Annotated in this window: 115 protein-coding genes, 3 tRNA genes and 2 pseudogenes (1 of these 120 cut by a window edge); 63 read left to right on the top strand and 57 right to left on the bottom strand. The window is 68.7% G+C overall.

Annotated elements, in window-relative coordinates; all coding sequences use genetic code 11:
- Positions 1 to 186 carry the 5' portion of a hypothetical protein gene (locus AB0H88_RS36825; protein WP_357652788.1) on the bottom strand. It extends 78 nt beyond the left edge of the window, so the window shows 186 of its 264 coding nt (coding positions 1-186); the start codon lies at positions 184 to 186; the stop codon falls past the left edge of the window.
- Between AB0H88_RS36825 and AB0H88_RS36820 the strand changes: the two genes are divergently transcribed.
- From AB0H88_RS36820 to AB0H88_RS36810, 3 genes are all read left to right on the top strand, one after another.
- Positions 158 to 562: a cupin domain-containing protein gene (locus AB0H88_RS36820; protein ID WP_357652786.1), complete on the top strand. Its 405-nt coding sequence runs from the start codon at positions 158 to 160 to the stop codon at positions 560 to 562. The two genes, AB0H88_RS36825 and AB0H88_RS36820, sit on opposite strands and share 29 nt — an antisense overlap.
- 51 nt (positions 563 to 613) lie before the next feature.
- Positions 614 to 1,537 (top strand): haloalkane dehalogenase, encoded by a 924-nt coding sequence (locus tag AB0H88_RS36815; protein ID WP_357652784.1) that lies wholly within the window; start codon positions 614 to 616, stop codon positions 1,535 to 1,537.
- Positions 1,538 to 1,718: 181 nt separating this feature from the next.
- Entirely contained in the window at positions 1,719 to 2,105 is a 387-nt protein-coding gene (locus AB0H88_RS36810) for a DoxX family protein (RefSeq protein WP_357652782.1), read from the top strand.
- 538 nt (positions 2,106 to 2,643) lie between these two features.
- Here the strand turns inward: AB0H88_RS36810 and AB0H88_RS36805 are convergent.
- Positions 2,644 to 2,726: transfer RNA gene (locus tag AB0H88_RS36805), tRNA-Leu, on the bottom strand.
- Between the two features lie 199 nt (positions 2,727 to 2,925).
- Between AB0H88_RS36805 and AB0H88_RS36800 the strand changes: the two genes are divergently transcribed.
- The 7 genes from AB0H88_RS36800 to pknB all read left to right on the top strand — a co-directional run bounded on the left by AB0H88_RS36800 (position 2,926) and on the right by pknB (position 11,749).
- Positions 2,926 to 3,666, top strand: a complete 741-nt coding sequence (locus AB0H88_RS36800) for a DUF3662 and FHA domain-containing protein (protein WP_214635378.1) — start codon at positions 2,926 to 2,928, stop codon at positions 3,664 to 3,666.
- A gap of 17 nt (positions 3,667 to 3,683) precedes the next feature.
- Positions 3,684 to 4,154, top strand: coding sequence for an FHA domain-containing protein (locus tag AB0H88_RS36795; protein WP_214635377.1), 471 nt, complete (start codon positions 3,684 to 3,686; stop codon positions 4,152 to 4,154).
- On the top strand, positions 4,151 to 5,452 hold the full coding sequence (locus AB0H88_RS36790; protein ID WP_357652779.1) for a Stp1/IreP family PP2C-type Ser/Thr phosphatase: 1,302 nt from the start codon (positions 4,151 to 4,153) through the stop codon (positions 5,450 to 5,452). The genes AB0H88_RS36795 and AB0H88_RS36790 overlap by 4 nt, the downstream gene beginning before the upstream one ends.
- Positions 5,453 to 6,841, top strand: coding sequence for an FtsW/RodA/SpoVE family cell cycle protein (locus AB0H88_RS36785; RefSeq protein WP_357652777.1), 1,389 nt, complete (start codon positions 5,453 to 5,455; stop codon positions 6,839 to 6,841). It abuts the gene before it with no gap.
- Entirely contained in the window at positions 6,838 to 8,301 is a 1,464-nt protein-coding gene (locus AB0H88_RS36780; RefSeq protein ID WP_357652776.1) for a penicillin-binding protein 2, read from the top strand. The genes AB0H88_RS36785 and AB0H88_RS36780 overlap by 4 nt, the downstream gene beginning before the upstream one ends.
- 21 nt (positions 8,302 to 8,322) lie before the next feature.
- Complete coding sequence (locus tag AB0H88_RS36775; RefSeq protein ID WP_357652774.1) at positions 8,323 to 9,801, top strand: serine/threonine-protein kinase; 1,479 nt, start codon at positions 8,323 to 8,325, stop codon at positions 9,799 to 9,801.
- An 82-nt stretch (positions 9,802 to 9,883) separates the two neighbouring features.
- The gene (gene pknB / locus AB0H88_RS36770) at positions 9,884 to 11,749 is read left to right on the top strand and encodes a Stk1 family PASTA domain-containing Ser/Thr kinase (RefSeq protein WP_357652772.1); all 1,866 of its coding nucleotides are present in this window, start codon (positions 9,884 to 9,886) and stop codon (positions 11,747 to 11,749) included.
- Positions 11,750 to 11,896: 147 nt separating this feature from the next.
- Here the strand turns inward: pknB and AB0H88_RS36765 are convergent, their stop codons facing one another.
- Genes AB0H88_RS36765 through AB0H88_RS36755 form a run of 3 tightly spaced genes read right to left on the bottom strand, consistent with a single transcriptional unit; the run spans position 11,897 to position 13,249 of the window.
- Positions 11,897 to 12,469 carry a gamma-glutamyl-gamma-aminobutyrate hydrolase family protein gene (locus AB0H88_RS36765; protein WP_357652770.1) on the bottom strand — a complete coding sequence of 191 codons (573 nt, stop codon included), beginning with the start codon at positions 12,467 to 12,469 and terminating at the stop codon, positions 11,897 to 11,899.
- Complete coding sequence (locus AB0H88_RS36760) at positions 12,466 to 12,624, bottom strand: hypothetical protein (protein ID WP_357652768.1); 159 nt, start codon at positions 12,622 to 12,624, stop codon at positions 12,466 to 12,468. The genes AB0H88_RS36765 and AB0H88_RS36760 overlap by 4 nt, the downstream gene beginning before the upstream one ends.
- Before the next feature lies 1 nt (position 12,625).
- Positions 12,626 to 13,249: a class E sortase gene (locus AB0H88_RS36755; RefSeq protein ID WP_357652766.1), complete on the bottom strand. Its 624-nt coding sequence runs from the start codon at positions 13,247 to 13,249 to the stop codon at positions 12,626 to 12,628.
- A gap of 175 nt (positions 13,250 to 13,424) precedes the next feature.
- Between AB0H88_RS36755 and AB0H88_RS36750 the strand changes: the two genes are divergently transcribed.
- The gene (locus AB0H88_RS36750; protein WP_357652765.1) at positions 13,425 to 13,670 is read left to right on the top strand and encodes a cell division protein CrgA; all 246 of its coding nucleotides are present in this window, start codon (positions 13,425 to 13,427) and stop codon (positions 13,668 to 13,670) included.
- Between the two features lie 33 nt (positions 13,671 to 13,703).
- Here the strand turns inward: AB0H88_RS36750 and AB0H88_RS36745 are convergent, their stop codons facing one another.
- Together AB0H88_RS36745 and AB0H88_RS36740 are read right to left on the bottom strand one after the other, a co-directional pair.
- A complete protein-coding gene (locus AB0H88_RS36745) occupies positions 13,704 to 14,573 on the bottom strand; it encodes a rhomboid family intramembrane serine protease (RefSeq protein ID WP_357652763.1) in 870 nt (289 codons plus the stop codon).
- Positions 14,574 to 14,673: 100 nt separating this feature from the next.
- The gene (locus AB0H88_RS36740; protein WP_357652761.1) at positions 14,674 to 15,210 is read right to left on the bottom strand and encodes a peptidylprolyl isomerase; all 537 of its coding nucleotides are present in this window, start codon (positions 15,208 to 15,210) and stop codon (positions 14,674 to 14,676) included.
- 158 nt (positions 15,211 to 15,368) lie between these two features.
- Here AB0H88_RS36740 and AB0H88_RS36735 point away from each other — a divergent pair, with 158 nt between their 5' ends.
- Together AB0H88_RS36735 and AB0H88_RS36730 are read left to right on the top strand one after the other, a co-directional pair.
- Entirely contained in the window at positions 15,369 to 15,869 is a 501-nt protein-coding gene (locus tag AB0H88_RS36735) for a YtxH domain-containing protein (protein ID WP_357652759.1), read from the top strand.
- A gap of 231 nt (positions 15,870 to 16,100) precedes the next feature.
- Positions 16,101 to 17,177, top strand: a complete 1,077-nt coding sequence (locus AB0H88_RS36730; RefSeq protein WP_357652757.1) for a hypothetical protein — start codon at positions 16,101 to 16,103, stop codon at positions 17,175 to 17,177.
- Between the two features lie 121 nt (positions 17,178 to 17,298).
- Here the strand turns inward: AB0H88_RS36730 and AB0H88_RS36725 are convergent, their stop codons facing one another.
- A complete protein-coding gene (locus tag AB0H88_RS36725; protein ID WP_357652755.1) occupies positions 17,299 to 17,751 on the bottom strand; it encodes a hypothetical protein in 453 nt (150 codons plus the stop codon).
- Between the two features lie 122 nt (positions 17,752 to 17,873).
- Between AB0H88_RS36725 and AB0H88_RS36720 the strand changes: the two genes are divergently transcribed.
- Genes AB0H88_RS36720 through AB0H88_RS36710 form a run of 3 tightly spaced genes read left to right on the top strand, consistent with a single transcriptional unit; the run spans position 17,874 to position 20,450 of the window.
- Positions 17,874 to 18,545: a response regulator transcription factor gene (locus tag AB0H88_RS36720; RefSeq protein ID WP_357652753.1), complete on the top strand. Its 672-nt coding sequence runs from the start codon at positions 17,874 to 17,876 to the stop codon at positions 18,543 to 18,545.
- Positions 18,542 to 20,023: a HAMP domain-containing sensor histidine kinase gene (locus AB0H88_RS36715; RefSeq protein ID WP_357652751.1), complete on the top strand. Its 1,482-nt coding sequence runs from the start codon at positions 18,542 to 18,544 to the stop codon at positions 20,021 to 20,023. Before AB0H88_RS36720 ends, AB0H88_RS36715 begins: the two co-directional genes overlap by 4 nt.
- A 22-nt stretch (positions 20,024 to 20,045) precedes the next feature.
- Positions 20,046 to 20,450: a Rieske (2Fe-2S) protein gene (locus tag AB0H88_RS36710; RefSeq protein ID WP_357652749.1), complete on the top strand. Its 405-nt coding sequence runs from the start codon at positions 20,046 to 20,048 to the stop codon at positions 20,448 to 20,450.
- Between the two features lie 99 nt (positions 20,451 to 20,549).
- Here AB0H88_RS36710 and AB0H88_RS36705 read toward each other — a convergent pair whose 3' ends face one another.
- The 4 genes from AB0H88_RS36705 to AB0H88_RS36690 all read right to left on the bottom strand — a co-directional run bounded on the left by AB0H88_RS36705 (position 20,550) and on the right by AB0H88_RS36690 (position 22,942).
- Positions 20,550 to 20,942, bottom strand: a complete 393-nt coding sequence (locus AB0H88_RS36705) for a hypothetical protein (RefSeq protein WP_357652747.1) — start codon at positions 20,940 to 20,942, stop codon at positions 20,550 to 20,552.
- Complete coding sequence (locus AB0H88_RS36700; protein ID WP_357652745.1) at positions 20,939 to 21,316, bottom strand: SgcJ/EcaC family oxidoreductase; 378 nt, start codon at positions 21,314 to 21,316, stop codon at positions 20,939 to 20,941. Before AB0H88_RS36700 ends, AB0H88_RS36705 begins: the two co-directional genes overlap by 4 nt.
- 111 nt (positions 21,317 to 21,427) lie before the next feature.
- Positions 21,428 to 22,027 (bottom strand): PadR family transcriptional regulator, encoded by a 600-nt coding sequence (locus AB0H88_RS36695; protein WP_357652743.1) that lies wholly within the window; start codon positions 22,025 to 22,027, stop codon positions 21,428 to 21,430.
- Positions 22,028 to 22,135: 108 nt separating this feature from the next.
- Positions 22,136 to 22,942, bottom strand: a complete 807-nt coding sequence (locus AB0H88_RS36690; RefSeq protein WP_357652741.1) for an MBL fold metallo-hydrolase — start codon at positions 22,940 to 22,942, stop codon at positions 22,136 to 22,138.
- Between the two features lie 358 nt (positions 22,943 to 23,300).
- Here AB0H88_RS36690 and AB0H88_RS36685 point away from each other — a divergent pair, with 358 nt between their 5' ends.
- On the top strand, positions 23,301 to 24,152 hold the full coding sequence (locus tag AB0H88_RS36685) for a glycerophosphodiester phosphodiesterase family protein (RefSeq protein ID WP_357652739.1): 852 nt from the start codon (positions 23,301 to 23,303) through the stop codon (positions 24,150 to 24,152).
- 59 nt (positions 24,153 to 24,211) lie between these two features.
- On the opposite strand, the gene AB0H88_RS36680 is transcribed toward AB0H88_RS36685, so the two are convergent.
- Together AB0H88_RS36680 and AB0H88_RS36675 are read right to left on the bottom strand one after the other, a co-directional pair.
- Complete coding sequence (locus AB0H88_RS36680; protein WP_357652737.1) at positions 24,212 to 24,832, bottom strand: lysophospholipid acyltransferase family protein; 621 nt, start codon at positions 24,830 to 24,832, stop codon at positions 24,212 to 24,214.
- A complete protein-coding gene (locus AB0H88_RS36675) occupies positions 24,744 to 25,244 on the bottom strand; it encodes a GNAT family N-acetyltransferase (RefSeq protein ID WP_357652735.1) in 501 nt (166 codons plus the stop codon). The genes AB0H88_RS36680 and AB0H88_RS36675 overlap by 89 nt, the downstream gene beginning before the upstream one ends.
- 305 nt (positions 25,245 to 25,549) lie before the next feature.
- Here AB0H88_RS36675 and AB0H88_RS36670 point away from each other — a divergent pair, with 305 nt between their 5' ends.
- Positions 25,550 to 25,804 carry a hypothetical protein gene (locus tag AB0H88_RS36670; protein WP_357652733.1) on the top strand — a complete coding sequence of 85 codons (255 nt, stop codon included), beginning with the start codon at positions 25,550 to 25,552 and terminating at the stop codon, positions 25,802 to 25,804.
- 69 nt (positions 25,805 to 25,873) lie between these two features.
- Here the strand turns inward: AB0H88_RS36670 and AB0H88_RS36665 are convergent, their stop codons facing one another.
- Entirely contained in the window at positions 25,874 to 26,725 is an 852-nt protein-coding gene (locus tag AB0H88_RS36665) for a DUF72 domain-containing protein (RefSeq protein ID WP_357652731.1), read from the bottom strand.
- Positions 26,726 to 27,020: 295 nt separating this feature from the next.
- Between AB0H88_RS36665 and AB0H88_RS36660 the strand changes: the two genes are divergently transcribed.
- Positions 27,021 to 27,926: a M23 family metallopeptidase gene (locus tag AB0H88_RS36660; RefSeq protein WP_357652729.1), complete on the top strand. Its 906-nt coding sequence runs from the start codon at positions 27,021 to 27,023 to the stop codon at positions 27,924 to 27,926.
- Between the two features lie 120 nt (positions 27,927 to 28,046).
- Here the strand turns inward: AB0H88_RS36660 and AB0H88_RS36655 are convergent, their stop codons facing one another.
- From AB0H88_RS36655 to AB0H88_RS36645, 3 genes and pseudogenes are all read right to left on the bottom strand, one after another.
- Entirely contained in the window at positions 28,047 to 28,349 is a 303-nt protein-coding gene (locus AB0H88_RS36655) for a dienelactone hydrolase family protein (RefSeq protein ID WP_357652727.1), read from the bottom strand.
- A gap of 35 nt (positions 28,350 to 28,384) precedes the next feature.
- Positions 28,385 to 28,813 (bottom strand): annotated as a pseudogene (locus AB0H88_RS36650) (dienelactone hydrolase family protein); the annotation flags it as partial.
- A complete protein-coding gene (locus AB0H88_RS36645; protein WP_357653007.1) occupies positions 28,813 to 29,085 on the bottom strand; it encodes a PQQ-binding-like beta-propeller repeat protein in 273 nt (90 codons plus the stop codon). The pseudogene AB0H88_RS36650 and the gene AB0H88_RS36645, both read right to left, overlap by 1 nt.
- A 124-nt stretch (positions 29,086 to 29,209) precedes the next feature.
- Here AB0H88_RS36645 and AB0H88_RS36640 point away from each other — a divergent pair, with 124 nt between their 5' ends.
- The 7 genes from AB0H88_RS36640 to AB0H88_RS36610 all read left to right on the top strand — a co-directional run bounded on the left by AB0H88_RS36640 (position 29,210) and on the right by AB0H88_RS36610 (position 34,844).
- On the top strand, positions 29,210 to 29,530 hold the full coding sequence (locus AB0H88_RS36640; protein ID WP_357652725.1) for a prevent-host-death protein: 321 nt from the start codon (positions 29,210 to 29,212) through the stop codon (positions 29,528 to 29,530).
- On the top strand, positions 29,527 to 29,937 hold the full coding sequence (locus AB0H88_RS36635) for a type II toxin-antitoxin system VapC family toxin (protein ID WP_357652723.1): 411 nt from the start codon (positions 29,527 to 29,529) through the stop codon (positions 29,935 to 29,937). The genes AB0H88_RS36640 and AB0H88_RS36635 overlap by 4 nt, the downstream gene beginning before the upstream one ends.
- A 541-nt stretch (positions 29,938 to 30,478) precedes the next feature.
- Complete coding sequence (locus AB0H88_RS36630) at positions 30,479 to 31,072, top strand: beta-propeller fold lactonase family protein (RefSeq protein WP_357652721.1); 594 nt, start codon at positions 30,479 to 30,481, stop codon at positions 31,070 to 31,072.
- A gap of 247 nt (positions 31,073 to 31,319) precedes the next feature.
- Complete coding sequence (locus AB0H88_RS36625) at positions 31,320 to 32,141, top strand: integrase (protein WP_357652719.1); 822 nt, start codon at positions 31,320 to 31,322, stop codon at positions 32,139 to 32,141.
- 90 nt (positions 32,142 to 32,231) lie between these two features.
- Entirely contained in the window at positions 32,232 to 32,996 is a 765-nt protein-coding gene (locus tag AB0H88_RS36620; RefSeq protein WP_357652717.1) for a YciI family protein, read from the top strand.
- 206 nt (positions 32,997 to 33,202) lie between these two features.
- Positions 33,203 to 33,688, top strand: a complete 486-nt coding sequence (locus tag AB0H88_RS36615) for a hypothetical protein (protein WP_357652715.1) — start codon at positions 33,203 to 33,205, stop codon at positions 33,686 to 33,688.
- Between the two features lie 328 nt (positions 33,689 to 34,016).
- Positions 34,017 to 34,844 (top strand): hypothetical protein, encoded by an 828-nt coding sequence (locus tag AB0H88_RS36610; RefSeq protein WP_357652713.1) that lies wholly within the window; start codon positions 34,017 to 34,019, stop codon positions 34,842 to 34,844.
- 115 nt (positions 34,845 to 34,959) lie between these two features.
- Here AB0H88_RS36610 and AB0H88_RS36605 read toward each other — a convergent pair whose 3' ends face one another.
- Positions 34,960 to 35,643 (bottom strand): alpha/beta hydrolase, encoded by a 684-nt coding sequence (locus tag AB0H88_RS36605; RefSeq protein WP_357652711.1) that lies wholly within the window; start codon positions 35,641 to 35,643, stop codon positions 34,960 to 34,962.
- 49 nt (positions 35,644 to 35,692) lie between these two features.
- On the opposite strand from AB0H88_RS36605, the gene AB0H88_RS36600 reads away from it, so the two are divergent.
- The 5 genes from AB0H88_RS36600 (at position 35,693) to AB0H88_RS36580 (ending at position 39,898) form a co-directional block, all read left to right on the top strand.
- Positions 35,693 to 36,388 carry a WYL domain-containing protein gene (locus AB0H88_RS36600; RefSeq protein WP_357652709.1) on the top strand — a complete coding sequence of 232 codons (696 nt, stop codon included), beginning with the start codon at positions 35,693 to 35,695 and terminating at the stop codon, positions 36,386 to 36,388.
- 172 nt (positions 36,389 to 36,560) lie between these two features.
- Complete coding sequence (locus AB0H88_RS36595) at positions 36,561 to 37,094, top strand: RICIN domain-containing protein (RefSeq protein WP_357652707.1); 534 nt, start codon at positions 36,561 to 36,563, stop codon at positions 37,092 to 37,094.
- A gap of 223 nt (positions 37,095 to 37,317) precedes the next feature.
- Positions 37,318 to 37,860, top strand: coding sequence for a GNAT family N-acetyltransferase (locus AB0H88_RS36590; protein WP_357652705.1), 543 nt, complete (start codon positions 37,318 to 37,320; stop codon positions 37,858 to 37,860).
- A 164-nt stretch (positions 37,861 to 38,024) separates the two neighbouring features.
- Positions 38,025 to 39,065 (top strand): ATP-binding cassette domain-containing protein, encoded by a 1,041-nt coding sequence (locus AB0H88_RS36585; RefSeq protein WP_357652703.1) that lies wholly within the window; start codon positions 38,025 to 38,027, stop codon positions 39,063 to 39,065.
- A complete protein-coding gene (locus AB0H88_RS36580; protein WP_357652701.1) occupies positions 39,062 to 39,898 on the top strand; it encodes an ABC transporter permease in 837 nt (278 codons plus the stop codon). Before AB0H88_RS36585 ends, AB0H88_RS36580 begins: the two co-directional genes overlap by 4 nt.
- A gap of 1,689 nt (positions 39,899 to 41,587) precedes the next feature.
- On the opposite strand, the pseudogene AB0H88_RS36575 reads toward AB0H88_RS36580, so the two are convergent.
- Positions 41,588 to 42,958 (bottom strand): annotated as a pseudogene (locus AB0H88_RS36575) (BTAD domain-containing putative transcriptional regulator); the annotation flags it as partial.
- 264 nt (positions 42,959 to 43,222) lie between these two features.
- On the opposite strand from AB0H88_RS36575, the gene AB0H88_RS36570 reads away from it, so the two are divergent.
- The 3 genes from AB0H88_RS36570 (at position 43,223) to AB0H88_RS36560 (ending at position 50,249) form a co-directional block, all read left to right on the top strand.
- A complete protein-coding gene (locus AB0H88_RS36570) occupies positions 43,223 to 45,238 on the top strand; it encodes a hypothetical protein (RefSeq protein ID WP_357652699.1) in 2,016 nt (671 codons plus the stop codon).
- Between the two features lie 170 nt (positions 45,239 to 45,408).
- On the top strand, positions 45,409 to 47,568 hold the full coding sequence (locus AB0H88_RS36565; protein ID WP_357652697.1) for a glycoside hydrolase family 6 protein: 2,160 nt from the start codon (positions 45,409 to 45,411) through the stop codon (positions 47,566 to 47,568).
- 110 nt (positions 47,569 to 47,678) lie between these two features.
- A complete protein-coding gene (locus tag AB0H88_RS36560; RefSeq protein ID WP_357652695.1) occupies positions 47,679 to 50,249 on the top strand; it encodes a BTAD domain-containing putative transcriptional regulator in 2,571 nt (856 codons plus the stop codon).
- 66 nt (positions 50,250 to 50,315) lie between these two features.
- Here the strand turns inward: AB0H88_RS36560 and AB0H88_RS36555 are convergent, their stop codons facing one another.
- The 3 genes from AB0H88_RS36555 to AB0H88_RS36545 form a co-directional block, all read right to left on the bottom strand.
- A complete protein-coding gene (locus AB0H88_RS36555; RefSeq protein ID WP_357652693.1) occupies positions 50,316 to 50,897 on the bottom strand; it encodes a GNAT family N-acetyltransferase in 582 nt (193 codons plus the stop codon).
- A 179-nt stretch (positions 50,898 to 51,076) separates the two neighbouring features.
- Positions 51,077 to 51,907: a hypothetical protein gene (locus AB0H88_RS36550; RefSeq protein WP_357652691.1), complete on the bottom strand. Its 831-nt coding sequence runs from the start codon at positions 51,905 to 51,907 to the stop codon at positions 51,077 to 51,079.
- Positions 51,908 to 52,139: 232 nt separating this feature from the next.
- The gene (locus tag AB0H88_RS36545) at positions 52,140 to 52,931 is read right to left on the bottom strand and encodes a hypothetical protein (RefSeq protein WP_357652689.1); all 792 of its coding nucleotides are present in this window, start codon (positions 52,929 to 52,931) and stop codon (positions 52,140 to 52,142) included.
- Positions 52,932 to 53,315: 384 nt separating this feature from the next.
- On the opposite strand from AB0H88_RS36545, the gene AB0H88_RS36540 reads away from it, so the two are divergent.
- Positions 53,316 to 53,858, top strand: coding sequence for a GNAT family N-acetyltransferase (locus AB0H88_RS36540; protein ID WP_357652687.1), 543 nt, complete (start codon positions 53,316 to 53,318; stop codon positions 53,856 to 53,858).
- Positions 53,859 to 54,049: 191 nt separating this feature from the next.
- Here the strand turns inward: AB0H88_RS36540 and AB0H88_RS36535 are convergent, their stop codons facing one another.
- From AB0H88_RS36535 to AB0H88_RS36525, 3 genes are all read right to left on the bottom strand, one after another.
- The gene (locus AB0H88_RS36535) at positions 54,050 to 54,307 is read right to left on the bottom strand and encodes a hypothetical protein (RefSeq protein ID WP_357652685.1); all 258 of its coding nucleotides are present in this window, start codon (positions 54,305 to 54,307) and stop codon (positions 54,050 to 54,052) included.
- Complete coding sequence (locus AB0H88_RS36530) at positions 54,304 to 54,645, bottom strand: DUF6247 family protein (protein ID WP_357652683.1); 342 nt, start codon at positions 54,643 to 54,645, stop codon at positions 54,304 to 54,306. The genes AB0H88_RS36535 and AB0H88_RS36530 overlap by 4 nt, the downstream gene beginning before the upstream one ends.
- Before the next feature lie 164 nt (positions 54,646 to 54,809).
- The gene (locus AB0H88_RS36525) at positions 54,810 to 55,001 is read right to left on the bottom strand and encodes a hypothetical protein (protein WP_357653013.1); all 192 of its coding nucleotides are present in this window, start codon (positions 54,999 to 55,001) and stop codon (positions 54,810 to 54,812) included.
- On the opposite strand from AB0H88_RS36525, the gene AB0H88_RS36520 reads away from it, so the two are divergent.
- The 4 genes from AB0H88_RS36520 (at position 54,927) to AB0H88_RS36505 (ending at position 58,882) form a co-directional block, all read left to right on the top strand.
- Positions 54,927 to 55,361, top strand: coding sequence for an ATP-binding protein (locus AB0H88_RS36520; RefSeq protein WP_357652681.1), 435 nt, complete (start codon positions 54,927 to 54,929; stop codon positions 55,359 to 55,361). The two genes, AB0H88_RS36525 and AB0H88_RS36520, sit on opposite strands and share 75 nt — an antisense overlap.
- 719 nt (positions 55,362 to 56,080) lie before the next feature.
- Positions 56,081 to 57,544 (top strand): hypothetical protein, encoded by a 1,464-nt coding sequence (locus AB0H88_RS36515; protein ID WP_357652680.1) that lies wholly within the window; start codon positions 56,081 to 56,083, stop codon positions 57,542 to 57,544.
- Positions 57,545 to 58,064: 520 nt separating this feature from the next.
- Positions 58,065 to 58,334, top strand: coding sequence for a hypothetical protein (locus tag AB0H88_RS36510; protein WP_357652678.1), 270 nt, complete (start codon positions 58,065 to 58,067; stop codon positions 58,332 to 58,334).
- Positions 58,335 to 58,468: 134 nt separating this feature from the next.
- Positions 58,469 to 58,882: a DUF4279 domain-containing protein gene (locus AB0H88_RS36505; protein WP_357652676.1), complete on the top strand. Its 414-nt coding sequence runs from the start codon at positions 58,469 to 58,471 to the stop codon at positions 58,880 to 58,882.
- 260 nt (positions 58,883 to 59,142) lie between these two features.
- On the opposite strand, the gene AB0H88_RS36500 is transcribed toward AB0H88_RS36505, so the two are convergent.
- The 9 genes from AB0H88_RS36500 to AB0H88_RS36460 all read right to left on the bottom strand — a co-directional run bounded on the left by AB0H88_RS36500 (position 59,143) and on the right by AB0H88_RS36460 (position 64,940).
- Complete coding sequence (locus AB0H88_RS36500) at positions 59,143 to 59,559, bottom strand: NUDIX domain-containing protein (RefSeq protein WP_357652674.1); 417 nt, start codon at positions 59,557 to 59,559, stop codon at positions 59,143 to 59,145.
- A 303-nt stretch (positions 59,560 to 59,862) separates the two neighbouring features.
- A complete protein-coding gene (locus AB0H88_RS36495; protein WP_357652672.1) occupies positions 59,863 to 60,225 on the bottom strand; it encodes a DUF1304 domain-containing protein in 363 nt (120 codons plus the stop codon).
- A 499-nt stretch (positions 60,226 to 60,724) separates the two neighbouring features.
- Complete coding sequence (locus AB0H88_RS36490; RefSeq protein ID WP_357652670.1) at positions 60,725 to 61,096, bottom strand: hypothetical protein; 372 nt, start codon at positions 61,094 to 61,096, stop codon at positions 60,725 to 60,727.
- Positions 61,093 to 61,365 carry a hypothetical protein gene (locus AB0H88_RS36485; RefSeq protein WP_357652668.1) on the bottom strand — a complete coding sequence of 91 codons (273 nt, stop codon included), beginning with the start codon at positions 61,363 to 61,365 and terminating at the stop codon, positions 61,093 to 61,095. Before AB0H88_RS36485 ends, AB0H88_RS36490 begins: the two co-directional genes overlap by 4 nt.
- A gap of 222 nt (positions 61,366 to 61,587) precedes the next feature.
- Positions 61,588 to 61,647 (bottom strand) — tRNA-OTHER (locus AB0H88_RS36480).
- A gap of 244 nt (positions 61,648 to 61,891) precedes the next feature.
- Positions 61,892 to 63,066 (bottom strand): IS3 family transposase gene (locus AB0H88_RS36475; protein WP_357652666.1). Its coding sequence is split into 2 segments (ribosomal slippage): positions 61,892 to 62,829 and positions 62,829 to 63,066, totalling 1,176 coding nucleotides; the frame shifts between segments, so codons are not numbered across the junction.
- A 285-nt stretch (positions 63,067 to 63,351) separates the two neighbouring features.
- The gene (locus tag AB0H88_RS36470) at positions 63,352 to 63,645 is read right to left on the bottom strand and encodes a hypothetical protein (protein ID WP_357652664.1); all 294 of its coding nucleotides are present in this window, start codon (positions 63,643 to 63,645) and stop codon (positions 63,352 to 63,354) included.
- A 12-nt stretch (positions 63,646 to 63,657) separates the two neighbouring features.
- On the bottom strand, positions 63,658 to 64,245 hold the full coding sequence (locus tag AB0H88_RS36465) for a TetR/AcrR family transcriptional regulator (RefSeq protein ID WP_357652663.1): 588 nt from the start codon (positions 64,243 to 64,245) through the stop codon (positions 63,658 to 63,660).
- 521 nt (positions 64,246 to 64,766) lie between these two features.
- Complete coding sequence (locus tag AB0H88_RS36460; protein ID WP_357652661.1) at positions 64,767 to 64,940, bottom strand: hypothetical protein; 174 nt, start codon at positions 64,938 to 64,940, stop codon at positions 64,767 to 64,769.
- A 55-nt stretch (positions 64,941 to 64,995) separates the two neighbouring features.
- Between AB0H88_RS36460 and AB0H88_RS36455 the strand changes: the two genes are divergently transcribed.
- A complete protein-coding gene (locus AB0H88_RS36455; RefSeq protein ID WP_357652659.1) occupies positions 64,996 to 65,475 on the top strand; it encodes a hypothetical protein in 480 nt (159 codons plus the stop codon).
- A complete protein-coding gene (locus tag AB0H88_RS36450; RefSeq protein ID WP_357652657.1) occupies positions 65,472 to 65,795 on the top strand; it encodes a tyrosine-type recombinase/integrase in 324 nt (107 codons plus the stop codon). Before AB0H88_RS36455 ends, AB0H88_RS36450 begins: the two co-directional genes overlap by 4 nt.
- Before the next feature lie 50 nt (positions 65,796 to 65,845).
- Here the strand turns inward: AB0H88_RS36450 and AB0H88_RS36445 are convergent.
- From AB0H88_RS36445 to AB0H88_RS36425, 5 genes are all read right to left on the bottom strand, one after another.
- Positions 65,846 to 65,918: transfer RNA gene (locus AB0H88_RS36445), tRNA-Ala, on the bottom strand.
- 14 nt (positions 65,919 to 65,932) lie between these two features.
- On the bottom strand, positions 65,933 to 66,661 hold the full coding sequence (locus tag AB0H88_RS36440; RefSeq protein ID WP_357652655.1) for an HAD-IA family hydrolase: 729 nt from the start codon (positions 66,659 to 66,661) through the stop codon (positions 65,933 to 65,935).
- Between the two features lie 16 nt (positions 66,662 to 66,677).
- Complete coding sequence (locus AB0H88_RS36435; protein WP_214635294.1) at positions 66,678 to 66,797, bottom strand: DLW-39 family protein; 120 nt, start codon at positions 66,795 to 66,797, stop codon at positions 66,678 to 66,680.
- A gap of 187 nt (positions 66,798 to 66,984) precedes the next feature.
- On the bottom strand, positions 66,985 to 68,214 hold the full coding sequence (locus tag AB0H88_RS36430) for an MFS transporter (RefSeq protein WP_357652653.1): 1,230 nt from the start codon (positions 68,212 to 68,214) through the stop codon (positions 66,985 to 66,987).
- A 38-nt stretch (positions 68,215 to 68,252) separates the two neighbouring features.
- Positions 68,253 to 68,702 carry a carboxymuconolactone decarboxylase family protein gene (locus tag AB0H88_RS36425; protein WP_357652651.1) on the bottom strand — a complete coding sequence of 150 codons (450 nt, stop codon included), beginning with the start codon at positions 68,700 to 68,702 and terminating at the stop codon, positions 68,253 to 68,255.
- 67 nt (positions 68,703 to 68,769) lie between these two features.
- Between AB0H88_RS36425 and AB0H88_RS36420 the strand changes: the two genes are divergently transcribed.
- Positions 68,770 to 70,155 (top strand): PLP-dependent aminotransferase family protein, encoded by a 1,386-nt coding sequence (locus tag AB0H88_RS36420; protein WP_357652649.1) that lies wholly within the window; start codon positions 68,770 to 68,772, stop codon positions 70,153 to 70,155.
- A gap of 130 nt (positions 70,156 to 70,285) precedes the next feature.
- On the opposite strand, the gene AB0H88_RS36415 is transcribed toward AB0H88_RS36420, so the two are convergent.
- A complete protein-coding gene (locus tag AB0H88_RS36415) occupies positions 70,286 to 70,804 on the bottom strand; it encodes a universal stress protein (protein WP_357652647.1) in 519 nt (172 codons plus the stop codon).
- Positions 70,805 to 70,917: 113 nt separating this feature from the next.
- Here AB0H88_RS36415 and AB0H88_RS36410 point away from each other — a divergent pair, with 113 nt between their 5' ends.
- The 3 genes from AB0H88_RS36410 to AB0H88_RS36400 all read left to right on the top strand — a co-directional run bounded on the left by AB0H88_RS36410 (position 70,918) and on the right by AB0H88_RS36400 (position 77,159).
- Positions 70,918 to 74,274 (top strand): BTAD domain-containing putative transcriptional regulator, encoded by a 3,357-nt coding sequence (locus tag AB0H88_RS36410; protein WP_357652646.1) that lies wholly within the window; start codon positions 70,918 to 70,920, stop codon positions 74,272 to 74,274.
- Between the two features lie 83 nt (positions 74,275 to 74,357).
- A complete protein-coding gene (locus AB0H88_RS36405) occupies positions 74,358 to 74,519 on the top strand; it encodes a hypothetical protein (protein ID WP_357652644.1) in 162 nt (53 codons plus the stop codon).
- 48 nt (positions 74,520 to 74,567) lie between these two features.
- Complete coding sequence (locus AB0H88_RS36400) at positions 74,568 to 77,159, top strand: LuxR C-terminal-related transcriptional regulator (protein WP_357652642.1); 2,592 nt, start codon at positions 74,568 to 74,570, stop codon at positions 77,157 to 77,159.
- Between the two features lie 14 nt (positions 77,160 to 77,173).
- On the opposite strand, the gene AB0H88_RS36395 is transcribed toward AB0H88_RS36400, so the two are convergent.
- From AB0H88_RS36395 to AB0H88_RS36385, 3 genes are all read right to left on the bottom strand, one after another.
- Positions 77,174 to 77,836: a hypothetical protein gene (locus tag AB0H88_RS36395; protein ID WP_357652640.1), complete on the bottom strand. Its 663-nt coding sequence runs from the start codon at positions 77,834 to 77,836 to the stop codon at positions 77,174 to 77,176.
- A 193-nt stretch (positions 77,837 to 78,029) separates the two neighbouring features.
- Positions 78,030 to 78,404, bottom strand: coding sequence for a VOC family protein (locus AB0H88_RS36390; protein WP_357652638.1), 375 nt, complete (start codon positions 78,402 to 78,404; stop codon positions 78,030 to 78,032).
- Entirely contained in the window at positions 78,401 to 79,003 is a 603-nt protein-coding gene (locus AB0H88_RS36385; RefSeq protein ID WP_357652636.1) for a TetR/AcrR family transcriptional regulator, read from the bottom strand. The genes AB0H88_RS36390 and AB0H88_RS36385 overlap by 4 nt, the downstream gene beginning before the upstream one ends.
- Before the next feature lie 107 nt (positions 79,004 to 79,110).
- Between AB0H88_RS36385 and AB0H88_RS36380 the strand changes: the two genes are divergently transcribed.
- The 3 genes from AB0H88_RS36380 (at position 79,111) to AB0H88_RS36370 (ending at position 81,376) form a co-directional block, all read left to right on the top strand.
- A complete protein-coding gene (locus AB0H88_RS36380; RefSeq protein WP_357652634.1) occupies positions 79,111 to 79,653 on the top strand; it encodes an MFS transporter in 543 nt (180 codons plus the stop codon).
- Between the two features lie 74 nt (positions 79,654 to 79,727).
- On the top strand, positions 79,728 to 80,264 hold the full coding sequence (locus tag AB0H88_RS36375) for a copper chaperone PCu(A)C (RefSeq protein ID WP_357652633.1): 537 nt from the start codon (positions 79,728 to 79,730) through the stop codon (positions 80,262 to 80,264).
- The gene (locus AB0H88_RS36370; RefSeq protein ID WP_357652631.1) at positions 80,261 to 81,376 is read left to right on the top strand and encodes a Dyp-type peroxidase; all 1,116 of its coding nucleotides are present in this window, start codon (positions 80,261 to 80,263) and stop codon (positions 81,374 to 81,376) included. Before AB0H88_RS36375 ends, AB0H88_RS36370 begins: the two co-directional genes overlap by 4 nt.
- A gap of 43 nt (positions 81,377 to 81,419) precedes the next feature.
- On the opposite strand, the gene AB0H88_RS36365 is transcribed toward AB0H88_RS36370, so the two are convergent.
- Entirely contained in the window at positions 81,420 to 81,914 is a 495-nt protein-coding gene (locus AB0H88_RS36365; protein ID WP_357652629.1) for an MSMEG_6728 family protein, read from the bottom strand.
- Between the two features lie 69 nt (positions 81,915 to 81,983).
- On the opposite strand from AB0H88_RS36365, the gene AB0H88_RS36360 reads away from it, so the two are divergent.
- The 3 genes from AB0H88_RS36360 to AB0H88_RS36350 all read left to right on the top strand — a co-directional run bounded on the left by AB0H88_RS36360 (position 81,984) and on the right by AB0H88_RS36350 (position 85,453).
- Positions 81,984 to 82,271, top strand: coding sequence for a hypothetical protein (locus AB0H88_RS36360; protein ID WP_357652627.1), 288 nt, complete (start codon positions 81,984 to 81,986; stop codon positions 82,269 to 82,271).
- Between the two features lie 126 nt (positions 82,272 to 82,397).
- A complete protein-coding gene (locus AB0H88_RS36355; RefSeq protein ID WP_357652626.1) occupies positions 82,398 to 84,680 on the top strand; it encodes a xanthine dehydrogenase family protein molybdopterin-binding subunit in 2,283 nt (760 codons plus the stop codon).
- Entirely contained in the window at positions 84,677 to 85,453 is a 777-nt protein-coding gene (locus AB0H88_RS36350) for an SGNH/GDSL hydrolase family protein (protein WP_357652625.1), read from the top strand. The genes AB0H88_RS36355 and AB0H88_RS36350 overlap by 4 nt, the downstream gene beginning before the upstream one ends.
- A gap of 100 nt (positions 85,454 to 85,553) precedes the next feature.
- On the opposite strand, the gene AB0H88_RS36345 is transcribed toward AB0H88_RS36350, so the two are convergent.
- The 6 genes from AB0H88_RS36345 to AB0H88_RS36320 form a co-directional block, all read right to left on the bottom strand.
- Positions 85,554 to 88,340 (bottom strand): DUF5682 family protein, encoded by a 2,787-nt coding sequence (locus AB0H88_RS36345; protein ID WP_357652623.1) that lies wholly within the window; start codon positions 88,338 to 88,340, stop codon positions 85,554 to 85,556.
- A complete protein-coding gene (locus tag AB0H88_RS36340) occupies positions 88,337 to 89,449 on the bottom strand; it encodes an AAA family ATPase (RefSeq protein WP_357652621.1) in 1,113 nt (370 codons plus the stop codon). The genes AB0H88_RS36345 and AB0H88_RS36340 overlap by 4 nt, the downstream gene beginning before the upstream one ends.
- Before the next feature lie 11 nt (positions 89,450 to 89,460).
- Positions 89,461 to 90,834 carry a VWA domain-containing protein gene (locus tag AB0H88_RS36335; RefSeq protein WP_357652619.1) on the bottom strand — a complete coding sequence of 458 codons (1,374 nt, stop codon included), beginning with the start codon at positions 90,832 to 90,834 and terminating at the stop codon, positions 89,461 to 89,463.
- A complete protein-coding gene (locus tag AB0H88_RS36330) occupies positions 90,831 to 92,225 on the bottom strand; it encodes a hypothetical protein (protein ID WP_357652617.1) in 1,395 nt (464 codons plus the stop codon). Before AB0H88_RS36330 ends, AB0H88_RS36335 begins: the two co-directional genes overlap by 4 nt.
- A complete protein-coding gene (locus AB0H88_RS36325; RefSeq protein ID WP_357652615.1) occupies positions 92,225 to 92,746 on the bottom strand; it encodes a hypothetical protein in 522 nt (173 codons plus the stop codon). Before AB0H88_RS36325 ends, AB0H88_RS36330 begins: the two co-directional genes overlap by 1 nt.
- 246 nt (positions 92,747 to 92,992) lie before the next feature.
- A complete protein-coding gene (locus AB0H88_RS36320; protein ID WP_357653005.1) occupies positions 92,993 to 95,380 on the bottom strand; it encodes an excinuclease ABC subunit UvrA in 2,388 nt (795 codons plus the stop codon).
- Positions 95,381 to 95,645: 265 nt separating this feature from the next.
- Between AB0H88_RS36320 and AB0H88_RS36315 the strand changes: the two genes are divergently transcribed.
- The 8 genes from AB0H88_RS36315 (at position 95,646) to AB0H88_RS36280 (ending at position 102,853) form a co-directional block, all read left to right on the top strand.
- Complete coding sequence (locus AB0H88_RS36315; RefSeq protein WP_357652613.1) at positions 95,646 to 96,683, top strand: sporulation protein; 1,038 nt, start codon at positions 95,646 to 95,648, stop codon at positions 96,681 to 96,683.
- A gap of 151 nt (positions 96,684 to 96,834) precedes the next feature.
- On the top strand, positions 96,835 to 97,974 hold the full coding sequence (locus tag AB0H88_RS36310; RefSeq protein WP_357652611.1) for a serine hydrolase domain-containing protein: 1,140 nt from the start codon (positions 96,835 to 96,837) through the stop codon (positions 97,972 to 97,974).
- Between the two features lie 683 nt (positions 97,975 to 98,657).
- Positions 98,658 to 98,804, top strand: a complete 147-nt coding sequence (locus AB0H88_RS36305) for a hypothetical protein (RefSeq protein WP_357652609.1) — start codon at positions 98,658 to 98,660, stop codon at positions 98,802 to 98,804.
- 98 nt (positions 98,805 to 98,902) lie between these two features.
- Positions 98,903 to 99,286 (top strand): group 1 truncated hemoglobin, encoded by a 384-nt coding sequence (locus AB0H88_RS36300; RefSeq protein ID WP_357652607.1) that lies wholly within the window; start codon positions 98,903 to 98,905, stop codon positions 99,284 to 99,286.
- A gap of 57 nt (positions 99,287 to 99,343) precedes the next feature.
- Entirely contained in the window at positions 99,344 to 100,408 is a 1,065-nt protein-coding gene (locus tag AB0H88_RS36295) for a globin domain-containing protein (RefSeq protein WP_357652606.1), read from the top strand.
- The gene (locus tag AB0H88_RS36290) at positions 100,405 to 101,097 is read left to right on the top strand and encodes a DivIVA domain-containing protein (RefSeq protein WP_357652604.1); all 693 of its coding nucleotides are present in this window, start codon (positions 100,405 to 100,407) and stop codon (positions 101,095 to 101,097) included. The genes AB0H88_RS36295 and AB0H88_RS36290 overlap by 4 nt, the downstream gene beginning before the upstream one ends.
- Positions 101,098 to 101,383: 286 nt before the next feature.
- The gene (locus AB0H88_RS36285) at positions 101,384 to 101,530 is read left to right on the top strand and encodes a hypothetical protein (protein ID WP_357652602.1); all 147 of its coding nucleotides are present in this window, start codon (positions 101,384 to 101,386) and stop codon (positions 101,528 to 101,530) included.
- Positions 101,531 to 101,722: 192 nt separating this feature from the next.
- Positions 101,723 to 102,853 carry a M20 family metallopeptidase gene (locus AB0H88_RS36280; RefSeq protein ID WP_357652600.1) on the top strand — a complete coding sequence of 377 codons (1,131 nt, stop codon included), beginning with the start codon at positions 101,723 to 101,725 and terminating at the stop codon, positions 102,851 to 102,853.
- Here AB0H88_RS36280 and AB0H88_RS36275 read toward each other — a convergent pair.
- A complete protein-coding gene (locus AB0H88_RS36275; protein WP_357652598.1) occupies positions 102,837 to 103,121 on the bottom strand; it encodes a hypothetical protein in 285 nt (94 codons plus the stop codon). The genes AB0H88_RS36280 and AB0H88_RS36275 overlap by 17 nt on opposite strands.
- Before the next feature lie 256 nt (positions 103,122 to 103,377).
- Between AB0H88_RS36275 and AB0H88_RS36270 the strand changes: the two genes are divergently transcribed.
- Positions 103,378 to 104,265 carry a hypothetical protein gene (locus tag AB0H88_RS36270; protein WP_357652596.1) on the top strand — a complete coding sequence of 296 codons (888 nt, stop codon included), beginning with the start codon at positions 103,378 to 103,380 and terminating at the stop codon, positions 104,263 to 104,265.
- 128 nt (positions 104,266 to 104,393) lie between these two features.
- On the opposite strand, the gene AB0H88_RS36265 is transcribed toward AB0H88_RS36270, so the two are convergent.
- Positions 104,394 to 104,921 carry a hypothetical protein gene (locus tag AB0H88_RS36265; RefSeq protein ID WP_357652594.1) on the bottom strand — a complete coding sequence of 176 codons (528 nt, stop codon included), beginning with the start codon at positions 104,919 to 104,921 and terminating at the stop codon, positions 104,394 to 104,396.
- Positions 104,922 to 105,421: 500 nt separating this feature from the next.
- Positions 105,422 to 105,922: a hypothetical protein gene (locus AB0H88_RS36260; protein ID WP_357652592.1), complete on the bottom strand. Its 501-nt coding sequence runs from the start codon at positions 105,920 to 105,922 to the stop codon at positions 105,422 to 105,424.
- Positions 105,923 to 106,525: 603 nt separating this feature from the next.
- Between AB0H88_RS36260 and AB0H88_RS36255 the strand changes: the two genes are divergently transcribed.
- The 3 genes from AB0H88_RS36255 to AB0H88_RS36245 are packed head-to-tail and all read left to right on the top strand — an operon-like array spanning position 106,526 to position 108,521.
- A complete protein-coding gene (locus AB0H88_RS36255; protein ID WP_357652590.1) occupies positions 106,526 to 107,209 on the top strand; it encodes a CBS domain-containing protein in 684 nt (227 codons plus the stop codon).
- Between the two features lie 2 nt (positions 107,210 to 107,211).
- The gene (locus AB0H88_RS36250) at positions 107,212 to 107,808 is read left to right on the top strand and encodes a CBS domain-containing protein (protein ID WP_357652589.1); all 597 of its coding nucleotides are present in this window, start codon (positions 107,212 to 107,214) and stop codon (positions 107,806 to 107,808) included.
- 5 nt (positions 107,809 to 107,813) lie between these two features.
- The gene (locus AB0H88_RS36245) at positions 107,814 to 108,521 is read left to right on the top strand and encodes a CBS domain-containing protein (RefSeq protein ID WP_357652587.1); all 708 of its coding nucleotides are present in this window, start codon (positions 107,814 to 107,816) and stop codon (positions 108,519 to 108,521) included.
- 81 nt (positions 108,522 to 108,602) lie between these two features.
- Here the strand turns inward: AB0H88_RS36245 and AB0H88_RS36240 are convergent, their stop codons facing one another.
- The 3 genes from AB0H88_RS36240 to AB0H88_RS36230 form a co-directional block, all read right to left on the bottom strand.
- Positions 108,603 to 109,478: a universal stress protein gene (locus AB0H88_RS36240; RefSeq protein WP_357652585.1), complete on the bottom strand. Its 876-nt coding sequence runs from the start codon at positions 109,476 to 109,478 to the stop codon at positions 108,603 to 108,605.
- Positions 109,479 to 109,692: 214 nt separating this feature from the next.
- Entirely contained in the window at positions 109,693 to 109,845 is a 153-nt protein-coding gene (locus AB0H88_RS36235; RefSeq protein ID WP_357652583.1) for a hypothetical protein, read from the bottom strand.
- A gap of 1 nt (position 109,846) precedes the next feature.
- On the bottom strand, positions 109,847 to 110,098 hold a 252-nt coding region (locus AB0H88_RS36230; RefSeq protein ID WP_357652581.1), incomplete at its 5' end, for a DUF1876 domain-containing protein.

Below are 110,098 nucleotides of genomic sequence, written 5' to 3'. Positions count from 1 at the left end.
AGCACAGACGATCAGATAGACGTCCGCGGTCGTCGCGTCCGCCCGGACCGTACCGCCGGCCTGCGTCCGCGCGAAGGCGAGCATCTCGGCGAAACGGTGCTCGGCGGCGGCCTCGGCCAAGGCCTCGCGGGCCGGGAAGTTCCGGTAGAGGGTGCCGATGCCGACTCCGGCCAGAGGCACTGTCATGTCGAAAGACCGTTTCATCCTCCTCGGCCCCGGCGAGGTAAGGCCCAGCCGAGCCCCCATGCCACCCGTGTTCGGGATCAAGGCCAGGACCGAGGACACCGAGGGAAGGCTGTCCCTGCTGGAAGTGATCCTGGCCCGCGACATCCCCCGCCATGTCCACCATGTCGCCGATGAATGCATCTATGTGCTCGATGGCGTGCTGGAGGTCGAGTTCGACGACCGGGTCGAGCACGTCACCGCGGGCGGGTTCGTGCTACTGCCGCACGGCGTCCCACACGCACGTCGCCGAGGCCGGACCGGACGCGACGACCACCGACGGAGCGTTCGACCCAAAGAAGCTCAACATCATCGCCGCCAAGCACGAGATCACCTATGAGGAGCACCAGTAAGCGTCACACTCCCGCCCCGCCGGCAGCTCTCAGGGTTCATGACCAACCCATCCGAGTACATCCTGCGCACCCCGGACGAGTGCTACGACGACCTGCCCGACTACCCCTTCGCCCCCCACTACACCGAGATCAGCGGCGGGCTGCGCGTGCACTACGTGGACGAACGCCCTGAAAACGCCAGCGGGGAAACGATCCTGCTGCTGCACGGCGAGCCCACCTGGAGTTACCTCTACCGGCACGTAATCCCGCCGCTGGTCGCTGCCGGCCACCGCTGCGTGGCACCCGACCTGGTCGGGTTCGGCCGTTCGGACAAACCCGCCTTCCGCTACGGCTACACCTACCAGGCGCACGTGGACTGGCTGCGCGAGACCGTCTTCGACGCCCTGGACCTGAGGGATGTCACGATGGTCTGCCACGACTGGGGCGGCCTGCTGGGCCTGCGACTACTGGCCGAACGACCCGAACGCTTCCGACGCGTGATCGCCACCAACACACTGCTGCCCGTTGGCGAGCCCGGCGAGATGGGCCCGTTCTACGTCCAATGGCTGCAACACAGCCAGCGCGCCTACCCGTTCGAGCCGGGCGCGGTGGTCGCCCACGGCGCCCTGGCCGAGGTCGAGCCTGCGGTGCAGGCCGCCTACAACACTCCTTTCCCTGACGAGTCGTACCTGGCGGGTGCCCGGCAGTTCCCCCTGCTCGTGCCCATCTCACCGGAGGACGTGGCCAGCGAGCCCAACCGTGCCGCCTGGGCCGTACTGGACAAGCTCCAGATCCCGTTCCTGTGCGCATACGGCGACCACGACGCGGTGACCGGCCCGCACGGTCAGCGCCTGGCCGAACGCATCCCCGGCGCCACGGCGATCATGATCCCTGACGCGGGCCACTTCGTTCAGGAGGACCAGCCCGGACGGCTCACCGAGATCATCACTGATTTCGTGGCCGCTTCATCGATGACGGCCTGAGGCGTCCCCCCGGCCGGCATCCCCGCGCCGGTGGGACGGAGTGCACGTCGAGCGGAACGTGACGCGGCAGGCCGGCGGTCCCATGGCGGGCGATGTCACACTCCCCGAGATGAGGGCTCTCTCAAGAGAGGACCAGGTGCCGGCGAGTCACGCCGCCACCAGACGATTCCTTGGAGCCCTCATGTCCACCGCCTATGTCGCCACAGCGCTGGTGACGATCGCCGCCAACACCTTCTCCGGCTTCGCCGCCATGACCCGCCTCAAGCCGATCATGCGGACCCTCGGTCCCGCGCTCACCAGGGCCGGAGTGCCGGAATCGTGGCTGGTCTTTCCCATCGGCGCGCTGAAGGCCGCCGGCGCGCTCGGGCTGGCGCTCGGTCTCCTCGGCCTGCCCTTGATAGGCACGGCTGCCGCGGCCGGCCTCATCCTCTACTTCGTCTGCGCCCTCTACACCCACCTACGCGTCTACGACTTCTCGCCCCAGTTCTTCCTGGCGATCGTGTTCCTCGGCCTAGCCGTGGCCACCCTGACCCTCGACCCCATGCTGGTGCTGAACGTCGCGAGATAACGGGCCCCGGCCCGCCCGCCGTGCGTACCGCGGCCCCGCCCCCGACCCGTACCGTCCGCACGGACCTCATCGATCCTGGCGTTCTCCACGAGAGCCGCGGCTGCCGGCTGCTCCTCGCCCTCGGTCGAGGCTGTGTCGAGGCTGTGGGGTCGACTCGGCCGAGGTGATTCCGCTGCGCGCACAAGATGTGCGGCTGCCTGGCAACGGCGCGGTGGTGTCGCGATACGACGGGCGGGCCGGCTGGTCGAGCTCATCGAGCAGAACGTGCCGCTGACCACAATCGCCGACGCCGAGCACGGCGGCGCCCCACCAAATCATTGGCCTCCTGGACCCCTGATCCAGGATCGCATCAGCTCCCGAAATGTGAGCTAAATCATGCAAGTTAGCCGAAAGTGATCTGCAAGCGGACGGCCTTAGTGTCCTCCCTGCGGAGAGCGGCCGTGCTAACTACGCCGCGAGAAAGAAATGGCCCCGGCTCTTGCCAATCCGGGGCTAGTTTCGTCAGTGTGGGTCTGCCGATTTCATCGGTGATCCCGAGTGGGCGAGGAGGGATTTGAACCCTCACGTCCTTTCGGACACACGGACCTGAACCGTGCGCGTCTGCCGTTCCGCCACCCGCCCTTGTGGGTGCGGAGAAACAGTAGCACGGAACAGCCGCTGGTACTGAACCCGGATACGATCGCATAAGACACGGGAGCGGAGGAGCTGGGCGCGACAGCCGACGAGCGCCGGGACCACCCGCGACGTGGGAGGAGCGGGGGCCAGGCGCGGTGCGCGTTTGGTGGCCGCGATCATATGCACGGAGGAAGGGAGGTACCCGGTGGGAGTCCTTCAGCGCTTCGAGCGAAGGCTCGAAGGCTTGGTTGAGGGGGCCTTTGCGCGGGCGTTCAAATCTGACCTTCAGCCGGTCGAGGTCGCCAGCGCGGTTCAGCGGGAGATGGATGAGCGTGCGGCGATCGTCGCTCAAGGTCGGACGCTCGTGCCCAACGACTTCGTGGTTGAACTGTCCACGACCGACAGCGAGCGGCTTGAGGTCTATGCCGACAGCATCAGCCACGAGCTGGCCAACCTCGCCAGGGAGTACGCCAAAGAACAGGGCTACTCCTTCGTGGGACCGGTCCGGGTTCGTTTCGAAACCGCCGCCGACCTGGCAGTGGGATTGTTCCGCATCAGGTCGGGAGTCATCCGCGGCGCCACGGTGGAACAGGACGAAATTCGCCAGCCGGCGAGTGATCTGCCACCATCCAGGCCCAACGCGTTCAACGGGCGGCCCCGGCTGCTCGTGTCCACTCAGGACGATCCGCAGGGCGACCGCTCCTACGAGCTCACCACTCCGGTGACCTTGCTGGGCAGGGGCACCGACTGCGATCTTCGTCTCGTAGACCCCGGCGTCTCTCGCCACCACGCGGAGTTGCGCGTCGAGGGTCAGCTAGTCGCCCTAGTCGATCTCGGATCGACGAACGGCACGTTCGTCAATGGCCAGCCGGTACGCAGAGTCGAGCTCCAGAACGGCACGCGAGTGACCCTGGGGCGTACGACACTGGTGTTCCGGCGCGATTAGGGGTAGACAGACGGTCCATGTCCGAGCTCACGCTGCTGCTGATCCGGCTCGCCTTCCTGGCTGTGCTGTGGTTCTTCGTCATTGCCGCAGTCGGCGTGATCCGGACTGACTTGTTCGGATCACGTACGGCCCCCGCGGGTCCACGCAAGGGCATCAAGCCCACCAAACCGGCGGCTAAGCCGAAGAATAAGAAGGGCGAGCCACGCCAGCTCGTTGTGACGGGTGGCCCGCTGCAAGGCACCACCATTAATCTCACGGAGACGCCCATCACCATTGGCCGGGCGAACGACGCCACGCTGGTAGTCACCGACGACTACGCTTCCAGCCGGCATGCCCGGCTCTTCCCTCAGGACGGTCAGTGGATCGTGGAAGATCTCGGTTCGACCAACGGCACATACCTCGACCGCTCAAAAGTCACCCGCCCGACCCCGGTGCCGCTCGGTGTTCCGATCCGCGTCGGCAAGACAGTCATTGAATTGCGCAAATGACCATCGCACTCCGCTACGCCGCCCGCTCGGACGTCGGCCTCCTCCGCGAAGGAAACGAGGACTCGGCGTACGCAAGCGGCCGTCTGCTAGCCGTCGCAGACGGTATGGGCGGACACGCACACGGTGAGGTGGCGAGTTCTGTCGCCATCGCCGCAATGGCCTCGCTCGACGAGGCCCAGCAGAGTGGTGACCTGCTCAACGCCATCGAGGCAGCCGTACGCGACGCCAACCGCAAGCTGCACGAGATGGTGGGCCGGGACCCCAGCCTCAAGGGCATGGGCACCACGCTGACCGCCATGCTCTGGAACGGCACCTCGGTGGCCCTGGTGCACGTCGGCGACTCGCGCGCCTACCTGCTCAGACGCGGGGAGCTCTACCAGATCACCCACGACCACACACTGGTGCAGCAGTTGGTCGACGACGGGCGCATCACGCCCGAGGAGGCCGCGACACACCCGCAGCGCTCGATCCTGCTGCGGGCACTCGACGGGAGCGGCGAGGTCGATCCCGACCTCACGTTGCGCGAGGCGCAGGTGGGCGACCGCTATCTCCTCTGCTCCGACGGCCTGTCCGGAGTGGTGAGCGCGGAGACCCTGCATGCCACGCTGACCAACATCGACGACCCGGAAGAGGTCGTACGCCAGCTGATCGACCTGGCCAACCGGGGCGGCGGGCCCGACAACATCACCTGCGTCCTGGCCGACGTGCTGGAGCTCACCGACGGGCAGCAGGCGCCCACCACCGAGTCGGCGACCGTCGGGGCGGCGGGCATGACCCGCATACGGTTCGAAGCGCACGACACCTCACCGGGGCGGGCGGGCGCGGTGACCGCGCCCCAGCCGGTGCTCACCGACGACGACTTCGACGAGCCGGGCCCGCAGGCGGCCCGGCGGCCGGTCAAGCGGCGCCGAGCGTGGCCCATGCTGGTCTCGGTCCTGGGTGTGGCCGTCGTCGCCATTGGCGCCGGCGGCTATTTCGGCTGGCAGTGGACCCAGGACCAGTTCTTCGTCGGGGCCAAGGGCGACGAGGTGGTCGTGTTCCGTGGCATCCGCCAGGAGGTGGGGCCGTTCCAGTTCTTCTCGGTCGCCCAGCACACCGGCAAGCCGCTCTCCCAGCTCTCCGAGCCCGACCAGGCGCTGATCAAAGGCGGCATCGAGGTCAAGACCTTGGCGGAAGGCATGACGAAGATCAACGGTTTCAAGGCCGACGCGGAGCCGACTGACCAGAAGGCCGCCACCCCGACCGCGACCGCCTCGCCCAGCGCGAGCGCGACGAAGACGAAGGCGAAACCGCAGTAGATGAGTGAAGTGGCGGAAGCCCCCGTCCTCATGCCGGCCAAGCGGCGTGGGGCCCAGCTGGCCATGCTCGCGTTCGCGGTCGTGATCGTCATGGGCGCCTATGCCAACGTCGGGCTGGCTCTCGACGGCGCGATCCCTTCGGGCATGCTGACGTACGGTCTTGGGCTGGGCGGGTTCATGCTGGCCGCCTATCTGGTGCTGGCCAAGTTCGCGCCGTGGGCCGACCCCTTGATCCTCCCGCTGGTCACGGTGGTCAACGGCCTCGGCCTGGTGATGATCTACCGGATCGAGGCATCGGGCGCGAGAGGCAGCGGCGGCGCGTCCGCCACCAACCAGCTGATCATGACCGGCGCGGGCGTGGTCCTGTTCGCCATCACGCTGGTCGTGCTGCGCGACCACCGCACCCTGCAGCGTTTGACCTACACCGCGGGTTTCGCCGGGCTGTTCCTGCTGATCTCCCCGCTGATTCCCGGGCTGGGCAAGAGCGTCAACGGCGCCACCATCTGGATCGGTTTCGGCCCCGCCGTCATCCAGCCCGCGGAGCTGGCCAAGATCGCTCTGGTCATCTTCTTCGCCGGCTACCTCGTGGCCAAGCGCGACGTGCTGGCCCTGGCCGGCCGCCGGCTGCTCTTCATCGACCTGCCCCGCGCCCGCGACCTCGGACCGGTGCTCATCACCTGGGCGGTCAGCCTGGGCGTGCTCGTGTTGCAGAAGGACCTGGGCTCCTCACTGCTGCTGTTCGGCACGTTCATCGTGATGCTGTACATCGCCACCCAGCGCACCTCCTGGGTGCTGATCGGCATCCTGCTCTTCGTCGGCGGCGCGTTCCTCGCCGGCCAGGTCTTCGACCACGTGCACGCCCGCATCGAGGTCTGGCTCGACCCCGGAAACGCCGAATTCTTCGACCGCGAGCTCGGCGGCAGCGCGCAGCTCATGCAGGGCCTGTTCGCGATGGGCGCGGGCGGCATCCTCGGCACCGGCCTCGGCCAGGGCCACCCTTACCTCATCCCGCTGTCGTTCTCCGACTTCATCTTCACCGCGACCGGCGAGGAACTCGGCCTGACCGGCCTGATGGCGCTGCTCATGGTCTACGCGCTGATCGTGCAGCGCGGGCTGCGCACCGCGCTCGCGGCCCGCGACCCCTACTCCAAGCTGCTGGCGGGCGGCCTGTCGTTCATCCTGGCCTGGCAGGTCTTCATCATCGTCGGCGGCGTGACGAACCTCATCCCCCTGACCGGTCTGGTCACCCCGTTCATGTCCCAGGGTGGCTCGGCATTGCTGGCTAACTGGATCCTTATCGCACTATTGGTACGCATGTCAGACTCGGCACGGCGACCTCCGCCCCAGGCGATCCAGAACGAGGGAATGACGCAGGTGTTCCAGCGATGAACGGCACTCTGAAGCGTGCGGCCGTGGCCTGCCTGGCCATGTTCGCGCTTCTGATGATCAACGTGAACTACGTGCAGGCCGTAAAAGCTGAGCAATACAGCAAAGACTCCCGTAACCAGCGCAACTACTACGCGCGCTACGCGGTGGAGCGCGGTCGCATCACCGCCGGCGGCAAGGTGATCCTGGCGCAGTCGGTGGAGAAGAAGGACGGCGACTTCCGGTTCCTCAGGGAATACCCCGATGGCAAGCTCTACGCGCACATCACCGGCTTCTTCTCGCCGGAGAGCGAGTCCAACATCGAGCGGTCCGAGAACCAGATGCTCGACGGCTCCAGCTCCGACCTGCTGCTACGCCGGAGCATCGACCTGTTCACCGGTGAGCCCACCAGGGGCGCCAACGTCGACGTGACGATCAACCCCAAGGCCCAGCGGGCGGCCTACGACGCGCTGCGCGAGAGCGGCAAGCGCGGCGCGGTCGTGGCGCTCGACCCGAAGACCGGGGCGATCCTGGCGATGGTGTCGCTGCCCACCTACGACCCGGCCGAGCTGTCGGGCACCGACAAGGGCAAGGTGTTCCCCCGCTACGACGTGTTGGACAAGGACAAGAGCCAGCCGCTGCTCAACCGCAACATCGACCGTACCTACCCGCCCGGCTCCACGTTCAAGGTGGTGACCGCGGCGGCCTACCTCGAAGACGACCCCAGCCGCGGCCCCCAGACGGTCGTGGACGCCCCGCAGCGGCTCCAGTTGCCCAATACCAGTGTCAGCCTGCCCAACTACGGCGGCGCGGCCTGCGGAGCCGGGAAGGTCCCGCTCGTCTACGCGCTGGAGAAGTCCTGCAACACGCCGTTCGGCCAGATCGGCATGGACCTCGGCTACGACAAGATGCAGGAGCAGGCGAAGAAGTTCGGCATGGGGACGCAGATCGGCATTCCGATGTCGGTGGCCCAGAGCTCCTTCGGCCCCAAGGAGGACCAGGCGGCCGTCGCCATGGCCTCCATCGGCCAGCGCAGCAACCAGATGACACCGCTGCAGATGGCCATGATCGCCGCGGGCATCGCCAACGACGGCAAGGTCATGAAGCCGTACCTGGTCAACAAGATCACTGACTCGAAGGGCGACTCGGTCGAGGACGCCAAGCCGGAGGAGCTGTCGGAGGCGGTCAGCTCCGAGACGGCGGGCAAGCTGCGCGAGATGATGGTCAGCGTCGTCAACAACGGCACCGCCAACCTGGCACAGATCCCCGGCGTCGACGTGGCGGGCAAGACCGGCACCGCTGAGACGTCCAACGGTCAGCCGCCGCACGCCTGGTTCATCAGCTTCGCGCCGGCCAACGACCCGAAGGTCGCGGTCGCGATCATCGTCGAGTCGGGCGCGGCCAACGTCGGCGCCGAGGCGACGGGCGGCCACACCGCCGCGCCGATCGGCAAAGCCGTGATGGAGGCGGTGCTGAACAAGTGATGACCGCTACGCTGCTGGACCATGCGGCTCGGTAACCGCTACCTCTTGCTCTCCCGCATCGCCTCGGGCGGTATGGGGGATGTCTGGCGTGCCCGTGACGAGTTGCTCGGCCGTGAGGTCGCGGTCAAGGTGCTGCGCAGCCACATCCAGGACGACCAGTCCTTCCGCAGCCGCTTCCGCAACGAGGCCAGGATCACGGCCGCCCTGGCCGACCCCGGCATCGCGCAGATCTTCGACTACGGCGAGCAGCGCGACCTGGCCTACCTGGTGATGGAGCTGGTGCACGGCGAGCCGCTGTCCGCCATCCTGACCCGCAACGGCTCGCTCATGCCCGAAGTGACGCTCGACGTCGTGCATCAGACGGCCAAGGCGCTGCACGCCGCCCACTCGGCGGGGGTCATCCACCGCGACATCAAGCCGGGCAACCTGCTCGTCACGCCCGAGGGCACCATCAAGGTGACCGACTTCGGCATCGCCCGCGCCATGGAGTCGGCTCCGGTGACGCTGACGGGCACCGTGCTCGGCACGGCCCAGTACGTCAGCCCGGAGCAGGCGCAGGGGCTGCCTCTCACCCCGTCGACCGACCTCTACTCGCTGGGCGTGGTGGCCTACGAGTGCCTGTCGGGGCGCACGCCGTTCCAGGCCGAGGGGCCGGTGGCCATCGCGCTCATGCACCTCAACGAGCCGCCGCCGCCGCTCGGCGTTGACGTGCCCGCGGCGGTACGCGAGCTGGTCATGGTGCTGCTGTCCAAGGATCCGCGGCAGCGGCCCGCATCGGCCATGGAGGTCGCCGACCGCTCCCAGCGGCTGCGCCAGTCGCTGGCCGCCAACAAGTCGGGCGCCGAGCTCAGCATGCTCACCGATCCGGCTGGCTTCCGCGTACGCCAGCAGGCGGAAGGCTACCGAGGACGGCAGCAGCAGGAGAGCTTCCAGGAGCGGCGGCAGCCGGAGGAGGACTTCCGGGGGCGGCGGCCGGATGAGGGGTCTGTCACCGACGACCTCGCCGCGCCGACGGCCACGACGCTGCGCTCGCCGTCCCCCGGCTCGCTCGCCGGGCGGCCCGGTGCGGCGCCCGCCAGACCGCGGCGCCGCAGGGGCAGGCTGACGCTGGCGCTGTTCGCCAGCGCGGGCTGCGCCGCCGCCGTCGGGCTCAGCGCCTTCACTTACATGGACCGCGACGCGGTGCCCGACCCGCCCAGCATCGCCGACCCGTCGGAGTCGGTGAGCGTGACCCCGGTATGGAAGCCGTCCCGGACCAAGACGACTCACACACGCCGACCTCCCGTCGTTACGGTGAAGTCGAAGAGGCCGGTACCCTCACGTTCGGCTACGGTAAGCGTGACGGCGATTCCAACCAGGAAGCCAACCCCCAAGTCCACCCCGACAACCCGTACCCCGACTCCTACACCGACCCCCAGGCCCACCACTACACCCATAAGTCCGACACCAAGTGCTTCGCCTGACCCGGGTGTCACAAACCCGCCCAAGGAGGAGACGTGATGCGCCACGGGGTCGATGATGGACACCGGCGGCCCGCGAGCAGGCCGGTACCCAAGATGAACGGTAAGGGACAGTGCAGGAAATGACTCAGCCTCGGCGACTCGGAGGTCGTTACGAGCTCGACGGCGTCGTCGGGCGTGGCGGCATGGCCGAGGTCTATCGCGCCCGAGACATCCGGCTGGACCGCATAGTCGCGATCAAGACCCTCCGCTCTGACTTGGCGCGGGACCACACCTTCCAGGCACGTTTCCGCCGTGAGGCGCAGTCCGCGGCTTCGCTGAACCACCCGGCGGTCGTCGCGGTCTACGACACCGGTGAGGACGTCAGCGAGGGCGCCCCGGTGCCCTACATCGTGATGGAGTACGTCGACGGCAGGACGCTGCGCGACCTGCTGCGGGCCGATCGGCGGCTGTTGCCGGAGCGGGCGGCCGAGCTGGTCGACGGCATCCTGCGGGCGCTCGACTACAGCCACCGCGGCGGCATCGTCCACCGCGACATCAAGCCGGCCAACGTCATGATCACCCGCGCCGGCGACGTCAAGGTGATGGACTTCGGCATCGCCCGCGCGATGGCCGACTCGGCCGCGACGATGACGCAGACGGCGCAGGTGATAGGGACCGCCCAATACCTGTCGCCCGAGCAGGCGCGCGGTGAGCGGGTCGACGCCCGCAGCGACATCTACTCCACCGGGTGCGTGTTCTACGAGCTGCTCACCGGCCAGCCGCCGTTCACCGGCGACTCCCCCGTGGCGATCGCCTACCAGCACGTACGCGAAGAGCCCATCCCGCCGTCGCAGATCGACCCCGAGATCCCCGCGTGGTGCGACGCGATCGTGCTGAAGGCCATGGCCAAGGACCCCGCACACCGCTACCAGAACGCGGGCGAGATGAGGGCCGACATCCAGCGGGCGATGTCCGGCATGCCGGTCGACGCCCAGACGATGGCGATGACCAGCAACTACGGCGCGGGCACCCGCATGATGACGACCACCCAGGCCGCCACCGGTCCGGCCACTCAGGGCACCCGCGCGGTGCCCCCGTACGAGTACGACGACGGCGGGCACGGCGGCCGGGGTGGCGGCCGGCGGCGCGCCAACAGCGGCGGTGGCAACAACGCGCTCAAGACCGCGGCCTGGATCGTCATCCCGCTCCTGATCATCGGGGCGTTCATCGGCATCGGTTACGCGGTGTTCAGCAGCGGCGGGGACAAGCCCACGGGCGAGATCAAGATCCCCTCGCTCACCACGCAGCGGCTGCAGGCCGCCCAGGCCCAGCTCACCACTTTGGGGCTGAAGACCGAGGTGGTGCAGCAGCCCAACGCCGAGTACGACAAGGGCACGGTGTTCAAGACCGAGCCCCCCGAAGGCACCAGTGTGGCGAAGGACTCCACGGTCAAGCTGTTCGTGTCCAAGGGCCCGCCGAAGGTGAAGGTCCCTGACGGGCTGATCGGCGCCACGACCGCAGAGGCCAACAAGATCCTTGAAGATGCCGGGCTGACCAGCACGATCAAGACCAAGGTCTCCAGCAAGCCGCAGGGCAAGGTCATCGAGACCGATCCCAAGGCCGGCGAGGAGGTCGAGAAGGACGGCACCGTCACCCTTTACGTGCCCAAGGAGCAGACCGCCATCCCCAGCGTGATCGGCCTGACCCAGCAGGACGCCACGAAGTTGCTCAGGGGGGCGGGCTTCAAGGTCAAGCCGGTCGAGCAGCCGAGTGACCAGCCTCAGGGCACGGTCATCCAGCAGAACCCCGAGGCGGGCGCACCGCAGAACCCCGGCACCACCGTGACGATCGTGGTCTCCACGGGTCCCGAGCAGCAGCCGACCGACCAGCCGACGGACCAGCCGCAGCCGACCGACCAGCCGACGGACACCCAGCCGACGGACGAACAGACGGACGACACGCAGCCGACCGACGACTCACCGATCGACGACGGCAATCTGGGCTGATCCCCACGCCGCCCGCCAGAGCCGCACTCCCGCACCGGGAGGGCGGCTCTGGCGCGTCAGGGGGGTGGGCACGCGAAAGAGCGTCCCCGCCGCTCGGGGGCGACGGCGGGGACGCTCATCTGTCTGTCGTCCGGCGGCGGCCGAGTGTTACACGATTCCCCGCAGCCAGTTGCCGAGCAGCCGGTGCCCGTGCTCCGACAGCACGGACTCCGGGTGGAACTGGATGCCCTCGACGGGCGCCGTGCGGTGCCGCAGCCCCATGATGACGCCGTCCGCGGTGCGGGCGGTCACGTCGAGCTCGGCGGGCACCGTGTCGGGCCGTACGGCCAGCGAGTGGTAGCGGGTCATCCGCACCGGCGAGGGGATCCCGGCGAACACCCCGAGTCCGTCGTGCGACACCGCGCTGGTCCGCCCGTGTACGAGCTCAGGCGCCCGCGACACGGTGGCACCGTAAGCCAGGCCGATCGCCTGGTGCCCGAGGCAGACGCCGAGCAGCGGCAGGCGGCGCAGGGCCGCGTGGCGCACCAGGGGGACGCTCACGCCCGCCGCCTCCGGTGTGCCGGGCCCCGGGCTCACAAGGACGCCGTCGAAGCCGTCGGCGTCACTCACGTGGACGTCGTCGCGCGGGCGCACCTCGCACGTGGCGCCCAGCTCACGCAGGTATTGGACGATGGTGTGGACGAAGCTGTCGTGGTTGTCCACGACCAGCACGCGGGTCATTTCCGTACGGTCACCTCGTCGAGCGTCACCGCGGGTTCGAGAAGCGGGAACACGGCATACCAGAGTACGACGCCCGCCACGGCGACCAGCACGGTGGCCGCCACCAGCTTGGCGCCCGTGCCGCCCGGCAGCCTGTCCCAGAGCCATCCGTACATGTCATTCCTTCCTGAGCTCGGTCTTCTTCAGCACGCCGAACACGATGAGCCGCTGGGCGGCGGAGTATTCGGGATGGCAGGTCGACAGCGTGATGTAGGCCCTGTCGGGCTTGGTGTCGGGCTTGCCGGGCACCGAGGCGAGCACGTCCACCTCGTCGGGGTACACGACGTCCTGTGAGGTGACCCGGTAGGTGTAGCGGGCCTCGGGGGCGTCGACGATGATCTCGTCGCCGCGTTGAAGCTCGTCGATCCGGTTGAACGGCGCCAGGTACGTGGTCCGGTGGCCCGATATAACGAAATTTCCGATCTGTCCGGGGAGGGCGGTGCCGGGGTAGTGGCCCGGGCCCTTCTTCAGGTGCTCCGCGTCCACGCCCTCGACCACGGCGTAGTGGTAGTCGCGCCCGAGCCTCGGGATGCGCAGCATGGCCACGGCCCGGCCCAGCTCGATCTTCCGGAGCTTGGCCGGCTCCGGGCGCGCGTGTTCCTCCACCAGCTCCTGCTGCAGTTGCAGCTGCATGCGCTGGGTATAGACGCCCGTCCCCCACAGCAGGTAGGCGCAGAACAACAACAGGATCAGGCCCGCGGTGATGCTCGATTCCCCCGCGGCCCGCAGCACGGCCCTCACTCACCCAGCGTAAGCGCGGCCCATCCTGAGGCCGGGGATCGCCATCTCGTGCGCGTGGCGACTATCCTGGGCACGCTTCCACTACCCTCAAACTGATTACCCTCAAAAACGATTAGGCTCAAAACGAGTAGCCTGTGGACGATCCGGATGCCCAGGCGCGCAGCAGGAGTTTCCAGTGCCCAAGTCCAAGGCTCGCAAGAAGGCGGTCTACACGCCGCCGCAGAAGTCCCAGCAGGTCACGGTCAGCCCGCGCTGGCTGGCTCCCACGATGGTGGTGGCGTGGATCATCGGCATCCTGTGGATCGCCGTCTACTACGTGGCGCCCAGCGCACCCTTCATCGGCGATCTCCACAACTGGAATCTGCTGATCGGGTTCGTCTTCATCATCTTCGGGGTGGTGCTCTCCACCCGCTGGCGTTAGTTTTTTCCACAGTTTTTCCACACCCTGGGGAAGTCAGCCCACGCCGCTCAGGAGGGCCGAGGATCTGACGGCCACGAGCCCGACCAGGATGGCCAGCGCTCCCACGACCGTCAGCACCTGCCAGAGGGTCCTGTTGCTCTTGGGAGCGTAGGCCAGGGCCCCGGCGAGGACCGATCCGGTGATGAGTCCGCCGATGTGGCCGGTCCAGCTGATGCCGGAGACCAGGAAGGTTATCGCCAGGTTGATCGCGATCAGCACGGCGATGCCGCGTACGTCCATGTTCAGCTTGCGTCCCACCACGAACACGGCGCCGAACAGGCCGAAGATGGCTCCTGAAGCCCCCACGGTGTACTGGCCGAGCGGGTCGAGCCAGTAGCCGAGCACCGAGCCGCCCAGCGCGCTGACCAGGTAGACGGCCAGGTAGCGGGTGTGCCCGAAGGCCCGCTCCAGGTAGGGGCCGATGACGTAGAGCGCCCAGCAGTTGAACAGGATGTGGAACGGCCCGTCGTGCACGAACGCCGACGTGAGCAGCCGATAGTACTCATGCCCGGCGACGACGTTGTACGGCCGCATGGCCAGTTGTTCGGTGACCGCGTTGCCCGTCAGATATTGGGCGCCGAAGACGAGCACGTTGAGCGCCAGAGTCACCCAGGTGACGTATGGCGTGGTGACCACGGCGCCGCCGAACGCCGACCGCGCCTGGCGTACCCCTCGATTGCCCTCGCTCACGCACTCCGGGCACTGGAAGCCCACGGCGGCGTCGCGCATGCAGTCGGGGCAGATGGGCCGCTCGCAGCGCTGGCAGCGGACCCAGGTCTCTTTGTTCGGGTGCCGGTAGCACGTCGGCACGGTCTCCGCGGGCTGCTCTGGCTGCGGGGGCGGGCTGGGCGGCTGGCTGGTCATGACCGCAGCCTATGGCCTGCGCGGCATCGCCGCGCTGGCGCGTACAGCCCGCCCCGTGCGCCTTGGGCGGCCTTGGAGGGCCTGGGACGGTGCTTCTTGGTCAGCCCTGGACGCGGTCGATCGTGACCGACTCCAGAACCACCTCGTCGATCGGCTTGTCGCGCTGGCCGGTCGGCGTCTTGGCGATCGCGTCGACGATGTCCTGGCCCTCGATCACCTCGCCGAAGATGGTGTGCTTGCCGTTGAGATGCGGCGTGGGCACGACCGTGACGAAGAACTGCGAGCCGTTGGTGCCCTTGCCGAACCGGATGCCGGCGTTGGCCATGGCCAGGAGGTAAGGGCGGTTGAAGTAGAGGTCCGGGTGGATCTCGTCGTCGAAGTCGTAGCCGGGGCCGCCGATGCCCTCGCCCAGCGGGTCACCGCCCTGGATCATGAAGCCGGGGATCACCCGGTGGAAGATCGTGCCGTCGTAGTAACGGCCGGTGCTCGTCTCCCCGGTGCCCGGGTGGGTCCACTCGCGGCCGCCTTCGGCGAGCTCGACGAAGTTGCGGACCGTCTTGGGAGCCTTGTTGGGGAAGAGTTCTATCTTGATGTTTCCGCGATTTGTCTGCAGGTTTGCGATCAGCTTCTCGGCCACGAGACAGCTGCCCCCTCTATGTACAAGGTTGGTTTTGTCGATTTTGATGACCACGGTCGTTTAGGCCGCGAAAGCCATCCTGCCACGGACGGCCATGATTGAGCCGCTTCGCTACGGGAAGGTCAGGCTCGGGGCCCCATCAAGCAGGGGAGGTTGTTGTGTCCCTGACACTGAAAAATCGCCGCGTGGTCATCGTAGTCCCAACCACGTGGATGGGCCGTATGAAGGCCCGGGCCATGAGAACTGGCCGGCAAATGGCGCCGATGGCGGATCAGGCCAAGGTGGTCGCCGCCCAGCGCGTCGAGGACGCCCGCTACTGGGCGGCACCGAGGCTGGAAGAGGCCGCGCATCGGGTCGAGGAAGAACTCGCCCCCAAGATCAGCGCCATGCTGGTCAACGCGGCCGAGCGGATCGACCCTTCCCCGCGCAGGTCGCGGGGGATGCCGGTCATGATCTTTTTGACCGGTGTCGCTGTCGGCGCGATCGGTTATCTGTTCTACCGGCGTAACGCCCGACAGTGGACCGAGCACATGAAGGACTCGGCCTCGGACGCGTCGCAGTGGGCCAGCGACAAGGCGGACAAGACCGCGGACGCCACCGAGAGGATGGCGTCCGAGGTGTCCGACAAGGCGGATGAGGCATCGCGCAAGATGACATGATCCGCGCGAAAGCGCGCCCCCCACTCGATCGAGCGGCGGGCGCGCTTTCGCGTTCGGGGCTCTTCGGTCCGGGGGGCGCGCTTTCGCGTTCGGGGCTCTTCGGTCCGGGGGGCGCGCTTTCGCGTTCGGGGTCGCTTCATGTTCGTTCGGAGGGCGCGCTTGGCGTTCGGGAGGCGGGTTTCCGTCCGTAGGCGTTGACGTCTATACCAAGCGCTTGCTACAACCGGCGGCATGGCGCTGTCCCCGCTCGACGACTACCCCATCCACCAGGCGGCTCAGGTCATGCGGCACGTGGCGACCTCGGACCGCAATTTCTACGACCGTTACTACTTCAACTGCCACGCCGGTACCGACGAGCTCATGCTGATCGTGGGCGCCGGCCAGTACCCCAACCTGGGCGTCACCGACGCCTTCGCCTGCGTCCGCTACGGGAACCTGCACCGGGTCGTCCGCGCCTCGCGCGAGCTCGGCACCGACCGGATGAACACCGAGATCGGCCCGTTCCAGGTGAAGGTCATCGAAGGGCTCAAACGGCTCCAGATCATCCTGGAGCCCAACGAGCATGGCCTGTCCTTCGACCTCACCTGGGAGGGCACGATCCCGGCGACGCTCGAGCCACGGCACTTCGTCCGCTGGCAGGAGCGGGTCATCTTCGACTCCGTACGGCTGGCGCAGACCGGGCTCTGGTCCGGCCACATCCGCGTCGGGGATGACGAGATATCCGTCACCCCGGACCGATGGCAGGGCACCCGCGACCGGTCCTGGGGCATCAGGCCCGTCGGCGAGCCCGAGCCGCCGGGCATCCAGGCGAAGAACGCGGGCAGCTTCTACTGGCTGTACACGCCCATGAGGTTCGACGACCACGCGATCCTCTGCATCATCCAGGAGGACGAGAAGGGCCGCCGTGTCCTGGAAGAGGCCACCAGGGTCTGGTCCGACGGGCGCGAGGAGGAGTATCTGGGCCGGCCCGAGTACCACCCCGTCTACGCTCCCGGGACCCGGGACGTCGTCGAGGCCACGATCACGTTCTCCCCTCCTGGCGGCAAGGCGTTCGACGTGCGGTGCACGCCCGTGCTGCCGGTCCACCTCATGGTCGGCACCGGTTACGGCCTGGAGCCGGACTGGAAGCACGGGATGTACCAGGGTGCGGAGCCGGTCGTGCAGGGCGTGACGTACACGCTGCCCGACGACGCGACCAAGATGTGGGGGATGGTCGACGCCGTGGGCCGCTTCGAGTACGACGGGCTCGTGGGTCACGGCCTGTTCGAGTACTGGGCCTTGGGGCCGCACCCGTCGTTGCCCGAGTGAGCGCGCCCTGGAACCGCGCCTGTCGCTTGCCCGAGTGGGCACGCCCGCCGTGCGGCCGCACCCGTCGTTGCCCGAGTGAGCGCGCCCGCCGTGCGCCCCCGGTGCTACGGCGAGCGCGGTCTCACTTAGTCGGCTCGCACTTGACGGCGACCGTGGTGGCGAGGGTCTTGGCCGGTACGCCGCCCTCCTCCGTCGGCCGGGCGATGCCCGTCTTCCCGGCGTCGTCGGCCGGCTCGCCGCCTTCGGCGGTGAACCCCTCGCCCTTGACTGCGGGCTTGGCCGGGACCGCCTCCGTGACCGCCCCCTCCGGGAGCGACTCGATCTCGATCGTCTGGTCATCCAGGCGGCGCACGGCCACACCCCCCTCGGGCGCCTTCTCGCCCGGCTTGACGGCGAAGTCCCTGGCGGCGCGCGCCCGCTCGGCGAACGCGATGGTCTTGCCGTCGCTCGTCGTACACGTCACCTTGACCCCCGGGACGGTCGACGGAGCCTCGTCGGCCATCGCGGATCCGCCCAGGCCCGTGAGCACGAGCACGCCCACCGCACCGAGGACCGCGAGACGTCGCTTGAACATGGAATCTCCTTGCTGGAAACGATCGGACGCCCCGAGCCTGGCCCGCCGTACCTGAAGTGATCCTGAAGGCAGCCTAAATGATCTTCAGGTTGGCTTTAGGTAGGGTGCGGGACCCTGTCGGTGTGCGAGTGCTACTGGTGGAGGACGAGCAGCGGCTGGCCGACCTGATCAAGGGCGGCCTGGCGGGTGAGGGGTTCGCCGTCGACGTGGCCTACGACGGGCGCGACGGGCTGTGGATGGCTTCGGAGAACGCGTACGACGTGATCGTGCTCGACGTGATGCTGCCCAGGCTGAACGGCTACACCGTGTGCTCGCGGCTGCGCGAGGCCGGCAACTGGACGCCGATCATGATGCTCACCGCCAAGGACGGCATCTACGACGAGGCCGAGGCGCTCGACACGGGCGCCGACGACTACTTGGCCAAGCCGTTCTCGTACGTGGTGCTGCTGGCCAGGCTGCGCGCGCTCGTACGGAGGGGCGGGCACGAGCGGCCGGTGACGATCACGGTCGGGGACCTGGTCGTGGATCCGGCCGGGCTGCGCTGCCGCCGGGGAGAGGTGCAGATCGCGCTGACGCCGAAGGAGTTCGCGGTGCTCCACGGGCTGGCGCGGCGGGCCGGTGAGGTGGTCTCCAAGAGCGAGTTACTGGCGCAGGCGTGGGACTTCTCCTACGACGGGGATCCGAACATCGTGGAGGTGTACATCAGCGCGCTGCGCCGCAAGATCGACCAACCATTCGGCAGGACGACCCTGGTGACGGTGCGTGGCGCCGGGTACCGACTGGAGGCGGCATGACCTGGTGGCGCGATCACCTGACCTCGGGACGGGCCCGGCGGGCATCCGGACAGGCCGCCACGCGGTTCGCGGGGCGGCTGCCGAGGTTGCCGGGGCTGCCGGGTCGGCTGCCGGTGGGGCTGGCGTCTGTACGGCTGCGCGCGACCGCGGCGGCGACGCTGGTGGTGGCCGTGGCGCTGGGGCTGGCGGCGGTCGTGCTGGTGCTGGCGCTGCGGGGCAGCCTGCAGAGCAGCGCGGGCGCGGAGGCGGCCAGGAAGGCCGTGGCCGCGGCGCCGTACGCGCAGACCGTCGACCTGACCGCCGTACTCAGCCAGCCCGCAACGGTCCAGACGCCCGCCTCCGAACGGGCACGCACCACCAGCGACGCGTCCGCGGCGGCGCCGACCGTAGGCGGACGGGCGCGCCTCGCCGATGACTTCGTGGCCGGGTCGGTGGTTCAGCCGGCGCTCGCGCTGCGGGTCGCCGATCCGGACGTCTTGCTCACGACAGTGGGGACGCCGGCGGCGACGAACTGGGCGCAGGGCAGTGACTTCGCGGTCGCGCGCATGCCCGTGTCGACGGCCAAGGGATCGGCGATGATCTTGGCCAGGGCCTCGCTCGACGGTGCCGACCAGGCGCTGGCCACACTCAACGGCGCCCTCCTGCCGGGCGTGCCCGCGCTGCTGCTCGTGGTGGCCGGTATGACCTGGTTCTCGGTCGGCCGCACGCTCGCTCCGGTCGCGGCCATCAGGGCCAAGGTGGCCGACATCACGGCCCGCGACCTGCACCAGCGGGTGCCCGTGCCAAGCTCGGGCGACGAGATCGCCGCCCTGGCGACCACCGTGAACGGCACGCTCGACCGGCTGGAGACGGCCGTCGAGACGCACAAACGATTCGTCGCGGACGCGGCGCACGAGCTGCGCAGCCCCATCGCCACACTGCGGGCCCGGCTGGAGCTGGCCGAACCGAGCGAGCTGACCGCCGAGGCGCTCGCCGACGTGGAGCGCCTCCAGTCGCTGGCGGCCGACCTGCTTCTGCTGGCCAAGCTCGACGCCGGTGAACCGCTGCGTACGGGCGACCTCGACCTCGGCCAGGTGGCGGCGGAGGAGTCGCTGCGCATCAAGCGGCGGCCCGAGCTGCGGATGGAGCTGGACGTGGAGCCCGACGTCGTCTTCCAGGGCTCGCGGGCGCACCTGGCCCGCCTGGTGACCAACCTGGTCGACAACGCGGTGCGGCACGCCGCGGCGGTCGTACGGGTGCGGGTACGCCAGGAGGACGGCCAGGCCGTGCTCCAGGTGCTCGACGACGGGCCGGGGATCCCGGTGGAGCAGCGTGAGGCGGTGTTCGACCGGTTCACCAGGCTGGACGAGGCGCGGGCCAGGGATGTCGGCGGGGCCGGGCTCGGGTTGCCGATCGCGCGGGACATCGCGCTGCTGCACGGCGGCACGCTGCTCGCCGAAGAAGGCGGATTTATCGCGAGATTTCCCCTGAACCACTAGCCACTTCTCATCGTGTGGATAGTTGAAGGAGGCAATCATGCTCACACGCCGTGCACTGATCACCCGAGGTGGCGCCGCCGCAGGCGCAGCAGGAGCCGTTTTCCTGTGGGCGCGCCCCGCTGAGGCGGAAGAGGAGGCTGCCGGTCCGGTCCTGGCCAGCGCCAAGAGCATCCCGGTCGGAAAAGGCAAGATCGTTAGTGGCAAGTACGTGATCACCCACCCGACGAAGGGCGTCTTCAAGTGCTTCAGCGCCATCTGCACCCATCAGGGCTGCACGGTGGCGAGCGTGAGCGGGGGCAAGATCCACTGCCCGTGCCACGGCAGCCAGTTCAGCGCCCTGACGGGTGCGGTGGTGCAGGGTCCGGCCAAGCGTCCGCTCGCCAAAAAGAAGATCAAGCTGGTGAAGGGCAAGATCAGACTGGCGTGATCGGCAGCGAGTACATCGTGGCGCGCCGATAGATCTCGAACCCGGCTCGGGTGTAGACGCCGACGGCTCCTGTGGGGTTGTCGGCGTCTACAGTCCGGCCTAAGTGAGGTGCACGGAGCACCCTAAATCCCCTCCTATCTGAGCGAGCCGCTCGGCGAACCCCTCGCGTGTGGCCTTGTCGAAGCCGATGAAGAACCGGTTCGCCAGCGGTACGGCCCACCGCATCCGCTCGGCCACGTTGTAGACCCGATGGACGACGAGCGTGCCCTGCGGGTGTCCGGTCAGCGACCATTCGCTCCGGTACCACCAGCCGCCCTGGTAGGCAATCGAACGGTCGGTGACCTCGACGGTCATGGTGTGACCCGGTAGGTATTCGACGGTGAACCGGCCCTCGCCTTTGACCAGCGGATCGCGGTTGATCAGCGCCTCGCGCACCCGCTCAAGTGGTGCCTCGACCACCCCGGACACCTCGACGAGCAGGGACTTCCTCATGGCGTGCGCACCCGGGTGTTCTGGAACGAGGCGAAGCGCCAGCCCCCGGGTGTACTGACGGCGGTGAAGGTGACGATCGAGTCGCGGCTCGGGTCGGGCCGCCCGTCGACGGTCGAGCCGCCACCGGAGATCACCAGCGCGACGCCGTCTCCCAGCGGCTTGACGATGGGCTCGCCGCCGCCTCCGGTCAGCTTGATCGGGCTCTGGAAGAGCTGCCGGTGAGCGACCTCGATGGCCTCCCTGCCCTCGAGGTGCAGGCCGAAGAAGGTGATGTAGTCGGCGTCCTCGGTGAACAGCGCGGCGTAGGCCGCCGCGTCGCCGGCGTTCCAGGCTTCGGTGAGCCTGGTGAGGAGGTCTCTGATCTCAGTGGACATGGCACTGCTCCTGTGGTCGCGGCGCCTATCCTGAGACTGCGAGTCCTGGACAGGGCAGGCGCCTTGTTCGGATTTCCGGCCGCTGGGGTGTTGGCTCACCCCGGCGGCCGCTCAACTTTCCAGCACTTGCTCCATCAGCGACTGCTTGACCGTGCCCGGCCAGTCGAGCTCGCCCTTGTCCAGCCGGTCGAGCACGCTGCGCAACCAGGCCAGCTCGGCCGTGTAGAGAGCCTGCTCGTACTCCATCTCGAGCATGAGGAGCTCCGGCAGGCCGCTTTCCGCCATCGCCCGCCGGTGCGCCTCGATGCCGCTGATCGTCCCCTCGATGGAGGCCGTACGCGTACGCAGCGCTCGCTTGGCGTCGGGCACCTGCAATGCGCCGATCAGGGAGACTGCGGCCACCAGCGTGCGCCGGTCGGCATCCGGCTCCTCCAGCAGCCTGCGCAGCCTCGTCGCCAGCTCCTGGAGGCCCTCTTCGGTGATCTCGTAGACCGTCCGCTCAGGCCGGCGGCCTTCGCGGTCGGTCTTCACGGGCACGATCAGCTCGTCCTTCGCCAGCCGCTCGACCGCGTGGTAGAGGCTGCGCGGCAGGCCGGTCACGTAGTCCTTGTGCGTGTCGACGATGAAGCGGTGCAGCTCGTAGGGGTGGCTGGCACGTACCGAGAGCATGGCGAGCACGGTGAGCCCGACCAGGTCATGGCGTCGTGCCATGATGCCTCCTTCTATAGTGCAATATGCACTATAGAAAACGACAGTACGGCTGTCCAGCGTGCCGTTGTGTCACGCGAGTTGGCTGTGGAGTCGCGGGAAGGGCCTCGGTCAGGCCAGTTGGCTGTCGAGCTGCAGGAAGGCACGTTCGATGGCCTGCCTGGCGACGTCCTCGGGGTAGGGGAAACGGGTGATCAGGTCCCGTAGGCCCTCCACGTGCGCCCGCGTGGCGAGCTCGGCCACAGTGACCAGCTCGGCCTGCTGGGCGAGGGCGAAGGCGCGGTCGACCACGGCGCCGTGCCCCGGCACGATCACCCGTTCGGGCAGCTCGGCCAGCATCGCGGCCACCGTGGCGGGCCAGTCGAGCGGGTAGGAGTCGCCGAAGGCCGGCGGGGCGCCCTCTTCGATCAGGTCACCGGCGAACACCACCCCGGCATCGGGTACGTGCGCCACGATGTCGTTGCTGCTGTGGCCGAGGCCGAAATGACGCAGGTGCACCATCCGGCCGCCGATGTCGAGCGTGGCCGTCGAGGTGAACGTGTGGTCGGGCGCGACGATCTCCACCTCTTCCAGCTCCGCCCGCCGCTCTTCGGGCAGGCGCTCGATCCACTTGGCCCGCTGCTGCTCGCCGTACAACTCGATCTCCTCGGCGCACCTGGAGTGACCCCAGATCTCGCCCGGCAGGAACAGCGCGTTGCCGAAGTAGTGGTCGAAGTGGGAGTGGGTGTTGACGACCGTCCACGGACTGGTGGTGACCCGCCTGATCGCCTCGATCAGGTCGGCGGCCTCGCGGTGGGACACGCGGGTGTCGAGCACCAGGCAGTGGTCGTCACCGACGATCAGGCCGACGTTCATGTCGAAGGACTCATGGCGCCGGACATAGACCCGGTCGCCGATTTCCCGCCACTGCTCGTTCATCGCTCGATCCTGAATCTCCCGTGGGACCCTCCGAGAACTCTACTTACCATCGCTTCGGGCCATATGCGTTTCAGGTCGTGATCTACACCGAAGATCCCGCACCGGCTCGGGGGCAGGAAGGCCGCGCGTGGCGGGCCGCCGAACGGGGAAGGCTTCGTTACGACACGTGCTCGACCGATGACATAGGGCAATCAGTGGAGCGTCAGGAGCGCGTCGTGGGCGGGGGCCGCTGACCAGATAGCCGGTGCCCTCAATGCTCATCTGCCTGGCATCAGCGGGTTGCTCTCCCCTCAACTCCGCGTCACACGTGGTTGTCAAGTTCGGATCGCCGGCTGCCTTCCCAAGCCCGAGGAGCCCCATGTTCCCCCGACTCGGAGCCATCATCGCCACGTCCCTCGCCGCCCTCGTCACCGTAGCCCCCGCCGCGACCGCCACACCGTCGTCAGCGATCTACTTCGAAGCCCCCCAGATCACGGTCGTCGCGCATCGCGGAGCCTCCGCGGACGCGCCCGAGAACACCATCACCGCGTTCCAGCTGGCCGACAAGCTGGGCGCCGACGCGTTCGAGCTCGACGTGCAGGAGACCAAGGACCACGAGCTCGTCCTGATGCACGACACGACTCTGTCCCGCACCACGGACGTCGAGAAGGTCTTCCCTGGCCGGGCGCCCTGGCGGGTCGGCGACTTCACGCTCGCGGAGATCCGGCGGCTGGACGCGGGCTCGTGGTTCGCCGCCAAGTACGACGGCGAGCCCGTACCGACGCTGGGAGAGACCCTGCGCGAGATGGACGGCAGCGGCCTCAGCCTGCTGCTGGAGATCAAGGCACCGGAGCTCTACCCCGGCATCGAGAAGCGGGTCGCCGACGAGCTGCGGCGCAACACCTCATGGATGAGCTCCGGTCGGCTGGTCGTGCAGTCGTTCAGCTGGGCCTCGATGCGTACGTTCCACCGCGCCATGCCCCAGGTGCCCATCGGCCTGCTCGGCACGCCGGCCATGGCGGACCTGCCGAAGGTGGCGGCCTACGCCACCCACATCAACCCGCCGTATGGCGACATCACCGAGCAGTACATCCGGCGCGTCCACAGCCTGGGGATGGCGGTCTTCGCCTGGACGGTGAACGACCCCGATGTCATGCGTCGCCTGATCGGCTATGAAGTGGACGGCATCATCACCAACAAGCCGGACACCCTCGCGTCTCTGGCTCGGTAGGGCGCTCCGGGTCGCCCGTCGTCCTGTGACGACGGGCGACCCGGGTGCCGGTGCCCGCGTCACGGCGATATCGGCGCCAGGTCACGGCGCCCGGGAACACGCGCGTCGGCGTGGTCCTCGTGCTGGTCGACGGCTTCCTCACGCTGGTCGACGGCTTCCTCACGCTGGTCGATGACTTCCTCGTGCTGCTCCACGACGCCGGCGCGTACCTGTGCCTCGGCGATCCTGGCCAGCGCGGCACGCGCCTCGTGCCGCCCCCGTCCGGTGGGCGCGAGGCGTACGGGAGCGAAGAGGGTGACCTCGACGTCCAGGTGGCGGGTCGCGGTCACCCGCAGGAGGGAGGCGAGAAGCGAGTCGTCCCCGACAAAGCAGCCGCGGGTCGACGTCGAGCCTCCCTCGCGGTAGCGCAGCGTGGCCGGGCGTACGGCGGCACCCGCGTCGATCGCCGCCTGGAACACGGCCGGCCGGAACTCCCCCATCCCACGCCCGCACCACGTCGTGCCCTCGGGGAACGCGATCACGGTGTCGCCCGCTCTGAGGGCGTTCGTGACCGTGGCGACGGCCGACGGCAGGGCGGAGAGTCGTTCCCTGTCAATGAACAGCGCGCCCGAGCCCGCGGCCAGGGTACGGATGAGCGGCCATTCGCCGATCTCCCGCTTCGCCAGCGGCCGGGACGGCACCACCGTTCACCATGTAGCGCGCGATGCCCGCCCACATCAGGCCGACGACCGTGCCGGCTCGGTGATCGGGATGTACGCAGGTGCGGCCCGCCTCGACCAGGTCCCGCCTGAGGACCGCCAGGTTGCCGAGCTCGAATTCGGCGTCGGAGTACAGCCGGTCCGTACGCCCCGGAGGGAGCAGCCGGTAGGTACCGACCACTTTGTCGTCGTAGCGGACCAGGAGGTGGTCGCAGTACGCGTCGAACCTGTCCGCGTCGAGACCGGAGATCGGGCTGTCGAGCCGCGCCCCCATCTCCTCGACGAAGACCTCGTGGCGAAGCCGTTGCGCGGCCTGTACGTCGGCGGCGCTCGTGGCCAGGCCGACTGTGTAGCGGCCGGTTGTGGGGCGGCCGGTGTCAAGAGAGATCGTCATGGGCGGGCGTCCTTCCCTGAAAGCGTCTCGCGACCATGTCGACATGCCGAAATGACGGATGCGTCTCCCATCGGGGGCAGCGAGGCGTCCGCATGATGAACCTCGTAGATGACCACGGCCCGCGGGTCAGGACTCCGACGGTCGTGAGCGGGGAATCAGCAGGTCGGTGACGTTTGCTGCCTTGTGTGCTGTCTTGTGTGCTGCCCCGTTTGCTGCCCCGTCAAAAGGCAAAGCTTGCGTGCGAGCTGGGCGAATCCCCCGTGTGAAATCCGTGGCGGACGGCGGCCGCATCTTAAGATCAATCCGTGCTAGAAACGGTGATTTCTCTCATCTTCGCCGGACTCTTTCTCAGCTTCCTCGTCTATTGGGTGCTGCAGCTGGTCAAGGTCATGCGGCAGCGGCGCATACACAAGTACACAGACCCGATGAGGGCCATGGACATCACTGGTCGCGTGCGCCAGCTCAAGGTGCGCGGCGACGAGGACGAAGCGGTACGTCTCGTGCAGGACGAGCTTGCGATGCCTATGGCGAAGGCTCGTTCGTGGGTGAAATCCATATAGGGCAGGGGCACACGTGAGCCCCTGCCCGGCGCCACCTCAGAGCCGCCCGATGGACACGTGGTTTCGCGCTCAGAACAAGGTCAGTGGCTCGCTCGGCATGGGCTCGGGGAGCGGCTCGACCTCGGGCACCCGGGCCCGTACGTCGTCGTGAAACCGGCGGGCGAGAGTCAGCGCGTCGGCGTTGTCAGGGGTATGGACGAACACCGTCGGCGAGCGGCCTTCCCGCAGCCATTCGGTGACCGTGGCGACCCACTCCTGCCAGCCCTCGACCGTACGTGCCGTGGCGTCCCGGCCGAGGTAGCGCACGATCGGACGGTCGGTGAGAGCGGTCGACCGGCGCGGCACACGCGGCTTCTTCGTCCACGCGTCTCGTTCGGCGTCGCTGGTCGGAGGGCTCTGGAAAAGGGTGGTGGTGTCGAACGGGACCCATTCGGCACCGGCGCGGGCGAGCACACCTTCGAGCAGTCGTTCTGACCGCGCGTCATCGAAGAACGCCCGGTGACGCACTTCGACGGCGTATCTGTACGAAGGTGGCAGGCCACGGAGAAAGCCCGCCAGGGTGCCGAGGTCGGTGGGCCCGAATGACCCCGGCAATTGGACCCAGAGGGCGTGGGCCCGCGACTCGAGCGGCTCGATCGCCGCGAGAAACGCGCGCAGTTCCTCGTCGACGCCGGTAAGGCGGCGCTCGTGCGTAATCGACTTGGGCAGCTTGACCACGAAGCGGAAGTCGGGGTCGGTCTGCCGGGCCCATGACTCCACGGTGTTCCGCGCCGGTGTCGCGTAGAACGTCGTGTTGCCCTCCACCGCATTGCACCAGGTGGCATAGGCCCGCAGGCGTTCGCCGGGCGGAAGCGGATGCGGCAGGAAGCGTCCCTGCCAGGGCACGTGAGTCCACATCGCGCATCCCACATGAAGCCGCATGGCCTCGACGCTACCGGTTGCCCACCGTGGATCGACTGCGGTGCCTATTGAGGTCGTCCTGATCCGAGGTGCCCGAAAGCCGCTCGCAGGTCGCGCCCTGGCCGCGCTTGGTTGAACGCGGCCCCACATGTGGAACAGCCGCAAAATTTCATCTCACAGAGATTGATGAAGAGAACTTTCAGAGTTATGTTCATGATCGACCCTCCGACGCAGCTCTGTCACCAAGAGGCTCACCGACATCAGGACCTGGGCGCCTAACCGTATCCCCCCATACGACTCGTTCAGAGAGGCAAGCATGCCCACAACTGGCAAGCCGACCTGGCCCAAGACCCTCAGAACCACGATCACTGCCCTGACGCTCACTCTCGCGACCGCGCTGATTCCCCAAGCCGCCTCAGCGCAGGGCAGCAGCGTCATGGCTGTGTCCCACAAGAGCCCGTTCAACTGTGGGAAGACCTTCTACGCCAACAACTGGACCGGGACCCCCGCCCACAACCCGTCGGGCTCCATCGACTGGCAGGACTACGGGGGCGATGACATCAATGGCGAAACCGTCCGCGCCACCGCTGCGGGCACCGCGTACTTCTACGACGCGGGAAGCACGAGTTACGGCAAGTGGATAGAGATCCAGCACAGCGACGGCACCAAAACCCGATACGCCCACCTCGCGACCATGGTGAAGTCGGCCGGCGGCTCACTGAGCGTAGGCCAGGGCACCACGATCGGGACCGTCGGCTCGACGGGCGGCGCCAACGCTCCCCACCTGCACTACGAACAGCGAACCTCCAGCGGCGCGATGGACACCAGCCCGACCGTGGACGGCGTGACCGTGTCCTTGGGCCAGAAGAAGGCCGTCACGAGCACCAACGCCTGCGGTGGCAACCCCTACACCGCCGAGGAGGTCTGCGGCAGCGGCTACTCCGTCATCGACTCAGCCGCCCTCACTGGTGGTCGCACTTACCTGCTCTACAACTCGGGTAATGGCTACAACTGCGTGGCGACGTTGAAGACGACGAACCTCGGCTCGGCGTCGGCGGTGTCGGCCTTCCTGGAACCGCAAGGGGAAAGCAGGACGACCGACTCAGGCAGCTACGACTATTACGCGGGACCGGTCAAGCGCGACGCGGCAGGGCAATGCGTCAAGTGGGGCGGCTCGGTCGGCAGCAGCTCGTACACCAGCGGCTTCGAACACTGCGACTAGCCTTCGCACAAGTGCGATGAAGAGCGCGACGTCAAGGGCCACTACTCCATCATGGACAGTGGCCTTTGACCTGTTCACCGCCATCACCGACCCCTTGAAAGAGCATTGCGCCATCCGCCTTCAGCGATTTTCGGGCTGTTCGCCGGCCCCCTTACTCGTGGGGTTCGCGACGTGTTCGTCGAAGAAGCCGAACGTACGCTGCCATGCGTCGTCCGCCGCCGAACGGACGAGACCGTGACGCAGCGGGAACAGCACGAGTTTCGCGATGGGATGATGACCGTCGGTCATGAAGGAATGCCCGGCAGCCGGATAGATCTCGACGTCGTGCTCGATGCCGAGCGCCGCCATATGCTCCTGCAGCCGCCTGCCGTGCGACCGAAACCCTTGGTCGCGACCCCCGTAGGACCCCACGACCGGACACACCGACCGCAGTTCCTCGTGCCCCCGGGGAACCGCCCATAATTCACCGATGCGGCTCGCACGCCGGGCGGCGCGCCCGCCGCATATGCCAGAGCGAACCCGCCCCCCATGCAGAAGCCGATCACACCCAGCCGGCCACCGTCGACGCCTTCACGACCGGCCAGCCACTGCCGGGTCGCATCGATGTCGACCGTCGGCCGACCCGGCTTGCCGGTCGCGAGCTGGTGCATAGCCCGCGCCAGGCACCCGACCCTGGTCCCGTGGCTGTACAGATCAGGCAGGACCGCCGCGTACCCCCGCTCGGCGAAGAGGTCCATCACATCAAGCATGTCCGGTTCGACGCCGTAGATTTCGTGCACGACCACCACCCCCGGCCATCCGGCCACGGGCGCGGCCCCCTTCGGCAATGCCACCGTCGCCGCCAGTGAATCGCCGTCGGGCAACGGAATGCGCACATGTTGTCTCATCAGTACTCCTTGGAGAGCGCCACGATGGAGTCGCTGGTGCGTACGTAGAGGACTCCGTCGTCGGGAAGAATCCGGCTGATCTCCTCGGTGAACATATCTTCCCCATCCGTTCGGACGGCCGAGGCGGCGGAGCTGCCGAGTTCGTGATGCCAGCGCGGCTCACCAGTGCGCACGTCGTGCGCGCTCACCTCGCCGGCGGGCGTCACAAGGTAGATCAGCTCGCCCGCGAGCACCGGACCCGCGGATCCCGGGGAGCGGGGGTCCTTACCCAGGCTGCTCAGACGGCCTCGCGGATGAGGCGACTACCAGCCGCCAGAACATGCACGGGGTCTACAGGACTTCGCCCGATTGTGCTACCTGGTAGCACCTTATAGCACACACTTGTACACTTGAGGAATGAGCACTCCTGAACCGGACCGCTCCCATGAGATCTCCCAGCGAGATCTACGAAATCGGTCAGCGGAAATCATGGATGGTCTAGAGCGGGGAGAGCGATACGCCGTCACCCGTAACGGCCATCACATCGGCGACCTGGTCCCTCTCCGCCGTCGACGGCGGACCGTTTCACGCGCCGAGTTCGCCGCCATGTCACGCGGCATGCCGCAACTGGATGACCGGAAATATCGTGCAGACATGGATCGTCACGTCAACGACGACCTCTACGATCCCTACGACCGCGCCCTCGGCAAACGAGAGTTCACAAAGGGCGAGGAATGACGCACGCTCAAGGACTGCTTGACACCAACATCCTCATCTTGCGCGCCGGCATCAACCCTGACGAACTCCCCGACGAGATGATGATCAGCGCCATCACCACTGCGGAGCTATCAGTCGGCGTGCTGGTGGCAACGGAACCACAGGAACTTGCCCAGCGGATGAAGATCTTGCAGACCGCCGAGGCCGAATTCGACCCGCTGCCCTTCGATGACACAGCGGCGCGTGAGTACGGCCAGTTGTGGACCGCCGTCGTCGCCTCGGGCCGCAGGCCTCGCCCTCGGACAGCGGATCTCATGATTGCCTGTGTGGCCATCACGAACAGGATTCCTCTCTACACCTGCAACCCGAAGGATTTCAAAGGCCTGGACCACCTGGTTACTGTGGTCCCTGTCACCCGGCCTCTGTAGGCCAGTAAAGGCTGCCTGATGACGAGATACAGGCGTAGGTAGCCCTGCGAGGCAACAACAACCGCTGCGATTGCCGTCTCAGGTTCAACCTACGCTCTCGGGCCACCGAGAGTCCGGAGGTCGCGTTCTCGGTGTGCGATCATCAAGCTCATGACGTCGACCGGATGCGGCCGGGTGCGATAGCGGCGGCCTTGGTGGCTTGGCAGGAGGCGGCCCTTCTCGGGACCGCTGACCGCGTAGTCGGTAGGTGCGCGTGCGATCGCTGCAGGAGACGCACCCCGCCGGCGACTTCAACAGGCTCTTGTCGCCTTACCCCCGTGGGCCAGACCGTATCTGTACGCCTTGGTCCTCCCCGTCGACCGGTATTACCTCCGGCGAACCTCACCAGCTCCGCCGACGTCCCCCGATTCCGATTGGGCATGGTGGCAACGACGGCGCCTGTATGGGGACCGGACCATGTGGAGGAACGCTTCGGAGGCAGATGGAACGGGATGGCACGCCCAACGGGTGTAGGCCCATCTGTCGAACCACGGGGAAGTCCATGAAGTACAAGAAGTCATCCCTGTCCATCTGGTCGTCCACACAAGCGGGCGGTGCCGTCCTAGCCGTGGCGAAGGTCGGGCAGGCCAACTTCGGGATCGCGATCAGCCCGGACGGCGGCTTGGTGTACGTGACCTCGTTGGTCGGGCGGAACGTGTGGGCGTTCCGGCGCGGCGCGGACGGCTCGCTGACCCCCGTGGCCGGGTCGCCGTTCCCCGCGCCCACCGGGCCGGTCGGTCTCAAGGTCACGCCCGACGGTCTGCACCTGTACGTCGCCAGCAACGACCCGGACTTAGACACAGCTTCCGGCGGTCTGCTCGGCTTCACGATCCTCGCGGACGGCTCGCTCAAGCCGACCGCCGACTCCCCCGTCCACACCCCTGACCAGGCCGAGGTCACGGCGGTCGCGATCACACCGGGCGGCCGGGACGTCTTCGCCGCGATCCGGGACACGAACCAGCTGGCCGCGTTCGAGATCGGATCCGGCGGCACGCTGAAGGAGGCCACGGGATCACCGTTCCTCACGGGTGGAGAGCGCCCGCTGAGCCAGTCCATCGCTGTACGTCCGGTCCCCGCGCCTACCACCCCGCGGTAAGGAGCAGCCTGGACTCAGTGCCCATCGCAGATACGCCAGCGGTGGGCCACCAGATCTCCCGCGTTGCCTGCCGCTGACGCCGTCACCCACGGTCATTTCGGCATCGACCGCATAGAGTGATCTTTCGGAGGGGTCGAAGCCGGCTCGCCCGTAGCGGTCGCGCTTGAGGGCCTTGACTCGGCTGTCGTCGCCGTACGCCGGGCTGAGTTGGCAAGTCCGCTGTACCGACACGAGGAGAACTGACCGCGTGAGCCTGGCCTTCGCCACTGAGGTGGGTGGTCTCAACCGGGAGAACGAAGACTTCGTCGGCGCGACCCCCGACACGGTGGTCGTTCTCGACGGCGCCGGCTATCCCGCACGACTGCCGACCGGATGTATCCACACCGTGGCCTGGTACACGCGCATGCTCGGCTCGTCCTTGCTCGCCACGCTGACGGCCGACGATCGCCCGTTGGCCGACGTGCTGGCCGAGAGCATCAAGACCGTCTCCTCTCTGCACTCCTCGACCTGCGACCTCGCCCATCCCGGATCACCTGCGGCAACCGTGCTCCTGCTCCGCCGGACAACGGAATCCCTGGACTGGCTGGTCCTGGCGGACTCCATCCTCGTCCTGGACCTGAACTCCGCTGCGGAACCCATGGTGGTCAGCGATGATCGTCTGGCTGATGTCACGGCGACCCTGCGAACGAACCTGGACACTCTGCCCACCGGCTCCAAGGAGCACGAGCGGGAACGCCTTGTTTCCGTAGAAGCCCAGCTCGAGCACCGCAATCGCGATGGAGGCTACTGGGTCGCCTCCTCCGACCCCATGGCCGCCGAGCACTCTCTTACCGGCAGCGTTCCCCCTGACGCGGTACGAGCTGCGGCGCTGCTCAGCGACGGGGCATCGCGTCTGGTCGACTGCTTCGAGCTCGCGAGCTGGCGACGCCTCCTGAACATCCTGGAAGACGACGGTCCCGCCGAACTCATCAACCAGGTCCGCATGGCCGAGCGCACCGACCCCCACGGCGCCCGCTGGCCACGCGGCAAGGCACACGACGACGCCACCGCCGTCTACTGGCGACTCTGACGCCCGAAGCGAGCAGGTGCCGGGGTTCGCCAGGATGTTCGGGGATCGGGCCGGCAACCAGGCCAGGGCCACCTGCTGCACCGTCGCACCGTGGCGGTCGGCGATGGCGTCCAGGTACCCGGCCTTGGTCGGCTGGAACCCGCCGACAGGGAAGGCCGCCTCATGCTCGCACCAGATGCGAGAAAGATTTCAGCGTCGACCTGTCGATTTCGTGACTCACCGTTCGTCTTACTGCGCGACCAATCTGGTGGCAACGAGGAGGAAGCGATGAAGTACGTCGTGCTGATCTATCAGGGCACCGCGCTTGAGGGACAGGCCGCGCTGCCCGAAGACGAGCAGAAGCAGGTCTACGCCGACTACCAAGGGATCAATCAGAGGCCAGGCGTCACTCCCGGCGTACCGATGGGCCTACCCGAGAACGCGACCACCGTGCGGGTCGAAGGCGGCAAGACCCTGACAACGGACGGCCCGTTCGTTGGGATGAAGGAGGCCGTCGGCGGTTGGTTCATCCACGAGGCCGACAACCTCGACACGGCCATCGAAGTAGCCGCCCGCCACCCCGCAGCACACGTCGGACGGCTGGCGCGTGGCCGGCTTCGGCACGGTTACCGAGCCGTCCGTCGGGCACCCGCGGTGACATGCTCCAACGGCTGCGCCTGCGCACTCTTTCGTTCTTCGCTCAGCTCAGTCCCGACGAACTGGAGGCCGGCTTCCGCCGCCTGGAGGAGGCTGTCGCCGCGGATCCCGACGCACCGGCGCCTGTGTTCGCTGAGCCGCTGCTCACGCTCGAACGATGCTGGTAATGCCAACGGTGCGTCTCCGGTGCCGGAGTCGACCGTGTACCCGGTGGAATGAAACTTTCACCCGTCACATCGGTATTACGGCTCCGCAGGCTGATCCCCGACCTGGTGGCACGCCTGGTTCACCCTCGCGAGAGCTGCTATGGCACACGTTAATGCCGGCCGAATCAGTGACTCTCGATCGTCTCTCTGGACACCTGGAGGCCCCGAAAATAGTCTCCGTGCGCGCTCCGCCGACATCATGCGAGAGATGAGGTTGGAATGACACGTTCCAAAGTACGTCGTGCGGCCGGCTCTGTCGCCATCGTCATCGCGACACTCGCGGCAATCCTGGTGCCCGTCGCTCCCGCGCACGCCGCCTACGGCCCAGACCAGGCCGTGTCCATCACGGTGACTTCGAACGCCGGCCCGTCGATCATGCTCGCCCAGCTGACCGGCACGCTGGCGTTCGACGACGGGAACACGAAGTTCAGGTACGCGCTCCGGCTGTGCTGGGGGAGCGGGTCCTACCCCATGCCGAACTTCTACGTCTCCGTCAACGGCAGCACCGTCTTCTATCCGAGCCAGACAGGCACGGCAGCCGCTCCCCCCGGATGCCAGGTGTCCCTATTCCTCTACGACGGTGAATACACCCACTCCGCTACCCTCACGAACGTCACCTTGTACGTGACGGGTGGCTGGTTCTATCCCGGCAACACTTACAACAGTCGCACCAAATCCGTGACCTACGACAACCCCTACAACTGAGCCACAGCGTAGGCGGACTGTCGCGCAAGCGATGGGCCTCTGCGGCACTCCAGCAAGGTCATCCACGCCGGCCATCCTGGGGCCTCACCGGCATCCTGGGGTCTTGCCACAGCGTGCCCGGACAGGGTTTTCCTTCCTGGAGATGGCCACCTCACAGCCCTGACTCGCAAATACGAGAGCGGACGCAAGAACTACCCCGCCTTTATCAAGGGCTATCACCACAACTTGGCATCACCGGTCTACACAGGATCGTTACGGGATATCCCTTATCTCGCCGAGGCCACCCTCATACTCTTTCCCTGCTATATCCCCCCAAGCAAGGATGCTGATGAAGCTCTTCTTCGCAGGCCTCGTAGCAACGGCCGCGGCCGTGTGCGCGGTGGCCGTACCCGCTCAGGCGGCGTCCGTCGCATCCGTGCAGGCCGCTCCAGTGGACCCCGTGAAAGCCCTGAAGGCCCAGCTGGTCTCCGGCAAAGGCGTAAAAATCACCGAATCAAGCAGCATTACCGTAGATTTCACCGCCAACGACGCATCTATGCAGGTACAGGTGAACACCCGCACTGTCGGCACCCTGGCTTTCGGCAAAGGCAACGTAGCGGCTGCCGACCTCCGCGTCCGCATGTCCTCACGCCAGAAAGGATTCAACCCTCCCTACAGGGTCATCGCCGAAGGTAGAAACGCCTACGTGACCAACGCCGGCATCGCCAAGGCGCTGCCTTCCGGTCGTTCCTGGATCCAGTCGAAGACCAGCGGGCACGGAAACGCCATCCTCGACGCGGGCGTCACTTCAGCGGAACTGCAGTTCATGCTGAACAACGCCTCAGAAGTCACGACCGGCGAATATCAGGGCACCACCACACTCGCTGCCTTCCGGCACAATAAGTCCGCCGGGGAAGGCAGCGTCGAGTTCCACCTGTACTTCGATGAACGCAACCTGCTCACCCGCACGGTCGTCGACACGACGGCCCAGCCGGACAGCGACAGCACCGCCTATGACCAGATGGTCTTCCACACCGATACCAAGTATTCGGGCTGGGGCGCCAAGGTGAAGATCGCCGCACCGGCGGCCGGCAAGGTCATCAGCGAGAAGAGGCTCGACACGAAGACCCGCAAGGCCGTTATAAAGGCCGGCTATCCGGAGAGCGGCCCCTTCTGACCTGTGCCGAGAGGGAAGCGACCCGCGTGCATCTCTCCCGCCCGAGCGGACCGTGACCATCGGGTCGTCCGGCAGCTCGTGTCCGAGCTGTTGTCGACGCAGGATCCGGCGTAGGTCAATTGGTGAGGAAGTTCGCGATCCGCCGGGCGAGAGCGTGGGGTGCTTCGAGCATGGGCAGGTGTCCGCTGTCGAGGGATTCATTCCAGCTCGTGTCGAGGTTGCGCGCGAATCGCCGTTGCAGTCCGATCGGGAGCTCAGCGTCTTGGCTGGTGGAGAGGTAGCCGCGACGTTCGGGAAAACGGCCGCCTCGCGGCGTGTCCCAGTAGAGACGCGCAGACTCGGGGTGGAACTCCGCCACGATGCGATCGGCCGTCTTCGTATCGACGCGGCTGGCCACGCCTCGCCGGATGGCGGCATCGGGCGGTCGGGTGCCGGCCAGTCGCATCGCCAGGCTCAGCACGAGCCGGTTCGGCAACGGCATCGACGCGACGAAGCTGCGTCCCGGTTTCGGCACGACGGCCGTCACCGCCAGGAACGCGCCCACTCGGTCAGGTGCGAGGGTGACGATCTCCGTTGCGACAGTCCCGCCACTGGAGTGCGCGACGACCGTGAATCGCTCCCACGGTGCCGAATCCAGTGCCGCGGCGGCGTACTCCGTGAGCGAAGCGCGATCATGACGCGGTCGCTCGGCGACCACCGTCTCGTGCGATGCGGCCAGTTCTTCACGTACCTGATCCCAGATCCAGACGGGAAGACCGGCACCGCTCAACAACAGGATGGGTTCTCGCGACTCTGTCATGCGCCGATTCTGGAGCCGCTGCATGTCACCGTTATGGCACCATTCATGCATGAACCGCACCGACCGGCTCTATGCGATCCGCGAAGAGCTCCGCCGTGCGGGTCCCCGAGGCCGCACTGCCGAACAGCTCGCCACCGCATTCGAGATCAGTGTCCGCACCGTCAAGCGCGACATCTCCGCTCTGCAACAGGGCGGGTTCCCGGTCTGGGCACGTACGGGCCGGATTGGCGGATACGTCGTCGATCGTGCCGCCACCCTGCCCCCGGTGAACTTCACCGCCGCCGAAGCCTCCGCGCTCGCCGCGGCGATCGCCGCGCACCATGGACAACCATTCGACCGGCAGGCCCGATCCGCCCTGGTGAAAGTGCTGGCGGTGATGGACCCGCAGGCGCGGCGGCACGCGGACGACTTGACCGAGCGCATCTGGATCGACCACAGCACTACCGAGGCAGCTGATCCGCGCCGACGCGACGCGATCGAGCATGCCCTTCAGGAGCGCAAGGTTCTCTCGCTGCACTACCGCGATCGTCACGGTAGGCCGACCACGCGCCGGGTTGACCCCCAGCTGCTCGCGTTCACGGCCGGGCACTGGTTCCTCGTGGCGCACTGCCAGCGCCGCGAGGCCATCCGATGGTTCCGCCTCGATCGGATCGAACGCGCGAGTCTCACCACTCAGCCGGCCATCGACATACCCGTCGAACAACTTGGGACGCCTCCTTCGACGGCGGCCTCCGTCCGGGTGTGACCCGGAGTCCCGGTAGTCGCCCGGACCGGCCCCAAGGCCGACGACCACCGCAGCTTCGCCTCTGGCGGGCATCACATCGCGACGCACGGAGATCTGTGCGGACGGTGATTGATCAACTACTTTCAGTTGTGACATGGTGCTCGAGTCTTGATCAACTCTTCTGGAGGCACCCATGCTTGCTCGCCATCTGCTGGCCACCGCCGCCCTCTCCGCCACCATGAGCGCGGTCACCGCTCTGCCCGCGGTGGCCGCTGGTCAAGAGCCCGCCAACCGCACCGTCCCGGTCGGGACCGCAATGTGCGTCGACCTCAGCAACAACCGTGGCAACGGCACCTTGATGTACCAGTGGCAATGCGACCCCAACAACACCAACCAGAAGTTCGTCCTCGAGGACGGCCTCATCAAGGTGGAAGACACCATCGGCACGAGCCAGGTGATGTGTCTGGACTCCTCCAACGGCCGAACCAACGGCACCCGGGTCTACCAGTGGCAGTGCCTGAGTAACACCAACCAGCTCTGGGTCGTCCAGCGCGGCCAGATCATCCTCAAGTCCACCCTCGACTCAGGCAACCGCCTATGCCTGGACGCCACCGGCGGCCGCGGCAACGGCATCCCGGTGTACCTGTGGCAGTGCGACCCCAACAACACCAACCAGAAGTTCGCCATCGAGGATGGCCAGATCGCGGTCAAGGACACCTTGTCCTGATCCCTGCACGTTCCGATGTACCGCAGGGCATCAGCGGGAGCCAGGACAGCAGCCGGCTGTCCGGTGGGTTAGGGCGGCGGCGCTCAGCGCCGCCGCACTGATTCTCATAAGAACAATTCGGGCTTCGATCTGGCCATCGCGTTGGTGAGGATCCCGAAGCTGGAGTCCCTCGCCGGAGGCGATCCCTTCTCCTCCTGTCGGAGCCGTCTGCCAGGCTGTGGCCATGCCGCATGCCGAAGTTACAGAGTTTCTCCAGGTCACCAGCCAGAACGAGATGTCGCCCCAACTGCGGCGGGAGCTGGTCGAGTGCTGGGTCACCGTGACCAACGCCGGGGGCGCGGCCGGTTTCCCGTTTCCACCTGTCACCTTCGATCAGGTTGCGGAAGTGGCTGATCAGCTCATCGCCGGCCTCGACACGCACCGCAGTCGCTTCCTCTTGGCTCTCGCCGACGGGACACTCGCTGGCTGGCTGAACGTACGCAGAGACGCCAACCCATTGATCGCCCACTGGGGGACGGTCCATCACGTCCAAACCCACACCGACTTCCGCGGCAGGGGGATCGGAGCCGCACTGATGCGCCGCGTGCGCCATCTGGCCCGCGAAGAGATGAAACTCGAACAACTCCACCTCGCCGCCCGTGGCGGAGTCGGGCTCGAAGACTTCTACAGGTGGCAAGGCTGGAAAGAGATCGGCCGCTGGCCCGGCGCGCTACGACTCGCACACGGCGATGATCGCGACGAAATCCTGATGCTGCTTGAACTCTGACTGTTCCGACCCGAACAGCATCCGCCGGCCACGCGGCAAGACCTTCGACAACGCCACGGCCCTCTACTACCGATCCTGAGGGGCCTTGGTTCCGAGTCTGGCTGTACGCAACCGGTGAAACCGGCCGAGGGTGCCGTGAAACCGGCACCGCCGAGAGTGAAGCCATGAGCATCACAGAACTCGGACGTACCGGGGGCGGCCCGGCCTCCGGCGGAGGAACCGATCTGGCCGTACGTGCGGAAGGGCTTGCCAAGACGTTCGGCGGGCACCGTGCCGTCGACGGGATCGATCTGGACGTACGCCCCGGTGAGATCTTCGGCGTCCTCGGCCCGAACGGCGCCGGCAAGACCACCATGCTGCGGATGCTGGCCACCCTGTTGGAGATCGACGCGGGCCGTGCCGAGATCTTCGGGGTCGACGTGGCCGGCAACCCGCACATGATCCGCCAGCTGGTCGGCGTCACCGGACAGTACGCGTCGGTCGACGAGAACCTGACCGCCCGCGAGAACCTCTGGCTCTTCAGCCGCCTACAGGGCATCGCCGCGCCGCGCGCCCGGCGTATCGCCGTCGAATTGCTGGGCCAGTTCGGCCTGGAGGAGGCCGCCGACAAACCGATCGCGCAGTTCTCCGGCGGCATGCGCCGGCGCCTCGACCTGGCGGCCAGCCTGATCACCAGGCCACCGCTGATCTTCCTCGACGAGCCGACCACCGGTCTCGACCCACGCACGCGCGGCCAGATGTGGGACACCATCCGCGGTCTGGTCGCCGACGGCTGCACCGTGCTGCTGACCACGCAATATCTGGACGAGGCCGATCAGCTCGCCGATCGCGTCGCCGTCATCGACCACGGCCGCAAAGTCGCCGAGGGCACCCCGGACGAATTGAAGACAGCGGTCGGCAACTCCGCCCTCCAATTGCTGCTCGCCGAGCCGGACGAGGTGCCCACCGCCGTGGAGGTCGTGCGGCGCGTCCTCGGCTCCGACCCGGTCCTCAGCCCGGAGCAGGGCCGCCTCAACGTCGCCCTCGACCAGGCCGACCTGGCCGCGGACGTACTGATCGCACTGCGCGCCGCCGGGGTGTCGATCTCCTCGGTGAGCGTGGCCAAGCCCAGCCTGGACGAGGTGTTCCTCGCCCTCACCGGCCACGAGACGGACAGGGACGACCAGACAGGGACGGACGAGACCGCCACGGAGGAGAACCGATGAGCACCATGACCGCACCCGCCCGCGAGGCGGTCCGCGCCGCCGACCGCGTGGCGGCCGCCCGGCGGCGCGTCTCCACGGGGGAGACGATGGTCCAGACCCTGACGATGGCGTGGCGGGCGCTCAAGAAGATGCGCCGCAACCCGGAGCAGTTCTTCGACGTGGCGCTGCAGCCCATCCTGTTCACCGCGATGTTCGCCTTCATCTTCGGCGGCGCCATCGCCGGCGACGTGGAGAGCTACCTCCCCCTGATGATCCCTGGCATCCTCGCCCAGACCGTGCTGACGACGTGCATGGCCACGGGAACGCAGCTCCGCGAGGACATGGAGAAGGGCGTTTTCGACCGGTTCAAGTCGCTGCCGATCGCCCGAATCGCGCCGCTCGCCGGCCCGATGGTGGCCGACCTGCTGCGCTACACGATTGCGGCCACTCTGACCTTCGGCATGGGCCTGGTGATGGGCTACCGCCCGGGCGGTGGAGTGGGCGGCGTGCTCGCCGCGATCCTGCTGGCGATCATCACGGGCTGGTCGCTGGCCTGGGTCTTCACCTGGGTCGGCACGATCGCCCGGAGCGCCCAGGCCGTCCAGAGCATCTCCATGATGATCTTGTTCCCGCTGACCTTCCTGTCGAACGCGTTCGTCCCCGTCGAGACCCTGCCCGGCTGGCTGGCCGCGTTCGTACGGATCAACCCGGTCTCACACCTGGTCACGGCCGCCCGCGACCTCGCCAACAGCGCCCTCGTCAGCGGAGAGGTGGCCTGGACGCTCCTGGCGTGCCTGATCGTCATCGCGATCTTCGCGCCGCTGTCGGTCCGCAGTTACAAGCGGCACATGTGACCCGCGCCCGTCACGGCCGGAGACCTGCTCGACGAGACCGCGCGCCTCGTCGAGCAGGTCGGAGCCACGTCGATCGCCGTACTCGACCCGCACGGCTGCGAGCAGTCCGGGCGCGGCCCGCTCCGCGTACGGTTCGATCCGCTCGAAGGTCATGCTGGGCACGCTGTCGTTGTACGCGAACCGCTCGGCCAGCACCAGCAACCTGATCGCGTCGCGGGGGACCATAGCTCCCCGCAGCAGCCCCCAGGCGCCGAGCGCGAAGAGCATCGAGCCGCACAGCGGGTAGTCGAAAACGGGATTCTTCACGGTCAGCAGGTCGTAGCCCCGGACGGTGGAGAACAACTCCTCGCCGTACCGGACGTCTTCCGGAGGAGCGTGGTACGCGTACGCCGTCAGGGTGACCGACACCGCGATGATCGTCCACGGCGTGTGCTCCCCGCGCGGCACCCCGGGCAGGCGCAGGTCGTACGCCCGCTGGACGGCCAGGCGGTATTCCGCCAGCGCGGCGGCCGTCTCGCCGCGGGCGAGGGCGAGCTCGGCAGCGCACAAGGAGACCATCGCCACCCCGCCGAGCACTGCCTCCTTGTCGTTGATCCGGGTGATCTCGGCGAGCTCGGCCTCCGCGGTGTCGAAGTCGCCGTCGGCGAGCGCGGAGACCAGCAGCAGCGCGCGGAGCTGGGTCTCATCGTCTGTAGCACCGAGCCTGCTCAGCACCGGGATGGCGATCCGCGCGTGTCCGACCGCCCGCCGGCGATCGCCGAGCCGCATGACCAGGTGGGCAAGCATGGCGTTCATGATCGCGGTGGGCCACGGCCCCTCGTCCTCGCGGAGCATCGTCAGGGCTCGCTCGGCGGCCTCGACCGCCTCGGTCACATCTCCCGCGTTCTCCAGGACCTGGGCGTTCGTCTGCATCGCCGCCAAGGCCACGTCACGGTCGGCGCTCCGGCACAACTCCGCGAGCCGGCTGCGCACGTCGTCGCCATCGGCCACGTCGCACGCGATCAGCACCGTGGCCATCGCCGCCACGCGGGGATCCGTCGTGTCACTGGTGGGCAGCGTGCGGAGGAGATCGCGCAGCGGATCGTCGCGGCGGTCGGTGACGATCATGATGTTCATCAGCGTGATCAGCATGGCGGCCCTGGTCACCTCGACGAGGTACGGCGGCGGCACCCAGTCGGTGATCACCTGGGTGATCGCGTCCCGGTGAACGAACACCCGGAAGTGGTCGCCACGGATCGACCACAACGCGCCGACGCCGGCCAGCAACTGGACCGTCGTGACGGGATCGGACTCGCCGAGAGCCTGCCGGAGCAGTTCGGCAAGGTTGCTCTCCTCGGCGTGCAACGCGTCGGCCGCCGCGAACTGCGCCGGGCTGAACAGCGCGGAGGCGTGCTCAAGGCCGTACGCCGTCGCCCAGGCCCGCTGCGCCGCCCGGGCGGGTGCCTCCTCGCCGGCCTCCTTCAGCCGCATCCGCCCGAACTCTCTGACGGTCTCCAGCATCCGGTAGCGGAGGCCGTACATCGTCTCGCGGACGCTCAGCATCGACTGCTCGGCCAACGCGTCCATGACGTGCAGGGTGTCCGAGCCGAGTACGTGCTCGGCCGTGGCCAGCGTGAAACCGTCGCCGAACAGCGACAACCACCGCAACGCCCGCCGTTCTGGCTCCTCCAGCAGATTCCACGACCAATCGATGACCGCGAGCAGCGTCTTGTGCCGGTCCGGGGCCGTACGGTTCCCTCCGCGCAGCAGGGCGAACCGGTCCGCCAGGCGCCGCGCGATCCCCTCCACCGACATCACCCGCACCTTGGCCGCGGCCAGCTCGATCGCGAGTGGCAGCCCGTCGAGGCGGGCGACGACCTCCTCGACCACTCCCTCGTCGATCCGCACACCCGGGCGGGCGGCCGTGGCGCGCTGGCGGAACAACTCCACCGCGTCGCCCGTGGGCAGCTCGCCGAGCAGGTAGACGCGTTCGGCGGGGATCGACAAGGGAGCGCGCGAGGTGATGAGCACCCGCAGGTCGCGGGTCGTCACGGTCAGGAAAGCCACCAGGTCGGCGACGGCCTCGATCACGTGCTCGCAGTTGTCCAGGATCAGCAGCGCCGGCGCCTGGTCGAGATGCTGGGCGATCCGAGTGCGTACGTCGGAGCGCTGCTCGGCGGTCAGGACACGACGCCCGCTGACCGAGTCCCGAACCCCGAGGGCCGAGCCCACCTCGCCCACCACGCCCTCCGGCGAGGAGACGCCGACGAGCTCGACGAAGTGGGCGATGGGCTGCGTGGCGTTCCTGCCGACGACATGTGCCAGCCGCGTCTTGCCCAGTCCGCCAGGACCGATGATGGAGACCACCCGGTTGGTCGGCAACAGGGCGTGCACCGCACGGATGTCGCCGTCGCGACCGAGCAGCGAGGAACCGTCGAACAGGATGCCCTCGCGTACCGGCCGATCGGCGACGAGGAGCTCGGCGTACACGCGGGCGAGCTCAGGCCCTGGCCCAGTGCCGAGCCGCGCGACCAGTCCCGCGCGATACCGCTCGTAACGCTCCAGGGCGGCGGCGGCACCTCGTACGGCGGCCTCGCTGCGCAGCAGGCAGGCGAGCAGTTCCTCGTCGTGTGGCCGATCGGCCGCGGCCTCCTCCAGCAGCGGCAGCGCGCCCTCGTGAGCGCCGCCGCGGCCCCGCGCGATCGCCGCCACCCGCCGCGCCTCAGCCACCCACCCTGCCGCGACGCCTCTCAGCTCAGCGAGTGGGCCCGCGGCGCCGGCCACGCCGCCGGCCGCGATGGCCATGGCCTCTTCGGCGCGGCGACGCGCGAGCACCATGTCGCCCTCGCCCAGTGCGGCCCGGGCCTGCTCCACCAGCGCGCCGAGCAGCAGCGCGTCCACCTGACCCGCGGGCAGCCCGAGCCGGTAACCACGCGGGATCCGCACCACGACGTCGGCGGAGGTCACCGCCCGGGTCCTCGAGACGACCACCTGCAGCGCCTTCGTCGGGTTGGCCGGCTCCTCGTCGGGCCACAACTCCTCGACCAGGCGCTCGACGCTGACCCCCGCGTGGTCGTGCATGGCGAGTACGGCCAGCAGGGTCTGCGCGCGATCGCCGACCACGCGCACACCCCGCCAGCGGACGTCGTCGAGCAGGACGAGTGCGGGGGACACACCCTCAGCTTACGGACGAGTCACCGGTGACGAGCGTGACCGAGGACTGCTCAGGGCGGGCTTCCATGGCTAACCACCTAGACGGGCAAGGGGAGGGTGAGCTGCCCCGGGTTGGTTGGAGGATGACCTCCCCGGGTTTCTTGGAGATGCGTCCCGATGCCAGCAATTAATATGCGCGGCATGTCGTCTCTGTCCCGCCATGAGATACCGGTTATTCGTCCTGCTGCCTGGCGGGTGCAGCCAACTTGGACCAGTCTGCTGCCGAAGGGCGTGAAGTCATGCCCGCCGCTGGGCGCCACCGACGGCCGCACCAATTGGGTGGCGGCGGTGACGACCGCGGTCTTCGGCGGCCGTGCCATAGCGGTCACCGGGGGTGGCGACACCACCGTACGGGTTTGGGATCTGTCAACCGGCGAGCGGGTCGGCGCCCCATGGACTGGTCACACGAACGCGGTGCGGGCGCTGGCGATGTCCGTTCTGGACGGTCGCCCCGTGGTGGTCAGCGGTGGTGATGATGACACCGTACGGGTGTGGGAACTCGCGTCCGGTAAGCCGGTGGGCGAGCCGTTCAACCTTCAGGCTGACAGCGTGGAGGCCCTCGCGATCGCGGAACGCCATGGCCGCCAGGTGGTGGTCACCGGTTGCTACGACACGACGGTACGGGTGTGGGACCTGGAAACGCGGCAGGAGGTGATGGCACCGATCCGTGGCCACACCGGCCCGGTGTACGCGGTGGCCACCGCGATGCTGGACGGCCGCTGGGTGGCTGTCACGGGCGGCGACGGAACGGTCCGGGTATGGGACCTGGATACCGGTGATCCGGTGGGCAGCCCGTTCACCGGCCACAGTGGACACGTGAGGGCGGTTGCGGTCGCGGAGCTGGCTGCCGGCCATCTGGTGGTCGTCTCGGGTGGCTGGCAGTCGGCTACACGCGTGTCGGACCTGGCCACCGGGCTGCCGGTCGGTGACCTCCCCCGATCTACGGACTTAGAGGCCGTGACGACCACGGTCGTAAACGGCCGGCTGGTGGCGATCACCTGCGACTCCAATGAGCCGACCATCCAGGTGTGGGACCTGAGAACGGCCGAACTGGTCGGTGAGCTGTTCCCTCAGCATCCCCGCACGCTGCATGCGGTGGCGACGGCAGTGGTGGACGGCCGGCAGGTGGTGGTGTCGAGTTGCGACGGTGGGTCGGTCCGGGTGTCCGATCTGGTCGTCGGCCTACCGGCCGACAAGCCAGTTCGCCATGACGCCGCGATCACGGCGGTGGCCACCACTTCAGTGGCCGGCCGACCGGTGGCGGTCACCGGCAGCGATGACGAAACCGTACGAGTATGGGATCTGGACACCGGCGATCAGGTGTGCCAGCCACTCACGGACCACACCGGCGCCGTCACTGCCGTGGCCGCGACCCAAGTGGACGGTCGCGCGGTGGCGATCACCGGAGGCAAGGACAGCAATGTCCACCTCTGGGACCTCGCACTGGGGAAGGCGGCCGGAGCACCGTTGACCGCCCACCGCCTCCCGATAACCGCGGTAGCGGCCGACAACACGGACGACCCACCCCGGGCCATCACCGCCAGCGACGACAAGACCATCCGGGTATGGGATCTCCGCACCGGCGAAGAGATCGGAAACCCCCGCAAGAGCGACCATCGATGGGTACAAGACCTCACCACCACCACGCTCGACGGCCAGCCCGTCGCCGTCCTCGGACGGTGGGGCGGCGGCTTCCGGGTCCGTGACCTCACCGTGAACCGCGACACCGGCCTCCAGACCACCGGTAGCAACGGCAAACCGGTACGCCTGGTGGCCGCCACCATCGCGAACGGACGACCCATCGCCATCACCACCAACGACGACTGGCGCGACACACCGATGAAGGTATGGGATGTCGCCACCGCTCAGCAGATCGGCCGGCTTTCCATGGGAACCGTGGTCGCACTCGCCGCCACCACGATCGACGGCCACCCCATCGCAGTTGCCGCCGGCCACAGAACGGTAGCGGCATGGAGCCTCACCACCTTTGACAGGATCAGCCCTGACATCGAATTCCTCGACTCGGTCAACGCCGTCGCCGCCACCCCACAAGGCCACATCATCGTCTGCTTCGGCCGTGACATCGCCGTATTCACCGCAACCCGAGCGGAAGAAGGCGAAGAAGAAGCCCAAGAGGGAAGACGATGACGGACGGCATGGCGAGCCTGCGGGTCGCTCGTGGTCGCGCTTCCGGACGATGACCAACCCTGCGGTGGCGCCATGATCTTCGAGCTCCTCGACGAGTGGAGCGCGTAGGCTGCGCGGGGGCAGCGCGAGGTCTGGAAGGGCCCAACGGCCGCAGGCTAACCTGATGATCTATGACCTTGGCGGAATTGCGCGACGGGGATCCACGCCTGGCCGGGCCGTACGTCCTGCTGGCCCGACTGGGCGAGGGCGGGATGGGTGTCGTCTACCTGGGTCAGGGGCCGGACGGCACGCGGGTGGCCGTCAAGCTCATCCACCAAAGGATGAGCGCGGATGCCGACTTCCGCCGCCGCTTCGCCCGCGAGGTCGCCGCCGCCCGGCGAGTCGCCCGCTTCTGCACGGCCCCGGTGTTGGACGCCGACGTCGAGGGCGAGATGGCCTACCTGGTCACCGAATACGTCGAGGGGCCGAATCTCGAGGACGTCGTGCGCCGGTCGGGGCCGCTGAAGGGCTCGGCGCTGGACGGGCTGGCGGCGTCCATGGCGGTGGCGCTGCGGGCCATCCACGGGGCAGGTGTGGTGCATCGCGACCTCAAACCGGCCAACGTGCTGCTGTCCCAGGTAGGGCCCAAGGTTATCGACTTCGGCATCGCGCGCCTCGCCGACGCGGAGATGAGCAGCGCAATCGTGGGGACGCCGGCGTACATGTCTCCCGAGCAGGTCTCGGGTTCGCAGGTGAATCCCGCGTCGGACATCTTCTCGTGGGGCTCCACGGTGGCCTTCGCCGCGGCCGGGGCGTCGCCCTTCGGTTCCGGCTCGGTGCCCACTATCCTCCTCCGCATCGTCAACGAGCCGCCGGCCCTGCACGGGCTCTCCGGCCAGTTGCACGACCTGGTCGCGGCCGCCCTGCTCAAGAAGCCCGCCGACCGCCCCACCGCCCAGGACATCCTGGACCACCTCAGCACGTCCATCCCGTTGCCCGCCGCTCCCCCGAGTGAGGCGGACGGGAGCGCCGAACGGGTCGGCCCGACACGACCACGCCGGTTCTCATCCCCCGGAATCGCGCCGACGCAAGCAGCGCAAGCAGCGGGCGTCGTGGATGGGGGGACGGACCCAGTGACGGGTGGACGCGGTCGGGGCTTCGGCGGGCCGCGCAAGTGGGTGGCCGGGGCGGCTGTCGTGGTCGTCGCGGCGGCCGGGGTGGCGGCGTTCGTGTCGCAGGGACAGGGCTCTCCCGCCGACGTCCGGGATCCGGCGGCCAAGGGTACCTCTGGGACGACGGGCGCGGCATCGCCGACGGCCTCTCGACCAACCGCCGCGCGGAACCCGCTGCGGGCTGGGCAGGACGTCCGGTTCTACGCCCCGCCCGAGCCGGCGGCCAGCCGCCAGGCGAGGCTCTGGGCCGAGGACCGACCGCGGGACGCCGAGCTCATGACGAAACTGGCCGCCATCCCCTACGCCATCCGTCTCGGCGAGTCCGAGGTCCGCGCCAAGGTGGACAGCGCCGTCACGGGCGCCGGGCAGCAGGACGCCGTGCCCGTGTTCCTGATCAACCACCTGCCGGGCAGCGAGTGCCGTTCGGCCGCCTCCGCCGACCTCGCCGCCTACCACGACTGGATCAAGGGCATAGCCGCCCAGATCGGCGACGCGCGGGCAGCGGTCATCCTGGAGCCCGGCAGCCTGGCCAAGATGCCCGGCGCGCCGGACTGCGACCCCCAGGGCTCCCCTGATCAGCGCTACAAAGATCTCCGCCAGGCCGTCCAGACCCTCAAGTCCAACCGGAACACCGCCGTCTACCTCGACGGCGGCCAGGACCTCTGGCCGGGCACCGAGCTCATGGCCGACCGCCTGATCGGCGCGAGCATCGACCGGGCGGACGGCTTCTTCGTCAACACGGCCGGCTACCAGAGAACCGAGAAGGCGGTCGCGTACGGCAAGAAGCTGTCGACCTGCATCGCCGTCCGGCTCGCCACCGGCCGCAAGGGCTGCCCCATGGAGGTGAGAGCGGACCCGGCCACCATGCCGCACTTCGTCGTCGACACCGGCAGAAACGGCCAGGGCTCCTGGGCTCCGGCCAAGCACTACTCCGACCCACAGACCTGGTGCAACCCGCCGGGCAGGGGCGTCGGCGACCGGCCGACCACGGCGACGGGCGAGGAGCTGGTGGACGCCTACCTGTGGATCGCGCGGGCGGGTACGTCCGGAGGCCGGTGCCGGCGTGGCACTGACGGCGATAAGGACCCGGAGCGCGGCGTCGTGTCGCCGGAGGCCGGCGAGTGGTGGGCCGAGCTGGCCCTCGAACGGGCGAAATTGGCCAACCCGCCATTGCGGTGAGGTTTCGCCCATGAGGCACCACACCGCTACTGGCGCTGAGCGCGTACGTGCGCGGCTCCCACCGCGCTCATCGTCTGGGCGGGCGGCGTGCTTTCTGATAGGGAGAAGCCGTGGAGTTCCGCATCATGGGCCCGCTGGAGGTCCGCGACACCGACGGCAAGGACTGCACCCCGACCGTGCGCAAGCATCGCGACCTGTTGGCGATGTTCCTGCTCAACGCGGGCCGGCCGCTGACGGCCGAGCGGCTGCGCAGGCTGCTGTGGCCGCACGAGGACGGCGACCGGTCCGACTCCCTCGTCCGCGGGTATGTGGGACAGCTCCGGCGGCTGATCGGGCAGGGGGCGATCAGAACCGTGTCCGGCGCGTACATGCTTAACCTCGGCGACGGGCAGCTCGACGTCGATCGGTTCCGGCTGCTGGTGGACCGGGGCGCATACGAGGAGGCGCTGGCCCTTTGGCGGGGCGAGGCGCTGGAGGACGTGGATCCCGAGGGCGAGCGGTGGGTGGAGACCCGGCGGTTACGAGAGGAGCTGGAGGAACTGCGGCTGCTGGCACTGGAGCGTCGGGTGCAGGCCGACCTGGACGCCGGGCGCCATCGCGAGCTGCTGGCCGAGCTGCGCCGGCTGACAAGGCAGCACCCGATGTGGCAGCGGTTTCGCGGCCAGTACATGCTGGCGCTCTATCGCAGCGGTCGCCGGGTGGACGCGCTGGCCGCGTACGCGGTGCTGCGCGACCAGCTCGACGGCGGCCATGCCATCGAGCCGGACCCGGAGCTGCAACTGCTCTACCATCGCATGTTGCACGACGACGCCTCACTGCACGTGTCGGCCGGGCCGCCGGTACTGCTGCCGCCCGACGTGGCCGACTTCACCGGCCGGGCCGAGCTGCTGAAGGAGGTGACCGGCAGCCTCGTCGTGGTGCACGGGCAGGCGGGGGCAGGCAAGTCGGCGCTGGCCGTGCATGCGGCATGGCGGCGGCGCCCCGACTTCCCCGACGGCATCCTGTACGCCGACCTGCGCGAGACCACGGCCCCGGCGGCCGTGCTGGAGGACTTCCTGCGCTGGCTCGGCTGCCCGGCCCAGGCGATCCCGGCTGCGCCGGAGCAGCGCGAGCGGCTGTTTCGCACCTACACCGCCAACCGCAAGCTCCTGGTGGTGCTGGACAACGCCGCCGGCGAGGCGCAGGTACGGCCGCTGTTGACCTCGTGCCCGACCATCGTCACCAGCCGTTCCCCGCTGGGCGGCCTGCTCGGCGCGCGGCGGCTGCCGGTGGGCGTGCTGGACGAAGGGGAGGCGCTGGAGCTGCTGGTCAAGAGCTCTGGCCAGGCGGCGGACGGTGCCCTGCGGCGGCTCGCCCGCTTCTGCGGCGGCCTGCCGATCGCCTTGCGCATCGCAGGTTCCCGGCTGGCGGCCCGCCCCGAGTGGACCGCCGACTATCTGGTGGGTCTGCTGGAGGACGAGCGCCAGCGGCTCGACCGGCTGCGCGCGGGCGACCTGACGGTGCGCAGCGTGTTCGCGATCGGGTTCGACGGGGTGCCGGAGGCGGCGAAGCTGACGCTGCGCGGGCTGGGCGCGCTGTCCGCGCCGGACTTCGCCGACTGGGTGACCGAGCTGTTCGGCGGGCAGGCGGAGGCGCTGGTGGACGCGGGGCTGCTGGAGACGCACGGCGTGGACGTGGCCGGGCAGGTGCGCTACCGGCTGCACGACCTGACCCGGCTGTTCGCGCGCGAGCAGCCGGTGCCCGGAGCGCTGGCGAAGCTGGCGGACATGGCGCTGTCGCGGGTGCAGGCGTCGCGGTTCCCGCTGGTGTCGGGAGATCCGGCCACGGCCGTGGCGACCAGGGACATCAGGGAGTCGGTCGAGTGGCTGGCGGCCGAGCGGGCGTTCCTGGTGCGCCTGGTCGCCGACCTGAGCGCCGCCGGGCTGGACGGCGCCTGCTGGCGACTGGCACACCTGCTGGCCCCCTACCTGGAGCGGCACCGGTTCCTGGACGACTGGCGGGCCTTGACGGGCCCCGCGATGGAGGCGGCGCGGCGGGTGGGCGACAGCCTGGGCCAGGCGCACATCCTGCTGGACCAGTGCGACCTGCGCCTGGCTGAGCGGGACTGGCAGGGGGCAGAGGAGCGGCTTCGGCTGGCGCTGGAGATGTTCGGGAGCCGGGGAGGCGCCCGCGAGGTCGCGCACGCCATGCGTCGGCTCGGCCGCGTGCACCTGGAGCTGGGCCGCCTGGAGGAGGCGGAGCGGGCGCTGCTGGCTTGCCTGCAGGGGGCGGAGAACCAGCGTGACGCCGCCGACGCCGAGCAGGTGCTCGGCGTCATGTTGCGCCGCTCGGGCCGGCTGGACGAGGCCGCCGACCGGATGCTGGCCGCCGTCGGTCGCATGGCCGAGCTCGGCGACCGGCACCGGCAGGCCGACACGCTGCTGGAGCTGTCGGCCGTACACCTGGCGCAGGGTGCGAAGCCGGACGCGCGTGCCGCCGCCGAGCGGGCCAGGGGCATCGCCGTACGGCTCGGCGACCGGCTGCTCGACGCACATGCCCTACTGGCCCTGGCGAAGGTGAACCGGGCAGAGGGCGCGGCCGTACGCTCGCGCGAGCTGGCCCGGGCGGCGCTGGAGGTCTTCGAGGAGACCGGCGACCGCCAGGGCGGCGCGAACGCCCGGTCCCTGCTGGCGCTGGTCTGAACGGCTCCAGATCTGAGCTGCCGGGCCTGGCCGTCGCACGCCTGTCGCGTCGTCCCAGCCAGACGCTCAGGCCGGCGTATATGGCGCGAGGAGATCAGGTGTGACGCCCGTGTGCGCCAAGGCTTGGACGGCGTCAGGGTTCCAGGTGTACTCGACTACGGGTAGTTCGAAGCCTGCCGGGAAGCGTTCCACGAACTCTCGTGTGACCTGGCCGCCGCTTCGCCCGTAGAAGCGGATGGCCGGCGCGTTGTCACGGAGCACCTCGAGGTAGATGGCCTTATCGGGATGATGGGCGACCGCCCAGGTGAAGGCGTGACGCATGAGCTGACGACCGATGCCCGAGTGTTTGCGTGTGGGGAGCACGTGGAGGTTTTCCAGCAGGATCCGCCCGTCGGGCTGCAGGAACAGATAGACGAACCCCTGAAGCGCGATGCCCTCTACCGCTACGACCAGCAAGACGGAGTTCTCGCCTACAAACTCAAGCGTGGACGACGAGAGTCGTGTGGTCCAGATGGCCCTGTGCACTTCCTGCAGCGGTCCGCTGAGGTAGGTAGCGGGCATGATTCCGGCGTAGGCAGTCCGCCAGCTCTCGGTGTGCAGCGCTGCGATAAGTTCGGCGTCATCCGTTGTGCCTGTCCTGAAGTGCATGGGCTTAGAGGGTGCCATAGCCACTTATGGGCCTGACGGCGAGGTCGGTGTTGGCACGAACGCCCCGCCCCCTGATCGGTTGCGGGGCGAGTTTTGCGGTGGAGCCTAGGAGATTCGAACTCCTCACTTCCTGCTTGCAAAGACGCATTCCGATCTCCACGGACCTGCGAAGACACAGATCAGAGCACTGATCGCGCCGAGTACCACGCTGCGGCCCGCTCGGGGTCTGTCACCGCGTCCCACACAGCCGACGAACTGTCAGGATCGTGCGCGAGGCTGGAGGAGAACGCCGCGATGAGCTGAATGCCAGGATGCCGATCGAACAGGAATGACCTGCTTACACCACCAAAACGGTCGAGCGTCTCCAGTGCCTCGACGCGCTCGTGAAAAGTAGCGGCGTCGCGAGCGCCATCCTCGACAAGGGCAACGATCTCAGCGCGCCGGCTCGAAACCGTGGGCACCAGGCACAGCGCCGCCGCTGCGGAGGTCGCCGCAGCACGCGTACGTGGATCGTCATCGGGCAAGCATCGCAGGACCGGGTCCACCAGGGCGGGAGCGACGCTCCTGCACTCCATGACGGCGTCGTATGCCCAGGCGGGCGTTTCGATGTCCCATGGTCCATCCGTGTCTCGCTGCCGAGGATTGTGGTAGATCGACCAGAGTTCACCCTCACTTCGGTCTGGCTCGGTGCCCTCGGCCACAGCTGCGAGAAAGTCGAGCAGGTGTGCACGTACAGGCCGCGGTGGCTCCTGCCAGCCGTATGAGATCGGACGATCGAACCCCGGCTCCTCAAGCAATCCGGCGACTACCATCGCGACCGGGGCCGTAACGGGATAGACAGTGCTCTGGTGAGTGACCGCTGTGTGAAGGTGGGCGACTGCGTCCTCCCACGCCGCGTCAACATCCTGCACAAGCCGCCGGAGATGGCCGGGAGTATCGGTGGCGTGGCCATAGGCGTGAACCAAACGAGACCAGTCGTGAGTTGCCAGAGCGTCCAACCCGAAGAGCATGGGGCATTCTCCCGCACAGATCATCTGCAGAATGCACGCAGCTGAGCATCGCCTCGTTCTCGCTGCCGCTGCTGGCTGTGCTCGGGGCTGTCCGGGACGCCCTGGTCGGCTTCTGGTCATGGTGGGGGTGCTGCTTCCGGCCGATCGGCGCGAGCTGAAAGACGCCTACCCAGTCACATGAGAAACCGTCACCGGCGCTCTTCGGACCGCCGCAAACCGACCCACGGTAACGTCAGGCAGTTTGCGGACCGTTATGGAAGAAGGCTTCGATCTGCTCCGCCACAGAAAAGTCCGCGGCGCAGGCCGGGCATGTCGTGCGCCCGAACAGGTAGGTCAGGTGCTCGGCGGCCGCGGTTTGCCCGGCCTTGACTGCCATGCGATACAGCCGGGAGGCCAGCGGCTCGAGGCCGGCAGGCTCCGCCGGGCGGATACCGGTCAGTGTCGGCCCTTTGAAGTTGAGCTTCCGCACGCTTTCATGTGGGTCACGACGGCGAGTGCCGGGGCCGGAGCTTTGGTAGAAGTCGATCTCCAGACACTCTGAGCAGGATGGGCAGACCACGTCGTGGAGATTCGGGACCAGGCATTCACTCCACACCGGTACCCCCTCGAAGGCCAGGAGGTCCTCCAGCGGATAGAGGTAGTCGTGTTCGTCGCCCTTGAACGGCTCCTCCGTCAGGTGGTGCTGAACGATCCGGTGCAGCTCGTCGATCTCGGCCGGGTAGCGCTTGCGGCAGTATCCCGGCGGGTGGAGCTGCGTTTCCCCGGTGACGATACGGCCGGCCAACGCAGTCGCTGACCTCTGATCGCCCGGTCGGCGGCTGCTAGCGATATCCGCCAGGACAGGCAGGGCGGCAAAGCTTGCCGGGTACACCGTTCCCTGATGGCAGAGGCTGGACCAGAGTTCCTGCCAGGCGTTGGGAGCCAACTCCGGATCCCTGATCTCCTCGAAGAGTTGCGGGAGGTCGGTCGCGGCACCGTAGGCATGCTCAAGGCGGGACCAATCCGTCGACATGCCCATGATCATCCCAGCGGCGCCTGCGAAGTGAAATGGCACTTCTGGAGCAGTCCTCATGGGTCGCCAGGGCTACCGCACTGCGAGACTCGGGAGCGGGAAGAAGACCCTGTAAGGACCTCCAGAAGGTATCCATCCCCTGGGTATGTCAGCGAACTCCTCGATCTGCTCTCAGTGCTCAACAAGCTCGTCCAACCTGCTGTCCGGGATGCCGGCAAGCGCGTCGCGCACGTCTGCGGGGAACTCTTCGATTCCCGGGCGATGGCGACGAGTAGATCTGGTCCACTTCAGCCACCTACAACCTCGCCAGCACTTGGCGAGGATCCCGAAGCTGGAGTCCCCCGCCGGAGGCGATCCTTTCTCCATCCTGTCGGAGCCCTCTGCCAGGCTGTGGCCATGCCGCATGCGGGAGTTACAGAGTTTCTCCAGGTCACCAGCCAGGACGAGATGTCGCCCCAACTGCGGCGGGAGCTGGTCGAGTGCTGGGTCACCGTGACCAACGCCGGGGGCGCGGCCGGTTTCCCGTTTCCACCTGTCACCTTCGATCAGGTTGCGGAAGTAGCTGATCAGCTCATCGTCGGCCTCGACACGCACCGCAGCCGCTTCCTCTTGGCTCTCGCCGACGGGACACTCGCTGGCTGGCTGAACGTACGCAGAGACGCCAACCCATTGATCGCCCACTGGGGGACGGTCCATCACGTCCAAACCCACACCGACTTCCGCGGCAGGGGAATCGGAGCCGCACTGATGCACCGCCTGCGCCATCTGGCCCGCGAAGAGATGAGACTCGAACAACTCCACCTCGCCGCCCGTGGCGGAGTGGGGCTCGAAGACTTCTACAGGCGGCAAGGCTGGAAAGAGATCGGCCGCTGGCCCGGCGCGCTACGACTCGCACACGGCGATGATCGCGACGAAATCCTCATGCTGCTTGAACTCTGACTGTTCCGACCCGAACAGCATCCGCCGGCCACGCCCTTGGTGTCCCGAACGCCTGGGCTGAGGAACGAAGCCATGGACCGTCGATCGCCCTGGCCACCTATGAGCCGACGACCAGGTCCGCGGAGAGCACGCGGCCCGCCTGGTCGAGGCCCTGTGTGACGAGCCGTGCTCGTCCACCTGCGAAACAGAGGTCAGCCTGCCCAGAGGAGGTCGATGATGCGCAAGGCCCGCGTCTCCTCATCGAGGATGAACGTCATCATCCCTTGGCCGTTATCTCCGAAGAAGGCGTGTCTCACCGCGGACTGACCGGGACGCTCCGCGACCGCGTCCCACGGATCGCGGAGGAGTTCAAGAAGACGCTCCAGCAACGGGCCGTCACGGACCTCCTCGGGAAGACCGTTCAGCTCGTAGAGGGCGCGTCCGTGGAAACCATCGAACTTGTAGCTCACACCCGGCCCTCCCACTCCGGCGGGGTGTAGCGAGTGAACATCTCCGTCCGGTTCTGGACAGCGTCCTGGACGGCCTCCTCATAGCCAGGGCGGGCGTAAGCGATCGCACGCAGGCGCCACTGACGCAACAGCGTCTGCACCTGCTTGAAGCGGGCCAAATCGTGCGCGGCTTCCAAAGCCTCGTCGTACTCCCCCCGGAACCGGGCACGGTGTGACGGCGGAAGCGCCTCGAAGATCGCGGCCGGATCCTCACCTGGATCACGGGGCGCAACGGGCTCCACAGGCTGAGCGGTCATACCGACCAACTTATCTTCCCGAGCAGAAAAGCGCGCCATCATGCTCTCGCTCCGTCACCACGCGGCAAGACCTTCGACGACTGCAGCTTGGTTTTGACCTTCCAACCTCTCATTTGCCCTGGTGCCAATGGTGATCTATCGCGTGTAGCGGGCTGTGGCGATGAGGCCATGTCGGTTCGGAAGATGAGAGGCGGCCAGCGGCTGGGTCAGCGGAGCTCGACCTCGATATCGTGCTCGGAGAAGATCTCCAGAAGGTCGCCCAGTTCGACGTTCGGTCTCCAGTACCGCAGGTCGTGGCTGGACCGGTCGTAACCAGGGACGAGATGCCGGCGAGCCACGTCGGAGTGGTGCCAGACCAGCCGGAACGGGCTGGCGGCACCCCAGAAGGTATGAACCATGCCCTACAGGCTCGGCGCTTCATCACTTCACTACTCCGTGACTGGCCAGCGGTCGATACAGCCGGGCTCATCGTCAGCGAACTGGCTACCAACGCCATACGCCACACCGCCAGCGGCCGATTCGGAGGCCGCTTCTTGGTGAGCCTCCAAGCTCATCCGGACCGTCTCTGGCTCGGCGTACTCGACGAGGGCGGCCCTTCCTCTCCCCTGGTCTTCAGGCACTCCCCGGATGGCGAAGACGGCCGCGGGCTCCTTCTGGTCTCCAGCTTGGCGATCGACTGGGGTGTCTGGGGCGATGAACGCGGCAGGACAGTGTGGGCCGCGCTCGGCACTGGATCGCAGCCGACGGCATGCCGATGACCTCCTGTCTGGCGCCTCATCCGCCGCTGCCGCAGTCGGCGAGCGTACGACTTGAATGGCTGACCCCTCGCGACGATGGTCGATGCCAAGTAATCGTCTGGACGTGCGACTGCCGCGCCATCTACTACGAACTCTGCCAGCCCGGCGGCCTGGGCTTCGTTCGGCGTGTCGTCCAGGGAAAGGAGAATGTCGTTGCTGAGACTCACCATGCGCGGCTCACGGAAGCCCACCTTCTGTGGGCTGCCCTGCTTACGGGGCTGGCACGGTAAGCCCACGAGGTGTGCCCTTCGCTCGGCGTGATCCAACTCTTCGTCAACGACGACAGCCACGCTCCGGGGGCAGGTGCAAGATCACCGATTCTCGGCGGCCGTCGCCGCCTATCAGAAGGGACATCTGGCTACGGAGATGCAACCATCATCCGCGGTCGTCCAGAGCCGTCATTAGCAAGATCCACCTGCTGGTGTGGGTGGGAGCATTCTCGTCAATTGACTCGGCATGCAGGCCTACGCTGGGCTCATGCCGCCGTGTCTCGACGGCTACGTCTGGGTTCCAGAGAGCGCAGCTCAAAAGGCCGCTCACTCCACTGGCTCCCGAGGAATCGGCACGGGAGCAAGCGCCGGCTACGCCGCTAACCAGCCTTGTCACGGACCGCCCCGGCAGGCGTTCCTTTCCTCGTCGCCGCCCACTACTGCATGCCGTTTCTCCGTATGATCACGATCATGCTGATCGAAGTTATTTTTGGTATCCCAGCAGCATTTGCCTGCGGCGCAATAATCTTCGCGGCGAAATCAGCCCCTCGCGGCCGACACGGTCATATGAGTGTGCGTCCCTTGATCTGGGGAGCCGCCGTGGCAAGCGTCGGCATGACGGCGCTAGCACTCATCGCGTGGTCCACGCGCGAAGACACTCACTATGACGACTTCGGGTCGGCGATGAGCGTCCTGGCAGGCATCTACAGCGGATCGCTGCTGATTTTCGGATTGGGTCCCTTCGTCCCATGGCTACTGGGAATACTCGGGCGCAACTCCGCACGTCTGCCGCGAGTGTTTCGGCCGGCCGTTCGCCATGTCGGTCATACATCCGGCCGAACTGCCACGGGAATGGCGGCGACGATGGTCGCGGTCGCCGTCGCGACAGCGCTGATGGTCATCATTCCCGCCATGACGTCCCATGGAAGAGCGAACTACTACCCGAATGCCCAACCAGGCGCACTCGTCGTGGCAGGCTTCTCTGCAGAACAGGCGGCCACCGTACGGACGGCCATCCAGCAGGAGTTACCCGGCAGCGTACCCATCGTGGAAAATGTTCGTGTGGACGGGCCGGGTTCCTTTCTGGTGACGACCTCCGACCGCACCTCGCAGTGGCCGGGAGCCTACATCGGTGATCAGACACTGCTGCGCTACCTCACCGGGAACCCCGCCACGCCTTATCACGAGGGCACCGCCGTGCTGGTATTGTCCGACGGGGAAGAAATCACCTCAGCGGAGCTCGAGTACTCCTCATCCACGACCGACGATTCCTCCACCATCAAATCCATCCCGGCGATCATCGTCAAAGCCCCTGATCCCCATTTCGGAAGGCTCTTTATTCCCCGCGAGGCAGTGCTGGCCCTTGGTTTCCGGCTAGAGCCTCAGGAGTTCATCATCGACCCTTCGCACTATCGCGTTTCGGTGGCCGAGCAGGAGCGACTCGACCGCCGATTGGGCGAAACCGCGTTCACTGAACTTGAGCAGGGATATCAGGCTCCGACTGAATGGTGGTACGTCGTCGCAGTTGCGATTCTCATCGCTCTTGCCGGTGCACCGCTCGCAACCCGCTCGGCCGCTTCGGAACGCATCTTGTTACGGATCAGTGGCGGATCCGCCGCGACTCTGCGATTCCTGGTCAGCTGCCGAGCAGCCGTCAGCGCGGCATGTGGAACGGCGATCGGCGCCACCGCCGGCTGCGTCATCGGCCTGTGCTTGATATGGCCCATGACGGCCTCGATCGACTGGGAGCCGACTCCACGAGCGCCCTTCGAGACTCCGTGGCCCGCGATCGTCGCACTGATCGCCGCACTGCCCGTACTGGCCGCCGCGACCGCGGTCCTCGCCTCCCCCGCCTGGCTCACCCGCTTGTCCCGCGCCTTGAGACGCGGCCCCTCCGCTGCTCCCGAGCCGCAAGAAGGCGCTCCCACGCCGTAGCTTCGAGCGTCGCCGAAATCTTCGAGAAGGAGGATGGCTGTCTTCCAGTCGTCGGCTTCGATGCACTCAATGACATGGACAGCGCTGACGGCGTCCTCCTCGGCATGCGTGCCTGCGGCATAAAGCCGGACAGCGTCGCGAAGGGGGAGTAGGGGGCCGATGGTTTTGGCAGCGCCCACCCGTTGACCTGACGATCGTCCTCTATTCGGGCGCCTTCCACGGGTGATCGTTCCGGACATATTCCGGATCATGGAGTGTGCCCTCTGACCGGGGAGGGTGGGATGAGGAGCGCTTCCGCGCCGATCGGAACGTAGCCGGCGGCGAGGAATGTTCGGACGCTCGCCGCGTTGCCTGGGGCAATTTGCGCCCAGAGGGGGTGCGTGGTGAGATGCCTGGCGGAGCGGGCGAGGGTTCGGCCCAGGCCGCCTCCTTCGCTGGCCGATCACTTGATAGGTCGAGCGTCGGACATCCAAGAAGAGAGCCGTCATGGCTCTGCAAGGTCCCATCCCCGTCACATGCCATGGTCTTCCCGCACGGCTGCTACGTCGTCGGCGAGGTCGAGCCCGTCAAGGACTTCGACGCCTCCGCCGGCGGCCGGTTCGTGCAGGCCCGCGACAAGCACACCGGAGAGCTGGTCTGGCGGGTCGCGGTCATGGACGGTGACCCGACCCTCAAGCCCGCTCAGAAGACGGTGGCGGTCAAGATCCTTGCCCCAGTGCAGCCGATTCCACAACGGCCTGATCATCAGGGACAACGGCCTCGACCTGCGCGGAGGACGATCCGCGAGTGACCGTGATTGACCGGTGCTGACCGCCCTTAATGGCACGCTAATGGCACGATGATCAAGGTCTTCAGCAGTAGAAGCGACTGCCCCTGCCCATTCGTGCAGGCGCCCGCCAACCCTTGAACCGCTACCGTGTTCACGTGATCGTCGAGCAGCAGGTCTACTTTATGATCAAGTCCGATGAACTGGATCCCGGGCAGATCACCCAATACGTGGGCGTCGAGCCGACTCGGTCTGAGGCGAAGGAGTCACGACCCAGCAGGAACAGTGGGCGCCTGATACCGCCACGACACGAATGGACGATCGACTCCGGCCTTGCGGACACCACCTCACTCAATGAGCAGGCGGAAGCCGTGATGAATCAGTTGGCCGGCGCCTGGGATCGAATCGGAGAGCTGACCGCTGGTGGCGCAGAGGCCACGTTGGTCATGCTTCGGTCGTTCAAACCGGGAGAGCACTCCAGTCCGCGAGGGCTCGTTCTTGACGAAGAAGCCATCAGTATTCTTCACAGAGCTGGAGCCGATCTATGGATCGACGAGTACGACTTATCCTAGGGCTGGCGATGGAGACGCTCGCACGGTTGGCTTCATTCGCGAGATTGGGCGCCAGATGTTCGCGACTTTCGGCGCCACGTTGCCGGCGCCGCGTGCCGAGATGTTCGTGAGAACCGGCACCACTTGTGGATCTTGCTTACCGGTGGCGCCGGCGGTAGCTCCGGAGCCCGTTCACGCTCCGTGCAATCAATCATGAACCGAGCCGGGTGCGAGTGCGCGGATCTGCCGATGAGCGCGCACTCCTGGCTTCCGGAGCGACGTCACGTGACGAGCACGGCGGTGAGCATCGAGAGATACGACTCATGGGCGAGACGCAGGCTGTCAAGGTCGGGCGTCTCGAACCACGCCACAGCGTCGTGCTCGTCCGGCGCGGCGTTGATGGGTGTTCCGGTCCACCTGTCGACCAACCAGATCTGCATGTCGAACGTCGCGGTCCGGATCTCATGCATCGGCGAGCCGGACGGCTCCGATGCCGTGATTCCCAACTCCTCCCGAAGCTCGCGGACAAGGCTCTGTTTCGGATCTTCCCCCTCCTCAACATGACCGCCCGGCAGGTCCCACACGTCGGGATACCAACGGCGTCCGGCGCTTCGATGACACAGCAACACCCGATCGCCGTCGCGAAGAACGGCCGTCACAATCCGGACCGGACCGGAGTCCTCAGCGGAGATCGTCATCGGCACATTCTGACCCATGCGGATCTGCGGCAGACAAGGCGCGTCCCGCCTCCGACAACCGTCACCGTGCGTGAGCGGTGCGCCGGCCGACGACAGACGTATCCCGCCCCCCACCGAGGGGTGGCGCCCAAACACACGAACAAAGCCACACGGTAATGGGCGGGCCTCGGGGTGCACGATGTCCTGCGCCACCGAACCTTGGGCGCGCGCCATCGAAGGTTGAGCGATGAATCCGCTGTCCACGCCGGCACGACTTGCTGGGCGACACCTGGCAACGAACGGCCGCCTTCTGCGCGGCCGGCTTTAGCGGGCCAGGAGCACCAGCGTCAGCGCTACCAGAGCTGGGACGGTCTGGACGAAGAGGATCTTGCGAGACGCCGTCGCGGCGCCGTATAGCCCGGCGACGATAACGCAGGCGAGAAAGAAGATCCTTACTTGGAAACCCACCGGATCGGGAGCGAAGGCGCCCCACAGAAGCCCCGCTGCAAGAAAGCCGTTGTACAGGCCCTGGTTGCCGGCGAGCACCCTGGTCGAGGCCGCAAACTCCTCCGTTGTACCGAATGCGGCCCGTGCCCGGGGGCTGGTCCACAAGAACATCTCCAGGACCAGGATGTAGGCATGCAGCAGGGCGATCACGACTACCGCGACCGTGGCAAGGACAGACACGCCGCACACATTACGCCACGACTACCGCTGCTCATGAGTGACAGACGATCCATCGCTAAACCTTCGATGACATGCGCCCCAGGTTCGGTGGCGCGGGACACACGAACTGAGCGCTGAACTCATCGCCGTCCACTGTCTATACGGTGATCAGCCACGTTGTCCGGTGGGCCGGGGCTGAGGAACGAAGCCCTGGACCTTGGATCGCCCCCAGCCACGTACAGCGGCCAGCCACGCTGGGGCGATCGTGAGGGCTGCATCTGTGCGGCGGTGCGGCAACCCCGGTCGGAGCGTTCGGTCCGTACGGCGGGGTCGGCGTGCGGTGCCCGGCCCGGTGTCCCGCCGCCGTCCTGGACCGGTGACCATGATTGACCTCTGCTGACCGCCCTTCATGGCACGCTAATGGCACGACGATCACCCGGCGACGCGGTCTATCGACTGATCATTTCCCTGTTTGGCTTGTCTTCGGTCGGGTCGTTCGCGGGTCGGAGAAGTGAGCGCTTCAGATGGTGATGATCTCCAGGGTTGGCCCGACGGCAGCGATGTCGGCGGGGTCGGAAGTGATCACAGCTTGGCCATGGTCCTCTGCGCAAAGTGCCACGGATACGTCGATGACGTCGGGGTGGCCGCACCGGCCGATGCGTACGCCGATGCGCTGCGCTATATCGAGTGTCAATCCCTCGACCTCGACGGAGCGCAGGAGACGTGCGAGGCGTGCCTGCTTGGGGCCACCGCGCCATGCCTGGCCCACCACGGCGATGGGCACACGCACCTCCAATCCATCATCAAGGGCTCGCTTCAAGAGCCTGAAGATCCGCTCGTCGCTACGTTCGACAGCGATCAACGCCCCGGCGTCCAACGTGTAGCCGGTCATGCGGCAGAGGCGGCGTCGCCGTAGTTCTTGGCCGCTGCGGTGTGGGCCTTGGCTACTGCCTCATTCACCCAGGTCTGCTCTTCGGCCGTTGGCGGACCGACCTCGACGCTCCACTCTTCGAGGAGTTCGCGAAGTTCCTCGCGCTTGCGATCGCGGTCGAGAGATTGGGCGATGAGCCCGGACACGGACTCGGCAGATCCCTGCTCGATCTTGGCCTGAACCCATGCGTAGGTCTCGTCGGGGAGACTGATCCCAATCTTCTTCGTCATGTGCCTCATTGTATCCGGTCGGTCATACCGAAGTCAGACCGGATGAGTGTGGCGGTGTCCGCTCGGGCAGACACGCTATGGGCGCAGATGGCGGGCCGAGCGCATGAGTGAAGTGTTCGGAGACCTGCGTTCCGATCGAGTTCGGGCCCACACGGGCACGGGACGAGAAATAGCCTCAGAATGATCAAAAACCCAGGCCGCTGACCTGGGCTTTTGTATGTGTGGAGCCTAGGAGATTCGAACTCCTGACTTCCTGCTTGCAAAGACGCGCACCGATCTTCCTCGGCCTGCGAAAACGCAGCTCAGCACGCTGATCGCGTTCCCCATGACTCCCCGCTGGTTCCCCTTGTTGCCCGACCCGTCGGGCACGCGACGGGCACGGCATCGAACTGCCGACGGTTTTACGGCGCGTGACCGTTGCGGCTTGGATATGGCCTTCCGCCTGCGACGACCTTGTCTCACACCGTGATGCAGACGATGTGAGGGGCCACGGTGATTCCGGACAGCCGTCTTATGGTCGTAGAGCCTATGCGGCTGTTCGGGATGAAAGGGACTCGTTGAGTACCTCCACGGGTGGCCGGTAGCCGAGCGCCGAGTGCAGGCGCCGGTGGTTGTAGAACCCTTCGATGTAGCGGATGACCTGCCGTTTCGCTTTGGCACGGGTGGTGAAGACGAAGCGGTGCAGCCATTCGTTCTTGATCGCGGCGAAGAACGACTCGGCCATCGCGTTGTCGTAGCAGACGCCGGTGCGTCCGACCGAGCGGCGGATGTCCAGGCCGGTCAGGAAGCGGCCGAACTCATCTGAGGTGTAGTTCGAGCCGCGGTCGGTGTGGAACACAGCGTCGGGCTGGAGCAGGCCGGTGTCGGCTGCCATCCGGATTGCGTCCTTGATCAGGTCGGTGCGGTAGTGGTCGGCCATCGCCCAGCCGAGTACCGCCTTGCTGTGGCAGTCGATCACGGTGGCCAGGTAGAGGAAGCCCTCCCAGGTGCGGATATAGGTGATGTCGCCGACCAGCTTGGCGCCCGGCCGCTCAGCGGTGAAGTCGCGGCCGACCAGGTCGGGGATGCCGCGATAGTCGCCCTGCACGGTGGTCGTCGGCCGAAAGGCTCGTACCTGGGCCGGGACCAGGCCCAGCTCGCGCATCAGGGCCCGCACCAGCTCGGCCGACCAGTACTCGCCGCGGCGCAGCAGGGCTGCATGGACGCGCCGGTAGCCGTAGGTCTCGTGCGAGTCGGTGAAGATCTCGGTGACCAGAGCGGTCAGCAGCGTCCGGCGTTGCGCGGTGGCCGAGGCCGGCCGCTCGCGCCATTCGTAGTAGCCCGAGCGGGACACGCCCAGCCAGGCGCACATCCGGGCGATCGCGTGACAGGCCTTCTCCGCGTCGATCAGCTCGTACTTGGCGAGCGTCATCGACTGTCCGCCGCGAAGAAGGCGGCTGCTTTTTTCAAGAACGTCAGCTTCTCGCGCAGCTCGGCGTTCTCCCGCTCCAGCTCCCGGATTCTAGCCCGGTCCGGCCCGGAGACCGGCTGCTGATCATCTTGAGCGTGCGCGATCCGATGCCGGTTCACCCAACTGCCCAGGGTGCTGGCGTTGATCCCGAACTCGCGCGCCACCGACGCGACCGTCCGCTCGCCCTCCAGCACCATGCGGACGGCTTCTTCCTTGAACTCCGGCGAGAACTGCCTACGACGCCTCGTCACGTACCTACCTCTTCCAGACTTCTGTCAGCTTATGTAGCCGACTGTCCGGAATCTGCTGGGCACCTCAATGATATTGCACGTATATTGCACGGCGGGCAGTTGTGGCGGAATCCCATCGCACGTGGCTGTTGCAGTAGCCCACCATCCCCTTCTCCTCCCCGTCTTCCCTTGTAGCTCCCGCCCCCAGGGCGAGGCCGCCGTGCCGATCCCTGCAAGCCCACCTGTCCCAGTCCGCGACGGGAACCCGTCGTATGGAGCGCTTCGCGGGGCACGGCATCTGGGCGCTCATTGCGATAGCTCCTTGCGTCCGAAGGCGCCCGGGCCCGCATGGAACAGACCGATGAGCAAGACGCCCACACCGATGGAGGCGAAGGAAAGCGCGGGGTATCGGTCGATATGCGCCCACCACAACAGCAGGCCGCCGAGGACGAGGCCGGCCCATCCTGCGACGAGGTTGGGGATGGGCCCATTGCCCAGGGCGGACGGGTAGCGCCTTCTGGTGATGCCGCGGATGAAATGAGGCAGTCCATTGCCGGCGACGAGGCCGCCAAGGAAGCTGAGAACAATCGTCTGCCACATTGCATGAGGTCCTTATCGTCGGCCGAGTTGATGGCTGAGCATGGGAAGCAGCACCGCGTCTACGAGCGTGTGCAGGAACAGGTCGTCGAGGGGTTCGCCGGTGACGAGGAGACGAGACAGCAGCGTGGCCGAGCTGATCTCGGCGAGGAGTGAGTGGTCCATCGTTGCGGGGAGCTCGCCTCGATCGATGGCCCGGGCTATGACGGCCACGAACACATCACGTTTGTGGTCGAGGACGTGTCGGCGTACGGTGTGCGCGAGATCAGGGTCGCGGCGCATCGCGACGAGCAGTCCAAGAATGAGCGCGCTGTCTTGACCGGTGAGGCTGGCACGCAGGCTCAGCAGGACCGCCACCAGGTCGTCACGCAGGCTTGCCGTGTCGGGTGGAGCGGTCACCGGTGTTCCCGCGTACCTCCGTATGGCCGTCGCCACCAGGTCGGCCTTGCCCGGCCATCGCCGATAGATCGTGGCCTTGCTGGCGCGGGCCCGTTCTGCGATGGCCTCGATAGTCAACTGGTCATAGCCGACTTCGCTCAGCAGACTCATGGCTGCGAGCAGGATGGCTTCTTCTCTGATCTCACCCCGTCGGCGCGCCGGCATGGCTGATCCTCATCGAAACGGTGCCGTTCACATTCGAGAAGTGTACGCAAGCGTTTCGTTCTGCACAAGTGCCCTGCGTGAACCAGTCACGAGATCGGCGGCCACCGTGACTGTCGGCCGGATCGGCGGCAATGACTTCGTCCAGACTGGGCAGCGACACCTGGCTCGTCCGCTGCAGTCCGCCGGTTCAGAGGTCAAGGTCGGCGATCAATCATCTTGCTCGGTGAGCCAGGGTGAGGAACGAACCCCTGGGTCGTCGATCGCCCCCAAGCACGTACGGTGGCCGGCCACGCCGTGGCGATCGTAAGTGCTGCATCTGCGCGGCGGCGTGGCAACCTTGGTCGGAGCGTTCGGTCGGTACGGCGGTGCTGGCGTGCGGCGGCCGGCCCGGTGTCCCGCCGCCGTTCGGGACCGGCCCCCAGGCCGCACCCCGGACGGCGGGCGGGCGGAGGGCCGGGGGTACGGCGGCGCGGCGCGCCGCCGCTTGATACCAATGAGAACAATTCGGCAAGATTCGCGAGTTAGTCCGGCACTCTCTGGCCGTGTTCGAGGTAGAGAGTGTGACCAATGGCGTGGGCGCTGATCGCAGCAGATACGCGGCCGACGAGGCGTTCGATCAGTAGACCGTGTTCGGCGGCGAGGATCGCATCGAGAGCCTCGTCCGTACGGTTCCACTTGCTGAACGCCTGAGCCACGGCTATCGCCCCGGCCTTCGAGGACAAGCCGCTCAACGAGATCAAGGAACCGCACGTGCGGCGGTGGCGCAAGAAGCCTGTCGACCAAGGCGTCAGTGAGGTCACCGTCGCCAAGGCGTACCGGCTGCTCAAGGCCATTCTCACCACGGCCGTGGATGACCAGGTCATCAAGCGCAACCCCTGCCGGATCAAGGGCGCCGGCCAGGAACAGTCTCCCGAGCGTCCGGTGCTCTCAGTGGCCCAGGTGTACCGGATCGTCGATGTCATCGAACACCGGTACCGGGCGCTCGTTCTGCTGGGCACCTTCGCGAGCCTGCGATGGGGCGAGATCACCGGGCTCCAGCGTCGAGACGTCGACCTTGACGCCGGAACCGCCCGGGTGGAACGCCAGTTGATCCAGATCACTGGCAAGGGCCTGATCTTCACCCCTCCGAAGTCGGCAGCGGGCAAGCGCACCGTAGCGATACCCGGTCTGATCATCGATGAGCTACGGGCGCACGTGAAGGACTTCACCCAGGACGGCCAGAGGGCTTGATCTTCGCGGGTCCCGATGACGGCCCGATCCGCAACACCAACTTCAACCGTCGCGTCTGGGCAAAGGCACTCCAGAACGCGGGTGTGCCGAAGATCCACTTTCACGACCTGCGGCATACGGGCAACACGCTGGCGGCCAACGCGGGCGCGTCCATCCGAGACCTGATGACCCGCATGGGCCACTCCAGCACATGCGCCGCGATGATCTACCAGCACTCCACCGACGAACGGCAGCGCGAGGTGGCGCAGAAGCTCAACGACCTCGCTCGCGGCGCACTCGACAAGCCATCGGGCACGCAACGGGCACGGGACGAGAAATAGCCCTCTGAAAGATCAAAAGCCCAGGCCGCCGACCTGGGCTTTTGTATGTGTGGAGCCTAGGAGATTCGAACTCCTGACTTCCTGCTTGCAAAGCAGGCGCTCTGCCAACTGAGCTAAGGCCCCTCGACGAAGATAGCTTACCGGTCCGCGACACCCATCTGCTGCCTGCTCGGGTCTTCGCTCAAGATCAAGCCAGGGAGGTCCGCGATCGAGTCCAGGATGTGCGTGGCGCCTCCCTTGAGGAGTCGCTCCCGGCTGTGGACGCCGGTCATCACGCCGGCCACGACCGAGGCGCCGGCTCGGCGGCCGCAGAGCATGTCGCTTTCCGAGTCGCCGATGACCGCCACCTGTCGTACGTCCTCGATGCCGAGGCGGAGTACGGCGTGCAGGACCATGTCGGGCCAGGGGCGGCCGCGGCCGCCGGCGTCTTCGGGGCAGATGGCGAGGTCGATCTTCTCGTGCCAGCCGAGGACGCTGAGGACGCGGCTCAGGGTGACGCGGCTGAAGCCGGTGACCAGGGCCAGGCGCAGGCCGGAGCCCCGGAGCTTGTCGAGGACCTCGATGACTCCGGGCATGGGGACGAGACCTGCTCGGTCGAGCGCACCCTCGTATGAGCGCTCGAACGTCAGGTTCGCCGCCTGTGCCTGGGCCTCGTTGCCGGGGAAGATCCCTCGGAAGACATCGATCTTGGGACAGCCCCGGGACCGGTGCACGTGCACCATGGCACGCGCGTACGCGCCGGTCCCGGGGACGATGCCCTGAGTGGCTATCGCCTCGGCGAAAGCCCGCTCGACCATGGCGATGTCTCCGACTGTTGTGCCGGCCAGGTCCAGGCACGCCAGCTTTATCTGGACGACGTCATTCATCGCCTCGCCAGGTCGGTTAGTTCTCGCTGCCGGTGGCCTCGGTCCAGAGATCGAGCTCGGCGCGGTCAGCCTGCACCTTGCGCCAGACCAGCAGCCCCCCAAGGGCGATCAGCGCCAGAACGACAAGCTTCTTCACGGTGTGACCCCACTTCTTCGACGGCCTCACCTGCCGGGGGTGAGACCCAACGGTTGACATGCAGCCTAGCAAGGGATGGCTGCGGTCCTTGTGTTGTGCACGAACCAGATGTACCGGATGTGCAAAGAACGAATGAACAAGCCCAGGTGGGGCCGGTTATGCCGTCCCATCCCGGACACCAGGTGGATCATGTCAAACCGTAGCGGTTGCGGGCGGCCCAGCTGACGGCCGGGCCCATCGCGGCGCCGGCCGCCACGAACAGGCCGCCGACCAGCAGCCACCCCAGCGTCCCCCCGCCCAGGACGAGCGTGGTGAGGACGACCGGGCCGAGCATCCTGGCCACCGCCGTCCCGGTCCCGAAGAAGCCCTGGTACTGGCCCTGCTTGTCCGCCGGAGCCAGCGCGAAGCCGATCTCCCAGGAGCCCGCCCCGACCAGCATCTCGCCGTAGGCCTGGAGCCCGGCCGCGGCGAGCAGGATCAGCCCGGCGAGCCAGGCGGACGAGCCGATGGCCGACGTCGCGAACACCGCGCAGGCCGCCAGCATGACCAGGCCCGCGTGCCGCACCGAGCGGGAGGCGTCGGCGAGGCCCCTGACCCGCCGCGCGATCCGTACCTGGAAGAGCAGCACGCTCACCGTGTTGACCAGCAGCAGGGCCGAGACCAGCCAGGTCGGTGCGGTGGTGCGCTGGACGATCCAGAGGGGGACGATCAGGCTGAGCAGCGGCATGTAGAAGAGCATGACCGCGTTGATCAGCGTGACGACCGCGTACGGCCGGTCCCTGAGCACGGCCAGCTTCGGACCGGCGGCCACGGGGACAGGGGCGACGGTGGGCAGCCGCAGCAGCAGGAGGGCGGCGACCACGAAGCTGACGGCGTCCACCGCGAACACCGTCAGGTACGCCTCCCGAGTGTCCAGGTGCAGCGCGAACCCGCCCAGAGCGGCGCCCACCGCGAGGCCGCCGTTGATCGTGGACTGGAGTACGGCTCGGACCTCGGTACGTTCGCCCGGCTCGATCAGTCCGGCCAGCAGCGCCTGGCGGGCCGCGGACAGGCCGGTCTGCGCGGTGCCGTACAGGCAGGCGACCAGGATGAACAGCGCGAACGACCGTACGAACAGGAACGACGTGACCGCGACGGCGGTCGTCAGGGCCAGGAGGACGGCCACTCCGCGCGGTCCGCGGCGGTCGGCCAGGTGGCCGAGGGGGACGCCCGCGACGGTGCCGACGGCCCAGCCCAGCGTGAGTCCTAAGCCGATCTCCGTCGCCGACAGGCCGACGATCCTGGCGAAATAGAGCGCCGAGGTGACCAGGTAGGCGCCGTCGCCGATCGAGTTCGCCAGCTGCGCCTGTACGAGGCGCCGCCTGCTCGATCGCCTGCTCGCCGTCGTGGGTCCCGTCGTGGGTCCGGTCGTAGTCATCGTCGCAGGTCCCTCGCGGTAAGGAGTGGCACCGGTGGTCAGCCCTTGTACGACTCGGGGGTCATGCGGGTGGCCACGCCCATCCGGTTCCAGGCGTTGATCGTGGCGACGGCCACCACCAGCGCGGCGAGTTCCTGGTCGTCGAAGTGTTCGGCGGCCCGCTGCCAGATCTCGTCGGTGATGTCGTCGGTCGAGAGTCTCGTGGCGGCCTCGGTGAAGGCCAGGGCGGCGCGTTCCTGGTCGGTGAAGAAGGGCGCCTCCTGCCACACGGCCACGGCGTGCAGCCTGACGTCGGTCTCGCCCGCCTGCTTGGCATCGCCGCTGTGCATGTCCACGCAGTAGACGCAGCCGTTGATCTGGCTGGCGCGCAGGCGTACCAGCTCCAGCAGGGGTGCGGGCAGGGTGCTGTGCTTGACGTACCGGTCGAGACCGGCCATGGCTTTGTAGGCTTCTCCGGCGAAGTCGCCGAGATTCATGCGCTGTGTCATGGCCCCAACCTAAGACCCACCTTGTCCCGATATAAGCTCCAATTTTCGAGTAAATGATTGGGCCAAGGTGGATGTCCATATAAGCCTCCACGGCCGGGGCGACCTGGCCGCACAGGTCTACCGGCAGCTGCTGGACGCGATCCTCGACGGCCGGCTCAGATCGGGCGAACGCCTGCCGCCGACCCGCGAGCTGGCCCGGCGGCTGGAGATCTCCCGGAACACGGTCGCGGTCGCCTACGACCGGCTGGTGGCCGACGGCTTCCTGGTCGGCCGGGCGGGCGCGGGCACGTTCGTCTCCGCGGACCCGGTACGCGCCAGGTCGGCGCCCCAGGGCGTCGTACGACCCCGCGCCATCTGGCGATCCGTCGACACGCACAAGGACATGGCCGCCGACCCACCGGCCGCCGGCCACGAGTACGACTTCCGCGTGGGCGTGCCCGATCCCCGGCTGTTCCCGATGGAGACGTGGCGCAGGCTGGTGGCCCGTGAGCTTCGTACCGGCCTCGCCGGATATGCCGACCCCTCCGGCCACGAAGCCCTCAGGGACGCCATAGCCCGACATATAGGTATCAGCCGGTCCGTACGAGCCGGCGCCGACGACGTCCTGATCACCAACGGCGCCCAGCAGGCGCTCGACCTCATCGGCCGGGTGCTCATCGACCCCGGCGCCTGCGTGGCGGTCGAGGAGCCGGGCTACCCGCCCGCGCGCCGACTGTTCCGCTCGCTGGGCGCCCGCGTGGCCGGGGTTCCGGTGGACGCCGAGGGCATCGACGTGACCGCCATCCCCAACACCGTCGGGCTGGTGTACGTCACCCCGTCCCACCAGTTCCCGCTCGGCACCCCGATGTCGCTGGCTCGCCGCGCCGCGCTGCTGGCCTGGGCGGAGCGGCGGCGCGGGGTGATCGTCGAGGACGACTACGACAGCGAGTTCCGCTTCGGCGACCGGCCGCTGGAGCCGCTCCAGAGCCTGGACCGGGCGGGGCGGGTCATCTATGTCGGCTCGTTCTCCAAGACGCTGCTGCCCATGTTGCGCCTCGGCTTCCTGGTGGCCCCCGCTTCGCTCATGCCCGCGCTGCGCGCCGCCAGGCAGCTGAGCGACTGCCACGGCGAGCTGCCCACGCAGGCCGCGCTGGCCCGCTTCATCGACGAAGGTCTGCTGGCCAGGCACATCAGGAAGGCCACCCGCGAGTACGCCGCCCGGCACGCCCTCGTCGTCGACGCCCTCGCCGGTGACGACCGCCTGCGCCTGGTCCCCTCGGTCGCGGGCCTGCACCTCTGCGCCCGCTTCTCCCCCGGGGTGTCCGTACGCTCGGCTCCCCGGCTCGCCGTGGAACGGCTCGACGCCTACTGCGGCGAGAGCCCCGCCCAGCAGGGCCTGGTTCTGGGGTACGGCGCGATTCAGCAGGCCGAGATCCCCGAAGGCCTGAACATCCTGAAGGAAGCCCTGGTCTGACACCCTCACATGACTGTCTGGATCCCTGCGACGGTCTGTGGTGGCTGGGGTCCTTATTGGGAGATACCCCCTTCGGGGGAGCCGGGGAGCCGGGGAGCCGGGGGAGAGGAAGAACGGACGCCCGACCCCGCTAGATGTGCTTGCGGCTCCAGAACCGCCGTGTGCGCTCCCCCGGCAGGTGCGGCTCGTCCGGCGGTGTCGGCTGGCGGACGATCACGACCGTCGTCTTGGCGTGCCGAGCGCAGTACATGCTCGTCGAAGGCAGGAACAACCGGCTGAACATCCCCCGCTTGCCCCGCCCCAGCACCAGCAGATCGCCCTCACGCGCCAGATCGACGAGGTGATAGCCGGGATCACCGACCCGGCCGACCACCGCCGTGGTGAGGTCGGCGGGCAGCCCACCGGCCACGTCGTCGAACACGCCCGCGATCACCTCGTTGCACCGCGCCTCCTCCCCTGCCCTCATGGCGTGCTGCACGGGCAGCGCCTCGGGGAAGGGATGCACCGGGGCCCGGCTGACGTGGACGGCGACCAGCGCCATCCGATGCAGCCGCGCGGCCCCGATGGCCCACGCCAGTGCCCAGCGCGCGGCCGGGGACTCGTCCACCCCCACGATCAGCCTCGCTCCGCCGGGCAGGTCCTGATCCACCGCGACCCTCCTCGAAGAGGTACTCGACCATAGTGCGCCTCAGTCCTGGTTACCGGGAGGTGGCACTTTGCGAACTCTGGAGTCGTTCGCGATCCCCGGCGTAGCATGCGTGGGTGGAACGTGGGTGGGTGCAACCCCGTCCCGCCCTCGACCGGCGGCTCGACGGGGCGCTGACGCACAGGCTCACCACTTTGGTGGCCACCACGGGCTACGGCAAGTCGATCGCGCTGACGAGTTGGAGTGAGGCGGTCGGCGCGGTGCTCCACCGGCTGGGGCCCGCCGATCGCGACCTCACCACACTGGCCGGCGCGCTGGTCTCGGCCCTCGCTGAGGTGGTTCCCGACCTGCCCGCCGAGCTCGCCGCCGCCGCCGAATCTCCGCTCGGGCCGGACGCCGACGAGCTGTCCAGGGCGGCGGCGCTGGCGGGCGCGCTGGCCGAGGCGCTGGCGGGGCGGCTGCGCCGGGGACTCGCCCTGGTCTTCGACGGCATTGAGACGATCATCGGCGCGGCCGGCTCCGTACGCTATGTCGAGACGCTGGTCCGGGCGGCCCCGCGCCACCTGCACGTGGTCACCGCTTCACGGGCGCCGCTGCCGTTCCCCACCGCCCGCCTCCGCCAGGATCACGAGGTGCTCGACCTCGACGCGACCGACCTCGCGCTCACGATCGACGAGACCACGGCCTGGGCCCGCGACCGGCTGGGCGAGCCGGGGGCGGCGATCGCCGCCACGCTGCACGACGCCTGCGGCGGCTGGCCCGCCGCCGTGCGAGCCGCGCTCGACGCGCTCGCCCGCACCGATCCGGCCGCCTGGCCGGGTACGGCCGCGGGCCTGGCCGCCACCTCCGCCACGCTGGAGCGGCTCACGCTGTCGGCGTTCGACGACCTGCCCGCGACGATGCGCGAACTGCTGCGGGCGGCGACCGTGCTGCCCGTGCTCACCGACGACCTCGCCGCCGCGCTCGGCGCCCCGCCCGACACGCTGGCCTCGCTGACCAGCCGGGGACTGTTCCTGGAGGCCGGCCACGACGGACACCGGGCCGGGACCGCCTCGACGGGCACCCACCGCGCGGCCGACGGACACCAGCCGACCAGGCCAGGCAACCACCGCGCGACCGCCGGACACCAGCCGACCGGGACAGGCAACCACCCCACGGCCGGCGCGCACCGGCCGACCCTGCCCAGCGGTTACCGGCTGACCGCGACCAGCGCCCACGTACTGGCCGCGCACGCGCCGCTCGACCGGCCGGAGGCCCACGACACGGCCGCCGTCGCCGCCCGCTGGTACGTCGAGCACGACCAGCCCGAGCTGGCCCTGCGCGCCGCGGTCGCCACCCGGCACAGCACGCTCGTCACCTCACTGCTCAGCACGCACGGCCTGCGCCTGGCCGAGCGCGGCGACGACGTGGCGGCGGCGCTCGCCCTGCTGCCCGAGCCGATCAGGCAGGCGCCGGCGATGCAGCGGCTGGCGGGCATCGCCGAGCAGAATCGCGGCGACTGGAACCGGGCGCGCGACCTGCTCGCCCGCGCGGCGGCGACCTCGGCGTTCGACGCGTTCCTGGCCAGGCGGCTGGGTCTCATCGACCACCTGCGGGGTGACCTCGACTCGGCCATCGCCATCTACACCAGGGGCTTCGAGTACGGCCTGCCGCCGGCCGACGCGGCGATGTGCGCGGCCTCCACCGCGTCGGTGCTCTGGCTGAAGGGCGACCGGGCGGGCTGCGCCGAGCTGGCGGACCGGGCGCTGGAGCTGGCCAGCGCGCTGGGCGATCCGGGCGCCCTGGCCGCGGCCAACACCGTGCAGGCCATGCTCGCCTCGCTCGACGGCGACCGGCGGGCCAACGACGCCTACTACCTGCGGGCGCTGGAGTACGCCGAGCGGGCCGGGGACGTCGTCCAGCTCATCCGCATCCGGGCCAATCGCGCCTCCTGTCACCTCGACGAGGCCGCCTACACCAGGGCGCTGGCGGAGGTCGAGATCGCGGCCAGGCTGTCGGATCTGGTGTCGTTCGCCCCGTACGCCGCGCTGAACATCGCCAACCGGGCCAAGGCGCTGATCGGGCTCGGCCGGCTGGAGGAGGCGGCGATCGACGCCGCGGACGCGGCGGCCAGGTGGGAGGCGATGGGGTCGCGGTTCGTCGGCTATGGGCTGATCCGGCTGGCCGACATCCAGGTGCTGCGCGGCGACCGCAGGTCGGCGATGGCCATCTACCGGCGGATCATCGCGGACGCCGGCGCGTCCGGCGAGGTCCAGGAGCTGTCCAACGCCCTGAACAAGCTGGCCGTCCTGCTCACGGACGACGATCCCGACGAGGCGGCGCGCGTGGCCGCGCGGGCGCTGAAGCACGCGGAGGGCATCGCCGGAGTGGACGCCAGGCTGGTCGCGGCCCGCGTCGCGCTGGCGGCCGGGCGCTACGACGAGGCCAGAACGCTGCTGTCCGAGGCCGAGTCCGCCGCCGTGCGGCGCAGGGACCACGCGGCGCAGGCCGCGATGGTGGAGCTGCGGGCCGAGCTTGACGGAGACGCCCGGCTGGCCGACGACGCCGTGCGCCGGTGGTCGGCGCTCGGCGATCCGATCGGCCGGGCCAGGGCCGAGCTGGTCAGGGCCGCGCTGGGCGACGCGGTACCAGGCAGGGAGGTCGCGCACCAGGTCAGGAGCCGCATGCACGCGATCGGCTGCCGGGCGCTGGATGCCAGGATCGACGCGCTGGTCGGCCGGTTCACGCCGGTGGCGGAGGCGCGCGTGCGGGTCGAGACCATGGGAACGTTCCGAGTCCTGCGCGGCGCGGTGCCCGTCGCGCGTACGGCCTGGCAGTCGCGCAAGGCCCGCGACCTGCTGAAGATCATGGTCAGCCGCCGGGGCGCGGCGATCAGCAGGGAGCGGCTGGTGGAGATCCTCTGGCCGGAGCAGCAGGGCGACGCGGTCGGGCTGAAGCGGCTGAACGTGATGGTGTCCACGCTGCGGGCGGTGCTCGATCCGGCTCATGTACGTCCGGCGGACGAGTTCGTCGTCTCCGACGAGGGCGCGCTGCGGCTCGACCTGGCCAACGTGGACGTCGATGTGGAGGCCTTCCTCGATCTGGTGGGTTCGGCCGGACAACTGGATCAGGCGGGACGGGCGGCGGAGGCGCTGGCGCGGTGGGCGGAGGCCGAGGCCGCCTACGGAGGCGACTTCTGCGAGGAGGACCCGTACGCCGACTGGGCCGTGGGCCTGCGGGAGGAGGCGAGGCTGGCGTACGTGCGGGCGGCCGCCAGGCTCGCCACGGCACGGGCGGGCGAGGGGCGGCACGACGAGGCGGCCCGCTACTGGCTGCGGCTGCTCGAACGCGACCGCTACGACGAGCGCGCCCACCTCGGCCTGGTGCGGGTGCTGGACTCGGCGGGCCGGCGCGGCGACGCGCGGCGGCGCTACGCCCTGTACGCCGAGCGAATGCGCGAGCTGGAGGTCGAGCCCGCGCCCTACCCCACCTGAAACTCCCCCCTCGACCCCATCTGAGCAGCCGGTCTCCGGCCCACCTGAACCTGGCCTGAACCAGTCGGGGAGATGGTGCCGAAATGAGGACGGTCATCGTACGGCTGGTCGAGCCTGAGCAGTCCGGCGGCCAGCTCCGCGGGCTGCTCGAAGAAGTCGGGGGCGATCCGGTGCCGTTCAGCGGGAGCGAGGCGATCGTCGACCTGCTGCTCTCCGCCGCCGGGTTGACCCGAGATCAGCCCTGAACCTCCCGCGAACCTCGCTCACCAGAATCGAGGGTGAGAGGAGGCACGATGAACGAGCAGCTGGGGAGCACATGGCCGTTCGTCGGGCGAGGGGGCCAGCTGGCGACCGTACGGGAGGCACTGCGGTCGCGGGCGGGCGTGATGATCGCCGGAGACGCCGGGGTGGGCAAGAGCAGGCTGGCGGCGCAGGCGCTGTCCGGCCTGGAGGGGTACGGGGTGGTTCGGGCGCTGGGTACGGAGACGGCGGCGGCGATCCCGTTCGGCGCCTTCGCCCACGCGCTGACAGAACCGCCCAGCAGCGGAGAGAACCTGCTGCGCTGGGCCGCGCGGCACCTGGGCATCAGCGCGGGGCGAGACGAGCTGCTGGTGAGCGTGGACGACGCGCACCGGCTCGACGCGGCCTCGGCGGCGCTGGTGCACCATCTGGCGGAGAGCGGCGCGGCCAGGCTGCTGGTCACGGTGCGCAGCGGTGAGCCGCTGCCCGCGCCGGTCGCCGCGCTGTGGAAGGACGAGCTGCTCCGCCGGGTCGAGCTGCCGCCCCTGACCGTGGCCGAGATAGGGGAGGTGCTGGCGGGGGCGCTCGGCGGGGAGGTGGCCGGGCAGACCGTCAGGCACCTGGCCAGGGTCAGCGAGGGGAACGTGCTCTACCTGCGCGAGGTCGTGCACGCCGGCCGTACCTCGGGATGTCTGACCGAGACCGACGGGCAGTGGCGCTGGCAGGGCGAGCTGTCGATGACCACCCGGCTGCGCGAGCTGGTCGACGCCAGGATCGGGCACCTCGACCAGGACGAGCGGGAGGTGCTGGAGCTGGTGGCCTTCGGCGAGCCGCTCGGCACCGACCTGCTGGTCTCGCTCACCTCGCCGATCGCGGTGGAGCGGGTGGAGGACCGCGGGCTGATCGTGGCCGTACGTGACGTGCAGCGCGAGCACCTGCGGCTCGGCCACCCCCTCTATGGCGAGGTGGTACGCGGCGGCTGCGGCACGCTGCGGACGCGGCGGCGGCTGCGGATGCTGGCCGAGGCGCTGGAGGCGAGCGGGCTGCGGCGGCGCGAGGACGTGCTGCGCGCGGCCGTGTGGCGGCTCGACAGCGGCTCGACCACCGATCCGGACATGCTGCTCGTCGCCGCGCGGCTGGCCTGGGCCAGGCAGGATCCGCGCCTGGCCGCGCGGCTGGCCAGGGCGGCGATGAACGCGGGGCCGAGCGTGGCCGCGGTCGCGCTGCTCGGCGAGGCGCTCATGGTGCTCGGTGACGCCGACACCGCGCTGACGGCGCTGCGGCAGACGGCACCGGCGGTGGTCACCGAGAGCGAGCGCGCCCAGCACGCCATCAGTCTCGGCCTCAACCACGCCTGGGCGGGCTCGCTCACCGAGGCGTGCCGAGTGCTCGGCGAGGCGGCGCGTACGCTCACCGACTCGGCCTGGCAGCAGGAGGCGCACATCTACCTCGGTGTGGCCGAGTTCTGGGCGGGCCGCACCACCCGAGCCGTCGAGTCGCTCGAGCGGGCCCGCGCGTGCACGCCGATCACCGTGCGCGGCGCGGCGCACATGGCCGCGCTCGACTCGTGGACCAGCGCCTACTCGGGCCGGACCGAGCACACCATCGCGGTCGTCGAGCAGGCCCTGGCCGGGATGGACGACTGGGGGGACGAGACGCCGCACGCGCTGCCGACGATGCTCGACGCGCGCTGCGCGGCCGAGACGTTCGCCGGGCGGCTGGACGCGGCGGAACGTACCGCCGACTACGGCATGGAGCTGGCCGCCGCCGAGCTGTCGGTCTCCGGGTTCGGGGCGTTCCGCGCGCTGGCCAGCAGGCTGCGGGGCGACGCCGAGGGCGCCGTGCGCTGGAGCCGCGACGACGCCGCCGGGCTCTACGACCGCTCCCCGTACCGGGGGCGGTGCCTGGCCGAGCAGGCACACGCTCTGGCGCTGCTGGGCAGGATGGCGGAGGCGCGCGAGCTGCAGGCCGAGGCAGAGGAGCTCGCCTCCCGATGGGTGTTCACCCGCTATCCGACGCTGCAGGCCGCGGTGTGGGTGGCGGCGGGCGGCGGAGACCTGGACGAGGCGGTACGCCTGTGCCTGTCGGCGGCCGATGCCGCGGAGAAGCACGAGCAGTCCGGGCACCTGATGTTCGCGCTGCACGACCTGGTGCGGCTGGGCGTTCCGGCGCTGGCCACCGACCGCCTGTCCGCGCTGGCCGAACGGGTGGACGGGCCCCTCGCCAAGCTCCTGGCCCGGCACGCGCGGGCCACCGGCGACCCCGACGAGCTGCGTGCGGTGGCGGCCGGGTTCGAGCGGCTCGGGATGATCCTGTACGCCGCCGAGGCCACCGCCCAGGAATCCGCCGCCTACCGCTCACGCGGCCGGGGCGCTCTGGCCAAGGGGGCGCAGACCAGGGCGTGGGCGCTGGCCAGGCGCTGCCCGGGGGTGTCGACGCCCGCGCTGGTCGAGCTGGCCACGCCCGAGCTGACGCCGCGCCAGCGGGAGATCGTCCAGCTCGCGGCGGCCGGCCTGACGAACCGGCAGATCGCCGCCCGGCTCACGGTCTCCACCCGGACGGCCGCGAACCACCTGCAGGCCGTGTACGAGAAGCTCGGCGTCAACGACCGTGCGGAGGTGGGCCGGTTACTCGCCTCCCTCTGAACGGGGGTTGTTCGCTAGACCAGTGCCAGCAGGCCGTCGTGGAACAGCGCGCGCTCGTGCTCGGTGATCGCGCCGTACGGCTCGGCGGCCCGCCGGTTGGTCTCCCGCTCGATCCGGTCGCGCAGCGGCCCCGGCCCGAGCACGACGATCTCGGCGGCGGTGAGGCCGGCGGCCCGCCAGGCGGCGGCGTGCGAGTCGGCGCGGTGGTAGCGCAGCGCGGCGAGCCGGTTGAACAGCAGCACACCCGCCGGCATGCCCACCGGTTCGTACGGCGGCGCCATCGCGGCGAAGGCGCCACCGGGATCCGCTCGGGCCGCGCCGATCACCCGTCCGGCCAGGTCGGCGAGAGTCTGCAGGTCACGGCCCGCCCAGATCCGCTCGGTGGTGGCGGCGTGCACGGCGTAGAGGCCGTCGATGAACGTCAGCGCCTTGGCCGTCGCCCGCAGCGCGCCATCGCCGCTCTCCTCCAGCATGCCCTGGTCCAGGTGGTCCTGGATCTCGGCGTCGAGCTCGGCCGCGTCGCCGTACCGATAGATCGTGGCGAGCGAGCGGCGGCTCAGCGGGCGGAGGGGGAGCGTGAAGCGCAGGTCGATCAGGAAGCCGGGCAGTAGTCCCGCGTCCTGCGCGCGAGCCGAGGCGTGCACGTTCACGTGGACCGCGCCGATGACGGGACCCATGGTCGCCGCATAATCCGCTAGGTCTTGTAATTTCGGCATTGAGCGCCATTATGCCGGTGGAGAAGCGGTGATGTTGGTCGATGGCGCGCGCCACCGGTGGCTCCGCGTCGGTCGGCGGTGCTCGCAGCCGGCGGCTCCGTGTCGGTCGGCGGTGCACGCAGCCGACGGCTCCGCGTCGGTCGGCGAGGCGCGCTCACTCGGGCGACATGATCTCGTAGAGGTTGCGGACCGCGTCGGTGAAGAACAGCCCGCGCGGGCAGAGCGGGTGGTCGATCCGTCCGTTGTCGGGGGTCGCGGGGTGGTTCCCGTACGGCACGCCGCGCTCCTGGATACGGGCCAGGATCGCGTCGAACGTGGCCGGATCGACGTCGAACCCGAAGTGGTGCCCCTCAGGATTCTCGACGGTCATGTAGTCGAGCGTGAGCCGCTCGTCGATCCGCACGGGGGCGAAGTGCCCGCGGGCCCCCATGGGCGGCAGGCGCTCGAGCCCCATGATGTCGGCGAAGAAGTCGGCCTCCCGGTTGTTGTCGGCCGCGGAGACGATCGTGTGGTTAAGGGAGACAGTCACGCCGGCTCCTTCTCCTCGATGGCTCCGTGCAGGAACACCTCGACCAACTGGCTGGTGGACAGGACGGCCGACCGGGCGAACAGCAGGCCCAGGAAGACCTTGCTCACCTGCGCGGCGGGTAGCCGCAGCGTCGCCTCGTCCGATTCGAACAGGTCGGCGATCGCGTCCCCGATCAGCTCCATGGACGCCTCGCGGCTGCCCGGCTGCGGGCGAGCGCCCGCGGCACGCTCGCCGCCCCGGTGGCCGCTGGAATGCAGGGCTCCGGCTACAGCGCCCATGCGCGCCAGGTGGGCGGAGAGCGCGTCGGCCGCCTCGGTGAGCCGGTCGGCCAGCGGCTGGTCGAGCGGGATGGAGGCGATCTCCGTGACCGCGTGGTCGGGGCGCATCGCCTCGATCATGCAGGCGTCGAGCAACTCGTCCTTGTCGGCGAACACGCGGAAGACGGTGGCCTCGCCGATGCCCGCCGCCCTGGCGATCTTGCTGGTGGTGACGGCGGTGCCGTACTCGGCCACCAGGGGGAGGGCGGCGGCGATGATCATCGCGCGGCGCTCCTCCGGGCTCATTCCCGGCGCCCTGCGCCGGACTGGGTTCTCACTCATGCACATCACGGTACGGAGTGAATACTCACTCCGTCAAGAGCGGAGTGAGTATTCACTCCGATACTTGATCGCAAGGCGACCAGCGGCCGTGGCATGATGACGGCACTGTGACCGCCGGTCTGCCCTTCCGCCTCGCCCGCACCTCGGCCTTCGCCGCGGTGTGCCTTGGGCTGGGCGTGGCGGCGCACGTGTTCGGCGGTGGCACGGTCGGAGCGCCGGCCATGGGCGCCGCGCTGGGTCTGTCGTTCGCGGCGGCGTTCCCACTGGCGGGGCGCGAGCGGACCCTAGGCGCGATCCTGCCGCTGCTCGGCGGTCTCCAGGTGGTCATGCACCTGCTGTTCTCGCTGGCCCACGCCGCTTCACCGATCGCGGCGACGGGTCACGCGCACTCGGGCCTGGTGCCGGGTCTCGGCATGCTGGTCGCGCACGGCTGGGCGATCGGGTTGACCGCCCTGTGGCTGGCGCGCGGCGAGGCCCTGCTCTGGGGGCTGCTGCGCCGTCTGGCCGTACGGCTGCTGGTCGTGCTCCTGCCCGTCATCCGGACGCCGTTCCCGGCTCCGTGTACGGCGGAGCCACCGGTCTTCCGCTCCGCCGTGCTGCGGCACGTGGTCTCCGGGCGGGGTCCGCCGATGGTCGTCGAAACCAGCTGACCCCCGTTTTCGACGACCACGCCCGGCAGGGCGCGCTTCGGCGTGCCGTACCGGGTGGAGAAAGGCCTTCTCTCATGTTCTCTCGCCATGCCCTGCTGCTCGCCGCCGCCACCGCCTTCGCGCTCACGGGCTGCGGCTCCGCGCAGGTCGCCGCCGCACCGGCCAAGCAGTCCCCCACTGCCGCCGAGCAGTCCCCCGCCGTCGCCACCGCGGCCCTGACCATCACCGACCCGTGGGTGAAGACCGCGAAGAAGGGGATGAGCGCCGCCTTCGGCACGCTGGTCAACAACACCGACGCCGAGGTGACGATCGTCTCCGGCACTTCGCCGCTGTCCCCGAAGATCGAGCTGCACGAGGTCGTGGAGGCCGGCGGAAAGATGATCATGCGACCCAAGGAGGGCGGCTTCGTCATCCCCGCGCACGGCACGCACGAGCTGCGGCCCGGCGGCGACCACATCATGCTGATGGGCCTCGCGCAGGAGGTGCTGCCGGGCGCCCGGATCCCGTTCACGCTCTCCGTCAAGGGCGGAAAGCCGCTGGAGTTCACCGCGATCGGCAAGGACTTCGCCGGTGGCAAGGAGGACTACCAGCCCGGCATGGGCCACAAGTGATCAGCCGCCGAGGTCTCATCGCGGGCGGCGCTCTGACGGCCGTCGGCGCCCTGACCGCGCCTCCTGTGCGGACCCCCGCGCAGGCCGCCGTCGCCGTCGAGCCCTTCCACGGGCCCCACCAGGCCGGGATCGCGACGCCTCCGCAGGCGCACGCCGTCTTCGTCGGCCTCGACCTGGCACCGGACACCGGCAAGGAGGCCGTCGTCCGGCTCCTCCAGCTGCTGACCGACGACGCGCGTCGCCTCACCCAGGCGCGGCCCGCGCTGGCCGACACCGAGCCCGAGCTGGCCGCGACGGCCGCCCGGCTGACGATCACGTTCGGCTTCGGCCCGGGACTGTTCGCGGCGGTGAAGGCGGAGTCACCGGTGGCTCCGCTGCCGTCGTTCACGATCGACAAGCTGGACAAGCGGTGGAGCGGCGGCGACCTGCTGGTGCAGATCTGCGCGGACGACGGGGTCACCGTCGCCCACACGCTGCGGATGATCGTCAAGGACGCCCGCGCGTTCGCCAAGGTCCGCTGGGTCCAGCGCGGCTTCCAGAGCGCGACCCGGCGCAACCTGATGGGCCAGGTCGACGGCACGGTCCAGCCCGTCGACCTGGACCGGGCCGTGTGGATCTCCCAAGGGCCCGCGTGGCTGCGCGGCGGCACGACTCTGGTGCTGCGGCGCATCCGCATGAGCCTGGAGTCCTGGGACGCCGCCGACCGGGTGGCCATGGAGTTCACGATCGGCCGTCGCCTGGACACGGGCGCTCCGCTGACCGGCCGGGCGGAACGCGACGAGCCGGACTACAACCAGGTGAACCGGCTCGGCTTCCCGATCATCTCCGAGTACGCCCACATCAGGCGGGCCCACGTCACGGACCCGGGGCTGCGCATCCTGCGCCGTCCCTACAACTACGACGAAGGGCTCACTCCGGACGGAAAGTCGGACTCCGGGCTGCTGTTCGCCTCCTACCAGGCGGACATCGACCGGCAGTTCCTGCCCATCCAGCGCAACCTGGCCAAGGGCGACCTGCTGAACGAGTGGATCACACCCGTCGGCTCGGCCGTCTTCGCCATCCCACCGGGCTGCGCACCCGAGGGCTGGATCGGAGACAGCCTGCTCGGCTGAGCTCCCGAGGGCTGGGTGGCGGACGGCCCCTGCTCAGCCGAACTCAGCCGAACTCCCGGCCGGGCAGGCACGAGGGCGGGCGCCCCGAGGCGGGCCAGACGTAGTCCAGGTCGTCGGGCTCGTCGCCGAACAGCGGCCGGTAGAAGCCGGGCGCCTTGCGCAGCAGGGCGGAGCGGTGGCTGAGATGGAAATCGGCGTCGCCCAGCCACGGCGGCAGTTCGCCGTCCGCCTCCAGGCACACCTGGGAGCGGACGGCGGTGCTGCCGCAGCGCTCGGCCAACTCCATGGCCAGGGAGTCGGCGCAGGTGTCGGCGCGGCCGGTGGCGCACCACCGGCCGCACACGTCGAGCCCGTACCGCACCAGGGCCTCCTCGTAGCCCGCCCACATGCGCACCGCCGGGTGGTGCCGCCAGCCGTAGCCGGGGATCGTCAGGGCGCGCAGGATCTGCAGGGCCTCGACCCGCTGCTTACCCAGCCGCAGCGGGTCGAGGACCGCCGCGGTGCGCGCGAAGTCGGGATAAGGCAGGAACGTCTGCACAGCTGCCCCGTGGTCGCCTCATGCCCACCGGCTACCCATGGCGGCTCGCGATCAACCTAGAGTGGAGCCGTGCTTCCCGACCTGATCAAGCAGCTCACCGAGTCGGACCTGCCGCGCCACCACTGGCGCGGCGACGACGAGCGCGGCGGCCTGTGGCTGTTCGAGACCGTCGAGGGCGACGGCGAGCACTGGGCGGTCAGACAGGTCGAGATCGGACCCGACCGCGCCGCGCACCGCTACTGGTGGCGGCATCTGCAGGACGAGCACGGCTTCCTCACCGAGCAGGCCGTGGAGATCTGGGAGCTGACCGAGATCACCGGAGCCGCCTTCGAGGCCGTGTGGGAGGCAGCCGGGTAACACCCTTGTTCGGGAGGCAGCCGGGTAACACCCTTGTTCGGGAGGCAGTCGGGGTGACACAAGAGGTAGCCGAGTGACACCCGTGTGTAGATGGACCGGCGGCCCGCCCGCGCTCACAATCGGGCTATGCCTGAAGGTTATGTGGGTGCCAGGACGCCCCGCCGCGAGGATGCCCGGCTGCTGACCGGACGCGCCCGTTACGTCGCGAATGTACGGCTGCCCGGGATGGCGTACGCGGTCGTCGTCCGCAGCCCCATCGCCCACGGGCGGCTGGTGAGCTGCGACGCCAAGCAGGCGTGGACGATCGAGGGGATGCTCGACGTCATCACGCCGGGCGACGCGGCCGCGGTCCGCCTGCCCTGCGTCACCCTGAGCCCCGGCCAGCCCGTCACCTCCTACCTGGCGCTCGACGAGGCGATCCGCTACGTGGGCCAGCCGCTCGCCGTGGTGGTCGCCCGGACGCCGGAGGCCGCCAGGGACGCGGCCGACCTGCTCGACCTCGGCTACGAAACGCTGCCTCCGGTGATCGGGATCGAGCGGGCGCTGGCCGGTGATGCCCCACTGCTGTACCCCGACTGGGGCGGCAACGTGCTGACCGACTTCACGCTCGGCGACCAGGACTGCGACGCGGTCATCGCGGGGGCCGCGCACGTGGTGGAGATGACGTTCACGTTCGGCCGGGCCACGCCGTACCCGCTGGAGCCGCGCGGCATCGTCGCCGACTTCGCCGACGGCGAGCTGACCGTGCGGACCTCGACGCAGGCCCCGCACCACGTACGCGAGCAGGCCGCGGACGCGCTCGGGCTCACGCACGACCGGGTGCGCGTCGTGACCGGCGACACGGGCGGCGGTTTCGGGGGGAAGGAACACCTGTATCCGGACGAAGTGCTCATCTGCCTCGCCGCCATGCGCCTGGGCCGCCCGGTGAGCTGGACGGAGTCGCCCACCGACCGCCTCGCCTCGACCCTGCCCTCGCGGGCCGCCGTACACCGGGCCCGCCTGGCGCTCGACGCGGACGGGCGCTTCGTCGCGCTGCACGCCGACGTCGTCGGCGACCTCGGCGGCCACCCGTCGAACGTCGGCATCTCGCCGTTCGCGGTGACGGCCACGCTGCTGCCCGGCCCCTACCGCTTCGACCGGGCGGGGGTACGGCTGCGCGCCGTCGTCACGACGACCACCCCGACCGGCTCCTACCGCGGCTTCGGCCAGCCGGAGGCCACCTGGACCAGGGAGCGGCTGATCGACGAGGCGGCCAGACGGCTCGGCGCCGACCCGGTGGAGCTGCGGCTGCGCAACATGCTCGGCCCCGACGAGCTCCCCTGTACGTCCCGGACCGGACAGGCCTACGACTCCGGCGACTATCCCCTGGCCCTGCGTACCCTGCGCGACCTGGTCACTCCCCCGGCCCGTGACGACGGACGCAGGCGCGGCGTCGGCTACTCCTGCCATGTGGAGGGCACCGGACTCGGCTCGTCGATGGGCATGAAAGCCATGGGCATGCTGGCCGGGGGCTTCGAGACCGCGATCCTGCGCATGGAGCAGGACGCCTCGGTCGTCGTCGCGTCGGGTGTGTCGGGGGTCGGGCAGGGCATCGAGACTGCGCTGTCCCAGATCGCGGCGGATCGGGTGGGGGTGCCGCTCGACCGGGTACGCGTGGTGCTGGGCGACACCTCGGCCACGCCGTACTCCTCGATCGGGTCGATCGCCAGCCGCTCGCTCGCGGTGGGCGGCGGCGCGCTGGCCCTGGCCGGGGACCGGCTGCGGGAGAAGATCGTGGCCATCGCCGCCCATCGGCTGGAGGCGGCGCCGGCCGACCTGGAGATCGTCGACTCTGTCGTACGCGTCAAGGGGGATCCGCGGGCGTCGCTGACGCTGCGGGAGATCGCCACGTCGGCGTGGCGGGGCTGGGACCTGCCCGAGGGGGCCACACCCGGGCTGGAGGAGCGGGTCTCCTACGATCCGGCCGACATGACGTACGCCTACGGGGCGCACGCGGCGGCGGTCGCGGTCGACCCGGAGACGGGAGCGGTCGAGGTCGAGGGCTACTGGGCCGTCAACGACTCGGGCGTGCTGGTCAACCCGGCGATCGTGGAGGGGCAGGTCCTCGGCGGAATCGCGCAGGGGATCGGCATGGCGCTGACGGAGGAGATCGTCTACACCGAGGAAGGGCAGCCGATCGCCGAGTACCTGTTGCCGACCACCCGGGAGATCCCCGACATCCGGCTCACGACGCTGGAGGTGCCCTCGCCGCGCACGCCGGGCGGCATGAAGGGCGCCGGGGAGTCGGGGACGATCGGCCCGCCGGCGGCCATCGGCAACGCCATCGCCGCCGCCCTGCCGGAGATCGCCGCCCGCGTCACCGGAACGCCGTTGACCCCGGCGGTCTTGTGGGCTCTACTCTCTGAATGACCTACGCCCGATATGTCGCCCTCGGTGACAGCCAGACGGAGGGCCTCGGCGACGGTGACGACATCCGGGGCCACCGCGGCTGGGCCGACCGGCTCGCCGAGCAGCTGGCCGCCGCGAACCCCGACGTCCAGTACGCCAATCTGGGCGTGCGCGGACGCCTGGCCGGGCAGATCCGCGACGAGCAGCTCGGCCCGGCGCTGCGGCTGCGGCCCGACCTGGCCACGGTGATGGCCGGGATGAACGACCTCGTCCGGCCCGGCTTCGACGCCGCCGCGGTCGCCTCGGCACTGGAAGACATGTTCGCCCAGCTCACCGCGTCCGGCGCGTGCGTGGTGACCGTGACCTTCCCCGACATCGGCAAGATCGCGCCGCTGGCCCGGCGGCTGGTCCCCCGCGTGCTCGACATCAACGCCCGGATCCAGGCCGCCGCCGCCCGCCACGGTGTCCTCGTCGTCGACACCTTCCCGCACTCCTTCGCCACCGACGCCAGGATGTGGAGCAGCGACCGGCTGCACGCCAGCCCGCTGGGCCATGCCAGGATCGCCGCCGCCATCGCCCACGCCATCGGGCTGCCCGGCAGCGACGACACCTGGTCGGTCCCGCTCACCCCGCTTCCGCCGGCCGCCCGCTGGCGGGTGGCCGGGGCCGAGGTGCGCTGGGTCGCGAGCTTCGCCGGGCCCTGGATCTACCGGCGCCTGCGCGGCCGGTCCTCGGGGGACGGCCGCGTCGCCAAGCGCCCCGAGCTCGGCCCGGTGCCACCACCACCCCGGTGAGTCGCCAAACGCCCCCGTTGCCGCAACCGCCCAGGTGACCGGCCGCGACCACCCCGCAGGCCGGCGCCCACCGGTGAATCGGTAGGGCGCCGGCCCCGGCTCACACGCTGACCAGCACTGCCGCCACGGCGTCGGCGGTCTCGGGATGACGGCCCAGCAGGGCGGCTGCCTCGCCGCTCGCCTCGCCGCCGGACGGCCCGGCGGCGGCCTGCTGCCAGCCGCCCTCGCAGCCGAGCAGCGCGGCCACGGCGTCGGTCGCGGCCGGATGTCCCGCCAGCAGGTCGGTCACCGGGCCCGCCGGCGCGGGCACCGCCGCACCTGCCGCCTTCTTCGCGGGCTTCGCCGACCAGGGCGGCGTCCACTGGTCGAGCGCGGCCAGGCCGCCGGGGAACGTACGGCCCGCCTCGCGCACCAGTATGGGCACCAGCTCGCCGGCCTGCTCGCGCAGGGTGGTGATCAGGCCGGGCAGCCACGGCAGCAGCACGGAGTCGGGCAACCGGCCGAAGGCCTTCGACATCAGCTCGACCACGAACGACGCCAGCGCGGGAGCCGGCTCCATCGCCTGCGCGAACCCGCTCATGTACTCCGGGAAGGCCGGGATGATGAGCGGGTTGGCCAGCAGCTCGTCGCAGCGCGCCCGCAGCTCGGCCAGCGGCAACGTGCCGAGCAGATACTGGGCCGACCACAGGAGAGCCACCTTGGCGGGCGCCTCCGGGTGCGACTGCCGCACCGCGATCTCCAGCTGGGCCCGCTCGCACCCCAGCGCCAGCGCCAGGCTCTCCATCGTGAACAGGAAGCCGAGCATGGCCGACACCTGCCGGACACCGGTGTACTCGTCCACGAAGGCGGTCGGCAGCAGCGTGCAGTAATGCGCGAACCCCGCCGTGACGAACGCCTCGCACCAGGCCGGCAGCTCCGGCTCGGTCGCGCGGTAGTGGGCCAGCAGCCGCCTGATCCGGCGCAGCACCTCCGGCGCGTCGTCGACGGACCGCTCGGCGGCCAGCAGCTCCACGGCCCGCGCCCCGAGCTCGTCGCTGAAGCGCCGGCTGCGCAGGTAGAGGATCGAGTCCTCGACGGCCGCGAGCGCCACGGCCGCGGTCGCCTTGGGGTCCCACACCTTGCGCCGCAGCCGCTGCTCCAGCACCTGCTCGACGGTGATGCCCTCGTAGCCCAGCTCGATGATCGAGCGCTGGTGCTTGCCGATCGTCAGGTCCCAGCTCTCCTGGATCGCCCGCTCGCCCAGTCGCCGCGCGCCCATGATGGGCCGTACGGCGTCGTCGGGCAGCAAGTGACGCAGGATCCACAGCAGGTCGGAGCAGGGCACCAGGTGCGGGTCCGCCTTGAGGTCCATGAGCGCCCGCTGTACCGTGCGCTTGCTCAGGTCCAGCCCCAGCGGCTGCAGCCGGTCGAAGACGTCCTGGGCCAGCGGCGGCATGGCGTGGTAGCCCACCTGGCCGATCCGGTCGCCGCCGAGCAGGATCTCGCACAGGCGGCGCACGTCCCGGCGGCCCGGCACCGTGTCCTTCTCGATGCAGGTGACCGCGGCGTCCTGGAAGTCGTACGGCGTGGGACGTCCCCGGCCACGCAGGCCGGCGAGCAGGATCGACGTCTCGAACACGGCGATGGCGTCGGCGGTGCTGGACTGGTAGCCGTTGCGCCGGGCCAGCCGGACGATGTCGACGGACCAGCCGAGCAGCTCGGCCTCGTCCAGGCCGTCCAGGACCGGCGGCTTGGCCAGGAAGCCGGACAACCGGTCGGTGACCGGCTCCGGCGGAGCGGGCGCCACCGGCTTCGGCGGCTTCTTGGCCTGCTTCTTCTGGCCCGCCAGCTGGTACGGCTTGACGCCGTCGCGCTGCAGCGCCTTCTCCCAGGTGGCCGCGGCGATCGAGACCGAGCCGGCGGCCAGGCCGAACTGGGCCTCGATGGCGGAGTGGCTGGACGGGATGAGCCCGTACAGCCATTGGGTGGCCGTACGGGGGCCGATCTCGAAGGGCGCGTCCGATGCCAGCCCGAACTGCTCCACCCGGCTGGCCGCGTGGAAGGCGCCGCAGACGTACAGGCACTCGGCCGGGTCGGCGCCCGTCTCGGCGAGGTGCTCGCGCATCCGCGTCCACATGTAGCGCTCGCGGTCCTCGTCGCGGTCCATCCGCCGGTCGCCCACCGGGCGCAGGCGGCGGAACAGGCTGCCGATCAGGACCATGACCTGCCGGTACGACTCGTAGTCCGCGCCGGTCAGCGGCTGCTCGACGTACTGGTCCCACCACTCCGACCAGTGCCGGACCTTGCCGTGGTGCAGCAGGTGCTCTTCCAGCTCGGCGAAGCCCGGCCGCAGGTCGCCGATCTCGACACCCACGGCGTCGCCGTGCAGGCCCGCGTCATCGTCCCCGCCCTGCTTGTTCTCGGCCGGTTCGGCCGGGTCGCGGGGCAGCCACTGGAAGACGTGGTCCGTCGAGCGGTCCACCAGCACCAGCTCGACGCCCGGCGTGCCGAGCGCGTACGAGATGGCCTGGTACTCGGCCGACACCTCCGTGATGGGCGCCACCACGCTGAGCGGCTCCCAGCTGGCCGGGAAGCCGTCGACGTCGGAGGCGAACGCCTGCAACGCCACCGGCAGGCGGCAGTTGCGCAGCTCGTCGAGCAGCGGCCGCAGGTCCTCGCACAGCTCCAGGTAGATGACCTTGGGCTGCTTCTCGCGCAGGCGCCGGACCATGGCCAGCGCCGAGGCCGGCGAGTGGTGGCACACCGGGAAGATCTCGAGCTCCTCGCTCAGTGCCCGGTCGACGTCGTCGACCAGGCCCGACAGGATCCCGGCCAGGGTGTCCGGCTCGCCGGCGAACGCGGCGGCGGCGTCCAGCAGCTGCTCGCGGAGTGCGCCGAACGGGCTCATGAGAGCGTCTTGATGGCCTGGCGGCCACCTTCGAGAAAGTCCGTCCACGGCCCGCCGTCCTTCTTGCTGCGGGGCTCGACGATGCCGTGCCAGTACTTGTTCAGGATGGCCAGGTCCTCCGGTTGGCGGCGGGCCAGCGAGCCCACCAGCGAACCGCCGAGCGTCTCCGCCCGCAACTGGCGGTCGCCGAAGAACTGGCTGTGCAGGATGGCGTCCTCGAGCACGCCGATCTGCTCGGCCGTGGACAGGGCCGATTCGAGCTTGTCGTCGTCGCTCTTGGCCGAGGCCGCCGCGTTCCGCAGGTCGGCGAAGCTCTGCAGCAGGATGTCGAGCAGCGTGGGCGGCACCTCCAGCTCGATGCGGTGCCGGCGCAGCAGCTCCGTGGTACGGAACCGGACGATCTCCGCCTCGCTGGTCTTGCTCGTCACCACGGGGATGCGGACGAAGTTGAAGCGCCGCTTCAGCGCCGACGACAGGTCGTTGACGCCCCGGTCCCGGCTGTTGGCCGTGGCGATGATCGAGAACCCGGGCTGGGCGAAGACGATGTTGTCGTCGTCGAGCTCGGGGATGGAGACGTACTTCTCGGACAGGATGGAGATCAGGGCGTCCTGGACGTCGCTGGTCGATCTGGTCAGCTCCTCGAAGCGGCCGATCACGCCCCGCTCCATCGCCGTCATGATGGGCGAGGGGATCATCGACTGGCGGGACTGCCCCTTGGCGATCACCATGGAGACGTTCCAGGAGTACTTGATGTGGTCTTCCGTGGTGCCGGCCGTGCCCTGGACAACCAGGGTGGAGTTGCGGCTGATCGCCGCCGAGAGCAGCTCGGCGAGCCAGCTCTTGCCGGTGCCCGGGTCGCCGATGAGCAGCAGGCCGCGGTCGGAGGCCAGCGTCACGATGCTGCGCTCGACGAAGCTGCGGTCACCGAACCACTTCTGCGGGATCTCGCGGTCGAGCCCATCCGCGCGCTCGGAGCCGAGCACGAACAGGCGGACCATCTTGGGGCTGAGCCGCCATGAGAACGGCTTGGGGCCGTCGTCCACGGACTCCAGCCAGTCGAGCTCTTCGGCGTACTTGACCTCGGCGGGGGCACGCAGTATCTCGGTCATTCGCGGGTCTCCTAGGTGAGGAAGTTCTTGAGCTCGAGCACGAGTTTGCGGATGTGGCCGGAGATCACGGGGGTGCCCAGGTCCTTGAGCTTTTCGCGGAACCACTGGTCCACGCTGGCGTACCCCGAGCTGTTCACGGAGCCGACCGGGATGAACTTGACCCCCGAACGATGCAGGGAGGTGAAGTCGTCGATCAGCGACCGGTTGTCGTAGAAGTCGGAGATCCAGACCATCACGGTGTTGCGTGGGTCGACGATCTTCGGCCGGGCCAGGGCCATCGCGACCGTGCCGTCGGTGCCGCCGCCGAGCGTCGTGCGCAGCAGCACCTCGAACGGGTCCTTCACCCACGGCGTCAGGTCGAGCGCGCGGGTGTCGTAGGCGACCAGGTGCACGTCCACCTTGGGCAGCCCGGCGAAGATCGACGCCAGGATGGTGCAGTTGACCATCGAGTCGACCATCGACCCCGACTGGTCCACCACCACGATCAGCCGGGCCGGAGTCGTCCGCCTGGCCGTGTGCCGGTAGAACAGCCGGTCCACGTACAGCCGCTCGTCCTCCGGGCTCCAGTTGGTGAGGTTCTTCCAGATCGTCCGCTCGATGTCGAGGTTGCGGAACACCCGCTTCGGCGGCACCGACTTGTCGATCTTGCCGACGCTGGTCTTCTCGACCTGCGTACGGAGCACCTCGGCGACCTCGTCGACAAACCTGCGGATCAGCGCCTTGGCGTTGGCCAGGGCGACTCCGGAGAGGTTGTCCTTGTCGCGCAGGAGCTGCTCGATGAGCGACATGCTGGGATTGAGCTGGGCGGCCAGGGAGGAGTTGGACAGCACCTCGCGCAGGCGCATCCGGCGGACCAGGTCGCCTTCCAGGTTGGCCAGGACCTTGTTCAGCTCGGCGTCGTCGATTCCACGACCGCCACCGCCGGTGCCGAGCCCTCGGCCATGGCCGGATCCTTCGCCCTGCTCGTCGCCCTGCTCTCCTTCGCCTTGCCCGTTGCGGCCGCCGCCTCCCCCGAGTGCTTGCTTGAACCACCCGGCGTCCTTCTGCCAGGCGGCGAGCTGGCCGGCCGAGACGTCGCCCGTCCCGGTGGCGAAGACGTTGAGCAGGAGCTTGGAGATCAGTGCGGCCCTGCGCACCTGCTCACCGGAGTCCTCGGTGTCCTCGGCGTGGTCGAGCAGGCCGTCGAACTCGGCGGCCAGGTCGGGGAAGCGCTGCACGAGGTTGTTCACCGACACCGACGGATCGAGCAGGGCGGCCGGCAGGCCGACGTCGTCCACGACGGCCACGCTGGCCGACTCCAGGGCCGCCTGCTCCTCGGTGTTGAACACCCGGGCCAGCAGGCGCCAGTAGAGCACCTGCCGCCTGTTCTCGTTGTTGGCAGTCATTTGCGCAGCAGCCGTCCCGCCCGCTCGCGCAGCACGGCCACCGCGTCGCCGTTCTTGGTCGCGGACTTGGCGATCTTGGGGTCCGTCGGGCCCTGCGCCCAGTCGCCGTTGTGCGCGATGACCGGCTCCTTCTTGACCGTCCCCTGAACGGCGAGCGGCTGGAGCAGCCACCGGCCGGCGTCCCAGCGGAGCAGCCCGATACACGACTCGGAGCCGCGCACGATCGCGGGCGTGAGCGGGCCGCACGACGGCAGCCGGTCGATGTCCACCGTGATCGTCTTGCCGTCGAAGTCGAACACCATCGGATCGCCCTTAGGCACGGAGTAGCCCTCGACCAGCACCGGCTCGGCGAGGCGCACCGGGTGGCGCTCCAGCGGCGGCGTGGCGGGGGCGAGCGCGCTCCCCAGCTGGACCCGCGCCGTGGTGAACGGGTCCGCGGGCTTCCCCACCGTGGCCCGGTCGTCGTGCCACACCAGGTCGCCGCCGCCGAGCAGCGGCATGTCCTTGATGTCCAGGCTGCGATGCTCCGCCAGCGCGTTGAGCAACATCGGGGCTCCGGTCAGCAGCCGCCACACGGCCGGGCCGACGATCGTGTCCACCTTCGTGGCGGCGACGCTCGTACGCACCAGACGGCACTGACCGCCGTCGGCGGGCTCCAGGATCGCGTGGACCTGCGCCTGCACGGCGGTGGCGTGCTCGTGCATGTCCACGCCGAGCACCAGCAGCCGCCCGGACACCGGCTCGGCGTCGCCCGCGGGCAGGCCACTCGCCTGCGTGAGCATCAGCGCCCGCGCCCACAGGTCTGCCCAGCGCCGGGCGGGCACGACCTCCATCGTCGCGACCGGGCACGACGCACGCAGCTCGGCCGCCAGGCCGTCGATCAGGACGGCGAGACGGCGCAGCCGCGGCTCGGCCAGCAGCGCCTCCATCGTCTGGCTCACGGCGGAGACGAGGTCGTGGTCGACGCCTCGCCAGCCGGTGATGGCCAGCTCGTTGAGCCAGGACCGGCACCCGCTGAGCAGGTTGTCGCTCGTGCCGGCCGCCGGCGGCTCCGCCCAGGAGGCCCGCTCCCGGCCCAGCGCCGCGTCGAGGCGGCCCAGCAGGGCGTCGTGCACCGCGCCCAGCAGCGCGGTGCGCCCGCCGGCCAGCGCCGTGACGTTCTCCTCCGAGACCGAGCCCGCGGCGACCTTGGCCGCCGCCTCCCCCACCCGGTCGCCGAGCGGCGTGGCCGCCACCGCGCCGGCCAGGTCGGTCAGCGCCGAGGCGCGCTCCTCGCCGAGCCGGGCGAGGCCGTTCGTCAGGGCCTCGTCGAAGCCCGTCACCAGGTCGAGCGCCTCGCCGACACCAGGCAGGGGCTGGTCGACCAGTTCCGCCAGCTGCACGCTCAGCATCAGCCCACCGCCCCGGTGGACGGGAACCAGTGCAGCTCGGCGATGGGCTCGGTGGTCATGGGCAACTCCAGGTAGGCCAGGTGGCTCAGGAACCGGCTGAACACCTCGGCCCCCTGCGTACGCTCGACACCGCCATTCAGGTGGTAAGACAGCCTCTCCCCCTCGGCGAGCTCCACCCGCAGGTAGCCGGCGACCCGGTCCTGGCCGTACTGCAGCACCGCCTCATCGACCAGTGATCGCAGGTGCTTGCACATGTCGCCGTACAAGCCGCCGCACGGCCGGTTGTTGTTGGTGCTGCAGTTGTAGGTATGGGTCCCGGCGGTGACCGACGAGACGTAGACCCGGCTGATGTCCGAGCCGCTCGACACGACTCCCTGCAACCGCCCGTCGGCCATCTCGACGAAGGGCACCTTCGCCAGCTTGCGCGGTCTGACGGGCGAGACCACCCGTGCCACGCTGTGTTGCTCCCACGCCTGTTGCTCCCACGCCTGTTGCTCCCACGCGGTTCTGTCCGCGGTCACGCCTTTCGACCTCCAGCCCAGCGGCTCGCGGACGCCAGCCGGTGCGGCGGCACCTGTGCGAACGGCCGATCAGTGATCGCGTAATTTACCCCATTCGCGAGGATGTGCGGGGGCGTTTCGATCACCTCCGAGAGCGCACCCGACCTTGGCTTCGGCTATCGAAGTAAGAGGTATTGCCGCTAGGCGGTCCTTACGATTGGCTCGGCGCCGTACGATGGCCCGGCGCCGAGTCCGCGAGGGCCTCGGTCAGGTGCCGACGTAGGCCGCGAGGTGCTCGCCGGTGAGGGTGGAGCGGGCGGCGACGAGGTCGGCCGGTGTGCCCTCGAAGACGATCCGGCCGCCGTCGTGGCCGGCGCCCGGGCCGAGGTCGATGATCCAGTCGGCGTGCGCCATGACCGCCTGGTGGTGCTCGACGACGATGACCGACTTGCCCGAGTCGACCAGCCGGTCGAGCAGGCCGAGCAGCTGCTCGACGTCGGCGAGGTGCAGGCCGGTGGTCGGCTCGTCGAGGACGTACACGCCGCCCTTGTCGCCCATCCTGGTGGCCAGCTTGAGCCGCTGCCGCTCGCCGCCGGACAGCGTGGTGAGCGGCTGGCCGAGGCTGAGGTAGCCGAGCCCGACGTCGGCGAGCCGGTCGAGGATGGCGTGCGCGGCCGGCGTACGCGCCTCACCGGCGCCGAAGAACTTCTCGGCCTCGGTCACCGACATCGCGAGCACCTCGCTGATGTCGCGACCGGCGAGATGGTATTCCAGCACCGAGGCCTCGAACCGCTTGCCCTCGCACTCCTCGCAGGTGGTGGCGACCCCGGCCATCATCGCCAGGTCGGTGTAGATGACGCCGGCGCCCTTGCAGGTGGGGCAGGCACCCTCGGAGTTGGCGCTGAACAGCGCCGGCTTCACCCCGTTGGCCTTCGCGAACGCCTTGCGGATCGGGTCGAGCAGTCCGGTGTACGTCGCCGGGTTGCTCCGTCGCGAGCCGCGGATCGCGCCCTGGTCGATCGAGACCACTCCGTCCCGCCCCGACACCGAGCCGTGGATCAGCGAGCTCTTTCCCGAGCCCGCCACCCCGGTGAGGACGACCAGCATGCCGAGCGGGATGTCGACGTCGACGTCGCGCAGGTTGTTCGCCGTCGCGCCGCGGATCTCCAGCGTGCCGGTGGGCTCGCGCACCGTCTCCTTGAGGGCGGCCCGGTCGTCGAAATGGCGTCCGGTGATGGTGCCGCTGGCCCGCAGCCCCTCGACGGTGCCCTCGAAGCAGACGGTGCCGCCCGCCGTACCGGCGCCGGGACCGAGGTCGACGACGTGGTCGGCGATCGCGATCGCCTCCGGCTTGTGCTCCACCACGAGCACCGTGTTGCCCTTGTCGCGCAGCCGCAGCAGCAGGCCGTTCATCCGCTGGATGTCGTGCGGGTGCAGCCCGATCGTCGGCTCGTCGAAGACGTAGGTGACGTCGGTGAGCGACGAACCGAGGTGGCGGATCATCTTGACGCGCTGCGCCTCGCCGCCCGACAGCGTGCCCGACGACCGGTCGAGCGAGAGGTAGCCCAGCCCGATCTCCACGAACGAGTCGAAGGTGTGGCGCAGCTTCGCGAGCAGCGGCGCCACCGACGGCTCGTCGAGGCCATGGACCCATTCGGCCAGGTCGCTGATCTGCATCGCGCAGGCGTCGCCGATGTTGATCCCCTTGATCTTCGAGGACCGGACCGCCTCGCTGAGCCGGGTGCCACCGCACTCGGGGCAGGCGGTGAAGGTGACCGCCCGGTCCACGAAAGCCCGGATGTGCGGCTGCATCGCCTCCCGGTCCTTGGACAGGAACGACTTCTGGATCTTCGGGATCAGCCCCTCGTAGGTGAGGTTGACGCCGTTGACGTTCACCTTGGTCGGCTCGCGGTGGAGGAAGTCGTAGCGCTCGGTCTCGGTGTAGTCGCGGATCGGCTTGTCCGGGTCGATGAAGCCCGACTGGGCGAAGATCCCCACTGTCCACCAGCTGTCCGTCTTGTAGCCGGGGATGGTGATCGCGCCTTCGGCGATCGATTTGGAGTCGTCGAAGAGCTGGGTCAGGTCGATGTCGTTCACCGATCCCATGCCTTCGCAGCGTGGGCACATACCGCCGGTGATGCTGAATTCGCGCCGCTCCTTGACCGCCTTCCCGCCGCGCTCCAGCGTGACCGCCCCCGCTCCGCTGATGGAGGCGACGTTGAAGGAGTACGCCTGGGGCGAGCCGATGTGCGGCTGCCCGAGCCGGCTGAACAGGATGCGCAGCATCGCGTTGGCGTCGGTGACGGTGCCCACGGTGGAGCGGACATTGGCGCCCATCCGCTCCTGGTCGACGATGATCGCTGTGGTCAGACCGTCGAGCACGTCGACCTCGGGCCGCGCCAACGTCGGCATGAATCCCTGTACGAAGGCGCTGTAGGTCTCGTTGATCAGCCGCTGCGACTCGGCGGCGATCGTGTCGAACACCAGCGAGCTCTTGCCCGAGCCGGAGACGCCGGTGAACACCGTCAGCCGGCGCTTCGGGAGCTCGACATCGACGTCCTTGAGGTTGTTCTCGCGAGCGCCGTGCACGCGGATCAGATCGTGGTTGTCGGCGACGTGCGGCTCAGGCGACTGCGTGTCCGTACTCGTGGCCATGCTCATCCTGTCTCCATCTTTTAGGCGGGGCCGCCGTCGCGCTCCCCGTCAGGTCGCCCCGGCAACGGCCCCCTGTCTACCTGATCGGCGGCGCGGGCCGGAACCGGCAGCCGCCCGCCACGGCGCAGCCGGCTTCTCGGTCAGGCTAGGCGCGGCTCGGTGACCCGCGCTTCTCGAATCCTGACCGCCCCGGAACCCGGCCCTCGCATTGATCGTTGTGACGGGCGGCTGACACAACCGATCCCGACGACAGGGAGACAACAGCGTGGTCTTCAAACGGATGCTGGGCGCCTTCGGCGTGGGCGCGCCCTCGGTGGACACCGTCCTTTCCAGCCCGCGGATCAAGCCAGGTGGGCAGCTGGCCGGGCAGGTACGGCTCAAGGGCGGCGACTTCGACGCCGAGATCGAGCACATCACCCTCGGCCTCGTGGCGCGGGTGGAGATCGAGCACGGCGACGGGGAGCACGGCGGGCTCGGCGAGTTCTCCCGCGTCCAGGTCTCGGGCCCGTTCACGCTGCGCGAGGGCGAGAACCGCACTCTCGACTTCCAGATCCCGGTGCCATGGGAGACGCCGATCAGCGAGATCGACGGCCAGCACCTGAGTGGCATGGCTCTGGGCGTACGCACCGAGCTGGCCATCGCCAAGGCCGTGGACAAGGGCGACCTGGACATGATCGCGGTCGAACCCCTGCCCTCCCAGCTCCGCATCCTCCAGGCGTTGCTGCGGCTCGGCTTCCACTTCAAGTCCGCCGACCTGGAAGCCGGCCACCTGTACGGAGTGCACCAGGACCTGCCGTTCTACCAGGAGATCGAGTTCTACCCGCCCGCCCAGCACGCCGGCGTCCTGGGCGAGGTCGAGCTGACCTTCGTGGCGAGCCCGGCCGGGCTGGAGGTCATCTTGGAGGCCGACAAGCGGGCCGGCCGTTACTCCGGCGACGCCATCGGCCGCTTCCACGTCAGCCACGACGACGCGCTGCACACCGACTGGTCCAGCGAGCTCGACCGCTGGCTGACCGGCCTGGCCCAGCACGGCGGTCATGGACCCGGCCCGCACGGCGGTTACGGACCCGGCCCGCACGGCGGTTACGGACCCGGCTCGCACGGCGGTTACGGACCCGGCTCGCACGGCCACATGGAGCATCACGAGGGCTACGGACACCACGACGACCACCGCCGCGGCGGCGGTCCCGGTTGGGGAACGGTGGCCGCGGCCGGAGCCGCGGGCCTGGTGGGCGGATTCGTCGCGGCCGAGGTGGCCGAAGAGATCTTCGAAGGCGACGAGGAAGAAGGCGGCGACTGGTAGCGCTGAGCCGGGTGGCGGGCCGTGACGGCCCGCCCGAACGCCGGTAGTGCTGGCTGTACCTCCGAACTCCAGCGAGTGGGATCGATCAAGAGGTGGTCCGGCCGACAAGCTTGTGGCATCGCGAACGAGCCACCAAGCAGGGAGCCCCCCGATGTCGTACCCCACCACCAAGCGTCGCAGCCGGCTGGCCCTGGCGGCGGTGACCGTCGCCGCGCTGAGCGGCCTCGGCCTGACCGCCGCACCGGCGAACGCCGACACCGACCTTGTGCAGAAGAGCCTGGACGCCCTGGTCGCCGTCGACAAGTACCCCGGCGCCCTGGCGGCCGTGCGTGGCCGTGACGGGCGGACTCACAACTACACCGCCGGGGTGGCCGACCTGGAGACCAAGGCGAAGGTCCCCGTCGACGGGCAGGTACGCATCGCCAGCAACACCAAGATGTTCACCGCCACGGTCGTCCTGCAGCTGGTCGGCGAGGGCAAGATCGACCTGGACGCGAAGGTCGAGACGTACCTGCCCAAGGTGGTGCGCGGCAAGGGCGTCGACGGTCGCAAGATCACGGTCCGGCAGTTGCTGCAGCACACCAGCGGCCTGGCCGACTACGACGACGTCCTGATCAAGGACTACCTGGCCATCCAGCACACCCACTACGAGCCACGCGAGCTCGTGGACGCGGCGCTGACCAGCAAGAACTCGCCTACACACGGCTGGAGCTACAGCAACACCAACTACGTGGTGGCCGGGCTCATCGCGCAGAAGGTCACCGGCCGGCCGATCGGCGAACAGATCACCCAGCGGATCATCAAGCCGCTCGGGCTGCGCAGAACGTACTGGCCGGCTCTCGGCGACCAGACCATCAGCGGCCCGCACCCCAAGGGCTACTACGCCGCCAAGTCCGGCGACCCGTACACCGACGTCACCACGATGGACCCTTCCATGGCCTGGGCGGCCGGACAGCTGATCTCCACCCCCACCGACCTCAACCGTTTCATGAGCGCCCTACTGGACGGCAAGCTGCTCGAGCCCGAACAGCTCAAGCAGATGAAGACCACCGTCGACGCCCCCGGCTTCGACACCGTCGGCGGCTCCCGCTACGGGCTCGGCCTGGCCACCTTCAAACTCAGCTGCGGCGGCTACGCCTGGTCCCACGGCGGGTCCGCCCCCGGCTACGCCACCGCCAACGCCGTCACCGACGACGGCAGAGCCGCCACCATCGCCGTCACCGCACTGCCCACCGAACTCTCCGCCTTCAAACACTTCGAAGCCGCCCTTGACACCGCCCTGTGTGAATAACCGCAGGCAGCAGCCTCCAGGAGAGCGACGGCCCCGTCATCGGAGGGCCGTCGCTCTGTTTTCGAGCGAACCGTCATTCAGCGTTGAATGCGCACGTCTCAATGCCGCGAATACGCCGCGTTTCCCCAGGTCAGCAGTAAAGCATGAACAGCAGGTTCGCCTTTTTGAAGGGTTCAGACGTCCCCGGCCAACTTGACTCGGCCATTCCAGAAAGGACGGACAGCATGCGTCGGCTAAATATGGAACGGTCCCGACTCATCGACTGCCCCGGCCGGGTGCGTGCTATCGACCAGGACGTCCGCTTCGAAGTCGCGCCCCAGGTCCAGGCCCAGGCCCGCACCGCGAAGAGGCGCTCTCCTTTGACATTGTCATCTAGATCGTCATGAACCGATAGAGTCAGACCCGGTTGTGCCACAGGTAGTCACGGAGAAGCCAGGGCAACGACCGGAATTGACCGCGGAGTGGCTATGCGTAAAAGGCGACACGCTCTGTGAGCGACGAGTTGCCAGCACCTTGGTCACCCCCTAGTGTGCCTGAGGCATATTCACGTGTTCGGACACCTGAAGGGTTAAGGGCCGGTACAGGTATTCGACCTGCACAGGATCCGCTCTATGGGGGCATGAATGGCGCTCAGACCGCGCACGGCTTCGGCCGTGGTGGTGCCAGCGGCAATGGAGTGCGGCGTGATCCGACCGCCGCGGCCCGAGGCCGCCGCCTTCGACATGCCCGCCGACCCCTTGCCGTGCACTGAACGCGCGGAGCCGGTCGTGGCCCGCAGGAAGATGACAGACGTGACCTCCACCGAGTGGGAGGCCCAAACCGCCGACTGACGCCCGTCCAGCCGGACGGGCGCTCGCAACAAGCGGAGAACCAAGGAAATTGACCCCATGTACCCGCACGTGCATGTGTGTCCGATTTAGGAGGTTTTGTGGTAGCTGTGGTTTCGGACTATGACAAGATCGGTGGCGCTCCCACCGTCCGTGAAGCGGTGGACCGCTTCTACACGGTCGTGGTGGACACTCCCGACCTCAAGCCGTACTTCGACGGCATCGACATGGCGCGGCTCAAGCGGCACATGGTCATGCTGCTGTGCTCCGTCCTCGGTGGCCCCGAGGTGTACGAGGGCCACGACCTGGTCGACGCGCACCGTGGCATGGGCATCACCGATGAGCACTATGACCTGGTCGGCGACATACTCGTCACGGTGCTCCGGGACCTCGGCGCCGATGAGGAGGTCGTGGGGAACGTCGTGACGGTCCTGGGCCAGGTGCGCGGCTCCATCGTGGACAAGCCCGCAGAGGCAGCCGGGTAAGTGGACACGCAAGCCTTAAAGGACAGCTGGCACCAGGTCGCCCGGTCGGGTGATCAGGTGCCGCTGTTCTTTTACTCAGCCCTCTTCCTGATGTACCCCGAGACACGCGCGCTGTTCCCGGTGTCCATGGCCACCCAGCGGGATCGGCTCGTCAGCGCGCTGGGGCGCGTCGTCAGCAACGTCGACCATGTGGAAGACGTGGTTCCGTTTCTCCAGCAACTCGGCCGCGACCACCGCAAGTTCGCCGTGGTCACGCAGCACTACCCCGCTGTCGGGCAGGCCCTCCTGGCCACCCTGCAGCACTTCCTCGGTGATCGCTGGACACCTGCTCTGGCCAACGACTGGACGCAGGCGTACGGCCTGGTCGCGAAGGTGATGACCGAGGCGGCCGAAGAGGCGTCGGCCACGACGCCGCCCTGGTGGGAGGGCGAGATCATCCTGCACGAGCCGCGCGCCCCCGGCATCGCGGTGATCCGGGCTCGCCTGAACTACCCATACCCCTTCCGCGCGGGCCAGTTCGCGTCGATCTCGGTCGCGCTGCGACCGAAAATGTGGCGTTTCTACTCCTTCGCCAACGCACCGCGCCGCGACAACACTATTGACCTGCACGTACGGGTGGTCGACGGTGGCGCGGTCAGCACGGCCCTGGTGCACGGCGCGCAACGCGGCGACGCCCTGAAGGTCGGCGCACCGCTGGGCGACCGGTTGACGCTCGGCACGAACCTGCCCAGGGATCTCCTCCTGATCGCCGGCGGCACGGGCCTGGCTCCCCTCAAGGCGCTCGTGGAGCAGGTGGCCTACGAAGGGGCGCGCTGCAACATCCGCCTCTTCGTGGGTGCCCGGACAGCCCGCGAGCTGTACGACATCGAGGCGCTGTCCAAGCTCGACGCCGAGCACCCGTGGTTGAGCGTCGTGCCGGTCGTGTCCCATGACGCGCTCTACCGCGGTGAGCACGGCTATGTGGTGGACGTCGCCCTGAAGGCCTGGCGCGGCCAGGACGTCTTCGTATGCGGCTCCGAAGAGATGGTTCAGAGCACGATCGCCCGGCTGCTGGACGCCGGCGTGCCGGCCGAGCAAATCCGCTTCGACGAATTCACCAGTGCTGGAGGTAGGGAGCAGTGACGGGAGAGACGCCATGGGCGCATAACCCTTCGAACGACCGCCAGCCACTGACGCCGGATCGGGTACGGAACAAGGACTTCTCACGCGCCAAGCTCGGGAGCCGCGGCTACAACGCGGATGAGGTGCGTACGTTCCTCTACCGCATGGCCGACGACATAGCGGCCGGCGACACGGAGAAGGCCGAGCTGCGCGCGGAGGTCGACCGTCTGCGCAACTGGTTCAAGGACCACGGCCATGACACCGCCCCGGGCGCCTCGGCCAGGCTCAACGTCGACGCGGTCAACCTCCTCTCCCGCGCTCAGCAGACGGCGGACGCCCAGATAGCCGAAGCGGAGGACTACGCCCGCAGGCTGGTGGGCCAAGCGCGCCAGCAGTACGAGCAGATCCTCCAGGAAGCGCAGCAGCAGGCGGAGGAGGCCGCCAGCCAGGCGGTCAACGTCTATCGTTCGAGCGGAGAGGTCCACTCGGTCGAAGCCGAGGAACTGGAACGCCGCATCGCCTACCTGCGCACCTTCGCGGAGGTCACCCAGGTCCAGTTGCGCGCGGTCCTCGAAGGGCTGGCCAACGAGGTCAACAAGCTGGGCAGCCTGCCGGAGACGAGCCGACAGGCCGTCGCCTACTCCTCCTTGGGCTCCTCCGCAGGCTCCTCCGCGGGCTCCTCCTCAGGTTTCTCCACAGGCCCGGACTAGTTCCGGCCAGACCGGCCACCCGAGAGGTCACCGACGACTGGAACCCGCAGACCAAGAGCATTTCCCGCATGCCGCGTGCGGCCACAGCCGGGGGCATGTGTCGGCCGGGGTCTTTGGCCTGCCCTGCACCTAGAGATCCGCGTCACCGCGAGCGTCCCCTACCGAGACTCGCGGTAGGCGGCTGGGTCACAGTTCGGGGCACGTGATCAATCGCCACGCCTGAACCAGGCGATCATGGGTAGCGCTGAGCAACCACACCCGTAACACCGAACGGACGGAAGCCAGCATGCTCAGTCTCATTCTGCTCATCTTCGCCCTGGCCTGCTTCGTGCTCGCCGCCTTCAACGTCGGCGGCGGCCGCGTCAACCTCATCGCCCTCGGCCTGGCCCTCTGGGTACTGACGGAGATCATCCCCCACATCAGCGACTTATAGCGGCCGGCAGGCCTTGCGCTGCCGTCCTTGGGCAGGGACGGCAGCGCAAGGCCGAGCCCAAGAAGCACCGTGCGCGGGTCGAGGTTCGTACGAGCATACGAACGCGCACGGTTCTGCTGGCCGAACGGACGATGAGAAACGTCCCCACCAGCGGCAGCCTTGAGAAATCCGCGCATTGGAAGGACTCTCATCTTGATCACCGATTGGGCCCGGCAGGCCCTCCCGGCCATGCTCGACGACCTCAGGGCCCTGGTCGAGCTGGAAACCCACAGCTCCGACAAGGCCATGCTGATCAAGGGGCTGCGCGCGATCCGCGCCCGCTCCGTCGACCTCCTCGGCCCGCCCGATGAGGAAGTCCTGCACGACGGCGGGCCGTATGGCGACATCCTTGAGCTGACCTACCGGGGCACCGCACCAGGGACCGTGCTCATGCTCAGCCACTACGACACCGTCTGGCCCACGGGGACCCTGGCCGAGTGGCCGTTCACGGTGGTCGACGGTAAGGCCACCGGGCCGGGTGTGTTCGACATGAAGGCGGGCCTGGTGCAGTCGATCTGGGCGCTGCGCGGGCTGCGTGAACTGGGGCTGCCGCATCCGAGCGTGCGCTTCCTGTTCAACGGGGACGAGGAGATCGGCAGCCCGGCCTCGCGCGCGCATATCGAGGCCGCGAGCGCGGACGCGCTGGCGAGCCTGGTCTTCGAGGCGTCACTCGACGGCGCGCTCAAGACCGCCCGCAAGGGCGTGGGGCTGTTCGACCTGAGCGTGACCGGGGTGGAAGCACACGCGGGGCTCGACCCGGACGCGGGAGCGAGCGCGATCCACGCCCTGGCCGAGATCGTCACCACGCTGGCCGGCTCCGCCTCGCGCGAGCGCGGAACCACCGTGAACATCGGCCTGATCACCGGCGGCACCGGGCGCAACGTCGCGGCCGGTCACGCGAGCTGCGGGATCGACGTGCGAGTGACCGACCCGTCCGAGATGGGGCGGATCGACGGCGTGTTCGCCGGCCTGCGGGCCGCCGATCCGCGGGTGACGATCTCCGTGACCGGCGAGTGGAATCGACCGCCCATGACCCCGAACCCCGCCTCGCAGCGACTGTTCAAGGAGGCCCAGGAGGTGGCGGCCGGGCTCGGGTGGCAGCTGGACGAGGTGTCGGTCGGGGGCGCCAGCGACGGCAACTTCATCTCGGCGCTCGGGCGGCCCGTGCTGGACGGCATGGGCGCGGTGGGCGACGGGGCGCACGCTCGGCACGAGCACCTGCTGGTCGAGCACATCCCCAAGCGCCTGGCTCTGACGATCGGCCTGCTCACGGCTCTCGCCTGATGTCGTGACCGTAGAAACCAACTGATCCAGGGATGCTGGCGGTGACCGTGAAGCCTCCCTCACCGTCGTCCCCCGCGTTGAAAGTGCCGCCGAGCAGGGTCACCCGGCGGTCGAGCCCGGTCAGGCCCATCCCGGAGCCGGCGCTGATCAGCGTGGGATCGACGCTCCGCCGAGGCAGCACGTTACGCACCTCGACGTCGACCCGGTCGCCGGGATAGGCGATGGTGACGGTGACCGGCGCCCCGGGGGCGTGCTTGCGAGCAGGCATGACGCTTCGATCGGCATAGTCCGGCAGGCGCTCATCAAGGCGAGGACCGCCCCAGGCAATCCCTCGTGCGGGGGAGCAGGATCACCACGTGGGGGGACGCTGTCCGACCGGCGACTCCGGAAGGCTCGGTAGAGCAGAGATCGGCCGGTTGAGGAGGGTTCGGGGGCAGATGCTACGGGATTCGGTGGACGTTCCGAGTTTAGGTGCGCGATGGAGCCGGGTACGCAGGCTCGCCGGCTATGGCGCGGCGCTCAGCATGTCGCTGTACTTGGCCGTCAAGGTCGTCTGGATAGCGGCGGGCCTGTTCGGGCACGCTCCGGACGGTTACGGCACCGCGGACTGGGTGCTGCTGAACCTCGTCACCGTGGTGATGGCGGCGACCGGGATCGCCCTCGGGCTGGCGCTGGCCCAGCCGTGGGGCCGTCGGCTGGCGGCCGGACCGGTGATCTTCTTTTCGTGGGTGGGCGCGGGTTTTCTGGTCCCGATGCTTCCGTACGTGATGATCAGCAGCCTCCTCGGAGGCGACCAGGGCGACGGTTCCGGCTCGGCCGCGCAGGGGGAGGAGCTCTTCATCGCCATCGGCTTCGCCGGGATGGCGGTAGGGCTGGCCGTGGCCCTGCCGATCTACCTGAGGGAGCGATGGCCGCGGCCCTTCCTGGGCCGGGTCGGTGACGGCCCGACACACTCATCGGCGCTGGTGACGGCGGCGATCGCGGTGTCCGTCGGGCTGGGCCTGCTCTGGTCGTCCTGGGCGCTGGGCGGGACGCTGGGCTTCGACCCAGCTCATCGCGATCAGTTGGAGCTCAACGATCGGCTGTTGAATGGGAGCTCCGGGCTGTGGGCGCTGCTTGGGGCCTGGAGCGTGTGGACACTCACGCGTCGTCGCCCCGCCCGGCTCCGGCGGTGGGTTCCGATGACGCTGGCCTTCGGGGCGTCCGGCTCGATGTTCGCGTGGAGCGGTTGGAAGCTGCCGATGGCGATTCTGCGACCTGGCGGGTTCGTGACCGGTGAATACACGGTGGTGGCGATTGTCGAGCACGCCTTGGGCATCGGTGTGGGCCTGGCCCTTCTGGCCGCCGTCCTGAGGTCCGCTCGCGGGCACGACGCCCGCGGTGGCGGGCGTACGCCTGCCGATGCTGCCTAGCGCATCCGAAACCCCGCCCGAGACGGCCGGGGACAGATGCTGCCGGGCCTGCCGCTGACCGGCGCCCCTGCGCTGTCCAGTGATCCGGTGGACCGGCGCCTTGTCCCCCACCGGCGCGTAACGGGCCGCTACCTGAGGCAGTTCTGCGCGGTCAGGATCAGAACCACACCAACGACCATTCTCTTCGACACAAGGAAGATGTAGGACGCCTTGGGGTTGCCCGGCACGGTGGCGAAAGTCCCGAACATCGCGTTCTGCTTCAGGTTGGGGTAGGCGGCCTTCAGCTGCGCGGAGGTGGAGCCCCTGCCGATGCCCTGAGGGGTCTTGACGGTGCCAGGCCCGGAGATCGTGACCACGCCCTGCTTCTTCGAGATGAACAAGCCCGCCCGGTCGCCGCCGTAGCGCTGCGTCTTCAGGTCATAGGCCGAGCACTTGGTGGGAGCGTTGATGGTCTTGCGGACGATCAGCCCGGTCGCCTTGGCCTGCGCCTCGGTCATCCCAAGTTTCAGGCTGCCGTACCCGAACGGCCCCAACGTCGCCTTCTGGGCGGCGGGGGCGGCGTTCGCCACGGGCGCGACGCCCGCCAGCACGACCCCTCCGGCCAACGCCGCCACGAGCGCCGACCGACCGATCCGCAGGGCTATGGTCTGCTTCATAGTGCTTCCTCCATGATCGCGAATTGGCAAACCCTAGCCCGAATGCGGCTCGGTTGTGCGCGATTCATGCGATCAGCAGGCGCCCGCATGCCATGGCGTTCGGCGACGTCACGGATGCCAGCGGCGAAGGGCCGTCCAGCAAGTGCCGCTCGCCTCGACTCGCTGACGACCCTCAGAGTGACGCCCTGGCCACCACCCGGCAATCTGTGCTCGCAGGCAGGTCTCCAGCTCCTCCAGTTCTGGCATGGAGTGGAGGTCGGTGATGGTGGTGATTCTCGTCTTCCCCGGGACTTTCGTCCCTGATATGGCCGAAGGCCGCAGGGTTGGGGACGTTCGCCGGTGGTGGTCGGCGACGTCAGGCATCAAGCCGTCCCGTGCCGGCGCGGCGGCCAGGGCGCAAGGTCTCCGGGCGGTCCGCCGTTGTACCCGATCCGTGAGCAGGTGTGCCGGCACAGTGCGATGCCCGCCCTCGGGGTGGAGGGTGGGCATCGACGGGTCCGCTACTTGAGGTAGGGGTTGCGCTGGATGATGGGTAGCTTGCCGAGGCCGAGCGTGGTGCCGGCGCCTGCCAGGGCGAGGCCGACCAGGACGATGGCGTAGATGAGGTGTTCGTCCATGAAGGGGTTGTTGGCCAGGGGTAGTTCGGCGGCCCACATGAGGACCAGCATGAGGCTGCCGGTGATGGCGGCGATCCGCAGGCCGACGCCGAGGATGAGTGCGGCGCCGATGCCGAGCAGGCCGAGCATGAACAGCCAGTCCACCCAGGGCTGTCCGGCCAGGGAGCTGAAGAGGCCGCCGAGCGCGTTCTCGCCGGTGCCCTTGAGGAAGCCGGTGGTGGGGCTGCCGCCGGAGATCCAGGCGCGGTTGGCCGGGGTGGCGAAGCCCCACCCGAAGGTCTTGTCCAGGAACGCCCACAGGAAGATCCAGCCGATCGAGATCCGGGCGACCGCCCAGACATAATCGACCGAGCGAGCGTCGTTGTCCCTCGTGTCGACGTTCATGGGGGTTGAACGTGTGGTGGCCATGACGGCCCCCTTTCAGTGCGGATTCACTGCTCTTCTCACACCTCGATCACACCGTCTCCGGTGACCGGCGGGCAGTGCCGTACGACCCGCGCAGGCGGGACTTTCGGCACTTCGTACGGCGACGCCGGTCTCGGGGAGATACGCACCGCCACCGCGTCAACGGCGTCGTCGACATCATCGACAAGCTGATCTGGAAGCACGACGACTCCAAACGTGCCGGCGACTCCTTTTCCAGCCCGTCCTGACCCCGTAGGCGCCATTTCCCACACCGATGCTCCGAAGCGATCAGCGAGGGTCCTTGGCCCGTCCCGCTCGACCGCCGCCAAGGAGCACGGAGAGTGGCGGCGGCCGATGTCGATCCTGGACTACGGCCGACGGTCGTCAGCGTCACGATTCCCAGCCGTGCCACGACGGTGGATGCGCGGATCAGGATCGCACCCCGCGCTCCGCCGCAGTCTCCGCTGCTGCGCCGCCCGCGCTGACCAACGACCGCCGCCGTTGGGACTTACGGCCCTACCAGGCGCCCGGCTGCGGGGCTGTGATGAGGGCAACAGAACAGCCGACGAGAAGGGCTGACCCATGAAGCGCAGAACCGTCGCCGACGTGATGACCGCCAAGGTCGTCACGGTCACCGCGAGGACTCCGTTCAAGGACATCGCGGAGTCCTTGATCGCCGGCGGCATCAGCGCCGTTCCAGTGGTCGAAGACGACGGCCACGTCATCGGCATGGTGTCGGAGGCCGACCTGCTCCGCAAGGAGGAGTTCCGCGAGCAGTTCTACCGCGAGGGCTACCAGCCGCCGCTGCGCGCCCGGCTGCGCCACCCCAAGGGCAAGCAGAAGGCCGCCGGTGACACCGCGGGCGAGCTGATGACCAGCCCGCCGATCACCGTCTCGCCCCAGGCCCCGGCCGTCTCGGCCGCCCGGCTGATGGACGCCCACGACGTCAAGCGGCTCGCGGTCGTCGATGCGGACGGCCGTCTGGTCGGCATCGTCTCCCGCCGCGACCTGATCAAGCTGTTCCTGCGCTCCGACGACGACATCGCCGCCGAGGTGCGCGAGGACATCCTCGACCGTGGGCTGTGGGTGGACACCTCCGCCGTCGTCGTCCAGGTACGCCACGGAGTGGTGACACTGAGCGGCCGGATGGACCGCAAGACCGAGACCGCGATCGCCGTACGGATGACCGGCCGGGTCAACGGCGTGGTCGACGTCATCGACGAGCTCACCTGGAAGCACGACGACTCCAAGTGGGAGGCCAGATAACCATGCTCGTGCGCGAGGTCATGAGCAGCCCGGCCATCACTGTCCGCCGCACCGACCCGGTGCGGCAGGCCATCCGGGCGCTGCACGGCCATCACATCACCGCCGCCCCGGTCGTGGACGACGCCGACCACTTGGTCGGCGTCGTCAGCGAGCTCGACCTGCTGCGCGGCGAGTTCGAACCCGACCCCCGCGCCTCGGTACGGCCCGTCGGGCCGACTGCCGAACCGCCGCCCCGCCGGGTCACGGAGGTCATGACCCGCGAGGCCGTCACCGTGACCGAGACCACCGACGTCACCAAGGCCATCGACCTCATGGTCGGCAAGCGGATCAAGAGCCTGCCCGTCGTACAGGGGGACCGGATCGTGGGCATGGTCAGCCGCCGCGACCTGCTGGCCATGCTCGCCCGCTCGGACGAGCAACTGCGCCAGGACGTGGTCGCCGCATTGCGCGAGCACTACCCCTTCGGCCCCAGCTGGGACGTCGCCGTCCGCGACGGCGTGGCCCAGCTGAGCGGGCCGCCCCACCAGCACGCCGACCACATCGCCGACGTGCTCGCCCGCACCGTGCCCGGCATCGTCCGGGTCAGACACCTGAGGTGATCGCCATGAGAACGACCGTCGCGGACGTGATGACCACCGACGTAACCGCCGTCAACCACAAAGCCTCCTTCCACACCGTCGCCGACCTGCTCATCAGCAAAGCCGTCAGCGGCGTGCCCGTCCTCGGCGACGACAACCACGTGCTCGGCGTCGTATCCGAGGCCGACCTGCTGGCCAAGGAGGAATTCAAGGAGCTCTACTACGACGACGCCTACCGGCCGCCGCTATGCGCCCGCATCCGCCACGCCATGGGCAGCGAGGGCACCGGCTCCTACAAGGCGCTCGGCGAGACCGCCGGCGAGCTGATGACCGCGCCCGCCCACGTCACGACACCCGACTCCCCCGTCGTGGCGGCCGCCCGGCTGATGGACCGCCACGGCGTCAAGCGGCTGCCCGTCGTGGACGCGGACGGCAAACTCGTCGGCATCGTCAGCCGCCGCGACCTGCTCAAGGTCTTCCTCCGCGCCGACGAGGCGATCCGGGCGCTGGTACTGGCCGAGATCCCGACCAGCGCCATGTGGACCGACCCACAGGGCCTGGACGTCAAGGTGACCGAAGGCGTCGTCACCCTGAACGGGATCGTCAGCAGGCACACCGAAGCCATCGCCGCCGTCCGCATGGCCGAGAGCATCGACGGCGTCGTCGCCGTCCACGACGAACTCACCTGGAAGCACGACGACGTCATCGAAGTCCCGATGTGGGGCGGCGCCTGACCGGCGTCGATCACACGTGACATGAGGAGCACCGATGGACGGTGAGCTCCGATCTGGCGACCGTTGAGGAACCGAGCATGCTCATGACGCCCGCTCACTCCGTGGCCGGACCACCGCGACCGGGCAGGTGACGTGGTGCAGCACACCGCGGCTGACCGAGCCGAGCACCGCAGAGACGAAGCCGCCCATCCCACGCGAGCCCACCACGACCAGATCGGCCGAGGCCGATGCGTTCATAAGAGCGGCGACGGGGTGCTCGCAGAGCTGCTCATCGGTGAGCTCGACGTCTGGATATTTCTCCCGCCACGGGGTCACCGCCTCGCGGGCCGCACGCTGCTGCTGCTCGAAGGCGCTCTCCAGCGCGCTGCTGTAGGCGCGGGCGTACGGCGAGGACAGCGGCGCCTGCCAGGCGTAGACCACCCGCAAGCGGGCCTGGCGGGCACGCGCCTGGTCGATGGCGTACTCCATCGCCGCCCGCGCGCCCTTCGAGCCGTCGTAGCCCACCACGATCTGCCCGTGGACGGCCTCGACGGGCCCGCGCACGACGACGACGGGCCCGGCGGCATGCCCGGCCACGGCCATGCTGACCGAGCCGAGGACCATCCCGGTGAACCCGCCGAGTCCCCTGCTGCCCAGGACCACGCTGTCGGCCGAGACCGATTCGGCGATCAACTGCTCGATGACGTTGCCCTTGCGCAGGTCCGTGGTCACCTCCACGCCCGGCGCCAGCTCGCGCGCCCGGTCGGCGGCGGCCTGGAGCGCTTCGGCGCAGTACTCCGCCTGAGCCTCGTCCAGGCTGAGCGGCCACTGAGCCTCGCCCAGGCTGGGCGACCACTGCTCGCACACATGCACGAGGCGTAGCGAGCGCCCGCGGCGGCTCGCGTCAGCGGCCGCCCACTCCACCGCCGCGGTCGCCGAAGCGGAACCGTCCACGCCCACTATGATCTGTCCTGCCATCACGCACCTCTCTCGCCGATCCGGCCCCCACTGCGAAGCCTCGCGAACAGAGGTCCCGGCCGCCCGGGACTGAAGTCCCAAAACCGGATGCCGTTAATCCATGACCCGGAACTGGCCCCACCACCTTCGGATGCCCACTGACCATGCCTCGGACGCGGGTGGCGATGATGTCCTTAACGCTTCCGACCCCCGTTTTGACCAAGTCTGTAAACGATCAGCCTGGCTCCAGCTCAGGGCGCCGGAACCGCGAGGGCACCGTCGTCCAGCGGGCGTGGATCGCCGCCAGGGCCCGCCCGAGCGCCTGCTCCGGGGACACGCTTGTGTCGATCTCGATGGCATCAGACCAGGGCGCCACCTTCGCCGTCATGTCAGTGGCGATCGCCGGGCCGCTGCCCGGCCAGTTCGGCGATGTCCTCGGCTGTGACGACCAGCAACTTGTGTGCCAGGTCGGCCAGCGCGCGGCCGACCGCCAGCTCATCACCGATCTCTGGCACCGATCGGTCGATCGGATTACGGTGCGCACTTCCGACCCCGGTCAGGCTGGTCCTGTCCCGAGTGAGCAGGATCGCTCGGGCAGAGGTGCCGTCGCCCTCTTCTGTGATGTCGATCCGTACGGACCA

The organism is Nonomuraea sp. NPDC050680 (genome assembly GCF_040654555.1).
Classification (GTDB): domain Bacteria; phylum Actinomycetota; class Actinomycetes; order Streptosporangiales; family Streptosporangiaceae; genus Nonomuraea.
This window is presented reverse-complemented; position numbering and strand designations above follow the sequence as displayed.

Excerpts from the sequence above, each read along its gene's own strand:
- AB0H88_RS36820 (WP_357652786.1), top strand. The coding sequence starts at position 158 with ATGCCGACTCCGGCCAGAGGCACTGTCATGTCGAAAGACCGTTTCATC.
- AB0H88_RS36815 (WP_357652784.1), top strand. The coding sequence starts at position 614 with ATGACCAACCCATCCGAGTACATCCTGCGCACCCCGGACGAGTGCTAC.
- AB0H88_RS36810 (WP_357652782.1), top strand. The coding sequence starts at position 1,719 with ATGTCCACCGCCTATGTCGCCACAGCGCTGGTGACGATCGCCGCCAAC.
- AB0H88_RS36795 (WP_214635377.1), top strand. The coding sequence starts at position 3,684 with ATGTCCGAGCTCACGCTGCTGCTGATCCGGCTCGCCTTCCTGGCTGTG.
- AB0H88_RS36790 (WP_357652779.1), top strand. The coding sequence starts at position 4,151 with ATGACCATCGCACTCCGCTACGCCGCCCGCTCGGACGTCGGCCTCCTC.
- AB0H88_RS36785 (WP_357652777.1), top strand. The coding sequence starts at position 5,453 with ATGAGTGAAGTGGCGGAAGCCCCCGTCCTCATGCCGGCCAAGCGGCGT.
- AB0H88_RS36780 (WP_357652776.1), top strand. The coding sequence starts at position 6,838 with ATGAACGGCACTCTGAAGCGTGCGGCCGTGGCCTGCCTGGCCATGTTC.
- AB0H88_RS36775 (WP_357652774.1), top strand. The coding sequence starts at position 8,323 with ATGCGGCTCGGTAACCGCTACCTCTTGCTCTCCCGCATCGCCTCGGGC.
- pknB (WP_357652772.1), top strand. The coding sequence starts at position 9,884 with ATGACTCAGCCTCGGCGACTCGGAGGTCGTTACGAGCTCGACGGCGTC.
- AB0H88_RS36765 (WP_357652770.1), bottom strand. The coding sequence starts at position 12,469 with ATGACCCGCGTGCTGGTCGTGGACAACCACGACAGCTTCGTCCACACC.
- AB0H88_RS36760 (WP_357652768.1), bottom strand. The coding sequence starts at position 12,624 with ATGTACGGATGGCTCTGGGACAGGCTGCCGGGCGGCACGGGCGCCAAG.
- AB0H88_RS36745 (WP_357652763.1), bottom strand. The coding sequence starts at position 14,573 with ATGACCAGCCAGCCGCCCAGCCCGCCCCCGCAGCCAGAGCAGCCCGCG.
- AB0H88_RS36730 (WP_357652757.1), top strand. The coding sequence starts at position 16,101 with ATGGCGCTGTCCCCGCTCGACGACTACCCCATCCACCAGGCGGCTCAG.
- AB0H88_RS36725 (WP_357652755.1), bottom strand. The coding sequence starts at position 17,751 with ATGTTCAAGCGACGTCTCGCGGTCCTCGGTGCGGTGGGCGTGCTCGTG.
- AB0H88_RS36715 (WP_357652751.1), top strand. The coding sequence starts at position 18,542 with ATGACCTGGTGGCGCGATCACCTGACCTCGGGACGGGCCCGGCGGGCA.
- AB0H88_RS36705 (WP_357652747.1), bottom strand. The coding sequence starts at position 20,942 with ATGAGGAAGTCCCTGCTCGTCGAGGTGTCCGGGGTGGTCGAGGCACCA.
- AB0H88_RS36700 (WP_357652745.1), bottom strand. The coding sequence starts at position 21,316 with ATGTCCACTGAGATCAGAGACCTCCTCACCAGGCTCACCGAAGCCTGG.
- AB0H88_RS36695 (WP_357652743.1), bottom strand. The coding sequence starts at position 22,027 with ATGGCACGACGCCATGACCTGGTCGGGCTCACCGTGCTCGCCATGCTC.
- AB0H88_RS36690 (WP_357652741.1), bottom strand. The coding sequence starts at position 22,942 with ATGAACGAGCAGTGGCGGGAAATCGGCGACCGGGTCTATGTCCGGCGC.
- AB0H88_RS36685 (WP_357652739.1), top strand. The coding sequence starts at position 23,301 with ATGTTCCCCCGACTCGGAGCCATCATCGCCACGTCCCTCGCCGCCCTC.
- AB0H88_RS36675 (WP_357652735.1), bottom strand. The coding sequence starts at position 25,244 with ATGACGATCTCTCTTGACACCGGCCGCCCCACAACCGGCCGCTACACA.
- AB0H88_RS36665 (WP_357652731.1), bottom strand. The coding sequence starts at position 26,725 with ATGCGGCTTCATGTGGGATGCGCGATGTGGACTCACGTGCCCTGGCAG.
- AB0H88_RS36660 (WP_357652729.1), top strand. The coding sequence starts at position 27,021 with ATGCCCACAACTGGCAAGCCGACCTGGCCCAAGACCCTCAGAACCACG.
- AB0H88_RS36640 (WP_357652725.1), top strand. The coding sequence starts at position 29,210 with ATGAGCACTCCTGAACCGGACCGCTCCCATGAGATCTCCCAGCGAGAT.
- AB0H88_RS36635 (WP_357652723.1), top strand. The coding sequence starts at position 29,527 with ATGACGCACGCTCAAGGACTGCTTGACACCAACATCCTCATCTTGCGC.
- AB0H88_RS36630 (WP_357652721.1), top strand. The coding sequence starts at position 30,479 with ATGAAGTACAAGAAGTCATCCCTGTCCATCTGGTCGTCCACACAAGCG.
- AB0H88_RS36615 (WP_357652715.1), top strand. The coding sequence starts at position 33,203 with ATGACACGTTCCAAAGTACGTCGTGCGGCCGGCTCTGTCGCCATCGTC.
- AB0H88_RS36610 (WP_357652713.1), top strand. The coding sequence starts at position 34,017 with ATGAAGCTCTTCTTCGCAGGCCTCGTAGCAACGGCCGCGGCCGTGTGC.
- AB0H88_RS36605 (WP_357652711.1), bottom strand. The coding sequence starts at position 35,643 with ATGACAGAGTCGCGAGAACCCATCCTGTTGTTGAGCGGTGCCGGTCTT.
- AB0H88_RS36600 (WP_357652709.1), top strand. The coding sequence starts at position 35,693 with ATGAACCGCACCGACCGGCTCTATGCGATCCGCGAAGAGCTCCGCCGT.
- AB0H88_RS36595 (WP_357652707.1), top strand. The coding sequence starts at position 36,561 with ATGCTTGCTCGCCATCTGCTGGCCACCGCCGCCCTCTCCGCCACCATG.
- AB0H88_RS36590 (WP_357652705.1), top strand. The coding sequence starts at position 37,318 with ATGCCGCATGCCGAAGTTACAGAGTTTCTCCAGGTCACCAGCCAGAAC.
- AB0H88_RS36585 (WP_357652703.1), top strand. The coding sequence starts at position 38,025 with ATGAGCATCACAGAACTCGGACGTACCGGGGGCGGCCCGGCCTCCGGC.
- AB0H88_RS36580 (WP_357652701.1), top strand. The coding sequence starts at position 39,062 with ATGAGCACCATGACCGCACCCGCCCGCGAGGCGGTCCGCGCCGCCGAC.
- AB0H88_RS36570 (WP_357652699.1), top strand. The coding sequence starts at position 43,223 with ATGCGCGGCATGTCGTCTCTGTCCCGCCATGAGATACCGGTTATTCGT.
- AB0H88_RS36565 (WP_357652697.1), top strand. The coding sequence starts at position 45,409 with ATGACCTTGGCGGAATTGCGCGACGGGGATCCACGCCTGGCCGGGCCG.
- AB0H88_RS36555 (WP_357652693.1), bottom strand. The coding sequence starts at position 50,897 with ATGCACTTCAGGACAGGCACAACGGATGACGCCGAACTTATCGCAGCG.
- AB0H88_RS36550 (WP_357652691.1), bottom strand. The coding sequence starts at position 51,907 with ATGCTCTTCGGGTTGGACGCTCTGGCAACTCACGACTGGTCTCGTTTG.
- AB0H88_RS36545 (WP_357652689.1), bottom strand. The coding sequence starts at position 52,931 with ATGATCATGGGCATGTCGACGGATTGGTCCCGCCTTGAGCATGCCTAC.
- AB0H88_RS36540 (WP_357652687.1), top strand. The coding sequence starts at position 53,316 with ATGCCGCATGCGGGAGTTACAGAGTTTCTCCAGGTCACCAGCCAGGAC.
- AB0H88_RS36530 (WP_357652683.1), bottom strand. The coding sequence starts at position 54,645 with ATGATGGCGCGCTTTTCTGCTCGGGAAGATAAGTTGGTCGGTATGACC.
- AB0H88_RS36520 (WP_357652681.1), top strand. The coding sequence starts at position 54,927 with ATGCCGGCGAGCCACGTCGGAGTGGTGCCAGACCAGCCGGAACGGGCT.
- AB0H88_RS36525 (WP_357653013.1), bottom strand. The coding sequence starts at position 55,001 with ATGGTTCATACCTTCTGGGGTGCCGCCAGCCCGTTCCGGCTGGTCTGG.
- AB0H88_RS36515 (WP_357652680.1), top strand. The coding sequence starts at position 56,081 with ATGCTGATCGAAGTTATTTTTGGTATCCCAGCAGCATTTGCCTGCGGC.
- AB0H88_RS36510 (WP_357652678.1), top strand. The coding sequence starts at position 58,065 with ATGGTCTTCCCGCACGGCTGCTACGTCGTCGGCGAGGTCGAGCCCGTC.
- AB0H88_RS36500 (WP_357652674.1), bottom strand. The coding sequence starts at position 59,559 with ATGACGATCTCCGCTGAGGACTCCGGTCCGGTCCGGATTGTGACGGCC.
- AB0H88_RS36490 (WP_357652670.1), bottom strand. The coding sequence starts at position 61,096 with ATGACCGGCTACACGTTGGACGCCGGGGCGTTGATCGCTGTCGAACGT.
- AB0H88_RS36485 (WP_357652668.1), bottom strand. The coding sequence starts at position 61,365 with ATGACGAAGAAGATTGGGATCAGTCTCCCCGACGAGACCTACGCATGG.
- AB0H88_RS36470 (WP_357652664.1), bottom strand. The coding sequence starts at position 63,645 with ATGTGGCAGACGATTGTTCTCAGCTTCCTTGGCGGCCTCGTCGCCGGC.
- AB0H88_RS36465 (WP_357652663.1), bottom strand. The coding sequence starts at position 64,245 with ATGCCGGCGCGCCGACGGGGTGAGATCAGAGAAGAAGCCATCCTGCTC.
- AB0H88_RS36440 (WP_357652655.1), bottom strand. The coding sequence starts at position 66,661 with ATGAATGACGTCGTCCAGATAAAGCTGGCGTGCCTGGACCTGGCCGGC.
- AB0H88_RS36430 (WP_357652653.1), bottom strand. The coding sequence starts at position 68,214 with ATGACTACGACCGGACCCACGACGGGACCCACGACGGCGAGCAGGCGA.
- AB0H88_RS36425 (WP_357652651.1), bottom strand. The coding sequence starts at position 68,702 with ATGACACAGCGCATGAATCTCGGCGACTTCGCCGGAGAAGCCTACAAA.
- AB0H88_RS36405 (WP_357652644.1), top strand. The coding sequence starts at position 74,358 with ATGAGGACGGTCATCGTACGGCTGGTCGAGCCTGAGCAGTCCGGCGGC.
- AB0H88_RS36400 (WP_357652642.1), top strand. The coding sequence starts at position 74,568 with ATGAACGAGCAGCTGGGGAGCACATGGCCGTTCGTCGGGCGAGGGGGC.
- AB0H88_RS36395 (WP_357652640.1), bottom strand. The coding sequence starts at position 77,836 with ATGGGTCCCGTCATCGGCGCGGTCCACGTGAACGTGCACGCCTCGGCT.
- AB0H88_RS36385 (WP_357652636.1), bottom strand. The coding sequence starts at position 79,003 with ATGAGTGAGAACCCAGTCCGGCGCAGGGCGCCGGGAATGAGCCCGGAG.
- AB0H88_RS36375 (WP_357652633.1), top strand. The coding sequence starts at position 79,728 with ATGTTCTCTCGCCATGCCCTGCTGCTCGCCGCCGCCACCGCCTTCGCG.
- AB0H88_RS36355 (WP_357652626.1), top strand. The coding sequence starts at position 82,398 with ATGCCTGAAGGTTATGTGGGTGCCAGGACGCCCCGCCGCGAGGATGCC.
- AB0H88_RS36350 (WP_357652625.1), top strand. The coding sequence starts at position 84,677 with ATGACCTACGCCCGATATGTCGCCCTCGGTGACAGCCAGACGGAGGGC.
- AB0H88_RS36345 (WP_357652623.1), bottom strand. The coding sequence starts at position 88,340 with ATGAGCCCGTTCGGCGCACTCCGCGAGCAGCTGCTGGACGCCGCCGCC.
- AB0H88_RS36340 (WP_357652621.1), bottom strand. The coding sequence starts at position 89,449 with ATGACCGAGATACTGCGTGCCCCCGCCGAGGTCAAGTACGCCGAAGAG.
- AB0H88_RS36335 (WP_357652619.1), bottom strand. The coding sequence starts at position 90,834 with ATGACTGCCAACAACGAGAACAGGCGGCAGGTGCTCTACTGGCGCCTG.
- AB0H88_RS36330 (WP_357652617.1), bottom strand. The coding sequence starts at position 92,225 with ATGCTGAGCGTGCAGCTGGCGGAACTGGTCGACCAGCCCCTGCCTGGT.
- AB0H88_RS36320 (WP_357653005.1), bottom strand. The coding sequence starts at position 95,380 with ATGGCCACGAGTACGGACACGCAGTCGCCTGAGCCGCACGTCGCCGAC.
- AB0H88_RS36310 (WP_357652611.1), top strand. The coding sequence starts at position 96,835 with ATGTCGTACCCCACCACCAAGCGTCGCAGCCGGCTGGCCCTGGCGGCG.
- AB0H88_RS36285 (WP_357652602.1), top strand. The coding sequence starts at position 101,384 with ATGCTCAGTCTCATTCTGCTCATCTTCGCCCTGGCCTGCTTCGTGCTC.
- AB0H88_RS36275 (WP_357652598.1), bottom strand. The coding sequence starts at position 103,121 with ATGCCTGCTCGCAAGCACGCCCCCGGGGCGCCGGTCACCGTCACCATC.
- AB0H88_RS36270 (WP_357652596.1), top strand. The coding sequence starts at position 103,378 with ATGTCGCTGTACTTGGCCGTCAAGGTCGTCTGGATAGCGGCGGGCCTG.
- AB0H88_RS36265 (WP_357652594.1), bottom strand. The coding sequence starts at position 104,921 with ATGAAGCAGACCATAGCCCTGCGGATCGGTCGGTCGGCGCTCGTGGCG.
- AB0H88_RS36260 (WP_357652592.1), bottom strand. The coding sequence starts at position 105,922 with ATGAACGTCGACACGAGGGACAACGACGCTCGCTCGGTCGATTATGTC.
- AB0H88_RS36255 (WP_357652590.1), top strand. The coding sequence starts at position 106,526 with ATGAAGCGCAGAACCGTCGCCGACGTGATGACCGCCAAGGTCGTCACG.
- AB0H88_RS36250 (WP_357652589.1), top strand. The coding sequence starts at position 107,212 with ATGCTCGTGCGCGAGGTCATGAGCAGCCCGGCCATCACTGTCCGCCGC.
- AB0H88_RS36245 (WP_357652587.1), top strand. The coding sequence starts at position 107,814 with ATGAGAACGACCGTCGCGGACGTGATGACCACCGACGTAACCGCCGTC.
- AB0H88_RS36240 (WP_357652585.1), bottom strand. The coding sequence starts at position 109,478 with ATGGCAGGACAGATCATAGTGGGCGTGGACGGTTCCGCTTCGGCGACC.
- AB0H88_RS36235 (WP_357652583.1), bottom strand. The coding sequence starts at position 109,845 with ATGACGGCGAAGGTGGCGCCCTGGTCTGATGCCATCGAGATCGACACA.